General features: G+C 62.3%; 118 protein-coding genes, 2 tRNA genes and 1 pseudogene (2 of these 121 cut by a window edge). 95 read left to right on the top strand and 26 right to left on the bottom strand.

All coding sequences use genetic code 11. From position 1 onward, the window contains the following. The 7 genes from D3M59_RS03745 to tatC all read left to right on the top strand — a co-directional run. Positions 1-115: the 3' end of an SPOR domain-containing protein gene (locus D3M59_RS03745; RefSeq protein WP_119531698.1), read on the top strand. The gene continues 566 nt to the left of window position 1, outside the view; the window shows 115 of its 681 coding nt (coding positions 567-681); its start codon lies beyond the left edge, outside the window; its stop codon occupies positions 113-115. After that, the gene (gene nagZ / locus D3M59_RS03740; protein ID WP_119531696.1) at positions 115-1,122 is read left to right on the top strand and encodes a beta-N-acetylhexosaminidase; all 1,008 of its coding nucleotides are present in this window, start codon (positions 115-117) and stop codon (positions 1,120-1,122) included. Before D3M59_RS03745 ends, nagZ begins: the two co-directional genes overlap by 1 nt. A gap of 83 nt (positions 1,123-1,205) precedes the next feature. After that, entirely contained in the window at positions 1,206-1,964 is a 759-nt protein-coding gene (locus tag D3M59_RS03735) for a segregation and condensation protein A (protein WP_233543123.1), read from the top strand. A gap of 40 nt (positions 1,965-2,004) precedes the next feature. Then, positions 2,005-2,571, top strand: a complete 567-nt coding sequence (scpB, locus tag D3M59_RS03730; RefSeq protein ID WP_119531694.1) for an SMC-Scp complex subunit ScpB — start codon at positions 2,005-2,007, stop codon at positions 2,569-2,571. A gap of 35 nt (positions 2,572-2,606) precedes the next feature. Then, positions 2,607-2,867: a twin-arginine translocase TatA/TatE family subunit gene (locus D3M59_RS03725; protein WP_119531692.1), complete on the top strand. Its 261-nt coding sequence runs from the start codon at positions 2,607-2,609 to the stop codon at positions 2,865-2,867. Between the two features lie 15 nt (positions 2,868-2,882). After that, a complete protein-coding gene (locus D3M59_RS03720) occupies positions 2,883-3,269 on the top strand; it encodes a Sec-independent protein translocase subunit TatA/TatB (protein WP_119531690.1) in 387 nt (128 codons plus the stop codon). Next, complete coding sequence (gene tatC / locus D3M59_RS03715) at positions 3,266-4,111, top strand: twin-arginine translocase subunit TatC (RefSeq protein WP_119531688.1); 846 nt, start codon at positions 3,266-3,268, stop codon at positions 4,109-4,111. The genes D3M59_RS03720 and tatC overlap by 4 nt, the downstream gene beginning before the upstream one ends. Positions 4,112-4,236: 125 nt before the next feature. Here tatC and D3M59_RS03710 read toward each other — a convergent pair whose 3' ends face one another. Both D3M59_RS03710 and D3M59_RS03705 read right to left on the bottom strand, forming a co-directional pair. Further along, the gene (locus tag D3M59_RS03710; protein ID WP_119531686.1) at positions 4,237-5,793 is read right to left on the bottom strand and encodes a sensor histidine kinase; all 1,557 of its coding nucleotides are present in this window, start codon (positions 5,791-5,793) and stop codon (positions 4,237-4,239) included. Between the two features lie 3 nt (positions 5,794-5,796). Then, positions 5,797-6,003: a NepR family anti-sigma factor gene (locus D3M59_RS03705; RefSeq protein WP_158581939.1), complete on the bottom strand. Its 207-nt coding sequence runs from the start codon at positions 6,001-6,003 to the stop codon at positions 5,797-5,799. Positions 6,004-6,305: 302 nt separating this feature from the next. Between D3M59_RS03705 and D3M59_RS03700 the strand changes: the two genes are divergently transcribed. After that, the gene (locus D3M59_RS03700) at positions 6,306-7,106 is read left to right on the top strand and encodes a response regulator (RefSeq protein ID WP_119531684.1); all 801 of its coding nucleotides are present in this window, start codon (positions 6,306-6,308) and stop codon (positions 7,104-7,106) included. 252 nt (positions 7,107-7,358) lie between these two features. Next, entirely contained in the window at positions 7,359-8,069 is a 711-nt protein-coding gene (locus D3M59_RS03695; protein WP_233543122.1) for a sigma-70 family RNA polymerase sigma factor, read from the top strand. Positions 8,070-8,072: 3 nt separating this feature from the next. Here the strand turns inward: D3M59_RS03695 and D3M59_RS12305 are convergent, their stop codons facing one another. Then, entirely contained in the window at positions 8,073-8,207 is a 135-nt protein-coding gene (locus tag D3M59_RS12305) for a hypothetical protein (protein WP_267896914.1), read from the bottom strand. Positions 8,208-8,316: 109 nt separating this feature from the next. Here D3M59_RS12305 and glnE point away from each other — a divergent pair, with 109 nt between their 5' ends. The 8 genes from glnE (at position 8,317) to D3M59_RS03655 (ending at position 17,430) form a co-directional block, all read left to right on the top strand. Then, positions 8,317-11,004 (top strand): bifunctional [glutamate--ammonia ligase]-adenylyl-L-tyrosine phosphorylase/[glutamate--ammonia-ligase] adenylyltransferase, encoded by a 2,688-nt coding sequence (gene glnE / locus D3M59_RS03690; RefSeq protein WP_233543121.1) that lies wholly within the window; start codon positions 8,317-8,319, stop codon positions 11,002-11,004. Next, positions 11,004-11,474 (top strand): peroxiredoxin, encoded by a 471-nt coding sequence (locus D3M59_RS03685; protein ID WP_199662424.1) that lies wholly within the window; start codon positions 11,004-11,006, stop codon positions 11,472-11,474. Before glnE ends, D3M59_RS03685 begins: the two co-directional genes overlap by 1 nt. Beyond that, positions 11,474-13,099, top strand: coding sequence for a M28 family metallopeptidase (locus tag D3M59_RS03680; RefSeq protein ID WP_119532854.1), 1,626 nt, complete (start codon positions 11,474-11,476; stop codon positions 13,097-13,099). The genes D3M59_RS03685 and D3M59_RS03680 overlap by 1 nt, the downstream gene beginning before the upstream one ends. Then, positions 13,096-13,569 (top strand): MgtC/SapB family protein, encoded by a 474-nt coding sequence (locus D3M59_RS03675; protein ID WP_119531680.1) that lies wholly within the window; start codon positions 13,096-13,098, stop codon positions 13,567-13,569. Before D3M59_RS03680 ends, D3M59_RS03675 begins: the two co-directional genes overlap by 4 nt. Before the next feature lie 73 nt (positions 13,570-13,642). Further along, positions 13,643-14,422 carry a succinate dehydrogenase iron-sulfur subunit gene (locus tag D3M59_RS03670; RefSeq protein WP_119531678.1) on the top strand — a complete coding sequence of 260 codons (780 nt, stop codon included), beginning with the start codon at positions 13,643-13,645 and terminating at the stop codon, positions 14,420-14,422. A gap of 5 nt (positions 14,423-14,427) precedes the next feature. After that, positions 14,428-14,901, top strand: coding sequence for a PaaI family thioesterase (locus tag D3M59_RS03665; RefSeq protein WP_233543171.1), 474 nt, complete (start codon positions 14,428-14,430; stop codon positions 14,899-14,901). Further along, the gene (gene zapE / locus D3M59_RS03660; protein ID WP_119531674.1) at positions 14,885-15,997 is read left to right on the top strand and encodes a cell division protein ZapE; all 1,113 of its coding nucleotides are present in this window, start codon (positions 14,885-14,887) and stop codon (positions 15,995-15,997) included. The genes D3M59_RS03665 and zapE overlap by 17 nt, the downstream gene beginning before the upstream one ends. Before the next feature lie 53 nt (positions 15,998-16,050). Further along, the gene (locus D3M59_RS03655; RefSeq protein WP_119531672.1) at positions 16,051-17,430 is read left to right on the top strand and encodes a M20/M25/M40 family metallo-hydrolase; all 1,380 of its coding nucleotides are present in this window, start codon (positions 16,051-16,053) and stop codon (positions 17,428-17,430) included. A gap of 32 nt (positions 17,431-17,462) precedes the next feature. On the opposite strand, the gene D3M59_RS03650 is transcribed toward D3M59_RS03655, so the two are convergent. Then, positions 17,463-17,834 (bottom strand): hypothetical protein, encoded by a 372-nt coding sequence (locus D3M59_RS03650; RefSeq protein ID WP_119531670.1) that lies wholly within the window; start codon positions 17,832-17,834, stop codon positions 17,463-17,465. Between the two features lie 183 nt (positions 17,835-18,017). On the opposite strand from D3M59_RS03650, the gene mdh reads away from it, so the two are divergent. The 6 genes from mdh to D3M59_RS03620 all read left to right on the top strand — a co-directional run bounded on the left by mdh (position 18,018) and on the right by D3M59_RS03620 (position 26,297). Next, positions 18,018-18,980, top strand: a complete 963-nt coding sequence (gene mdh / locus D3M59_RS03645; RefSeq protein WP_119531668.1) for a malate dehydrogenase — start codon at positions 18,018-18,020, stop codon at positions 18,978-18,980. Then, positions 18,980-19,864 carry a succinate--CoA ligase subunit alpha gene (gene sucD / locus D3M59_RS03640; protein WP_119531666.1) on the top strand — a complete coding sequence of 295 codons (885 nt, stop codon included), beginning with the start codon at positions 18,980-18,982 and terminating at the stop codon, positions 19,862-19,864. The genes mdh and sucD overlap by 1 nt, the downstream gene beginning before the upstream one ends. Before the next feature lie 8 nt (positions 19,865-19,872). Further along, positions 19,873-22,695, top strand: coding sequence for a 2-oxoglutarate dehydrogenase E1 component (locus tag D3M59_RS03635; RefSeq protein ID WP_119531664.1), 2,823 nt, complete (start codon positions 19,873-19,875; stop codon positions 22,693-22,695). Positions 22,696-22,711: 16 nt separating this feature from the next. Then, positions 22,712-24,010, top strand: a complete 1,299-nt coding sequence (odhB, locus tag D3M59_RS03630) for a 2-oxoglutarate dehydrogenase complex dihydrolipoyllysine-residue succinyltransferase (RefSeq protein WP_119531662.1) — start codon at positions 22,712-22,714, stop codon at positions 24,008-24,010. 9 nt (positions 24,011-24,019) lie between these two features. Then, the gene (gene lpdA / locus D3M59_RS03625; RefSeq protein ID WP_119532853.1) at positions 24,020-25,411 is read left to right on the top strand and encodes a dihydrolipoyl dehydrogenase; all 1,392 of its coding nucleotides are present in this window, start codon (positions 24,020-24,022) and stop codon (positions 25,409-25,411) included. Between the two features lie 163 nt (positions 25,412-25,574). Next, a complete protein-coding gene (locus D3M59_RS03620; protein WP_119531660.1) occupies positions 25,575-26,297 on the top strand; it encodes a PepSY domain-containing protein in 723 nt (240 codons plus the stop codon). Here D3M59_RS03620 and sppA read toward each other — a convergent pair. Continuing rightward, positions 26,284-28,155 (bottom strand): signal peptide peptidase SppA, encoded by a 1,872-nt coding sequence (gene sppA / locus D3M59_RS03615; RefSeq protein WP_119531658.1) that lies wholly within the window; start codon positions 28,153-28,155, stop codon positions 26,284-26,286. The two genes, D3M59_RS03620 and sppA, sit on opposite strands and share 14 nt — an antisense overlap. A gap of 116 nt (positions 28,156-28,271) precedes the next feature. Here sppA and D3M59_RS03610 point away from each other — a divergent pair, with 116 nt between their 5' ends. The 3 genes from D3M59_RS03610 to groL all read left to right on the top strand — a co-directional run bounded on the left by D3M59_RS03610 (position 28,272) and on the right by groL (position 31,790). Beyond that, entirely contained in the window at positions 28,272-29,663 is a 1,392-nt protein-coding gene (locus D3M59_RS03610) for an MATE family efflux transporter (protein ID WP_119531656.1), read from the top strand. Positions 29,664-29,791: 128 nt separating this feature from the next. Beyond that, positions 29,792-30,079 carry a co-chaperone GroES gene (groES, locus tag D3M59_RS03605; protein ID WP_119531654.1) on the top strand — a complete coding sequence of 96 codons (288 nt, stop codon included), beginning with the start codon at positions 29,792-29,794 and terminating at the stop codon, positions 30,077-30,079. Between the two features lie 70 nt (positions 30,080-30,149). Continuing rightward, complete coding sequence (gene groL / locus D3M59_RS03600; RefSeq protein WP_119531652.1) at positions 30,150-31,790, top strand: chaperonin GroEL; 1,641 nt, start codon at positions 30,150-30,152, stop codon at positions 31,788-31,790. A gap of 27 nt (positions 31,791-31,817) precedes the next feature. Here the strand turns inward: groL and D3M59_RS03595 are convergent, their stop codons facing one another. Together D3M59_RS03595 and D3M59_RS03590 are read right to left on the bottom strand one after the other, a co-directional pair. Continuing rightward, the gene (locus tag D3M59_RS03595; RefSeq protein ID WP_147416690.1) at positions 31,818-32,087 is read right to left on the bottom strand and encodes a hypothetical protein; all 270 of its coding nucleotides are present in this window, start codon (positions 32,085-32,087) and stop codon (positions 31,818-31,820) included. Between the two features lie 49 nt (positions 32,088-32,136). Next, a complete protein-coding gene (locus D3M59_RS03590; RefSeq protein ID WP_325048598.1) occupies positions 32,137-32,376 on the bottom strand; it encodes a circumsporozoite protein in 240 nt (79 codons plus the stop codon). Between the two features lie 203 nt (positions 32,377-32,579). Between D3M59_RS03590 and D3M59_RS03585 the strand changes: the two genes are divergently transcribed. Genes D3M59_RS03585 through D3M59_RS03565 form a run of 5 tightly spaced genes read left to right on the top strand, consistent with a single transcriptional unit; the run spans position 32,580 to position 40,120 of the window. After that, positions 32,580-33,548 carry an ArsR/SmtB family transcription factor gene (locus D3M59_RS03585; RefSeq protein WP_233543120.1) on the top strand — a complete coding sequence of 323 codons (969 nt, stop codon included), beginning with the start codon at positions 32,580-32,582 and terminating at the stop codon, positions 33,546-33,548. Continuing rightward, entirely contained in the window at positions 33,545-34,447 is a 903-nt protein-coding gene (gene metF / locus D3M59_RS03580; RefSeq protein ID WP_119532852.1) for a methylenetetrahydrofolate reductase [NAD(P)H], read from the top strand. Before D3M59_RS03585 ends, metF begins: the two co-directional genes overlap by 4 nt. Further along, positions 34,444-35,484, top strand: a complete 1,041-nt coding sequence (locus tag D3M59_RS03575; protein ID WP_119531646.1) for a homocysteine S-methyltransferase family protein — start codon at positions 34,444-34,446, stop codon at positions 35,482-35,484. The genes metF and D3M59_RS03575 overlap by 4 nt, the downstream gene beginning before the upstream one ends. Beyond that, the gene (metH, locus tag D3M59_RS03570; RefSeq protein ID WP_119531644.1) at positions 35,481-38,093 is read left to right on the top strand and encodes a methionine synthase; all 2,613 of its coding nucleotides are present in this window, start codon (positions 35,481-35,483) and stop codon (positions 38,091-38,093) included. The genes D3M59_RS03575 and metH overlap by 4 nt, the downstream gene beginning before the upstream one ends. 29 nt (positions 38,094-38,122) lie before the next feature. After that, entirely contained in the window at positions 38,123-40,120 is a 1,998-nt protein-coding gene (locus tag D3M59_RS03565; protein ID WP_119531642.1) for a protein-disulfide reductase DsbD family protein, read from the top strand. On the opposite strand, the gene D3M59_RS03560 is transcribed toward D3M59_RS03565, so the two are convergent. Next, positions 40,089-41,732, bottom strand: a complete 1,644-nt coding sequence (locus tag D3M59_RS03560) for an amidohydrolase (protein ID WP_119531640.1) — start codon at positions 41,730-41,732, stop codon at positions 40,089-40,091. The two genes, D3M59_RS03565 and D3M59_RS03560, sit on opposite strands and share 32 nt — an antisense overlap. A gap of 54 nt (positions 41,733-41,786) precedes the next feature. Between D3M59_RS03560 and D3M59_RS03555 the strand changes: the two genes are divergently transcribed. Beyond that, entirely contained in the window at positions 41,787-43,016 is a 1,230-nt protein-coding gene (locus D3M59_RS03555) for a threonine ammonia-lyase (RefSeq protein WP_119531638.1), read from the top strand. 132 nt (positions 43,017-43,148) lie between these two features. Further along, the gene (locus D3M59_RS03550; protein ID WP_119531636.1) at positions 43,149-43,958 is read left to right on the top strand and encodes an arginyltransferase; all 810 of its coding nucleotides are present in this window, start codon (positions 43,149-43,151) and stop codon (positions 43,956-43,958) included. A 217-nt stretch (positions 43,959-44,175) separates the two neighbouring features. Here the strand turns inward: D3M59_RS03550 and ctrA are convergent, their stop codons facing one another. After that, the gene (ctrA, locus tag D3M59_RS03545) at positions 44,176-44,886 is read right to left on the bottom strand and encodes a response regulator transcription factor CtrA (protein ID WP_119531634.1); all 711 of its coding nucleotides are present in this window, start codon (positions 44,884-44,886) and stop codon (positions 44,176-44,178) included. A 197-nt stretch (positions 44,887-45,083) separates the two neighbouring features. Here ctrA and D3M59_RS12210 point away from each other — a divergent pair, with 197 nt between their 5' ends. From D3M59_RS12210 to D3M59_RS03530, 3 genes are read left to right on the top strand one after another with little or no spacing between them, the layout of a single operon-like run. Then, on the top strand, positions 45,084-45,767 hold the full coding sequence (locus D3M59_RS12210) for an RluA family pseudouridine synthase (protein WP_158581938.1): 684 nt from the start codon (positions 45,084-45,086) through the stop codon (positions 45,765-45,767). After that, positions 45,749-46,174 carry an alternative ribosome rescue aminoacyl-tRNA hydrolase ArfB gene (gene arfB / locus D3M59_RS12205; protein ID WP_233543119.1) on the top strand — a complete coding sequence of 142 codons (426 nt, stop codon included), beginning with the start codon at positions 45,749-45,751 and terminating at the stop codon, positions 46,172-46,174. Before D3M59_RS12210 ends, arfB begins: the two co-directional genes overlap by 19 nt. Beyond that, positions 46,174-46,653, top strand: coding sequence for a GAF domain-containing protein (locus tag D3M59_RS03530; protein ID WP_119531630.1), 480 nt, complete (start codon positions 46,174-46,176; stop codon positions 46,651-46,653). Before arfB ends, D3M59_RS03530 begins: the two co-directional genes overlap by 1 nt. Here D3M59_RS03530 and D3M59_RS03525 read toward each other — a convergent pair. Continuing rightward, positions 46,650-47,108 (bottom strand): universal stress protein, encoded by a 459-nt coding sequence (locus tag D3M59_RS03525; protein WP_119531628.1) that lies wholly within the window; start codon positions 47,106-47,108, stop codon positions 46,650-46,652. The genes D3M59_RS03530 and D3M59_RS03525 overlap by 4 nt on opposite strands. A gap of 133 nt (positions 47,109-47,241) precedes the next feature. Between D3M59_RS03525 and D3M59_RS03520 the strand changes: the two genes are divergently transcribed. From D3M59_RS03520 to D3M59_RS03490, 7 genes are all read left to right on the top strand, one after another. Next, positions 47,242-48,549, top strand: coding sequence for a pyruvate dehydrogenase complex dihydrolipoamide acetyltransferase (locus D3M59_RS03520; RefSeq protein ID WP_119531626.1), 1,308 nt, complete (start codon positions 47,242-47,244; stop codon positions 48,547-48,549). Between the two features lies 1 nt (position 48,550). Then, the gene (locus tag D3M59_RS03515) at positions 48,551-48,940 is read left to right on the top strand and encodes an acyl-CoA thioesterase (protein ID WP_233543118.1); all 390 of its coding nucleotides are present in this window, start codon (positions 48,551-48,553) and stop codon (positions 48,938-48,940) included. Then, positions 48,933-50,345, top strand: a complete 1,413-nt coding sequence (gene lpdA, locus D3M59_RS03510) for a dihydrolipoyl dehydrogenase (protein ID WP_119531624.1) — start codon at positions 48,933-48,935, stop codon at positions 50,343-50,345. Before D3M59_RS03515 ends, lpdA (D3M59_RS03510) begins: the two co-directional genes overlap by 8 nt. Next, the gene (locus tag D3M59_RS03505) at positions 50,342-50,554 is read left to right on the top strand and encodes a hypothetical protein (RefSeq protein ID WP_199662356.1); all 213 of its coding nucleotides are present in this window, start codon (positions 50,342-50,344) and stop codon (positions 50,552-50,554) included. Before lpdA (D3M59_RS03510) ends, D3M59_RS03505 begins: the two co-directional genes overlap by 4 nt. A gap of 9 nt (positions 50,555-50,563) precedes the next feature. Continuing rightward, positions 50,564-51,850 (top strand): Xaa-Pro dipeptidase, encoded by a 1,287-nt coding sequence (locus D3M59_RS03500; RefSeq protein ID WP_119531622.1) that lies wholly within the window; start codon positions 50,564-50,566, stop codon positions 51,848-51,850. A 25-nt stretch (positions 51,851-51,875) separates the two neighbouring features. Beyond that, positions 51,876-52,277: a cupin domain-containing protein gene (locus D3M59_RS03495; RefSeq protein ID WP_119531620.1), complete on the top strand. Its 402-nt coding sequence runs from the start codon at positions 51,876-51,878 to the stop codon at positions 52,275-52,277. A 78-nt stretch (positions 52,278-52,355) separates the two neighbouring features. Next, positions 52,356-53,645, top strand: a complete 1,290-nt coding sequence (locus tag D3M59_RS03490; protein WP_233543117.1) for a metal-dependent hydrolase family protein — start codon at positions 52,356-52,358, stop codon at positions 53,643-53,645. A gap of 78 nt (positions 53,646-53,723) precedes the next feature. On the opposite strand, the gene D3M59_RS03485 is transcribed toward D3M59_RS03490, so the two are convergent. After that, positions 53,724-53,948: a hypothetical protein gene (locus D3M59_RS03485; RefSeq protein ID WP_119531618.1), complete on the bottom strand. Its 225-nt coding sequence runs from the start codon at positions 53,946-53,948 to the stop codon at positions 53,724-53,726. Between the two features lie 161 nt (positions 53,949-54,109). Then, positions 54,110-54,283, bottom strand: coding sequence for a hypothetical protein (locus tag D3M59_RS12040; protein WP_158581937.1), 174 nt, complete (start codon positions 54,281-54,283; stop codon positions 54,110-54,112). On the opposite strand from D3M59_RS12040, the gene rpsL reads away from it, so the two are divergent. The 28 genes and pseudogenes from rpsL (at position 54,282) to D3M59_RS03345 (ending at position 71,540) form a co-directional block, all read left to right on the top strand. Next, entirely contained in the window at positions 54,282-54,653 is a 372-nt protein-coding gene (rpsL, locus tag D3M59_RS03480) for a 30S ribosomal protein S12 (protein ID WP_037499777.1), read from the top strand. The two genes, D3M59_RS12040 and rpsL, sit on opposite strands and share 2 nt — an antisense overlap. A gap of 58 nt (positions 54,654-54,711) precedes the next feature. Further along, a complete protein-coding gene (rpsG, locus tag D3M59_RS03475) occupies positions 54,712-55,182 on the top strand; it encodes a 30S ribosomal protein S7 (protein WP_119531616.1) in 471 nt (156 codons plus the stop codon). A 63-nt stretch (positions 55,183-55,245) separates the two neighbouring features. After that, positions 55,246-57,339 (top strand): elongation factor G, encoded by a 2,094-nt coding sequence (gene fusA / locus D3M59_RS03470; protein ID WP_119531614.1) that lies wholly within the window; start codon positions 55,246-55,248, stop codon positions 57,337-57,339. 79 nt (positions 57,340-57,418) lie between these two features. Continuing rightward, positions 57,419-58,609 (top strand): elongation factor Tu, encoded by a 1,191-nt coding sequence (tuf, locus tag D3M59_RS03465; RefSeq protein WP_119531612.1) that lies wholly within the window; start codon positions 57,419-57,421, stop codon positions 58,607-58,609. Positions 58,610-58,772: 163 nt separating this feature from the next. After that, on the top strand, positions 58,773-59,084 hold the full coding sequence (gene rpsJ / locus D3M59_RS03460; RefSeq protein WP_028969184.1) for a 30S ribosomal protein S10: 312 nt from the start codon (positions 58,773-58,775) through the stop codon (positions 59,082-59,084). Between the two features lie 236 nt (positions 59,085-59,320). Next, entirely contained in the window at positions 59,321-60,193 is an 873-nt protein-coding gene (gene rplC / locus D3M59_RS03455; RefSeq protein ID WP_119531610.1) for a 50S ribosomal protein L3, read from the top strand. A 3-nt stretch (positions 60,194-60,196) separates the two neighbouring features. Next, the gene (gene rplD / locus D3M59_RS03450; RefSeq protein ID WP_119531608.1) at positions 60,197-60,826 is read left to right on the top strand and encodes a 50S ribosomal protein L4; all 630 of its coding nucleotides are present in this window, start codon (positions 60,197-60,199) and stop codon (positions 60,824-60,826) included. Beyond that, positions 60,819-61,136, top strand: a complete 318-nt coding sequence (locus D3M59_RS03445) for a 50S ribosomal protein L23 (RefSeq protein WP_119531606.1) — start codon at positions 60,819-60,821, stop codon at positions 61,134-61,136. The genes rplD and D3M59_RS03445 overlap by 8 nt, the downstream gene beginning before the upstream one ends. Positions 61,137-61,139: 3 nt before the next feature. Then, positions 61,140-61,976 carry a 50S ribosomal protein L2 gene (gene rplB / locus D3M59_RS03440; RefSeq protein WP_119531604.1) on the top strand — a complete coding sequence of 279 codons (837 nt, stop codon included), beginning with the start codon at positions 61,140-61,142 and terminating at the stop codon, positions 61,974-61,976. Positions 61,977-61,981: 5 nt separating this feature from the next. Next, positions 61,982-62,257, top strand: coding sequence for a 30S ribosomal protein S19 (gene rpsS, locus D3M59_RS03435; RefSeq protein WP_119531602.1), 276 nt, complete (start codon positions 61,982-61,984; stop codon positions 62,255-62,257). Next, on the top strand, positions 62,257-62,634 hold the full coding sequence (rplV, locus tag D3M59_RS03430) for a 50S ribosomal protein L22 (RefSeq protein WP_119531600.1): 378 nt from the start codon (positions 62,257-62,259) through the stop codon (positions 62,632-62,634). The genes rpsS and rplV overlap by 1 nt, the downstream gene beginning before the upstream one ends. Next, a complete protein-coding gene (gene rpsC / locus D3M59_RS03425) occupies positions 62,634-63,341 on the top strand; it encodes a 30S ribosomal protein S3 (RefSeq protein WP_119531598.1) in 708 nt (235 codons plus the stop codon). Before rplV ends, rpsC begins: the two co-directional genes overlap by 1 nt. A 12-nt stretch (positions 63,342-63,353) precedes the next feature. Continuing rightward, complete coding sequence (rplP, locus tag D3M59_RS03420) at positions 63,354-63,785, top strand: 50S ribosomal protein L16 (protein ID WP_037499803.1); 432 nt, start codon at positions 63,354-63,356, stop codon at positions 63,783-63,785. Positions 63,786-63,787: 2 nt separating this feature from the next. Further along, positions 63,788-63,994, top strand: coding sequence for a 50S ribosomal protein L29 (rpmC, locus tag D3M59_RS03415; RefSeq protein WP_119532848.1), 207 nt, complete (start codon positions 63,788-63,790; stop codon positions 63,992-63,994). 12 nt (positions 63,995-64,006) lie between these two features. After that, positions 64,007-64,252: pseudogene (rpsQ, locus tag D3M59_RS12200) on the top strand (30S ribosomal protein S17); the annotation flags it as partial. Between the two features lie 141 nt (positions 64,253-64,393). Then, on the top strand, positions 64,394-64,762 hold the full coding sequence (gene rplN, locus D3M59_RS03405; protein WP_119531594.1) for a 50S ribosomal protein L14: 369 nt from the start codon (positions 64,394-64,396) through the stop codon (positions 64,760-64,762). A 2-nt stretch (positions 64,763-64,764) separates the two neighbouring features. Then, complete coding sequence (gene rplX / locus D3M59_RS03400) at positions 64,765-65,088, top strand: 50S ribosomal protein L24 (protein WP_119531592.1); 324 nt, start codon at positions 64,765-64,767, stop codon at positions 65,086-65,088. Further along, entirely contained in the window at positions 65,081-65,659 is a 579-nt protein-coding gene (gene rplE, locus D3M59_RS03395; RefSeq protein ID WP_119531590.1) for a 50S ribosomal protein L5, read from the top strand. The genes rplX and rplE overlap by 8 nt, the downstream gene beginning before the upstream one ends. A 22-nt stretch (positions 65,660-65,681) precedes the next feature. Then, positions 65,682-65,987: a 30S ribosomal protein S14 gene (gene rpsN, locus D3M59_RS03390; protein WP_119531588.1), complete on the top strand. Its 306-nt coding sequence runs from the start codon at positions 65,682-65,684 to the stop codon at positions 65,985-65,987. Positions 65,988-65,996: 9 nt separating this feature from the next. After that, positions 65,997-66,392, top strand: coding sequence for a 30S ribosomal protein S8 (gene rpsH, locus D3M59_RS03385; RefSeq protein ID WP_119531587.1), 396 nt, complete (start codon positions 65,997-65,999; stop codon positions 66,390-66,392). Next, complete coding sequence (gene rplF / locus D3M59_RS03380) at positions 66,392-66,928, top strand: 50S ribosomal protein L6 (protein WP_119531585.1); 537 nt, start codon at positions 66,392-66,394, stop codon at positions 66,926-66,928. The genes rpsH and rplF overlap by 1 nt, the downstream gene beginning before the upstream one ends. A gap of 3 nt (positions 66,929-66,931) precedes the next feature. After that, positions 66,932-67,285: a 50S ribosomal protein L18 gene (rplR, locus tag D3M59_RS03375; RefSeq protein WP_119531583.1), complete on the top strand. Its 354-nt coding sequence runs from the start codon at positions 66,932-66,934 to the stop codon at positions 67,283-67,285. Next, complete coding sequence (rpsE, locus tag D3M59_RS03370) at positions 67,286-68,008, top strand: 30S ribosomal protein S5 (protein ID WP_119531581.1); 723 nt, start codon at positions 67,286-67,288, stop codon at positions 68,006-68,008. 6 nt (positions 68,009-68,014) lie between these two features. Next, a complete protein-coding gene (gene rpmD / locus D3M59_RS03365; protein ID WP_119531579.1) occupies positions 68,015-68,197 on the top strand; it encodes a 50S ribosomal protein L30 in 183 nt (60 codons plus the stop codon). A 78-nt stretch (positions 68,198-68,275) separates the two neighbouring features. Next, entirely contained in the window at positions 68,276-68,815 is a 540-nt protein-coding gene (gene rplO / locus D3M59_RS03360) for a 50S ribosomal protein L15 (protein WP_119532847.1), read from the top strand. A 107-nt stretch (positions 68,816-68,922) separates the two neighbouring features. Continuing rightward, positions 68,923-70,293, top strand: a complete 1,371-nt coding sequence (gene secY / locus D3M59_RS03355) for a preprotein translocase subunit SecY (protein ID WP_119531577.1) — start codon at positions 68,923-68,925, stop codon at positions 70,291-70,293. Positions 70,294-70,323: 30 nt separating this feature from the next. Then, entirely contained in the window at positions 70,324-70,968 is a 645-nt protein-coding gene (locus D3M59_RS03350) for an adenylate kinase (RefSeq protein ID WP_119531575.1), read from the top strand. A 44-nt stretch (positions 70,969-71,012) separates the two neighbouring features. Next, positions 71,013-71,540, top strand: coding sequence for an SRPBCC family protein (locus tag D3M59_RS03345; protein WP_119531573.1), 528 nt, complete (start codon positions 71,013-71,015; stop codon positions 71,538-71,540). Here the strand turns inward: D3M59_RS03345 and D3M59_RS03340 are convergent. Then, positions 71,537-72,028, bottom strand: coding sequence for a dihydrofolate reductase (locus tag D3M59_RS03340; protein WP_119531571.1), 492 nt, complete (start codon positions 72,026-72,028; stop codon positions 71,537-71,539). The two genes, D3M59_RS03345 and D3M59_RS03340, sit on opposite strands and share 4 nt — an antisense overlap. Before the next feature lie 51 nt (positions 72,029-72,079). On the opposite strand from D3M59_RS03340, the gene D3M59_RS03335 reads away from it, so the two are divergent. From D3M59_RS03335 to D3M59_RS03315, 5 genes are all read left to right on the top strand, one after another. Beyond that, positions 72,080-73,498, top strand: a complete 1,419-nt coding sequence (locus D3M59_RS03335; RefSeq protein ID WP_119531569.1) for an FAD-binding oxidoreductase — start codon at positions 72,080-72,082, stop codon at positions 73,496-73,498. A gap of 15 nt (positions 73,499-73,513) precedes the next feature. Next, complete coding sequence (locus D3M59_RS03330; RefSeq protein ID WP_119531567.1) at positions 73,514-74,032, top strand: RNA polymerase sigma factor; 519 nt, start codon at positions 73,514-73,516, stop codon at positions 74,030-74,032. 36 nt (positions 74,033-74,068) lie between these two features. Next, positions 74,069-74,995: a FecR family protein gene (locus tag D3M59_RS03325; protein ID WP_119531565.1), complete on the top strand. Its 927-nt coding sequence runs from the start codon at positions 74,069-74,071 to the stop codon at positions 74,993-74,995. A 10-nt stretch (positions 74,996-75,005) separates the two neighbouring features. Beyond that, on the top strand, positions 75,006-77,342 hold the full coding sequence (locus tag D3M59_RS03320; protein ID WP_158581936.1) for a TonB-dependent receptor domain-containing protein: 2,337 nt from the start codon (positions 75,006-75,008) through the stop codon (positions 77,340-77,342). A gap of 94 nt (positions 77,343-77,436) precedes the next feature. Then, positions 77,437-80,631 (top strand): autotransporter outer membrane beta-barrel domain-containing protein, encoded by a 3,195-nt coding sequence (locus D3M59_RS03315; RefSeq protein ID WP_119531561.1) that lies wholly within the window; start codon positions 77,437-77,439, stop codon positions 80,629-80,631. A gap of 91 nt (positions 80,632-80,722) precedes the next feature. Here D3M59_RS03315 and D3M59_RS03310 read toward each other — a convergent pair. The 3 genes from D3M59_RS03310 to purS form a co-directional block, all read right to left on the bottom strand. Beyond that, positions 80,723-80,799: transfer RNA gene (locus D3M59_RS03310), tRNA-Arg, on the bottom strand. Between the two features lie 116 nt (positions 80,800-80,915). Continuing rightward, positions 80,916-81,581: a phosphoribosylformylglycinamidine synthase subunit PurQ gene (purQ, locus tag D3M59_RS03305; RefSeq protein WP_119531559.1), complete on the bottom strand. Its 666-nt coding sequence runs from the start codon at positions 81,579-81,581 to the stop codon at positions 80,916-80,918. 1 nt (position 81,582) lies between these two features. Further along, the gene (gene purS, locus D3M59_RS03300; protein ID WP_119531557.1) at positions 81,583-81,819 is read right to left on the bottom strand and encodes a phosphoribosylformylglycinamidine synthase subunit PurS; all 237 of its coding nucleotides are present in this window, start codon (positions 81,817-81,819) and stop codon (positions 81,583-81,585) included. A 147-nt stretch (positions 81,820-81,966) separates the two neighbouring features. Here purS and D3M59_RS12160 point away from each other — a divergent pair, with 147 nt between their 5' ends. Together D3M59_RS12160 and D3M59_RS03295 are read left to right on the top strand one after the other, a co-directional pair. Further along, complete coding sequence (locus D3M59_RS12160) at positions 81,967-82,116, top strand: hypothetical protein (protein WP_199662354.1); 150 nt, start codon at positions 81,967-81,969, stop codon at positions 82,114-82,116. 31 nt (positions 82,117-82,147) lie between these two features. Beyond that, positions 82,148-82,531, top strand: coding sequence for a PaaI family thioesterase (locus D3M59_RS03295; RefSeq protein ID WP_233543116.1), 384 nt, complete (start codon positions 82,148-82,150; stop codon positions 82,529-82,531). Here D3M59_RS03295 and D3M59_RS03290 read toward each other — a convergent pair. Next, the gene (locus D3M59_RS03290; protein ID WP_119532845.1) at positions 82,525-83,652 is read right to left on the bottom strand and encodes an acyl-CoA dehydrogenase family protein; all 1,128 of its coding nucleotides are present in this window, start codon (positions 83,650-83,652) and stop codon (positions 82,525-82,527) included. The genes D3M59_RS03295 and D3M59_RS03290 overlap by 7 nt on opposite strands. 6 nt (positions 83,653-83,658) lie before the next feature. Next, on the bottom strand, positions 83,659-84,813 hold the full coding sequence (locus tag D3M59_RS03285) for an acyl-CoA dehydrogenase family protein (RefSeq protein WP_119531555.1): 1,155 nt from the start codon (positions 84,811-84,813) through the stop codon (positions 83,659-83,661). 79 nt (positions 84,814-84,892) lie between these two features. On the opposite strand from D3M59_RS03285, the gene D3M59_RS03280 reads away from it, so the two are divergent. The 6 genes from D3M59_RS03280 (at position 84,893) to D3M59_RS03255 (ending at position 91,315) form a co-directional block, all read left to right on the top strand. Then, complete coding sequence (locus tag D3M59_RS03280) at positions 84,893-86,140, top strand: acyl-CoA dehydrogenase family protein (RefSeq protein ID WP_119531553.1); 1,248 nt, start codon at positions 84,893-84,895, stop codon at positions 86,138-86,140. Beyond that, positions 86,137-86,919 (top strand): SDR family oxidoreductase, encoded by a 783-nt coding sequence (locus D3M59_RS03275; protein WP_119531551.1) that lies wholly within the window; start codon positions 86,137-86,139, stop codon positions 86,917-86,919. Before D3M59_RS03280 ends, D3M59_RS03275 begins: the two co-directional genes overlap by 4 nt. Next, entirely contained in the window at positions 86,919-87,671 is a 753-nt protein-coding gene (locus D3M59_RS03270) for an SDR family NAD(P)-dependent oxidoreductase (RefSeq protein ID WP_119531549.1), read from the top strand. Before D3M59_RS03275 ends, D3M59_RS03270 begins: the two co-directional genes overlap by 1 nt. Continuing rightward, positions 87,668-89,752, top strand: coding sequence for a 3-hydroxyacyl-CoA dehydrogenase NAD-binding domain-containing protein (locus tag D3M59_RS03265; protein WP_119531547.1), 2,085 nt, complete (start codon positions 87,668-87,670; stop codon positions 89,750-89,752). Before D3M59_RS03270 ends, D3M59_RS03265 begins: the two co-directional genes overlap by 4 nt. A gap of 101 nt (positions 89,753-89,853) precedes the next feature. Then, positions 89,854-90,681, top strand: a complete 828-nt coding sequence (locus D3M59_RS03260; protein WP_119531545.1) for a hypothetical protein — start codon at positions 89,854-89,856, stop codon at positions 90,679-90,681. A gap of 49 nt (positions 90,682-90,730) precedes the next feature. Then, the gene (locus D3M59_RS03255) at positions 90,731-91,315 is read left to right on the top strand and encodes a cytochrome b (RefSeq protein WP_119531543.1); all 585 of its coding nucleotides are present in this window, start codon (positions 90,731-90,733) and stop codon (positions 91,313-91,315) included. Here the strand turns inward: D3M59_RS03255 and D3M59_RS03250 are convergent. Then, the gene (locus D3M59_RS03250; protein WP_119531541.1) at positions 91,312-92,478 is read right to left on the bottom strand and encodes an MFS transporter; all 1,167 of its coding nucleotides are present in this window, start codon (positions 92,476-92,478) and stop codon (positions 91,312-91,314) included. The two genes, D3M59_RS03255 and D3M59_RS03250, sit on opposite strands and share 4 nt — an antisense overlap. Positions 92,479-92,534: 56 nt before the next feature. Between D3M59_RS03250 and D3M59_RS03245 the strand changes: the two genes are divergently transcribed. Next, the gene (locus D3M59_RS03245; protein ID WP_119531539.1) at positions 92,535-92,948 is read left to right on the top strand and encodes a MarR family winged helix-turn-helix transcriptional regulator; all 414 of its coding nucleotides are present in this window, start codon (positions 92,535-92,537) and stop codon (positions 92,946-92,948) included. Here D3M59_RS03245 and D3M59_RS03240 read toward each other — a convergent pair. Beyond that, complete coding sequence (locus D3M59_RS03240; RefSeq protein WP_119531537.1) at positions 92,945-93,169, bottom strand: plasmid stabilization protein; 225 nt, start codon at positions 93,167-93,169, stop codon at positions 92,945-92,947. The genes D3M59_RS03245 and D3M59_RS03240 overlap by 4 nt on opposite strands. A 107-nt stretch (positions 93,170-93,276) precedes the next feature. Here D3M59_RS03240 and typA point away from each other — a divergent pair, with 107 nt between their 5' ends. Next, entirely contained in the window at positions 93,277-95,112 is a 1,836-nt protein-coding gene (typA, locus tag D3M59_RS03235; RefSeq protein WP_119531535.1) for a translational GTPase TypA, read from the top strand. A gap of 309 nt (positions 95,113-95,421) precedes the next feature. Here the strand turns inward: typA and D3M59_RS03230 are convergent, their stop codons facing one another. Beyond that, a complete protein-coding gene (locus tag D3M59_RS03230) occupies positions 95,422-95,847 on the bottom strand; it encodes an EVE domain-containing protein (RefSeq protein WP_119531533.1) in 426 nt (141 codons plus the stop codon). 329 nt (positions 95,848-96,176) lie between these two features. On the opposite strand from D3M59_RS03230, the gene D3M59_RS03225 reads away from it, so the two are divergent. Beyond that, complete coding sequence (locus tag D3M59_RS03225; RefSeq protein ID WP_119531531.1) at positions 96,177-96,839, top strand: cell wall hydrolase; 663 nt, start codon at positions 96,177-96,179, stop codon at positions 96,837-96,839. Positions 96,840-96,973: 134 nt separating this feature from the next. Continuing rightward, entirely contained in the window at positions 96,974-97,483 is a 510-nt protein-coding gene (locus D3M59_RS12035; protein WP_158581935.1) for a response regulator, read from the top strand. On the opposite strand, the gene D3M59_RS03215 is transcribed toward D3M59_RS12035, so the two are convergent. Further along, positions 97,480-98,217, bottom strand: coding sequence for a glutathione S-transferase family protein (locus D3M59_RS03215; protein WP_119531527.1), 738 nt, complete (start codon positions 98,215-98,217; stop codon positions 97,480-97,482). The two genes, D3M59_RS12035 and D3M59_RS03215, sit on opposite strands and share 4 nt — an antisense overlap. A 63-nt stretch (positions 98,218-98,280) precedes the next feature. Continuing rightward, positions 98,281-98,354, bottom strand: a tRNA-Gln gene (locus D3M59_RS03210). 171 nt (positions 98,355-98,525) lie between these two features. Here D3M59_RS03210 and D3M59_RS03205 point away from each other — a divergent pair. Then, the gene (locus D3M59_RS03205; RefSeq protein WP_119531525.1) at positions 98,526-99,569 is read left to right on the top strand and encodes a Ppx/GppA phosphatase family protein; all 1,044 of its coding nucleotides are present in this window, start codon (positions 98,526-98,528) and stop codon (positions 99,567-99,569) included. Continuing rightward, positions 99,566-100,213, top strand: a complete 648-nt coding sequence (locus tag D3M59_RS03200; protein ID WP_119531523.1) for an RlmE family RNA methyltransferase — start codon at positions 99,566-99,568, stop codon at positions 100,211-100,213. Before D3M59_RS03205 ends, D3M59_RS03200 begins: the two co-directional genes overlap by 4 nt. On the opposite strand, the gene D3M59_RS03195 is transcribed toward D3M59_RS03200, so the two are convergent. From D3M59_RS03195 to D3M59_RS03185, 3 genes are all read right to left on the bottom strand, one after another. Further along, positions 100,210-100,917, bottom strand: coding sequence for a DsbA family protein (locus D3M59_RS03195; RefSeq protein WP_119531521.1), 708 nt, complete (start codon positions 100,915-100,917; stop codon positions 100,210-100,212). The genes D3M59_RS03200 and D3M59_RS03195 overlap by 4 nt on opposite strands. Beyond that, positions 100,901-102,274 carry a M48 family metalloprotease gene (locus D3M59_RS03190; RefSeq protein WP_119532844.1) on the bottom strand — a complete coding sequence of 458 codons (1,374 nt, stop codon included), beginning with the start codon at positions 102,272-102,274 and terminating at the stop codon, positions 100,901-100,903. Before D3M59_RS03190 ends, D3M59_RS03195 begins: the two co-directional genes overlap by 17 nt. 93 nt (positions 102,275-102,367) lie before the next feature. Further along, the gene (locus D3M59_RS03185; protein ID WP_119531519.1) at positions 102,368-104,887 is read right to left on the bottom strand and encodes an Rne/Rng family ribonuclease; all 2,520 of its coding nucleotides are present in this window, start codon (positions 104,885-104,887) and stop codon (positions 102,368-102,370) included. A 365-nt stretch (positions 104,888-105,252) separates the two neighbouring features. Here D3M59_RS03185 and D3M59_RS03180 point away from each other — a divergent pair, with 365 nt between their 5' ends. From D3M59_RS03180 to D3M59_RS03160, 5 genes are all read left to right on the top strand, one after another. Further along, a complete protein-coding gene (locus D3M59_RS03180; protein ID WP_119531517.1) occupies positions 105,253-106,137 on the top strand; it encodes an N-acetylmuramoyl-L-alanine amidase family protein in 885 nt (294 codons plus the stop codon). 49 nt (positions 106,138-106,186) lie between these two features. After that, on the top strand, positions 106,187-108,766 hold the full coding sequence (locus D3M59_RS03175; RefSeq protein WP_119531515.1) for a penicillin-binding protein 1A: 2,580 nt from the start codon (positions 106,187-106,189) through the stop codon (positions 108,764-108,766). A 39-nt stretch (positions 108,767-108,805) separates the two neighbouring features. Further along, positions 108,806-109,933 (top strand): peptide chain release factor 2, encoded by a 1,128-nt coding sequence (gene prfB, locus D3M59_RS03170; RefSeq protein WP_119531513.1) that lies wholly within the window; start codon positions 108,806-108,808, stop codon positions 109,931-109,933. A gap of 19 nt (positions 109,934-109,952) precedes the next feature. Next, positions 109,953-110,615, top strand: coding sequence for a class I SAM-dependent methyltransferase (locus tag D3M59_RS03165; protein WP_233543115.1), 663 nt, complete (start codon positions 109,953-109,955; stop codon positions 110,613-110,615). Positions 110,616-110,741: 126 nt separating this feature from the next. Next, positions 110,742-110,927, top strand: partial view of a thymidylate synthase gene (locus D3M59_RS03160; protein WP_119531509.1) — the beginning only. 609 nt of this gene lie beyond the right edge of the window; only the first 186 of its 795 coding nucleotides appear in the window; it begins with the start codon at positions 110,742-110,744; the stop codon falls past the right edge of the window.

Raw genomic sequence — 110,927 nt, 5'->3', positions numbered from 1 at the left:
GACTGTCAAGGGTAAGCCTTTCTATCGCCTGCGCGCGGTCGGGTCGTCCGACCAGACGCGGGCCGCCTGCTCCGCGCTCCGCGCGGCAGGCGAAAGTTGCCTGGTCGTCAACTGATGCAGGCCGCGATCTACGGGCTGGCGGGCACCAAGCTGACCGCCGACGAAGCGTCTTTTTTCCGCGACGCCCATGCGGCAGGCTATATTTTGTTCCGGCGAAATATTGTGGACAGACTGCAGTTGCGGCGGCTGACCGATAGCCTCCGAGAGATTGAAGGGCATGACGAAGTCCCCATCTTGATCGACCAAGAAGGTGGACGGGTGGCGCGGATGCGACCGCCGGAATGGCCAGCCTTCCCGTCAGGCGAGGCGTTTGACAGGCTGTACCGACTGGCTCCATCTAGCGCGATCGAGGCTGCACGGGTCAATGCCCGGGCGCTGGGGCTGATGTTGCATGAGGTCGGCGTCAACATCGATTGTCTCCCGATGCTGGATGTCCGCCAGCCGGGTGCGAACGACATTGTCGGTGATCGCGCGCTTGGTTCCGAACCGATGCAGGTCGCGTCACTGGGCAAAGCAATTCTCGATGGGCTGGCGTCCGCGGGGGCGTTGGGTGTTATCAAACATATACCGGGCCATGGTCGCGCGCTGGCCGACAGCCACCTGGAATTACCGGTCGTTGACGCCGGCGAAGAGGAACTTGCGATCGACGTCGAGCCATTCGAGCGGTTGCGGGATGCAGCGATGGGGATGACTTCTCACCTGCTCTATACGACGTGGGACGCCGAGCGACCTGCGTCGCAAAGCCCGATCGTCATCAACGACATCATCCGGCAGCGGATCGGCTTCGAAGGCTTCCTGATGTCCGACGATATCTGCATGGAAGCGCTGGCCGGCGACCATGGCCAGCGGGCTGCGGCTTGCGTCCACGCGGGATGCGATGTCGCGCTGCATTGCGATGGAACGCTGGAAAATATGCTGCTGGTCGCCAATGCCGTTCCGGATCTGTCGCCGGAAGGATCGGCGCGGCTTGCGCGGGCAATGGCGACGCGGTTCACCCCCGACGACGAGATGGATTTTGCCGAGGCCGTCGCGAAGAGGGATGCGCTGCTGGCACTGGTCTAGCCCGTCGACACTGGCGCCGGCCGACGACGCAATCCTGTTGCGTCGTTGGATCGCTTCGCTACGCTCGCACTGACGAGGATCGAGTGGACCAGCAGCAGTTCTTTCAGGCATCGGTGCGCGACGACGAAGCGCTGACGCTAAGCCTCGACGGGTGGGAAGGGCCGCTCGACTTACTGCTCAACTTAGCGCGGGCGCAGAAAGTCGACCTCCACCAAATTTCTATCCTGGCGCTGGTCGAGCAATATCTAGCCTACCTTGAGCAGGCCAAGGCGCTGCGGCTGGAGATTGCTGCCGATTACTTAGTGATGGCAGCTTGGCTTGCCTATCTGAAAAGCTGCCTGTTGCTGCCCAAGGACCCGACCGTCGATCCGTCGCCCGAGGAACTTGCACTTCGCCTGCAGCAGCGGCTGCAGCGGCTCGACGCGATGCGAGACGCCGGCGCGCGGCTGATGGGCCGCGACCGCATGGGCCGCGACGTGTTTGCGCGGGGTGCGCACGAGGGGCTGCGGCTGGTTCGGAAGTCGGCATGGCAGGCCACCGCCTATGATCTTTATGCCGCCTATGGCCGAGTGCGCGCTCGGACCCAGCCGGCGCTGCACGTTGTCGCCCACCGGGCGGTCATGACGCTGGAAGATGCCATCCAGCGCGTGTCGGCACTGATCGGGCAGGCGCTGGACTGGACAACGCTGGAGGCCTTCCTGCCGGTGACGGCCGATCCGGCGTTTCGCCGATCCGCACTGGCGAGCAGCTTTGTCGCGGCGCTGGAACTGGCGCGCCAGGGGCGGCTGGAAATTGAGCAGGAAGAACCTTTCGGCGACCTAATGGTCCGGAGCGCAGCCTGATGGTAATCATAGTTCAAAGTTTGGCGGGAATGCTTCCCTGATGGACGATTTCGTTCGCGCCGTCGAAGCGGCGGTATTTGCGTCCGCCGAGCCGCTCGCGATCGACGGAATTGCAGCCTATGCCGGCGAGGGCGACGTCGCGGCCGCACTCGCGGACCTTGCAGAACACTATGCCGGGCACGGTGTCGAATTGGTTGAACGGGGCGGCCGCTGGCATTTCCAGACGGCGCCCGATCTGGCGCATATCCTTCGCCGGACGCGCGAGGACCCGCGCCGCCTTTCACGCGCCGCGACCGAGACGCTGGCAATCATCGCCTATCATGAGCCCGTCAGCCGGGCGCAGATCGAGGCCATTCGCGGCGTCCAGATTTCGAAGGGCACACTAGACGTTCTGATGGAAGCGGGCTGGGTGCGCACTGCGGGGCGCCGGGAATCGCCGGGGCGACCGCTACTCTATGCGACGGCACCGGACTTCTTGACTCATTTCGGCTTGGGCTCGCGGCGCGACTTGCCGGGCATCGACGACCTGAAGGCGGCGGGGCTGCTCGACCCGCTGGATGAAGAGACGTTGCAGCTTCAACTGGAAAGTGACGGGGATGAGGACTAAGTAGGCTCTCAAAGTCCCCTTACCGGAGTTTCCAAATGGGCGGTTTCAGCCTCTGGCATATCCTGATTTTTGCGGTCATCGTGCTGCTGCTGTTCGGTGGTAATCGATTCTCGACGATGATGGGGGACGTTGCGAAGGGCCTGAAAAGCTTCAAGCAGGGAATGGCCGACGACGAGGACAAGTCGCGAAGCCAAGATCCGCGCCAGCTTCCCCCGCAGCAGCCCATCGACGTTACGCCGCGCGCCAGCGATCCCGTTACGCCCTCGCCGCCGCCGAGCGACCAGAACCCGCGCTAGGAAATTTCCAGCGCCATGTTCGGCGTCGACACTTCCGAACTGATCGTTGTCGCGGTGGTTGCCCTGTTATTCATCGGGCCTCAGGAACTCCCGCGCGTGATGATGAAGATCGGCCGCTGGGTTGGCCGGGTACGCGGCTATGCGCGCCATTTCACCGCCGGGATCGAGAATGTCATCCGCGAGGCAGAACTGGAGGAAATGGAAAAAAAATGGCGAGAGGAGAACCAGCGTATCCTCGCCCAATATCCCGCCGATCGTCATTATCCGGACCCGCCCGCTGCGCAGCGGGCGGCGCCGGTCATGACATCACCGCCGCCGGACGCGGAACCGACCCTGCCGCTAGAAGCACCGGCCGCGCCTGATGACGATCCGACGCCGCCGTCGGCGCGGCCCCTGCCATGATTAGGGACATCGACGACAGCAAGGCGCCCTTGCTGGAGCATCTGATTGAGCTTCGCCGCCGCCTGCTGTGGTGCGTGGCGGCGTTGATGGCGGCCTTCTTCGCCTGCCTCTATTTTGCCAAGCCGATCTTTGCTGTGCTGGTGCAACCGCTGCTGGCGGCGGGCCAGGGAAAGCTGATCTACACGGACATTTTTGAAGCGTTTTTCGTCGAGGTGAAGGTCGCCTTCTTCGCGGCCATGATGGTCAGCTTTCCGGTGCTGGCGACCCAGATCTGGCGGTTCGTGGCGCCCGGTCTCTACAAGGCCGAGAAGAAGGCATTCTTGCCCTTCCTGGTCATGACGCCCTTTTTCTTCGCGGCGGGGGCGTCCTTCGCTTATTTCATCGCAATGCCCTGGGCGTTGAAGTTCCTGCTGGGGTTTGAAGGAAATGTCGGCGGCGTGACGCAGGAAGCGTTGCCTGCGATTGGCAATTACCTGAACTTCGTCACCCGGTTCCTATTCGGGTTCGGTGTCGCCTTCCTGTTGCCGGTGTTGTTGATGGTGCTGGAGCGGGCGGGTGTCGTCACCCGCGAGCAACTGGCCAGTTCGCGCCGATACGCGATCGTGGCGTCAGCGGGCGTATCGGCGGTACTGACACCACCAGACGTGGTGTCGATGCTGCTGATGCTTGTGCCGCTGTATGCGCTTTACGAGTTTGCGATTCTGGCGATCCGCGTCACGCATTGGCGCGCCTCGCGCCGTGCCGTCTCAAATCCCGATGCTGTCATCGAAGAGCCCCGGACGAATGTGGGCCCGGAAACGCCACCGGGGGGGGGGAGGGTTGGCGGTTCCGGGCCCATTTAATCGGATAGCGAGAGCGGGGGGGCAAAAGGTCACTATCCGAACTGTAGAACGCCTGCTTTTCGAAACCGGTTCCGCTTAATTTGAAAAAAATCGAACACTTCGTCGTTTTTTAACAACGGGGAGGGTTAGGAATCCGGAAATACGGGCAGGGTAACGGTGTATCGCCCGAGCCGCCGATCAAGCGGTGAGCGTAGTTGGCGGGCGAGGCCCTCGATGATTCGCTCGAACTGGACCTTGGCGACGTCGGGCGCTTCGTCGTCGGGAAGCAGCACCGACGATGACAGCGACAGCGACGCGGTGAGCGCATCAATTCGACGGAGCGAAATGTCGATCGGGTCGCCTGGGTGGCGCAGCATCGCGAACTCGACAATTTCAGTTATCAGGAACGCTGCGGCGACCGCAACGTCCTGGGTCGTGAAGGCGGTTTCGAGGTCGAGGTCAATCGCGGTGCCGCGAGCTTCCTTGGGCGCACTGCCCTTCAACCCGGCGGCCAATTCATTGAGCAGGGGGCGGAGCGCGATGCCGCGATTCTCCTCAAGCTCCGCATAGTGGTTGCGGTGGACGACCGATAGCGCGTCGACGCGCCTGCCAATTGCGGAGTAGGCGGCCTGCGCCTCAGGTTGGGCAGCGCTGCGCCCGTGGATGCTGAGCAGTGAGGCGACGACCTGCAGATTGTTCTTCACGCGGTGGTGCACTTCGCGGACTAGGCGGCGCTGTCCTTCCAGCGCTTCGAGTGCCTCGCGTTCGGCGCCCTCGATCCGGTCGACGGCCCGCTGGAACGCGCCGCCAAGTTCATGGATCTCGGTTGCCGGGCCTAGGCCAGGCGGCAGGACGAGCGTGCTGTCGTATCCGGGCTGGAAGTCGGCGACGGCACGCTGCAGCCGGCGGAGCGGGCGGATCAGGTAGCGGTGGACCATCCACCAGCTGACCACCGCGGCGGCGACCCACATAAGCAGCGGCAGGAAGATGAACAGGCGCTCGATCGTCGACACCTGCGGGCGATCGACGATAAGCCGGGACAATATTTTGCCCGAAGCGAGCGGCAGGGTAGTGGAATATTCGCCAGGGCGGTGGTCGCCAGGGATGATGACCACTTCCTCGCCGTCGGCGATGAGCGAAGCTCCCATGATGTCGAGGCCCCGCGCGTCAATCGCATCCTTTAGCTCGGCGGCGGAGATCCGGACGGTAGCAGCGCCGCCGATCACACCGGCCCGGACGTAGATCGCATCTCTCGCCGGCGAGACCCACAGCCGCAGATCGCCTGGCGCGACGCGGATATTGGCGCGGGGAGACATGTCGCCGACGGTGCAAATCGGTGTCCCGTCGGCATCGACCAGCGTAAACTCGCGCGCAACGGCAGGCGTGATCGCAAGGATGCGCTGCGCTTCGCTGCAGGGCTGGGGTGTGCCGCGGGAAAGCACGGCGTTGGCCGCGACGCGAGCCGCCAGCGTGTTGCGCGCAATGAGCATGCCCATCGCTTCGTTGGCGACAAGCGCCTGGTCTTGCGCTCGGCCATTGGTCGCTGCGTTCGCGGCATCGAGTCCGCGCTTTGCCGACCATGCACTGGCGAGACCTATCGGCAGCAGGGCCAAGCTGATGATGAGCAGCAGTTTCGCCGGCGTCGGCAGCCGGCCAAAGGCGTTGGGCACGTTGTCGATCATACGCGGGATGTCCCGCGCCACGTGTCAGTCGAGCTTGCCGAGTAGGTCGAGGAAATCCTTGGGGACATCCTCCCGCAAGGTCTCGTCATAGACGGTGCGAAGGGCGCGCCCGACGCTGCCCTGCTTGTCTTTCCGCTTCTTTTTGTCGGGAGAGCCGGCCCCGGCGTTGTCGCGGCGGCCATCGGCTTTACTGGTCCCACTCAACCTCTCGTCCCCCTCGCGCGCAAGCATATGCGCCTTCCTCAATTCAAGTCACTCACTCAGCGCATTATCGCCACGCAGCCTTTCGGCCGACGGAAGAGAAGCAGCACCTATCCGCCGCGTTGGCGCCCCGTCAATCCGGGCAGCGTGAACGGCGAATTAGCATGGAAACCAAATCGCCGGTGCTTTGTTCCACACTTCAGCAAGTCGGGGCAAAGGGTGTTGCACCATGGTGACGGCGCGTTGCAGCGGCGGCCAGGGTTGCACCGTACCGGCGACGCGCCCAATACGGGTGCGTATCGTTTTGGAATTTTGAGGGGAGTGTTTTCTACATGTCGCTTGGCCAGGAACTTGCACCGCACCTGCCTTTCCTCCGTCGTTATGCGCGCGCGCTGACCGGCAGCCAGCAGCACGGCGATGCATTCGTCCGCGCGACCTTGGAAACCATTGTCGCCTCACCGGAAGAATTTCCGCGCGAAGTCGATCCGCGACTTGGTTTGTACCGTACCTTCCACGCCATCTGGTCCAGCGCTAATATCGAGGAAGGCGAGGAGCCGACGATGGACCTGGCCGGCGCAGAGGGCATCGCGCAGGCGCGCCTGTCGCGGATAACGCCGCTTTCGCGGCAAGCGCTGCTGCTTACCAGCCTAGAAGGCTTTTCCAGCGAGGATGCCGCCTATCTGATTTCCGCGTCGCCCGACGACGTCGACAGCCTGGTTGCGGAAGCCATGTCGGAAATTGAGCGCCAAACTCACGCCGACGTGTTGATCATCGAGGACGAGCCGATCATCGCAATGGATATTGAATCAATCGTTCGCGACCTGGGCCATAATGTCACCGGCGTCGCTGTGACGCGCGACGAAGCTGTTGCGCAGGCCCGCAAATCGCCCCCGGGCCTCGTACTGGCCGATATCCAGCTGGCGGACGACAGCTCAGGCATCGATGCGGTGAAAGACATCCTTGCCGAATTTTCGGTGCCAGTAATCTTCATCACGGCGTTCCCTGAGCGGTTGCTGACCGGCACGCGCCCCGAGCCGACGTTCCTCATCACCAAGCCGTTCCAGCGGTCGACGGTCAAGGCAGCGATTAGCCAAGCGCTGTTTTTCGACGCCGCGACGGTACCCGCGGCCTAACCTCGACAATAATCGTTCAAAGGTTCCAACCGTTTCGGAACCGCGCCTGACTCCGCGGCGTTGGAACCTTCGAACTTTCTTTTCTCTGTTGGGGGATTCATGACAGACGGCCAGCCTGAACATTTGACGACTACCGAAGCTCGGGCGGGAGCGACCCCGCATGTGACCCGGGTCGTCCTCGGCGTCGGGTTGCTGCTCGTCGTGGCGATTTTCGCGCTCATATTGTTCATCGCGCGCTGACACCCTAAATTGATGGAGAGCATCGGTGCGTATCAAAAGGCGGTGGCGGTCGATTCCGTCGATGCCGAATCGGGGCGGGTTTCAGTGAGCGACGAACAGCAAATTGAGGCCGAGGACGGGGTACGCCCCGAACCCATTCCGCTACCCGACGATGAATTCAAGGAACAACTCGGCCAGGTAATTCCGCACCTGCGTGCCTTTGGCCGCTCCCTATCCGGCAGCCGCGATCTTGCTGACGACCTTGTTCAGGAAACGTTGCTGAAGGCGTGGGCCGCGCGCAAGCGTTTCCAGGCTGGAACCAACATGCGGGCATGGACCTTCATCATCCTTCGAAACCTGTTCCTGAGCCAGATGCGTCGCGCACGCTTCAAGGGGGAGTGGGACGATGTCACCGCGGCGAAAATCCTAGCGGCGCCTGCGAGTCAGGACCGCCATGTCGAGCTTGGCGACATGCAGCGTGCGCTGCTGCACTTGCCACAGCCACAGCGTGAGGCCTTGATTCTCGTCGGTGCGGGCGGCTTCGCCTATGAGGAGGCGGCCGAAATCTGCGGATGTGCGGTGGGCACGATCAAGAGCCGGGTCGCCCGGGGACGTGTGGCACTCGAGGCGTTGCTCTCTGGTGGAAAGCTGCCGTCACGACGGCAGCACAAGACCGATCCTGATAAGTCGGCCCTTCAGGAAATCATGGGCGAAGTGGATGAGCTCAGCCGCGATCGCGGCTGAGCGTCACCCAAGCTTTTTCAACAGCGCCTCGAATTCGTCATTCGCCCCGTTCACCGGCGGGGCGAAGGCGCGCCGAAGCGCGGCCGAAAGGGCAGCCTGCGTTGGCGGAAGGTCGCTGTCGCTGATGGGCCGCTTCATCGCGTCTTCCGTCCTCGCATAAAGGGGACGTTCGATATTCATCGGAATTACAAATGCATGAAGTCCCAAGCGGTTTCATCATTCGTCGATTTGCGCCATGCAGCGCGGCATGACTGCAACAGTGTTGATGGCGGATCGGGAAGGCGCGATCGAGCGCGCTGAGGCTTATTCGCCCTTCTTGAAGAGCGCCGCCGCGCTGTTTCCTGACATTATCGCGACGTTTCGAAGCGAAGGCCCGGACGCCGCTGTCGGAGCCGCCTTGGCGATCCATTCCGACAGCATTGCAGAGAAGCTTCGTCGCCGGCGCCACGCACTTGCGCTGGCGGTTGCGCTGGCGGACCTTGGCGGGGAAGGTTCGCTGGAGTGGGTGACGGCAGCCCTGTCGGACTTCGCCGATGCCGCGATAAGTGAGGCGGTCCGGACGGTTATCCTGGAGCGAATGCCAGATGCCGTGCCCGAAGGGATTGCCATCATTGCGCTCGGCAAGCTCGGCAGCCGGGAACTCAACTACTCGTCCGACGTCGACCTTATCATGCTGTTCGACCCGGACCGCCTGCCGAGGAGGCCGCGCGACGATCCCGCCGAGGCCGCGGTTCGATATGGACGGCGCTTCGTCGAGCTGATGCAGCAGAGAACTGCCGACGGCTACGTCGCCCGCGTCGATTTGCGCCTCCGGCCTGCCCCGGAAGTCACCCCTATCGTCCTCCCAGTAGGCGCAGCCATCAGCTATTACGAAAGCTCGGCGCTGCCGTGGGAGCGTGCGGCTTTCATCCGCGCCCGTGCCGCCGCGGGCGACACCGCCCTCGGACAGTCTTTCCTCGACGAAATCCGACCTTTTATCTGGCGCCGGGCGGTCGACTTCGGAGCGATTGAGGAGATTCGCGAAATCTCCTTGAGAATTCGCGATCATTACGCACAGGGACAGGCTTTCGGGCCCGGTTATGACCTTAAGCGTGGGCGGGGTGGGATTCGCGAGGCGGAGTTTTTCACGCAGGTCGTCCAATTGATTCACGGCGGACGGGAGATCGGGTTGCGCTCGCCCGCGACGCTGGACGCGCTGCGGGCGCTTGCATCGGCAGGGCACCTGGAGCCGCAGGTCGCCGCCGCGATTGGTGTCGCCTACCGCGCGCTGCGCACCGCCGAGCACCGTGTCCAGATGATCGACGACCGGCAGGATCACCGCTTGCCCGGCGATGCCCGGGCGCTGGACGCAGTCGCGAAGCTGCACGGAATGGAGGATGGCCCGGCGCTGGTGGATTGGCTTCGCCCGCACGTCGAAGCAGTCGGCGCGCAGTTCGATAGCCTGATCTCCGAGCGGGAGGAGAGGCTGTCCAACGATCCGGATATCCTGCGCAAGGAATTGACCGCGATGGGCTTCGCCGATGTCGACGAAGCCTATCGTCGCGTTCAGGACTGGCGATCTGGTCGTTCTCGCTCGCTTCGGTCTTCGGCTGCTCGGGCGGCGTTCGAGCAAATGCTGCCCAATTTGATGAACGCCGTCGGAACCGGCCCCGACCCGGTCCGCGCGCTCAACCGCTTCAGCGACGTCGTCGATAAATTATCGAGCGGGGTGAATCTCTACCGACTGCTGGCTGCGCGGCCGCGCCTGGCCGATTTGCTGGCCCTGATCCTCGCCCATGCCCCGCCCCTTGCCGACCAACTGGGGCGGCGGCCGACGCTGCTCGACGGGCTGATTGACGAGTCCAGCTTCGCGCCACCGCCCGATGCGAATGAACTGGCGAAGCGCTTCCTTGCGGTCATCGACCGGGATCCATTCGACATCGCACTCGACCGCATCCGCCGGATGGTCGGCGAGCGGCGCTTTGCGCTGGGCGTGCAGCTGCTCGCGGCACATCGCGACCCGATTCTTATTGCCGAAGGCTATAGCGATCTAGCGGAAGCAGCGATCGTGGCGCTCGCAGAAGGCGTAACGCGGGAATTCGCGCGGACCCATGGCACGGTGCCCGGCGGCCAGCTGGTCATCCTTGGTCTGGGCAGGCTGGGCGGCCGGGCGCTGACCCATGCCAGCGACCTCGACCTCATCTATCTGTTCGATGCGCCGGAGGGCGCGGTGTCGAACGCGAACAAGCCGATGCCCGCGACCGACTATTACAACCGCTTGGCCAGCCGGATTGGCGCGGCGCTGGGCACGCCGACCGCTGCCGGGCCGCTTTACGAGGTCGATACGCGGCTCCGCCCGCAGGGTGCGCAGGGGATGCTGGCAGTCAGCCTGGCGGCGTTCGAAGCCTATCAGCGCAATGAGGCCTGGACTTGGGAGCATATGGCGCTGTGCCGCTCGCGGCCGCTGACCGGAACGAATGAAGCCAAGGCCAAGGTCCGGGATCTGGTCCGCGCGATCCTGCGCGACAGCGGCGATGCCGCCACGATCCGCGCCGACGCGGCCAAGATGCGCGAGGAGATGGCGCGGCATAAACCGCCAGCTGGGGCCTTGGACATCAAGTTGGGGGAAGGCGGGCTGGTCGATCTAGAGTTCGCGGTCCACATATTGCAGCTAACCAACAAGACGGCGCTGGATCCGCGGCTGGAGGTGGCGATCGAGGCCTTGGTCAAAGCCGGCCTGATCGACCAGGGCGCAGACGCGGATCTTCGCCTACTGAGCCGGATGTTGGTCGTCCTGCGGCTGGTGTCGACGCAAGGCATGGAGCCGGCCGAGGAGTCGCATGAACTTGTTGCCAGGCTGTGCGGTTTTGATGAGTGGGATGCGCTGGTAACGGCCATCGATGCGGCGCGTAGGCGGATCGCCAGCCGCTGGGCAAAAGTCAGGGAGAGCGAATGATGATCGGTGAAGGCGACAAGGTTCCGGCCCTCAAGGTAACCGCAAGCGACGGATCGGAGCTGGACCTGTCATCGCCGGGCGGGCCACTGGTCCTCTATTTCTACCCCAAGGACGATACGTCTGGGTGCACCCGGGAAGCGCAGGACTTCACCGAGTTGGCGCCCCAATTTGCCCAGGCTAAGGTAAAGGTGATCGGCCTGTCGCGCGATCCGATGAAAAAGCACGAGAAGTTTATCGACAAATATGGGCTGAAGGTGCCGCTGGTTTCCGATGAGGACGGCGGGGTCAGCGATGCGTTTGGTACCTGGGTCGAAAAGTCGATGTACGGCCGCAAATATATGGGGATGGAGCGCGCGACCTACCTGATTGGCGCGGACGGCAAGGTCGCGCGAGCCTGGCGCAAGGTGAAGGTGCCGGGGCATGCGGCCGATGTGCTGAAGGCAGCCCAGTCGATCGGAGGGCCCGCATGATGAAGATCGTCGCACTCCCGCTGCTGTCGCTTGCACTCGTTGCTGCCGCGCCACCTGGATCTATCTCGCCGGAACGGCTGTCTGCGGACACCAAAGTACTCGCGTCCTATGAATTCGAGGGCCGCGCGCCAGGCACGAGGGGCGAGCAAAAAACCATCGCGTGGCTGACCACAGAACTTCAGAAGATCGGGCTGGAGCCCGCGGGACCGGGGGGGAAGTGGACGCAGGACGTCCCACTGGTGAATACTCAGTTGGGCCAGGGGAATTTTTCGGCGGACAGGACTCCGCTGGCGTTCGGCAAGGATGTTTACGCCAGCACGGTCCGGCCGGTCGACCGCGTCACGATCGACAGGGCGCCGATGGTGTTCGTCGGCTACGGGGTGTCGGCACCGGAACGCGGCTGGGACGATTTCAAGGGCGTCGACCTCAAGGGCAAGGTCGCCGTGATACTGGTCAACGACCCCGATTTCGAAGCGGCGACCGGAGACGGCAGCGTCGACAAGTTCGGCGGGCGGCGAATGACCTATTACGGCCGCTGGACCTACAAATATGAGGAAGTTGCGCGACGTGGCGCGGTCGCGGCGCTGATCGTCCACGACACGCCGGGCGCCGGCTATGGCTGGGAAACGGTCAACGCGTCGCAAGGGGAAAATTACGATATTGCCGACGCGACCGGGCGATTGGCGCTACAAGGCTGGCTGCACGGCGATGCCGCGCGAAGGCTATTCGCGGATTCCGGTCTCGACCTTGGCGCATTGCGCAAGGCGTCGCGGCAGGCCGACTTCAAGCCAGCGGAGCTGAAGCAGCACTTCTCCGCAGATGTGCCGGTCAGCGTGAAGCGGGTGATGAGCTCCAATGTTCTCGCCAAGCTGCCGGGCGCGACGGTGCCGGACGAATATGTCATGTATGGCGCGCACTGGGATGCCTATGGCGTCGGCGCGCCGGATGCGCGAGGCAGGACGATCCGTCCCGGTGCGAATGACGACGCGCTGGGCGTCGCGGGCCTGCTCGACATCGCGCGGGCGTTCAAGCGCGGCCCGAGGCCCGACCGGTCTATCCTGTTCGGCTTCTGGACCGCGGAAGAGCGCGGGCTGGTGGGATCCGAAGCCTATGCGATGAACCCCGTCGCTCCGGCGGCCAAGGTTGCGGCGAACATCACGCTCGACATCCTTAACACCGCTGGCCCGGCACGCGACGTGATGCTTGTCGGCGAGGGCCAGAATAGCCTGGAAGACGAACTGGCGAATGCTGCGCGGGCGCAAGGGCGGATGGTGACGCCGGAAGCACTACCCGAGCGCGGACTTTTCTATCGCGCCGACCATTTCCCGATGGCCAAGCGCGGCATTCCGACCCTGCTGTTGATGGCGATCAGCGGCGCGCCGAACCTGGTGAAGGGCGGCCGCGAGGCGGGCGCGAAGTGGCTCGAGGGCTTTATGAAATGCTACCACCAGACCTGCGACGAATGGTCGCCCGCCCTCGATTTTGACGCGGCGGCAGCCGACGTAAGCTTGGCCTATGAAGTCGGCCGCAGCGTCAGCCGTGCGGGCGTCTGGCCAACTTGGTCCGAAGGCAGCGAATTCCGGTCTGTCCGCGAACAACCTCGGCCAGGGGAACGGGGCAAGTGAGCGAATTGCTGTCCCCGGACCGATTCGACATCGTGCCCCATGCCTTTGCGCTGCTAGTCGCCTACTTGCTGGCGTTGCCGATCGGGTGGAACCGGGAAAAGGCGGAGCGCAGCGCGGGGCTCCGCACCTTTCCGCTGGTCGCGGTCGCCTGTTGCGGGTTTGTGCAGGCGGCGGAGTCGCTCGCCACCGACTCGCCTGAAGCGATGGCGCGGATTATCGAGGGGCTGATTACTGGCATGGGCTTCATCGGTGGCGGCGCGATCCTGCATCGAAAGGACAGCGTGAAGGGCACAGCGACGGCGGCCAGCCTGTGGGTCACAGGAGCGATCGGCGTGGCAGTCGGACTTGGTGCGCTCGATATCGCGATTATGCTCGCGATCGTCACCTTTGCGACGCTGTGGTTCCTGTCGCCGCTCAAGCCGTCGGATCGCGACGGGGAAGACGATCGGGCCGGGCACGCGGAAGGTTGACTCAGCAAGGTTGGCACGGGGCCGCTGGCCATGCTAGCGGCGCCGTAAATTCGTAATCCTCAAGGAAGCGCCCGTGGCCGAATTCACCCTCCCCAAGAATAGCAAGATTACCAAGGGGCGCACCTACAAGTCCGAGGGCGGAAAGCGGAGCAAGTCGTTTAAGATCTATCGCTACGATCCCGATAGCGGCGCCAACCCGCGCTACGACATCTACACGGTCGACCTCGACAAGTGCGGACCGATGGTTCTCGACGCGATCATCAAGATCAAGGACGAGATCGACCCGACGCTGACTTTCCGCCGGTCATGCCGCGAAGGGATTTGCGGGTCGTGCGCGATGAACATCGACGGCAAGAACGGCCTCGCTTGCACCACAGCGATCGAGGACGTGAAGGGAGAAGTGCGGATCACGCCGCTGCCGCACATGGAAGTGGTCAAGGACCTGGTGCCGGACATGACGCACTTCTACGCCCAATACGCCTCGATCCAGCCCTGGCTGAAGTCGTCGTCTCCCGAACCGTCGGGCAAGGAGCGCTTCCAGTCGCCGGAAGACCGCGCCAAGCTTGACGGCCTCTACGAGTGCATCCTGTGCGCCTGCTGCTCCACCAGCTGCCCGAGCTATTGGTGGAATAGCGACAAATTCCTTGGTCCCGCCATTCTGCTCGCGGCCTACCGGTGGCTGGCCGACAGCCGTGACGAGGCGACCGGCGACCGTCTCGACCAGCTTGAGGATCCTTTCCGCCTCTACCGTTGCCACACGATTATGAACTGCGCGAACGTCTGTCCCAAGGGGCTGAACCCCGCCAAGGCGATTGCCGAGACGAAAAAGCTGGTTGCGGAGCGCGCCGCTTGAGCGACGTGCCGGACGGGCTGCCTCACGGAGCGCAGCCCGACCCGGAGCATGAAGGCTGGTACACTTGGGGCGATTTCCCGCGTGGCAGCTTCGCGTCGCGGACTGGGCGCCTGCTGTTTCGTCCCGACGGACCCGGTCGCGGCCTGACCCGCATGTTCCCAGACGGTAGCCACCAGAATATGGGCGGGTCGATCCATGGCGGCGCGGTGATGAGCTTCATCGACATGAGCCTGTTCGCGGGCGGTCGCTGCGCTGGTATGGCTGAGGGCCATTATGTCACGCTCGACTGTCACACACGCTTCGTCGCGCGAGGCCGCATCGGTGTGCCGCTCGATGCACAAGTCCGCCTGTTGAAGCAGACGCCCGGCGGACTCGTCTTCTTCGACGGTCATTGCGAGCAGGACGGCGAGATTTGCTACGCCTTCACGGGCACGTTGAAGAAGATCACGCAGCGCGGTGCCGATGGGCCGCGTCGCTGAACGCTACGCCGCGCTGGTTGCGGCGGGGGAACTGAAGGCCGATCCGGACCAGGAGCGAGCAGCCCACGCGCTCGACCAGTTCGCCGCCGACCTTGGCCAGACTAGGACGGGCTTTCTCACGCGTCTGTTCGGGCGGGAAACGCCCGCGCCGTGCGGCGTCTACATGTGGGGCGGGGTCGGTCGCGGTAAGTCGATGCTGATGGACTTGGCTTATGAGGCGATCGACTTCGAGTCTAAGCGCCGAACCCATTTCCATGCCTTCATGCTGGACGTCCATGCACGGCTTCGCGAGGCGCGCAAGTCCGGAGAGGGCGACCCCGTCATTCAAGTCGCCGCCGACATTGCCGGGCAGGTGCGCTTCCTAGCGTTTGACGAAATGATGGTGACCAATCCGGCCGACGCAATGATCATGAGCCGGCTATTCACCGCCCTTATCGACGAGGGCGTCGGGATTGTTACTACGTCGAACCGACCGCCGTCGGACTTGTACAAGGACGGTCTGAACAGGGAGTTATTCCTTCCGTTTATCGCGCTGATGGAAGCGCGAATGAAGGTGCTCCCCTTGAACGGGCCGACCGATTACCGGTTGGACCGCCTGCAGGGCCTCGATACGTGGCTGGTTCCGAACGGGCCGGAAGCGACAGAGCGGTTGCGCGAGGCCTTTTTCCAGCTGACCGACCATCCGGTCGAAGACAGAGCCCATGTTCCGACCGAAGAGTTGGACGTAGGCCTGGGACGAACGCTTCACGTACCCAAGAGCCTGAAGGGCGTGGCCGTCTTTTCATTCAAGCGGCTCTGCGGAAATGCGCGTGGGGCGGCGGATTACTTGGCCATTGCCCAGCGATTTCACACGGTCATCATCGTCGGTATCCCCGTCATGACGCGGGAGATGCGCAATGAGGCCGCGCGCTTCGTGACCTTGATCGACGCACTGTATGAACACCGGGTCAAGCTCCTCGCTGCAGCGGATGCGGAACCGGAAGGGCTGTATCCGCGCGGTGATGGCAATTTCGAATTCCAGCGCACTGTCAGTCGCCTCGAAGAAATGCAGAGTGCCGACTATCTCGGGGAGGGGCATGGCCTGCACGACTATTGACGGTCGCGAAACGAAACCTAGCGTGTCGTTACACTCGATCAGGAGACTCCAAGATGCGCCTCGCCATTGCCGCCCTGTTAGCCGCGGTTTCGACCGCCGCGATCGGTCAGAGTCCCGATAGCCGGCGGGCCGCGGAACGCGCACTATTCGAGAAGATCGTGGAAATTCCGACCGTCGAGGCGAGGCCCGCGGAATTCAAGAAGCTTACCGCCCTGTTGACTTCCGAGTTCCGCAAGTCAGGGATCACCAATGTCATCGTCAAGGATCATGACGACACGCAGACGCTGATCGCTCGCTGGGCTGCGGCCAAGCCCAGTGGGAAAAAACCGATCCTCCTAATGGCGCATATGGACGTGGTTGAGGCGAAGGCCAGCGACTGGAAGAACCCACCGTTCGAATTTCGCGAGGAGAAGGGATATTACCTCGGGCGCGGAACCAACGACAACAAGGCCGCTTTGGCGGGTATCGTTCTGGCGCTCCAGAACCTTAAGGCGTCAGGTTTCCAGCCGACCCGCGACATCGTCGTACTGTTCACGGGTGATGAAGAAACAAGCATGAACAGCGTTCGCCGTGCGTCGACCGAATGGCGGGACCTGATTGACGCGGAATACGCGCTGAACGGTGATGGAGGCGGCGGAGCCATCTACAAGGACGGGCGCGTCGATGCATTCTACATGCAGATCGCCGAGAAGACCTACGCGGACTACAAGTTGGTAGCCACAAATCGAGGCGGACACAGCAGCTCGCCGCGGCCCGATAACGCCATTTACGCGTTGGCCAATGCGCTGACGGCGATCGAGCGCCATCGCTTCCCGCCAATGATCAACGATGCAACCCGCGCGGGGTTTCAGCTACAGGCAGAACGCGACAGCGGAATGTTCGGAGCCTTGCTCAACAAGTTCCTGGAGGATCCGACAGATCGGGAAACCTCGGATCTTCTGGAGAGCTTTGACGCCGGATCGACCCGGACCCGCTGTGTGGCAACGATGCTATCGGGTGGGCACGCCCCAAACGCGCTTCCGCAAAAGGCAGAGGCTAACGTTAATTGCCGGATCTTTCCGGGGGTGAAAATCGAGCAAGTTCGCGCGGATTTGCAGAGCTTGGCCGGGCCCGATGTCACAGTTTCTGTCGACGCGTCATCGACAACGCCGGAGACTAGTCCGACCAAAATCCGAGCTGACGTTCTCGACGCCTACAAGGCGGCCGTAGGGACCCAGTTCAAAAATGCGCCCGTCGTGCCGTTTCAGTCCGCTGGCGCAACCGACGGCGCATATCTTCGCGCGGTCGGCATCCCTGTATACGGGTTCGGCGGCCTATGGGGAGTAATTGGCGAAAAGGAGGGTGTTCACGGGCTCGATGAACGCGTGTTGATCGACGGCTTTCATGGACAGATTCCCATTTGGGAAGAAATGCTCCGCCGCGTAGCCGGGTAAGGTAGGGCTGCCCAACTCGGCAGCCCACATCCTTATCGCAGCAGCGCGCTGACCACCTGTTGGATCAGCATGGTTCGCGGGTCGAACTGGTAGAGATAACCTTCGCCGTAATAATAGCGATCAGACGGATCGAAGCAGTAGCGGCTGCGTAGGTCATACGGAAGCTGATCGTAGGACCACATTCGGCCATAGCTCCCCGGCCAACGCTGCCCCACGTTGTCCAGCTTTTTGGCCTGTCCGGGCGGAAGGCAGCCATTATTTTTCCTGGCGAAACCCGGCGAGCAACCGTCAGTGCTGTAGCCGACGTGGCCGATCGCCTGAGGGTTGCCCTTGCCTGGCTTGGCGTAAGCCGGAGCGGTTGAAAGGAGCGAGGCGGCGCCCGCGAGGGCCAGTAGCTGCTTCATAACGCGATACCCCTATAGATGGACGGGCAAACGTTAGTGACCAGTGCAGTTCGCCAAAAAAACCCGCTTGGGAAGGTTGGTTCCGGAACCCAACCGGTTGCCCCGATAGCGCCATGCCGCTAAGCGGGCGCCGCACGCGGCATTGCCCGCACATTCCATCACGAAGAAAGGTCGTAGACCCCTATGGCTCGCAAGAAGATCGCGCTGATTGGCGCAGGCATGATCGGCGGGACGCTGGCCCACCTCGCGGCGAAGAAGGAAATGGGCGACATCGTCCTGTTCGACATTGCCGAGGGCATGCCACAGGGCAAGGCGCTGGATCTTAGCCAGTGTGGGCCAATCGAAGGCTTCGACGCCAATATCAAAGGCACCAACGACTACGCCGATCTTGCCGGCTCCGACGTTGTCATCGTTACCGCCGGCGTGCCGCGCAAGCCCGGCATGAGCCGCGACGATCTGTTGGGTATCAACCTCAGCGTAATGAAGGCCGTGGGCGCGGGCATCAAGCAGCACTGCCCGAACGCATTTGTCATCTGCATTACCAACCCGCTGGACGCGATGGTCTGGGCCTTGCGCGAATTCTCCGGGCTGCCGCACAACAAGGTCGTCGGCATGGCCGGCGTCCTCGATTCGGCGCGCTTCGCTACCTTCCTTGCCGAGGAGTTCGGCGTGTCGGTGAAGGACGTGAACGCCTTTGTGCTGGGCGGCCACGGTGACACGATGGTTCCTGTCACCAGCTACACGACGATCAGTGGCATCCCGGTCGACGACCTCGTCAAGATGGGCAGGTCGTCGAAGGAAAGGATCGACGAAATCGTCAAGCGCACCCGCGGTGGTGGCGGCGAAATCGTCGCGCTTCTCAAGACCGGTTCAGCCTATTACGCGCCCGCAACCTCGGCAATCGCGATGGCGGAAGCCTATCTGGGTGACCAGAAGCGTATCCTGCCCTGCGCAGTTTATGTCGAGGGCAAGTATGGCCTCGACGGCCTGTACGTGGGCGTGCCGACCGTGATCGGCGCGAACGGCGCCGAAGAAGTCATCGAGATCGCCCTCGACGATGAGGCCAAGCAGAATTTCCAGATTAGTGTCGACGCAGTCAAGGAACTGCTCGTCGCCTGCAAACAAATCGATGGGACCCTTGCCTGATGTCCATTCTCGTCAACAAGAACACCAAGGTCATCACTCAGGGGATGACCGGCGAAACTGGCACCTTCCACACCCAGCAGGCGCTGGCCTACGGGACTCAGATGGTCGGCGGCGTAACCCCCGGCAAGGGCGGCACGACCCACATAGGCCTGCCGGTATTCAACACCGTGCTGGAGGCCAAGGAAGCGACCGGGGCGGATGCGTCGGTGATCTATGTCCCGCCTCCCTTCGCGGCCGACTCGATCCTGGAAGCGATCGACGCCGAAATTCCGCTGATCGTCGCGATCACCGAAGGCATTCCAGTGCTCGACATGGTCAAGGTCAAGCGTGCCCTGTCGGGCAGCAGATCGCGCCTGATCGGTCCTAACTGCCCAGGCGTCCTGACCCCTGAAGAATGCAAGATCGGCATTATGCCGGGCAACATTTTCAAAAAGGGCAGCGTTGGCGTTGTTTCTCGTTCCGGCACCCTGACCTATGAGGCCGTGTTCCAGACGACGAACGAAGGATTGGGCCAGACCACTGCGGTGGGCATTGGCGGCGACCCCGTAAACGGCACCAACTTCATCGACGTACTCGAACTGTTCCTGGCGGACGACGAGACCAAGTCGATTATCATGATCGGCGAAATCGGCGGCGACGCGGAAGAGCAGGCAGCACAGTTCCTGATCGACGAAGCTAAACGCGGCCGCAAGAAGCCGATGGTCGGCTTCATCGCCGGTCGTACAGCTCCCCCGGGGCGCCGCATGGGCCATGCCGGCGCGATCGTGTCGGGCGGGAAGGGCGGTGCCGACGACAAGATCGCGGCAATGGAGGCGGCTGGAATTCGCGTCTCGCCGAGCCCATCTGAGCTCGGAACGACCCTCACGGAGCTTCTGAAAGGCTAATCACCGTCATGGATTCGATGGCGATCGACCGGGAGCAAGGTCCCAGCTGGGCACGGCCGAACTGGCCGGTGTCGGTGCTGGACGAAGTGAATCTCGGCCTCGACCCGACCGAAGCGACGCTCGAGAAGGTTGCGGCGGCGGCGAAGATGGCCGCAGTGGCGACCGGAACGGCCGATGAAGCCGCGGTTCACCGCGCCGCCGACGATTCCATTCGCGCGATGATGCTGATCCGCACCTACCGCGTGCGCGGGCATCTGGCGGCCAAGCTCGATCCATTGGGCCTGTCGCACCATGAACTGCCGGAAGACCTGACTCCGGCCTACCATGGCTTTGGCGAGAGTGACCTCGACCGGAAGATATGGCTGGGCGGGGTGTTGGGTTTTCAGCAGGCGTCGATCCGCGAGATTCTGCCGGTGCTTCAGTCGAACTACTGTGGCACCGTTGGCCTCGAATATATGCACATCAACGATCTGGATGAGCGCCGCTTCCTCCAAGACCGGATGGAGGGGAAGGACGCCGAGATCGTCTTTACCCGCGAGGGCAAGCGGTCGATCCTCGAAAAGGTAATCCACGGCGAACAGTGGGAAAAATTCCTCGCTAAGAAATATGTTGGGACGAAACGCTTCGGGCTCGACGGCGGTGAGAGCGCGGTCCCGGCGCTTGAGGCGCTCATCAAATATGGCGGGCAGATGGGCGTGACGGAAATTACCGTCGGCATGGCCCACCGCGGGCGGCTCAACGTCCTCGCAAACGTCATGGGCAAGCCCTACCGGGCCATCTTCCACGAATTCGCGGGCGGTGCGACCAACCCGGCCGATGTCGGCGGGTCGGGCGACGTGAAATATCACCTCGGCACTTCGTCGGACCGGGAATTCGACGGCAACAAGGTTCACCTGAGCCTTGTTCCGAACCCGTCGCATCTTGAAGCGGTAAATCCGGTTGTGCTGGGCAAGAGTCGTGCTGCGCAGACATTGCGTGGCGACAAGCACGGGGATTCGGTCTTGCCGGTCCTGCTGCACGGTGACGCCGCCTTTGCCGGACAGGGCATCGTCTGGGAATGCCTCGGTTTCTCCGGCCTCCCCGGCTACGGCACCGGTGGCTGCATCCACTTCGTCATCAACAATCAGGTCGGCTTCACGACCAGCCCGCAGTTTGCGCGCTCGTCACCCTATCCGTCGGACGTAGCCAAGGGCATTCAGGCGCCGATCCTGCACGTGAATGGCGACGATCCCGAGGCGGTCACGTTCGCCTGCAAGCTGGCAATCGAGTATCGTCAGGAATTCAACCGAGACATCGTCATCGACATGTGGTGCTACCGTCGTTTCGGCCACAATGAAGGCGACGAGCCGAGCTTCACCCAGCCCCTGATGTACGACGCCATCCGCGCGCATCCGCCGATCAGCCAGATTTACGGTCGTCGACTGATGGGCGAAGGCGTGGTCGACCAAGCGTGGGTCGACGAGAAGACGAAGCAGTTCACGACGCTACTCGAAAGTGAATTCGAAGCGGGAACCAGTTACCTGCCCAACAAGGCGGACTGGTTCGAAGGCCGCTGGCACGGTCTCGGGCGTCCGGGCGAGCCGGTCGACGCGCGCCGCAACGTCAACACCGCCATCACGGAAGAGCAGTTCGATCAGCTCAGCGCGCTGTTGACCACAGTTCCGGACGGCCTGACGGTCCACAAGACCCTGGGCCGGATCATCGACGCCAAGAAGAAGGCACTCGTGGCCGGAGAAGGTATCGATTGGGCAACGGCGGAAGCGCTGGCGTTCGGTAGTCTAGTCGAAGATGGCTACAGCGTCCGTTTGTCTGGCCAGGATTCGGGTCGCGGCACGTTCAGCCATCGTCATGCCGTCTGGGTGGACCAGAGGAGCGGCGAGAAATTCATTCCGCTTCGCCAAATCAACGATGGCGCCGACAAGGGGCCGCGTTTCGAAGTTCGCGACAGCCCACTGTCCGAATTTGGTGTTCTCGGATTCGAATATGGCTATTCGATCACCGACCCGCGCACGCTGGTGCTTTGGGAAGGCCAATTTGGCGACTTCGCCAATGGCGCGCAGACCATTATCGACCAGTTCATCGCGGCCGGAGAGGCCAAGTGGCTTCGCGCGTCGGGATTGACCATGCTACTGCCGCACGGTTTCGAAGGGCAGGGGCCGGAACATAGTTCCGCGCGCTTGGAGCGTTACCTGCAGCTATGCGCCGAGGATAATATCCAGGTCGCCAACTGCACCACGCCAGCCAACTACTTTCATATCCTGCGCCGGCAGATGCACCGGGACTTCCGCAAGCCGCTGATCATCATGACGCCCAAGTCGCTGCTGCGGCACAAGCTGGCCGTCTCGAAGCGCGACGACTTCACGGGCGAAGGTCATTTCAAGCGTATCCTGAGCGATCTCAACCCGCCGGCACAGGGCAAGACGCGCCGCGTTGTACTGTGCAGCGGTAAGGTCAGCTATGAGCTGATGGAAGCACGAGATGCTGCTGGCGACACGGGGACTGAAATCATCCGCATCGAACAGATTTATCCGTTCCCGGCGGAACCGCTGGTTAAGCGGCTGGCGGCCATGCCGAAGCTGGACGAATTGGTCTGGGCTCAGGAAGAGCCGAAGAACAACGGTAGCTGGCATTTCGTGGAGGATGTGCTGGAGCAGTCCCTGGCCGAGTCCGGGCACGGCGGCATGCGCCCGCGGTATGCGGGGCGCGCCGCTGCGGCCTCCCCGGCGACCGGCCTTGCCAAGCGCCACGCGGCCGAGCAGGCAGCTTTGATCGCCGACGCGCTGGGGCATAGCAGCCGTTCAGCCGCACCCGTCACCGCCAAGGTTTTGTAAGGAAAAAGAGGCGCCAATGGCCACCGATGTGAAGGTTCCAACACTTGGTGAATCGATCACCGAGGCCACGATTGGGCAGTGGCTGAAGAAGCCGGGCGAGACTGTCGCGCTCGACGAGCCGATTGCCAGCCTGGAAACGGATAAGGTGTCGGTCGAAGTTCCGTCACCGGTCGCTGGCACGCTGGCCGAGCAATTGTTTGCAGAAGGCGATACCGTCGAAGTCGGCGCGATCATCGCGCGCGTCAGTGAAGGCGGCGCGGCCTCGGCGGCCGCCGAGGCGCCTGCGGCAGCGGAACCCGCGACAGGCGAGGCACAAGCCACGGTTTCGGGCGGTGCGGTCAATCCGGCGGGTGCGGGCGAAAACCCTGCACTACGCGAGGGTGCGGCTGCCGCTGATGCCTCGCTGACCCTTTCGCCCGCGGTGCGCCGAGCAGTCCTCGAGCACCATGTCGACCCCTCTTCCATCAAGGGATCAGGTAAGGACGGCCGCCTAACCAAGGACGATGTGCTCGCCGCAGCCCGGTCTAAGGAAGCTTCGCCCGCTCCGGCCGTAACGACCGCGCCCGTTTCGCAGGCAGCCGCGCCGGCTCCCAAGGCGCCTGCCGCCCGCGCGGATCGCACCGAAGAGCGGGTCAAGGTGACGCGCCTTCGCCAGACGATCGCGACCCGTCTGAAGGATGCGCAGAATACAGCAGCGCTGTTGACCACATTCAACGACGTGGACATGTCGGCGGTGATCGATGCACGCAACCGCTACAAGGACCTCTTCGAAAGGAAGCACGGCATTCGCCTCGGCTTCATGAGCTTCTTCGTGAAGGCAGCGGCACTCGCTGCGCGCGACGTTCCTGCGGTCAATGCGAGGATCGAAGGCGACGAGATCGTATACTCCAACTATCTGGATGTTTCGGTCGCGGTTTCGGCGCCCAAGGGGCTGCTGGTGCCGGTGATCCGCTCCGCCGATGCTATGAGCTTTGCCGAGATCGAAAAGACCATTGCCGGCTTTGGCAAGAAGGCGAAAGAAGGCACGCTGTCGATGGAGGAGATGAAGGGCGGTACCTTCACAATCTCCAACGGAGGCGTCTTTGGATCGCTGCTTTCGACGCCGATCGTCAACCCGCCGCAGTCGGCAGTGCTCGGCTTGCACCGAATCGAGGAACGGCCGGTGGTGCGCGACGGCCAGATCGTCGCCAAGCCGATGATGTACCTCGCGCTGACCTACGACCACCGCCTCGTTGACGGCCGTGAGGCGGTAACGTTCCTAGTTCGGATCAAGGAAGCAATCGAGGATCCGACGCGCTTGCTGATCGACCTGTAAGGAATGACAATGGCTGACTTCGACTATGACGTCCTGGTAATCGGCTCCGGTCCCGGCGGTTATGTCGCGGCCATCCGCGCTGCGCAGCTAGGCCTGAAGACTGCTTGCGCCGAAAGCCGCGAGACGCTGGGCGGGACCTGCCTCAACGTCGGCTGCATTCCTTCCAAGGCGATGCTCCACGCGTCGGAATATTTCGATGCGGCGGCTAATGGCTCGATGGCTAAGATGGGCATCAAGGTCACGCCCGAGCTCGACCTCGGTACGATGCACGCCCAGCGCCGCGACGCGGTGAAGGGTTTGACTGGCGGGATCGAATTCCTGTTCAAGAAGAACAAGGTCGCCTGGCTGAAGGGCCGCGCGTCATTCGAGGACGCGCACACGGTGACAGTCGCCGGTCAAAAGGTGACAGCCAAGAACATCGTTATCGCCACCGGCTCGTCGGTGACGCCGCTTCCGGGCGTCGAAGTTGACGAGAAGATCGTCGTCTCGTCGACGGGGGCGCTGGAGCTGGAGAAGGTGCCGGCCCACATGGTCGTCATCGGTGGTGGCGTGATCGGCTTGGAACTGGGCAGCGTGTGGCGGCGCCTGGGCGCCAAAGTCACCTGCGTTGAATTCCTCGACCAGATCCTCCCGGGAATGGACGGCGACGTCCGCAGGGAAGCCAACAAGATCTTTAAGAAACAGGGCATCGAGTTCAAGCTGTCTACCAAAGTCACGGGCGTGACGGTCGACGGCGGCAAGGCGACGGTGACGCTGGAGCCGGCCAAGGGGGGCGATGCGGAAACGCTGGAGGCTGATTGCGTCCTCGTGTCCATTGGCCGCAAGCCGAACACCGACGGCCTTGGCCTCGACAAGATTGGCCTTGAGACGAACCAACGCGGTCAGATCGAAACCGACCATGAATTTCGCACCAAGGTCGACGGTGTCTGGGCCGTCGGCGACGTCATTCCCGGCCCCATGCTTGCCCACAAGGCCGAAGACGAGGGCATTGCGGTTGCGGAGAATATCGCCGGCCTGACCGGCATCGTGAATCACGACGTCATCCCTTCGGTCGTTTACACCCTGCCGGAGATCGCCGGCGTCGGCCTGACAGAAGAGCAGGCGAAGGAGAAGGGCGAGATCAAGGTCGGTAAGTTCCCGATGCTGGCCAACAGCCGCGCCAAGACAAATCACGAGCCTGACGGTTTCGTGAAGGTCATCTCGGATGCCAAGTCCGACCGCGTGCTTGGCGTGTGGTGCATCGCTTCGGTCGCGGGCACGATGATCGCCCAAGCCGCGCAGGCCATGGAGTTTGGCGCGACGAGCGAGGATGTCGCCTACACCTGTCACGCGCACCCGACGCATAGCGAAGCGCTGAAGGAAGCGGCGATGGCGGTACAGGGCAAGCCCATCCACATTTAGATCCAGCCGCCGGGTTCAGGATTAACCTTAATTATATAAAAATCATGACGTGCGGCATTCCGCCCGCTACGCACCCGCCAAGCTGATTCGATGCCGGTGGCCTGGGCATGGCCGCGTTCAACCGGGTGGACCTTCGTTTCGCGCCTGTGACCGGGAGACGAGAATGGGGGTTCGTACGTCGCTGCGCCGCTACCATGTGTGGCTTGGCTGGCTTGTTGGCATTCCAATGTTGTTCTGGACGGTGTCCGGTTTGGTGATGGTCGCCAAGCCGATCGAGGAGGTGCGGGGCACCGATCTCATCGCACCACCGAAACCGATGCAAATGTTGATGCCGGTTGTTCTGCCGCGCGTCGCGGGATTGCCAGTGACGACCTTGAGTCTTGAGCCACGAGCGGACGGCCCGCGCTGGGAGCTTGATATCGCCGGGGCCGGATCGCGCCTTGCCGATCCGACGACGGGGCAACTGCTGCCCCGGCTAGGAGCAGCCGATGCAGCGCGCGAGGTGATGGCCCGCTACACCGGCACGGCCAAAGTCGTGGAAACAAGTCGCGTCGATTCGAACAGCCCACCGCTGGAGTTGCGCCGGGCGATGGACGGCTGGCGCGTTCGACTGGACGACGGCACCCATTTCTACGTCGACGGCGGATCAGGAGAAATCGTTGCGCGCCGCACCAAATGGTGGCGGGTCTACGACTTCATGTGGGGCCTTCACATAATGGACCTTCAGGGCCGCGAGGAAACCAACAACCCGTGGGTCGTGACCTTCTCGGCGCTTGCGCTCGGCATGGTACTGTTGGCGCTGGTTCTCCTGCCGCTAACGATCAAGCGGAAGATAAACGGCAACGGCAACGGCAACGGCGGGCCGCCGCGGATCAGCTCCAGCTGAGCAGCTTCGCCAGCCAGCCCCGGTCCTCCGCACTGAGCCGCGACACGGCTGCCGCGGGCGGACACTCCAGACAGCGCGCCTGGATGGTCGGCCCGGAGAGGATCGAGCGCAGGTCTGCGATGGCCCGTGCCAGCAGCGCTTCTGGCGCGGGGGAGAGCGTCGCCAGTGCGTCGGCGGGCATGTCGCTTTCGTCCGTTTCCTCATTGGCGAACGCTTCCATCAGCGTGTCGGCAAACGCCGGCGACGGCTCAAGATAAGTAAGGCCGCGCTGGCCCTCGTCTAACTTGGCCAGTTCCGCAGCCTTGGCGATCGCCTCGTCCATTCCGCCGAAGCCGTCGACCAGCCCGATCTGACGAGCCGTGCCGCCATCCCACACGCGTCCTTGCGCGATGCGGTCGATATCGGCCGGCGTCTTTTTCCGCGACTCCGCCACGATTGACAAGAAGCGCGCATAGACCTGCTCTACACCCGCCTGAACCAGCGCATCGGCGGCCTCCGACGGACCCCGAAGCAGGTCCGGTTCGCCGGATAGGGGTGTAGTCTTGATGCCGTCCGCCCCCACGCCGAGTTTCGCAAGCGTGCCCTCGAAGCTCGGCAGGACGCCAAATACGCCGATCGACCCGGTCACGGTCGACGGTTCGGCAAAGACGAAATCGCCAGGGGTCGCGACCCAGTAGCCGCCTGAAGCGGCGACGCTGCCCATCGAAACAACCACCGGAAGCTTCTTCGCCTTGGCCGCGAGCAGAGCCTGCCGGATGCGTTCCGAGGCTAGCGCTGATCCGCCGGGGCTGTCGATCCGCACGACCAACGCCTTTAGATCTTCCTTGGCGAGGCCTTTCTCGATGGCGCGGGCGATGGTCTCGCCACCCGCACGGCCCGGCCCCGCTTTCCCGTCGACGATCTCCCCGGCGATCGTGACGACGCCGATAGGACCTTTGTCGTCGCCAATCGCCTGATCCTCGTAGGATGTAAGCTTGATGCGCTTGTAGCCGTGAACCGCGTTGTCGTCCTCGCCACCAAGCTCGGCGAGGCGAGCTTCGAACTGCTTGCGCTCGCCGACCTTGTCGATCAACTTCAGGTCCATCGCCGCCCGGGACAGGTTGCCATTGGCGGCCCGCGTGACCCCCACCGGGTCGGTCAGCATGCGATTGAGGCCGGCGATTGCTTGGGGTCGCCCGCGCGCAATATCTTCGCGCCATGTTTCAAGCAGCGCGTCACCCAGCGCCTGCGCATTTTCGCGCGCTTCGGGCGACATGTCGTTCCGAATGAAGGGCTCTACCGCCGACTTGTAGGTGCCGACGCGATAAATGTTGGCCGTCACACCCAACTTGTCGAGCAGGCCCTTGAAATAGAGGTTGTTACCGCCGGGGCCCGCGACCGCCATCGCACCCATCGCAGGCATCCAGATTTCGGAGGCGTGGGCCGCTAGCTGGTAGCGGTCGTCGGTGTAGCCGGTGGCGAAGGCTATGACCGGCTTGCCGCTCTTGCGAACCTCACCGATCTTTTGGCCAAGCGCGGTCAGTGACGCCTGTCCGCCGCCCATGAAGCCATCCAGGTCGAGGGCAATCGCTTTGACGCGATCATCGTCCTCTGCGGTGTCAAGCGCAGCGACCAGGTCCCGCAGTTGATATTCGCGGGTCACGCTGCTCGCGCCGAGTGCGGCAGCCAGCGCGTCGGGTCGCGATGCCTGTTCGACCAGCACGCCGTCGAGGTCCATCGCTAGCACGCCGTCGCCGATGGCCGCTGGCCTGGCTGACAGTGCCGCGTAGATGAGACCGAAGAACATCAGCATGAACAGCAGGACAAGCGCGTCCTTGACGCCGACCAGCAACTTCCAGATTGCCCGCACGAACCGCATCGATGAACTCCTTCGTGCTGACGCGTAGCGCAGCGGGCGCAGCCCTCCCAAGGAAATTCGACGGATGACCGGCTGCAACGCTGGCTTGTAGGCGGGAACCTGCTAACCGGCCTGCCATGAACCGCGGGGGACGGACTATCAGTCGGCAGAGCTGGCGCGAGGAGCTTCACGCGACGATGGCCCTCGCGTGGCCGCTAATGCTTGCCAACCTGACCATGCAGCTAATCCAGGCGACCGATGTTGTCCTGCTCGGTTGGCTGGGACCTAAGGAATTGGCCGCCGCTGCGTTGGCGCTTAGCCTGTCATTCGGAATGATTTTGTTCGCCCTAGGGGTATTAACCGCCTCGTCCCCGATGATGGCCAGCGCGCTCGGCGAGCGATCCAATGCGGTGCGCGACGTCAGGCGCACCTTCCGCCAGTCGCTGTGGGCAGCGGTGATTATGACGATCCCCACGATGATCGTCCTGTGGAACGCGGAGCCCGTTATTCTCGCGCTTGGGCAAGAGCCGGAATTGGCGCGGCTAGCCGGCATTTTCCTGCGCGGCTACATGTGGGTCATCCCATCCTGGATGCTGTTCCAAGTGATGCGCAACTTCCTTTCTGCAATGGAACGGCCGGGATGGGTTCTGGTGATCAGCGCGACGGGCATCCCGCTAAACGCACTGGTCTGCTGGTCGTTGATATTCGGTCATCTGGGCATGCCTCGCCTCGGAATAATCGGCGCCGGCTTGGGCAGTTCGATCGTCTGGGCGGCAATGGCCTTGGCGCTGGCCGCGGTAATCCTGTCCGACCGGCAGTTTCGCCGATTCCAATTGTTCGGACGGTTCTGGCGATCGGACTGGCCCCGCTTCCGCGCAATGTTCCGGCTTGGCGGGCCGATCGGTCTGACCATGGGCTTCGAAGGCGGCGTGTTCAGTGCGGCCGCCTATCTGATGGGACTCTTCGGTGCGTCGTCGGTTGCCGCCCACCAGATCGCGCTGCAGATCGCGGCGACGACCTTCATGGTGCCACTGGCGCTTGGGCAGGCCACGACGGTCCGCGTCGGCCTCGCCTACGGTCGCCGCGACCGCGACGGTGTGGCGCTCGCGGGTTGGACCGCGTTTGGCCTCAGCATCGCGTTCATGGCTGTAATGGCGACCATCATGTATGCCTTTCCACGCGAATTGATCACCCTGTTCCTTGCTGACACCGCCGAGAACGCGTCCGTGATCGCACTTGGTGTGTCGTTCTTGATGATTGCAGCTCTGTTCCAGATCGTGGACGGCGCGCAGGTCGTTGGTGCGGGCATGCTGCGTGGCCTTCACGATACACGCGTGCCCATGGTCTATGCCCTGTTCGGTTATTGGGCGATCGGCCTCGGCGTAGGTGTGGCATTGGCCTTTGCCTTGGACTGGCGCGGCATCGGCATTTGGATGGGCCTCGCCGCCGGTCTCGGAATGGTCGCGGTTCTGATGCTCTGGCGGTGGAGCCGCCGCGACCGGCTAGGCCTCCTTCTCGTCAGCTCGTAAATTTGCGTCACTTGGGGGTGTTGACGGTTAGGGACGTCCAACCCATATGCGCGGCACTGCTGGCACTCCATAGATGGGAGTGCCAGCCGAATCGTTTTACCGAAGCAAACCATTAGGGGCTCAAAACTATGTCTTTCAGGCCGCTTCATGACCGTGTCCTCGTCCGCCGCGTCGAGGCTGAGGAAAAGACCGCGGGTGGGATCATCATTCCCGACTCCGCCAAGGAAAAGCCGCAGGAAGGCGAAGTCGTCGCCGTCGGCACCGGCGCCCGGGCCGAAGACGGCAAGGTGACGCCGCTGGACGTCAAGGCCGGCGATCGCATCCTGTTCGGCAAGTGGTCGGGCACCGAGGTGAAGATCTCGGGCGAAGACCTGATCATCATGAAGGAAAGCGACATCCTCGGGATCGTGGGCTGACCTCCACGCCATTCGTCGCGGCACGTGCCGCGGCTTTCGTGACTTTTGAAGATCAAGAAAGGGTAGCCAAATGGCAGCCAAGGACGTGAAATTCTCGCGCGACGCGCGCGAGCGGATTCTCAAGGGCGTCGATATCCTCGCCGATGCCGTCAAGGTGACTCTGGGCCCTAAGGGCCGAAATGTCGTCATCGATAAGAGCTTCGGCGCTCCGCGCATCACCAAGGACGGTGTGACCGTCGCAAAAGAAATCGAGCTCAAGGACAAGTTCGAGAACATGGGTGCGCAGATGCTGCGCGAAGTCGCTTCGAAGACGAACGACATTGCCGGTGACGGAACCACTACCGCGACCGTCCTCGCGCAAGCGATCGTTCGCGAAGGCATGAAGTCGGTTGCTGCCGGCATGAACCCGATGGACCTGAAGCGTGGTATCGACCTCGCCGTGATCAAGGTTGTCGAAGACCTTAAGGGCCGTTCGAAGGCGGTGGCCGGCTCGAATGAGATCGCCCAGGTCGGCATCATCTCGGCCAACGGCGACACCGAAGTCGGCGAAAAGATCGCGGAAGCCATGGAAAAGGTCGGCAAGGAAGGCGTCATCACGGTCGAAGAAGCCAAGGGCCTCGAATTCGAACTGGACGTTGTCGAAGGCATGCAGTTCGACCGCGGCTATCTTTCGCCCTACTTCATCACCAACCCGGAAAAGATGCAGGTCGAGCTCGCCGACCCCTATATCCTGATCCATGAAAAGAAGCTCAGCAATCTTCAGGCTATGCTGCCCATCCTCGAAGCCGTCGTGCAGTCGGGCCGTCCGCTGCTGATCATCGCTGAGGACATCGAGGGCGAAGCGCTGGCGACCCTGGTTGTCAACAAGCTGCGCGGCGGCCTCAAGGTCGCGGCCGTTAAGGCACCGGGCTTCGGTGATCGCCGCAAGGCCATGCTGGAAGATATCGCGATCCTGACGGGCGGTGAGATGATCTCGGAAGATCTCGGCATCAAGCTAGAGAATGTCACTGTGAACATGCTCGGCACCGCCAAGAAGGTCGTGATCGACAAGGACAACACCACCCTGGTCGACGGCTCGGGAACCAAGGAGGCGATTGAAGCGCGCACGGGCGCCATCCGCCAGCAGATCGACAACACCACTAGCGACTATGACCGTGAGAAGCTCCAGGAGCGTCTCGCCAAGCTCGCCGGCGGCGTTGCCGTGATCAAGGTCGGCGGCGCAACCGAGGTCGAGGTGAAGGAGCGCAAGGACCGCGTTGACGACGCGCTGCATGCGACCCGCGCCGCGGTCGAGGAAGGTATTGTTCCTGGCGGCGGCACCGCGCTGCTTTATGCCACCAAGGCGCTTGAGGGCCTGAAGGGTGCCAACGACGACCAGACCCGCGGCATCGACATCGTCCGCAAGGCGATCGAGGCCCCGGCTCGTCAGATTGCCCAGAATGCGGGCCATGACGGCGCGGTCGTTGCCGGTAACCTCCTCCGCGAAGGGGACCAGACCAAGGGCTTCAACGCATCCACCGACACCTATGAAAACCTGGTGCAAGCCGGCGTCATCGACCCGACCAAGGTTGTGCGTACGGCTCTACAGGACGCGGCTTCGGTTGCCGGCCTCCTGATCACTACTGAAGCCACCATCGCGGAACTGCCGGACGACAAGCCGTCGATGCCGATGGGCGGCGGAATGGGCGGCATGGGCGGTATGGACTTCTAAGTCCGCCGCCCAAGGGATCGGCGCCGGTTAGTGCGCGCCGGTCTCTGAACCCTCTGCGGGTTCATCGCCACGATGTTTGGGGCCGGTGGGCGCTTCGGCGTTCGCCGGCCTCTTTTCGTTTGTCGCGAGATTGTCGAGCATCGTCTCCGTATCGTCGAGCAGACGACTTTCAGCCACGGTAGGTCCTTCGATTTGCTCCTCCCTATTGCAGGCGGAAAGGGCGGACAGCGACAGGGCAATAAACAGGCCCAGGAACGCATTCATCGGCAAAGCTCCAAAAGAAAAGGCCGCCCGCATGAAGCGGACGGCCCTCCTATCGCATCCGAAAACGGCGCGACAGCGATGATTACATCGCGTTGTCGGCGGCGTTCGCAGTCGCGTCAGCAGCGTTATCGACGGCTTCGCCGGCGTTCTCGACGGCATTGCCAGCAGCGTCGAGAGCGTTGTCGACGGCGTTGTCGGCAGCGGCGGCGTCAGCTTCAACCGCGTTTTCGACGGCGGTGTTCTCGACGGCGTTTTCGGTCTTGGTTTCGCACGCGGCCAGGCCGAGCGCGAGGACCGCAACGGTCAGTGCAACCTTCTTCATGATCGTTCCATTCCTTGCTTATGGGGACCGCATCCCTCGCGGAATTCGGTCCGGCTCGGCCTCACCACAAAGGGTCAGGCCAGCGCGCGGATTTATAGATGAGTCTTGCGTCACGCAATCGTCATTTGACGTGACGCAGTCAAAACGATCCAGCCGAGCGATCCGCATTGACGGATATAAAGACTTCTTTATATCCTTAAGCCGTGTCTCGAGACCTCAAGCTTGCCGCGCTTTTCCAATCGCTTGCCGACCCGACGCGGCTGCGTATCGTCGCGCTGCTGAAGTCGATGGAGCTGTCGGTCGGCGAATTGGCGCAGGTTTTGGGGCAAAGTCAGCCCCGCGTTTCCCGGCACGTGAAGATTCTAACCGATTCAGGATTGGTAGGCCGCCGCAAGGAAGGCAGCTGGGTTTATTTGCAACTGGCTGACCCGTTGAAGACTGAGCCGCTATTCTGCTTATTCGAAGACTGGGCCGGTGACGACGCTGGGGACTTGTTTGCGCTGGATGCCTCACGATTGGAAGCCGTGCGATCGGACCGGGCGGAGGCCGCGCGGCGATATTTCGAAGCGCATGCCGCGACTTGGGATAGCGTTCGCTCACTTCATGTTGCCGAAAGTGAGGTTGAACGGGCGATTGCCGACCTGGTCATGGATCGTCCGATCGGTGCGTTGCTCGACATCGGCACCGGTACCGGGCGTATGCTGGAGTTATTTGCGCCCCGCGCCGAAAGCGCAATCGGCATTGACCGTTCGTCGGAGATGCTTCGACTGGCGCGCGTCAAGCTCGAGGAGGCCGGCATTGCCGGCGCGAGCCTCCGGCAGGGCGACATGTATGCCTTGCCGCTTGCCGACCGAAGTGCGGACAGCATCATCCTGCACCAAGTGCTTCATTATGCGCAGCAGCCCGGCCTTGCGATCGCCGAGGCGGCGCGCGTCCTGGCGCCCGGTGGAAGATTGCTCGTTATCGATTTCGCCCAGCATGAGCGGGAAGAGTTGCGTGAAAAGGATGCCCATTTGAGACTTGGATTCGCCGACGATGCAATCCGCGGCTGGTTTACTGCGGCCGGCCTTGAGCCCGACAGGACCGAACGGCTGGAAGGTGGCGAATTGAGCGTGATCCTGTGGCGTGCCGCCAAGCCTGGCCTCGTCCGACCGCAGCGGGCCGCCGCGTGAACCGGGAGACGCAGGTCGCGCTGGCGGAGCATGCGCCGCTGTTCGCTGAAGCGCGCGGAGATATTGCCGTTAGCTTCGAGTTCTTCCCGCCCAAGTCCGATGCCATGTCGGAAACACTGTGGAAGTCGATCAAGACGTTGGCGCCGCTGCGGCCCAGGTTTGTGTCGGTTACCTACGGTGCTGGTGGATCGACGCGGGAGCGCACCCATGCGACCGTAGAGCGGCTGGTCCGCGAAACCAGCCTCACGCCCGCGGCGCACCTGACGTGCGTCGGCGCGAGCCGCGAGGAAATCGACGATATTGCTAGAAGCTACTGGGACGCAGGAGTCCGGCACATCGTCGCCTTGCGGGGTGATCCGGCAGAACCCGGTCAGCCTTATGCCGCGCATCCCGGAGGGTACGCGAATGCCGCCGAGCTGGTTACAGGGCTCAAGCAAGTTGCTTCGTTTGAAATCTCGGTGGCCGCCTATCCCGAAGTACACCCGGATGCTGATTGCCCGGACAGTGATCTCGACAATCTGCTGCGAAAAATCGACGCCGGTGCCGACCGCGCAATCACGCAGTTTTTCTTTTCGCCTGAGTGCTTCTTCCGATTTCGCGACAAGGTCGTTGCCCGTCGCCCGGATGTGGAGATCGTTCCGGGCATCCTGCCTGTTACGAATGTCGCCCAGGCGCGGCGATTTGCCGGACAGTGTGGAGCGGCAATTCCGGTGTGGATGGACCGGTTGTTCGAAGGGTTGGACGATCTGCCCGCTGCGCGGCAATTGGTGGCCGCGACCATCGCCGGCGAACTTTGTGGGCAGCTTTACGCAGGCGGCGTCCGGCATTTCCACTTCTACACGCTCAACCGGGCAGAACTGGCCTACGCCATCTGTCACATGCTGGGAGCAAGAGCATGAGCGCCGCCGCCGCCTTCCGCGCCGCCGCCAAGCAGCGCATCCTCGTAAAGGATGGCGCTTACGGCACAATGATCCAGGCGGAGAAGCTCGGGGAAGCCGATTTTCGCGGGAATCTGACGTTCAACCATGACCAGCGCGGGAATAACGACCTGCTCAATCTGACTCGGCCGGATGTCGTGCGTAGCATTGCGCGGCAGTTCGTCGAAGCAGGCGCGGACGTGCTGGCGACCAATACCTTCAATGCCAATTCGATTAGCCAGGCGGACTATGGCGCTGAAAGCCTGGTCGGAGAGATCAACGAGGCAGCGGCGCGGATGATTCGCGACGTTGTCGATTCAGCAGATGACGGGCGGCAACGCTGGGTTGCGGGCGCGATAGGCCCGACCAACAAGACGCTGTCGCTGTCACCTGACGTCAATGATCCGGGATACCGGGAGATCGACTTCGATCAGGTGAAGGCCGTGTACCGCGAGCAAATCGATGCCCTCATTCGCGGCGGCATCGATTTCGTGCTGATTGAAACCGTATTCGACACGCTGAACTGCAAGGCCGCGATCATGGCCGCGCTTGAAGCTGAAGTGGTGCTGCGTCGTGAATTGCCAATCATGATTTCGATGACGCTGACCGACCTTAGCGGTCGAAACCTGTCCGGCCATACGGTCGAGGGCTTCTGGGCCAGCGTTCGTCACGCCCGGCCGCTGACGATCGGGCTTAATTGCTCGTTCGGCGCGGCCCAGTTGCGGCCTCATCTTGCGGCGCTGGCGCGGCAGGCGGAAACGCTGGTGATGGCCTATCCGAACGCCGGCCTTCCCAACGAGTTCGGCGAATACGACGAAGCCGCCGCTGAAACCGCCGGCCAGGTTCGCGAGTGGCTCAATGATGGCTTGGTGAACATTGTCGGCGGCTGTTGCGGCACCACTCCCGCCCACATCGCTGCCATTGCCGAGGCGGTGCGCGATTGCACGCCGCGCGCCGTCCCGGACGTCAGATCGACGACCTTGTTGGCCGGTCTGGAACCTATGGTGCTCGCCGCGTGAGCGATTTTTCCAGCGCCGCAGCCGGCGCGCGCTTCGTCAACATCGGCGAGCGGACCAACGTTACCGGCTCCGCCAAGTTCAAGAAGCTTATCCTCGCCGGCGACTACGATGCCGCCGTTAGTGTCGCCCGTGAGCAGGTGGAGGCTGGTGCGCAGATCGTCGACGTCAACATGGACGAGGCCCTGCTCGACGGCGAGACGGCGATGGCGACCTTTCTGAAGCGTATTGCCGCGGAGCCGGACATCGCCCGCGTCCCTGTGATGATCGATAGTTCTAAGTGGAGTGTGATCGAGGCCGGACTGAAGTGCGTTTCGGGCAAGCCGATCGTCAATTCGATCAGCCTCAAAGAAGGAGAGGAGGCATTCCTCGATGCCTCGCGCAAGGTGCGATCCTATGGCGCCGCCGTGGTCGTGATGGCGTTCGACGAAACCGGCCAGGCGGACACGAAGGAGCGAAAGGTCGCGATTTGCGAGCGGGCCTACAAGCTGCTCGTAACTGACGGCTTTCCGGCCGAAGACATTATTTTCGACCCGAACATCTTCGCAGTGGCGACGGGCATCGACGAGCATCGCCGCTACGCGCTCGATTTCATTGAGGCCGCCGCCGAGATTCGCGCTCGATGTCCGCGCGTCCATATCTCTGGCGGACTCAGCAATCTGAGCTTTTCGTTCCGCGGCAACGAGCCGGTAAGGCGCGCGATGCACTCGGTGTTTCTCTACCACGCCATCCCGGCGGGAATGGATATGGGGATCGTCAATGCTGGCCAACTCGATGTCTATGACGAGATCGACCGCGAGCTTCGCGATGCCTGCGAGGACGTCATTCTTGACCGCCACGACGATGCGACCGAGCGGCTAATCGCACTGGCCGAACGCTATCGCGGAACTGACGCGGCCGAGGTGAAGAAGGCCGCTGAATGGCGGCAATGGCCTGTTCGCGAGCGGCTGGCCCATGCGCTGGTCAAGGGCATCGACGAACATATTGTCGAAGATACGGAAGAAGCCCGGACCCTGTTCGCACGTCCGATCGAAGTAATCGAAGGACCGTTGATGCAGGGCATGAATTTGGTCGGCGACCTGTTCGGCTCGGGAAGGATGTTCCTGCCGCAAGTGGTAAAATCGGCACGGGTCATGAAGAAGGCAGTGGCGCATCTCCTTCCCTTCATTGAGGCGCAGAAGGAGCCGGGAAGCGACACGTCCAAGGGCCGCATCGTCATGGCGACCGTGAAGGGTGACGTTCACGACATCGGCAAGAACATTGTTGGCGTCGTGCTGCAGTGCAATGGATTTGACGTAATTGACCTCGGTGTGATGGTGCCGTGGCCAAAGATCTTGGAGGCCGCCAACGAGAACGACGCCGCCATGATCGGCCTGTCTGGCCTCATCACTCCCTCACTTGATGAGATGGTAACCGTCGCTGAGGAGATGCAACGTGCGGGCATGCAACGGCCTTTGCTCATCGGCGGGGCGACGACCAGCCGTGCCCATACCGCCATTCGCATAGCGCCAGCCTATGAAGGGCCGGTGCTGCACGTGCTGGACGCGAGCCGCGCGGTAGGCGTCGCGACCGCCCTCGTTAGTGATGGGCCAGGCCGCGAGGAGCTGGTTCATCGGACTGCGAACGACTATCGCGCGCTTCGCGAAAGCCGGGCGGGCAGGGGCTCGAACGAACTGGCGCCGATGCTCGAGGCGAGGGCCAATGGCTTCACGCCCGACCATTCGGAGCCAAGCCCGCGACCGGCGCACCCCGGCCTTCATTCATTCGACGACTGGCCGCTGAAGGACCTGGTCGAGGTAATCGACTGGACACCGTTTTTTCGCGCGTGGGAGCTCGCTGGGACCTATCCAGCCATTCTCGCCGACGAAGTAGTGGGCGAAAGCGCACGGGGATTGCTCGCGGATGCGCAGGCCATGCTTCGCCAGATCATCGACGAGAAATGGCTGACGGCCAAGGCGACCGTAGGCCTATGGCCAGTTCGGCGCGAGGGGGACGATGTCATCGTTCTGGACGAAGTCCGAACCCGCTTATCTTTTCTTCGCCAGCAGGTGCGCAAGCGTTCGGGTCGCGCCAACATGTGTCTCGCCGACTTCATCGCGCCCAAGGAAGAGGATTGGCTCGGCGGGTTCGCCGTCGCGATCCACGGGATCGAGCCGCACCTGAAGCGCTTTGCCGCCGATTATGACGATTATCGCGACATCTTGCTGAAAGCGCTGGCTGACCGGCTGGCCGAAGCCTTTGCTGAGCGGCTGCACCAGCAGGTTCGCACAAAATATTGGGCTTATGCGCCCAGCGAAGCGCTGACCAATGAGCAGCTGATCCGCGAGGAATACCGCGGCATCCGGCCTGCTCCCGGTTACCCCGCCTGCCCCGACCATAGCCTCAAGCCGCTACTATTCGGCCTGCTGGGTGACCGGCCAGCCGGCATCGAACTAACCGAGAATTTCGCGATGCTGCCGACATCCGCCGTATCCGGCTTCTACTTTGCCCATCCGGAGGCGAGCTATTTCGGCGTGGCCCGTATCGGGCAGGATCAGCTTGAAGACTATGCCCAGCGTCGGGGCATCGACATCGAGCTGGCCAGGCGTTGGCTGAGACCGAACCTCGACTAGGCCAAGCTGACCGGCTAGCGAAGCCGCACATGCTTCGCTCGCTCCTGCTTTTACTGACGTTCCTGGTTTCATCGCCCGCGCTAGCGCAACTGACGGCGCGCCAAAATGCCATCCAGCCCCAGCTTGCGCTGGAAACGCGCGGCAATCCCGGGGGCGAGGCCGATCTTGCCATCGTCATGCGCACCACGCCCGGCTGGCACGGTTACTGGTTGAATCCCGGCGACGCGGGACTGCCGATGAGGGTCGAATGGACCCTGCCGAAGGGATGGTCGGTCGGCGCATTGCGCTACCCGGTCCCGTCGAGACTGCTGGTCGCAGGCATCGAAAACTACGTTTATGAGCGCGATTACGCGGTGCTGACGCGGCTGCGCATCCCGGTCGGTGAAACGGGCAGCATGCGAATCTCGGCCAAGCTCGATTACCTGGCGTGCACTGACAAGATTTGCGTTCCGGAAAAGGCAGAAGTGTCGCTTGATGTCGCGCTTTCGGGCACACCCGCACCTGACAAACGCTTCGACGAATGGCGGCGCGCATTGCCGCGGCCGCTAGCAAGTCCCGCCAGCTTCGCGATCAAGGGCCGGAAGCTTGAAATCGCCGTGCCGCTGCCGAGCTCGGTCTCGATTGGCCAGCCCTACTTCTTCCCTGCGGACGACGGGCCGATAGACTATGCAGCTCCGCAGAATTTCCGCCGCAAGGGTGATATACTGATCGCTGAGCTTGAGCGTCGGCGCGGGTCGCCGCGCAGCGTGTCGGGTGTACTAGCTCTCGGCGATGGCCGCGGCCTGCAACTTCTGGCGATGCCGGGAAACGTTCCGGACGGTGGACGGGCAGTCGGCAGCCTTGGCGCGGAAGCGGTACTGTGGGCGGTGCTGGGCGCAATTCTTGGCGGACTTCTGCTCAATCTCATGCCTTGCGTGTTCCCGATCCTTGCCCTCAAGGCGCTTCACCTTGCGCGGTCGGGCGGGGATGAAGTTCATGCTCGCCGCGACGCCCTGGCCTACACGGCCGGCGCGGTCATCGGGACCGGATTGCTCGGGGCGCTATTGCTGGCGATTCGTGCCGGCGGGAGCGCGGCGGGTTGGGCCTTCCAGCTTCAGGATCCGCGAACCACGCTCCTGCTCATGCTTCTGGCGACGGCAATCAGTCTCAACCTGTTGCGGGCATTTGAGCTGCCTGTGCTTGCCGGAGAAGGGCAGCGCCTGGGGAGCTTCGGGACGGGTGCGCTCGCGGCCTTCGTAGCGACGCCGTGCGCGGGCCCGTTCCTTGGCGCGGCGCTTGGCACCGCCTTGCTCCTACCCGTTTACGGATCGATCGCCGTGTTTGCGGCGCTCGGGTTCGGCCTCGCCGTACCATTCCTGCTGGTCGCTTTCGTTCCGGCATTGCGAACAAAGTTGCCGCGGCCTGGCCCTTGGATGGCGCGGCTGCAACGCTTCCTGGCCATCCCGATGATCGCCACGGCAGTCGGTTGCCTTTGGCTTCTTTATCGGCAAGTCGGTTGGCCAGCGTTACTCGTCGGGAGCGGTGCCGCTGTTCTGCTGGCGGTCCTGCTGATTGCCGTTGGTCGGACGCAGCGGAAGGGTGGAAGCTTTGGGTTGGCCGCCGGTGCGTTATCGCTCGTGCTCGCGGGAGGGGCAGTGCTACTCGTACCGCAACAACCCGTAGCCGCATCGCGGGTGCCGCTTGGCGCTTCGGCTTGGAGCGCCGAGGCAGTGCAGGCCGCGCGCGCCGATGGCCGTCCGGCGTTCGTCTACTTCACCGCAGACTGGTGCCTGACGTGCAAGGCGAACGAAGCGGCGGCGATCGAACGGGAGGCCACACGGGACGCGTTCGGCAAGGCCGGAGTCGAGGTATTCGTAGGCGACTGGACCAATGGCGACCCTGCGATCACGCGCTTCCTCGAGGAGCGTGGGCGCGCCGGCGTTCCACTCTACCTGTGGTACGAGCCGGGCCAGACCGAGCCGGATGAATTGCCCCAGGTGTTGACGCCGTCGATGCTCAGCGACCTCGCTCACCGGCGCCGGCGCTAGCGAGCCGCGCCCAGACTTTGCTGCCTGCAACCCAGCTTTCCAAAACGCCCGTCCGGGCCAGCGCCTTTGCGTCAATCTTGGTGATGTCGCGGTCGACGATGATGAAATCGGCCCATTTTCCTGTCTCCAGCGCCCCAATCCGGCTTTCCGCGAAACCGGCATAGGCCGCGCCGCGCGTGAAGCCGTGGAGCGCCTGACCAAGGCTGACGCGTTCTTCCGGTCGCCAGCCGCCGGCGGGCTGACCGCTCCCGTCTTGCCGGGAAATGGCGGCGGAGAGGCCCGGGAAGGGATTGGGACTTTCGACGGGGAAATCGGACCCAAAGGCAAGCTTGACCCCCAGCTTCTCCAGCGTGTTCCATGCATAAGCGCCATCGAGCCGGTCGGGCCCGAGCCGGGCTTCGGCCATCACCCGGTCACTGGTCTGGTGGGTCGGCTGCATCGACGCGATGACCTGGAATCGCCGAAATTTCTCCACATCCGCCGGATCGACAATCTGCGCATGTTCGACGCGCGGCCGCCGGTCCGCCAGGCGAGCCTTGCCGTATGCGTCTAGCACCATCGCGTTGGCCGCGTCGCCGATGGCGTGAATGGCGATCTGGTATCCACTCCGCGACGCCTCCCCGACCTGCTCGTCAACCTGCTGCGGAGTGAGTAGGGAAAGGCCGCGAGTACCGGGCATGTCGTGGTAGGACGCCTTCAGCCACGCACCGCGGGACCCCAAGGCGCCATCGGAATAAAGCTTAACGCCGCCGAGATGCAGTCGGTCCCCGTGGAGCCATCCGCTCGGCTGGCCACCATTGATCGCCCGCATGGCGGGAATGCCGCCCGCGTAGCTCATAATGCGAACGTTGAGCCTGCCAGCCGAGCCGGCCCGGTCGAAGGCCGCCCAGTCCGCTGGGCTGCTGCCCATGTCGGCCGCGGACGTTATGCCGACCGACAGCATTAGTTCCTGCGCCTTGGCCAGTGCACGATCGAAATCACCGGCGGACGGGGCAGGCACTTTGCCGTCCACCAGACTCATCGCCGCGTCGACGAACAGGCCATTTTCGATCCGTCCGCCTTCCGGAGCCTTTGTCGCGGAGGTGACACGGGCGGCCTTCAGCGCGGCACTGTTCGCGACCGCGGCATGGCCGTCCACGCGGCCCAGCCAAACCGGCCGATCACTGACCACGGCGTCGAGGTCGGCGGCGGTGGGGAAGCGCTTGTCGCTCCAAAGCTCTTGGTTCCACCCGCGGCCAAGGATCCATATCGCGTCGGGATTGGCCGCGGCATAGTCGCGCAGCCGCTGCTGCAACTCCGCGATCGAGCGCGTTCCGGTGAGATCTAGTTGCAGCGCCGCAAAACCGAGCGACATGACGTGGCCGTGTCCGTCAACCAGACCCGGCAGGAGTGTTCGGCCCTGGGCGTCGATCCTATTGTCCGCGGCCGGGCGTTGCTGGCCGGAGCGGAACAACTGCTTCACCTTGCCGTCATCGCCAATCAGCAGGCCATCGAACCGCTGGATGCGGCCCGCGTCATCGACTTGGATTCCGTTGGCATTATCGACGAGAGTGTCCGCGAGCGAGGCGGTCGAGGCGAGGAGCGCTGTCAGCGCAAGCAGGGTCTTTCGCATAGGGCAAGTGGATAGCATTGTTTGCCGGACAAGGAAGGTCTACGCCGCGCCACCATGGACGCACCGACGACAACCCGCCCGACCATCGACGACATCCGCGCCGCCGCCGGGCGCATCAAGGAAGCGGTGATCCGCACGCCCATGATGAAGAGCGAGACGCTTTCGCAAATCATCGATGCGGACGTGTGGCTGAAGTTCGAAAACCTGCAATTTACCGCTGCTTACAAGGAGCGTGGCGCGCTCAACAAGCTGCTGCAGCTAACCGCCGAAGAGCGGGCGCGGGGCGTGGTCGCGGCATCGGCTGGCAACCATGCGCAGGCAGTGGCCTATCACGGCCGCCGGCTTGGCATTCCGGTGACCATCGTGATGCCGGTGTCGACCCCGACCATCAAGGTGACGCAGACCGAAGGCCATGGCGCACACGTCGTACTTCGCGGCGAGCGATTCGACGATGCCTACGCGCACGCGCTTGAGCTGGAAGCGGAGCGTCGTCTGGTATTCGTTCATCCATTCGACGACGTCGCAGTGATGAACGGTGCCGGCACGATCGGCATCGAAATGCTCGAAGATGCGCCGGACCTCGACATGCTGGTGGTACCGATTGGCGGCGGAGGACTGATTTCCGGCGTCGCGACCGCGGCAAAGGCGCTGAAGCCCGACATCAAGATCGTCGGGGTCGAGGCCGAACTATATCCGTCGATGAAAAATGTGGTTGAGGGCGGCCACGGAGCCATTGGCGGCGACACGTTGGCCGAGGGCATTGCGGTCAAGGAACCCGGGCAGCTGACGCGCGCGATTATCGGCGAGCTCGTCGATCGCATCGACCTAGTGGCCGAAAAGGACATTGAGCATGCCGTCGCGATGCTGGTGAACATCGAAAAGTCGGTGGTCGAGGGGGCGGGCGCGGCAGGTCTTGCGGCGATGCTGGCTCAGCCCGAGCGTTTCCGCGGCCGCAAGGTCGGCACCATCCTGTGCGGCGGGAATATCGACACGCACCTGCTGGCCAATGTGCTGGTGCGGGAGTTGGTTCGTTGCGGACGGATCGCAAGGTTGAGGATCGCCGCACAGGACCGGCCCGGTGCGCTCGCCGCAATCACGGCCAAATTCTACGAGTGCGGCGTCAACATCATCGAGACCAATCACCACCGCATTTTTACGCGGCTGCCCGCCAAGGACACGGTGATCGAGGTGGAGTGCGAAGCACGGGACGCACAGGCGATCGATACACTGGTCAAGCGGCTGGAAGACGCCGGCTTCAATGTAGAACGCGCCGAGCTCGACTAGCGGTTAACCAGTTTCCGTCCAGCAGCGGGACAGGTAGGTTCATTAACCCTCTTTTCCCGGCACAACCCCTTTTCATCAGCGTTTACCGGTCGCATAAAGAGTTTCGTAACCATTTTGCGGAGGCCGGCCAGGGTGAGCGCACCATTTCGCTTCCCTAAGTTCTTTGTCACCAACCCTTCGCCATGCCCATATCTTCCGGGCAAGGTGGAGCGGAAGGTGTTTACCGAACTGAATGGCCGCAACGCTGGTGAACTCAACGAAGCGCTAGGACGCATCGGTTTCCGCCGTTCGCAGTCCGTGGCATACCGCCCAAGCTGCGTCGATTGTTCGGCCTGCGTGTCGGTTCGGGTCCTGTCAGACCAATTCGCCCCCAACTCCACCCAGCGCAAGCTGATCCGCCGCCATGCGGACCTTGAGGTCAACGCCTGCCGTCCATGGAGTACGGACGAACAATATGAACTGCTGCGCAAATATCTTGGCGCCCGGCATCCCGGCGGCGGAATGGCTGAGATGGACGAGCATGATTATGCCGACATGATCGAGCAGACTCCGGTTCGCACCTATGTCATCGAATATCGCGAGCCGTCGGTTGACGGCCGTCCCGGCAAGCTGGTCGGCGCCTGCCTGAGCGACCAGCAGAGCGACGGCCTCAGCATGATCTACAGTTTCTACGATGTGGGCGAAGGGGCCCGCAAAGGCCTTGGCACCTACATCATCCTTGATCACATCGTGCGTGCCGCCCGCGCCGGCCTGCCGTTTGTTTACCTGGGCTATTGGGTCGAAGGGTCGGACCGAATGGCCTACAAGGCCAGCTTCAAGCCGATGGAGCGTCTCGGCCGCGATGGCTGGCGGCCGATGGGCGAGGCCGAAGCGGAGCCGCGTCCCGCGATGGCCGACCAATTACCTGCCCGCACTCCACGGCGAATCTTGGTTGACGCCTAGGGCTTCCTGCGGCTGCTTGTCTGCGGCTTGGCCATTTCTGTAACCATTTGCCGGAGGCTGCTTGCACCTTGCGTGCCGGCCCGGTTGAACCTCTGCATGTAGGTCAAATGGGCGTGCACGGTCGAACTGCCGTCCGCATGCCGTTCAGGTGATAGTCAAAGAAAAAGCGGCGGAGCTTTACCACCCCGCCGCCGTTCCGAAGCGCTACGAGTCAGGTTCAGGCGACTTGGGCTTCCGGCGTCACCACATCGCCTTCGGCGTCGCGCAGCACATAGCCGCGGCCCCAGACGGTTTCGATGTAGTTTTCACCGCCGCAGGCCAGCGCAAGTTTCTTGCGCAGCTTGCAGATGAACACGTCGATGATCTTGAGTTCCGGTTCGTCCATGCCGCCGTAAAGGTGGTTGAGGAACATTTCCTTGGTCAGCGTCGTGCCCTTGCGAAGCGAGAGGAGCTCCAGCATCGCATATTCCTTGCCGGTCAGGTGAACGCGCGCCCCGTCCACCTCGACTGTCTTCGCGTCGAGGTTCACGGCAAGCTTGCCGGTGCGGATGACCGATTGCGAATGGCCTTTCGAACGGCGGACAATCGCATGGATCCGGGCGATCAGCTCGTCGCGATGGAATGGCTTGGTTACATAATCGTCGGCGCCGAAGCCGAGCGCACGAACCTTCGAATCCATTTCGCCGATGCCCGACAGGATAAGCACCGGCGTCGAGACCTTAGCGGTGCGCAGCTTCTTCAGCACGTCATAGCCGTGCATGTCGGGCAGGTTCAGGTCGAGAAGGATGATGTCGTAATCGTACAGCTTGCCGAGATCGAGACCTTCCTCGCCAAGATCGGTGGTATAGACGTTGAAGCCTTCCGTGCCGAGCATCAGTTCGATGCTCTTGGCGATGGTCGCTTCGTCTTCGATCAGCAAAACCCGCATAGAAATTCCCCCGTTAGGCCGCCGATCAAACGCGCTTCCCGAAAAGGTTTCACGCGCTTAACGACGTCTAAGCGTCCATTAACCATGCGAGTTCTGACCTTAAAAGGTTAATAGTGCGTAAAACTTCGTAAATGGCAGCTATCGTTGCAGCGCTGCATCAGTGGACGAAAGCGCGCACGAGCGGCAAGGGAGCGGCAATGAAACTGCAAGACCGTGTCCTGTTCGTCGATGGCGAGGCCATCGTTATCGACAAGCCCGAGGGGCTGCCGGTTGATACCCCGCGAGCTGGAGGCGACAGCGTGGAGGCCAGACTGGGCGAGCTGAAGCTCGGCTTTCACCGGTTCCCCGCGCCGATGCACCGGCTGGACCGCGATACATCCGGCTGCTTGCTGCTGGCCCGAAACCCGAAGGCGCGCAGCCGTTTCCAGCAGGCTTTTGAGACGGGCGCCGTCTCGAAAAGCTACCTCGCAGTATTGGACGGTCCAGTCCAAGGCGACGAAGGCGTGATCGACCTGCCAATCGCGAAAGTGTCGAGTGCGGCCGGCGGATGGCGAATGGTCGTCGAGGAAAGCGGCAAGCGGGCGACGACCCGCTGGCGCAAGGTGGCCGAAGCGGAAGGCCAGACATTGGTGGAGTTTCGTCCGACGACCGGCCGGACCCACCAGATTCGCGTGCATGCAGCTCGCGGGCTTGGCGCGCCGATCTTCGGCGATCCGGTCTATTCGCTGCCCGACGGGGCGGAGTTGGGGACGATGACGCTGCCGGATTGCGGGATGTTGCTGCACGCCTGGCGGCTCGTCGTTCCGCGCGAGCCAAAGGAGCCGATCGACGTCACCGCCCCGGTTCCCGATCGCTTCGGCCGGTGGCTGGATTATCTGTGAAGCTTGAGGATGTTATCCTGCCCGAAGAGGCACTGAGTGAGAGATTCTTGGCTGCGACGGGGCCGGGGGGGCAGAACGTCAACAAGGTCGCCACGGCCTGCCAGCTGCGCGTTGATGTCTTCAAGCTGGGCCTGTCGCCCTATGCTTATGAACGGTTGAAGACGATCGCGGGGAGCAAGCTGACCAGCGGCGGCGAACTGATCGTTACCGCGCGCCGGTATCGAACCCAGGAGGCAAATCGCGAGGATGCGCGCCGGCGCCTTGCCGAAATGATTGCCGAGGCCCATGTGATCCAGGCTAGGCGCCGCCCGACCAAGCCATCGCGGGCCGCCAAGGCGAAGCGCGTCGATCAGAAGAAAAGCCGCAGCGCGGTGAAGGCCGGCCGCGGAAAAGTGAGTTGGGACTGATGTACGATTTCAAGATCGAGGCGGCCGAAAAGCCGACCCTTTACGCCGACTTGGCATCAGCCCTGGAAGGGCTGGTCGCGGGCGAGCCGGACGGGATTGCGAATATGGCGAACGCGTCGGCACTGCTGTGGGAAACGCTCCCCGACATCAACTGGGTGGGTTTTTACCGCAACGTTGGTGGCGAGCTGGTGCTCGGCCCGTTCCAGGGACGGCCCGCGTGCATCCGTATGACGTTCGACCAAGGTGTTTGCGGCGCGGCAGCCAGGACGCAACAGGTGCAGCGGGTCGAGGACGTCCACGCATTTCCTGGGCACATCGCCTGCGACAGCTCATCAAATAGCGAAATCGTCGTTCCGATCATCCGCGAAGGAGAGTTGCTGGCGGTACTCGACATCGACAGCCCGGAACACGCCCGGTTCGATGCAGAGGACGAAGCAGGCTGCGTTCGCATCGCCGAAATCATGGCGAAGGCGCTTTAGCTTAGCGCCTCGAGCTGTTCATCCGTCAGGCTGCCTGGAATAATCATCACCGGACAGGGGAGCTTGCCTGCGTCATTGCCGGTAAAGTCCGCGACGAGCGGTCCCGGACTGCCCGATGGGGCGGCGCCAAGCACCAGCGCGCCAATGTCGTCGCGAGTACCGACATAGCCGCGCACGGTCGAGACACGATCGCCCTGGCGGACGACGATCTGCGGCGTGATGCCCGCTGCGTCCATGATCTCGCCGACCGACGATGCTACGCTGGCCTCGATGCGCAGGCGCTGTTCTTCCTCGATCGCGGCTTGAACACCGCCCCACTGTACGAAATCCTGTGGTTCGACGACAGCCAGAACCTCCACGGCGCCATCGGTCTTGGCGGCGCGTCGCGCGGCAAAGCGGAGTGCCACCCGGGCCTCCGGGCTGTCGTCGACGACGACCAAATAGGTCCGCTTCATCCCAGTTTCCCCTTTTGGCCGCGAACGCTGCGCCAACTGGAGGGACGGAGCAAGCTTTTCCGCCGCGGCACTTGACCCCAATGGCTGCTTTGGCGTTTGTGCCCCGCGACTCTGTTTAGCCTTGAGAGATCCCATGTCGATCGAACTGAAGATGCCCGCCCTGTCCCCGACCATGGAGGAAGGAACCCTTGCGAAATGGCTGGTGAAGGAAGGGGACACGGTGTCGTCGGGTGATATCCTGGCGGAGATCGAGACCGACAAGGCGACAATGGAGTTCGAGGCGGTCGACGAAGGTACGGTTGCTAAAATCCTGGTGCCTGAAGGATCGGACGGCGTGAAGGTCGGAACGCCGATCGCCATTCTGGCGGGTGAAGGCGAGAGCGTCGACGCGCTAGCGCCCGCCCCGAAGGCCGAGGCCGCTCCGCCCCCGAAGGTCGAGGAACCGAAGAAGGTGGAGGCCGCACCGCCGGCCAAGGGCGGCGGCGAGACGCCGGCTGCTCCTTCCTCACTAGCGCCTCGTGCCGCGAAGGGAGGCGAAGCAGATCGCATCAAGGCGTCTCCGCTTGCCCGCCGGCTCGCGCAGGCGCAGGGGATCGACCTTGTGACGCTGAAAGGCACCGGTCCCGGTGGTCGCATCGTTCGCGCCGACCTTGGCGCGGCGGGTGGTGGTGCGTTGGCGAGGCCTTCGGCAAGCCAGGCAGGTGAACTGACGGCAGCCGCTGCGCCGCCTGCACAACCGTTCGAAACCGAAATCCCGCACGAGGCGGTCAAGCTCAGCAATATGCGCAAGACGATTGCGCGTCGCCTGACGGAATCAAAGCAGCAGGTTCCGCACATCTATCTGACGGTCGACGTTCGCCTTGACGCGCTCCTGAAGCTTCGTGGGGAGTTGAACGCGGGCCTCGCCAATCGCGGAGTTAAGCTGAGCGTCAACGACATGTTGATCAAGGCGCTCGCCCTGTCGCTGATCGAAGTGCCGGAATGCAACGTCAGCTTCGCCGGAGATACGCTGGTCAAGTACGGCCGCGCCGACATTTCGGTCGCGGTCAGTATCCCCAACGGCCTGATCACGCCCATTGTCGCCAATGCCGACGGCAAGGCGATTTCGGCAATCAGCAGGGAAATGACCGACCTCGCGCACCGTGCCAAGGAAGGGAAGCTGCAGCCGCAAGAATATCAGGGCGGCACGGCCTCGCTCAGCAACATGGGCATGTTCGGCATCAAGCAGTTTGAAGCCGTCATCAACCCGCCGCAGGGCATGATCATGGCCATCGGCGCGGGCGAGAAGCGGCCCTATGTCATCGACGACAGCTTGCAAATCGCGACGATCATGAGCGCCACCGGAAGCTTTGACCACCGCGCGATCGACGGCGCAGACGGCGCGCGCCTGATGAAGGCGTTCAAGGAGCTGTGCGAAAGCCCACTGGGGCTGGTGGCCTAGAATGCGGGATGAGCGGGTCCCCGCGATCCGCGTCACCGCCATGCCGTCGGACACCAATCCTTACGGCGGCGTATTCGGTGGCTGGTTGATGGGCCAGATGGGGCTAGCCTGTGGATCATTCGCCTCGCGGCACAGCGGCGGCAAGGCAATTCTCGTTGCGGCGGACGAACTTAGATTTCCTGGCGCCATGGCAGTGGGCGACGAGCTCAGCGTCTATGTTGATCTGTTGAAGCAGGGACGCACATCACTGCGGCTGAAGGCGGAGGCGGTCGCGCGGGAACGGGACGGAGACGTCGAGAAAATAGTCGCGGAGGGCGAGTTCACGTTCGTCGCGCTCGACCAGGACAATCGGCCGCGAGAAATTGCGGCGAAAGAGGGATGTAATGGCTGAAACTTACGACCTTATCGTGCTCGGCTCCGGCCCGGGCGGCTATGTCGCGGCAATTCGTGCGGCACAGTTGGGGCTGAAGACCGCAATCGTGGAGCGCGAGAATCTGGGTGGCATTTGCCTCAACTGGGGCTGCATTCCGACCAAGGCCCTGCTTCGATCGGGCGAAATGCTCCACCACATGCGGCACGCCGACAGCTTCGGGCTGGTCGCGGGCGAGGTGAAGCCCGACCTGCCCAAGATCGTCGCGCGCAGCCGCGGCGTCGCCAAGCAGCTGAACCAGGGCGTTACGCACCTGATGAAGAAGAACAAGATCACCGTTCACATGGGCGAGGGGACGATCACCGCACCGGGCAAGATGACGGTGACGGCCCAAGGCAAGAAGACCGATTTGGCTGCCAAGCACATCATCGTCGCCACCGGTGCCCGTGCCCGTGAGCTCCCGTTTGCGCAAAGCGACGGGAAGCGCATCTGGACCTATCGCCATGCGATGACCCCGCCGGAAATGCCGACCGAGCTGCTTGTCATCGGCTCCGGCGCGATCGGGATCGAGTTCGCCAGCTTCTACAACGATATCGGCGCCAAGGTGACGGTTGTAGAAATGCTGGATCGGGTCGTTCCGGTGGAGGATGCAGAGGTCAGCGACTTCCTCGCCAAAAGCTTGGCGAAGCAGGGGATGACGCTGCTGACCGGCGCAGGCGTCGAGAGCCTGAAGACCGATGCGCACGGCTTGGCCGCGAAGATCAAGACCAAGGACGGCAAGGTCGAGGACAAGCGCTTTTCGCACTGCATCGTCGCGGTCGGGATCGTTCCCAACACCGAGAACATCGGGCTGGAAAAGCTGGGCATCAAAACGACCAAGGGCCATATCGACACGGACGCGATGTGTCGCACCAACGTGCCGGGTATTTCTGCGATCGGCGACGTCACTGCACCGCCCTGGCTGGCCCACAAGGCGAGCCACGAAGGTATTATCGCGGTCGAGGCCATCGCTCAGGCGCTTGGCAACAAGGACGTGCATCCGCACGCGATGGACGCGCGCAATATCCCGGGCTGCACCTATTGCCATCCGCAGGTGGCCAGCGTCGGCATGACCGAGGCGAAGGCAAAGGAAGCGGGCTACGAGGTAAAGGTCGGGAAATTCCCCTTCATCGGCAACGGGAAGGCCATCGCGCTGGGGGAAGTCGAGGGCTTTGTGAAGACGGTGTTCGACGCGAAGACCGGCGAACTGCTGGGTGCGCACATGATCGGTGCCGAAGTGACCGAGCTGATCCAGGGCTATACCGTCGGCAAGCAGGCCGAGCTGGTCGAGCAGGACTTCATCAACACCGTCTATCCGCACCCCACGCTGAGCGAGATGATGCATGAAAGCGTCCTCGCCGCTTACGGCCGGGTGCTGCACATTTGACGCACGCCACGGGCACGCATCACTTCGTTCCCGATCCGCGCAACGCGGAGGTGTTGATCGACATCAACGGCACCCATGTGCCGCGGCCGCAGGCCAGCGTGTCGGTATTCGACAGCGGCTTCATGCTGGGCGACGGCGTATGCGAGGGCATGCGCGTCCATGGCGGGCGGTCGTCCAGATTACGACTATCTATCCCGATTTGCTGTTAGGAGTGCGCAATGAAGCATTTTGCCCAGTGCCTGTCCGCGTCCCTGCTGGCGCTTGCCACCCCGGCGGCCGCGGAGAAAGTGGTCGTCACCGCCGACCGCTATCTCGACGTTAACAGCGGGCGCTATGTCGAGCATCCGGCGATCTTCATCGGCGACGACGGCAGGATCAGTTCCATTGCCGACGCCCGTACCGTGCGCTGGGGCGCCGATGTCCGCCACGTCAACCTATCCGGCAAGACGCTGCTCCCCGGCCTCATCGACATGCATACTCACCTAGGGCCGGCCAATATCGGCGGATATCGATATCTGGAATATACGGACAGCTTTTGGCCCATGGCTGCGGTGGGGACCGCGCGGGCGATGCTGGACGGCGGTTTCACGACCATCCGGGTCGTCGGCTCGAGTCAGTGGATGGATGTCGGGCTAAAGCAGGCGATCGAGTCGGGTTATGCAGTCGGGCCGAGGATCGTGCCGGCCGGCTATTCTCTCGGCGCAACCGGCGGACATTGCGACGAGACGTTCCTTCCGCCCAGCCTTCAGAAGAAGGAAAAGGAGGAAGGTATCGGCGACACACCGGATGAGCTTAAGCACCAGGTCCGGCGCCAGCGGAAGTTCGGTGCGGAAGTCATCAAGGTATGCGCCACCGGCGGCGTCTTCTCTCGCGGGACGACGCCGGGCCAGCAGCAACTGACTGAGGCAGAGCTCAGAGCTATCGCCGACGAGGCCCATATGCAGGGTCTGCGCGTCGCGGCGCACGCGCATGGCGGCGAAGGGATCAAGGCAGCAATCCGTGCGGGCATCGATACCATTGAACATGCGAGCCTGGTTGATGCCGAAGGCATCAAGCTCGCTGTCAGCCGGAAGCGTCCCGTTTGGTTCGCGATGGATATCAAGAATACGGACTACACGCAGGCTGAAGGCCGCAAAAATGGCGAGCTGGAGGAGAATATCCGGAAGGATCGCGAGATCGGACAAATCCAGCGCGACAACTTCCGGCTGGCCCACCAATCGGGCGTACGAATGGTCTTCGCGTCGGATGCTGGGGTGATGCCCCATTCAATGGTCGGGCAACAATTCGCCATCATGGTGCAATATGGGATGACGCCGCTGGAAGCGATCCAGGCGGCGACCCGCAATGCAGCGCAGGCGCTTGGACGGGAAAGCGATGTCGGCGCCATTGCGGTTGGACGGTTCGGCGACCTTGTCGCGGTGACTGGCGACCCGACCCGCGACGTGCGGCTGCTTGAAAAGCCGGACGCGGTGGTGAAGGCCGGGGAACTGGTTCCGCGCAACTGAGGTTCAAGCGATCGAGGAGGGTCTTATGAAAGGCTATCACGACGACATCGAACAGCAGACAACCGGCAATTCCGATTTCCGGCGCGTCCTGTACACGGGTAACCACCTCCAACTGGTGCTGATGACGCTCCAGCCCGGGGGAGAGATTGGGTCCGAGGTTCACGAGGATCGCGACCAGTTCTTCCGCTTTGAGGAAGGCAAAGGGCAGGTCGATATCGATGACAACACATACGATGTCGTCGACGGCAGCGGCGTGATTGTCCCCGCTGGATCGCGCCATAACGTCCGAAACATTGGTGACGGCCCCCTGAAGCTTTACACGCTATATGGACCGCCTGAGCATAAGGACGGCATCGTCCAGTCGACGAAGGCCGAAGCGGAAGCGCGCCATCACGATGAAGAGTGGGACGGCGAGACGACCGAATAGCCTCACGATTTGCTTCGGCGATTGCGCGCCGGATTTTGCGCCCTAAGCTGCTTTTCAGACATTTTCGGGAGACAGAAATTGCGAAAGCTGGTGACGGGCGTGGCGCTGGCGGTTTTGATGGCGGCGGGGGCCGGGGCCGCTCCAACCTATATTCAAGCGGGGCGGCTGCTTGCCGTGCCGGGCAAGCCTGCCTTGGGGCCATCGACCATCATCGTCGACAATGGGCGCATCGTGGCGATCCGTGATGGTCATGTCGCCCCCGCCGAGGGCGGCGCACATCTGGTCGATCTTCGCAACCGAACAGTGCTGCCGGGACTGATCGATAGCCATGTCCACCTGTCATCGGATCGCGGAGGCGAGGCCGGGCTGGTTGCCTACATGCGCGAAGAGCCGCAGATGAACTCGCTGGAAGCGCAGTGGAATGGAATGAAGACGTTACGCGCGGGCTTCACTACGGTTCGCAACCTTGGTGATGAAGGCGCGACGCTGGCTCTCCGGGAGGCAATCAACCGGGGTTGGGTGCAAGGGCCCCGTATCGTGGATGCGGCAAGCAGCATTTCGACGACCGGCGGTCACATGGACGGGCGCGGTTCGCTCAACGATGCACTGGTCGCGCACCTGCCGGGTCCTGAAAACCTGTGCGATAGCGTTGAAACTTGCCGCCGTGTCGTTCGCCGTCAGATCGACCGTGGGGCAGATGTCATCAAATTTGCGACGACGGGCGGCGTCAACAGCGGGACGGGGCTTGCCACTCGCATGTACGAAGAGGAGGCCAAGGCGCTGGTCGATACGGCCCACGCCTATGGCCGAAAGGTCGCGGTTCACGCCCACGGCGCCGACGGAATCAAGCTGGCGGTCCGGGCCGGCGCGGATTCGATCGAGCATGGCACGGTGATGGACGAGGAGATTATTCGGCTGATGAAGGCGAAAGGCACCTATTATGTCCCGACGCTGTCGACCGTGAATGGTTATCTAGAACGTCTCGCGAAGGATCCCAACGCCTATGCGCCGGACGTGAAGAAGCAGATCGACTGGCGGATCGGGATTACCGGGCAGTCGCTCGCCAAAGCCTATCCTGCTGGCGTGAAGATTGCGTTCGGAACGGATGCAGGGGTCAGCAAGCACGGCCGAAACGCCGACGAATTCGAACTGATGGTCAAATATGGGATGCCGCCTGCCGAAGCAATCAAGGCCGCGACGGTTAACGCAGCTGACCTGTTGGGTCTGTCCCGCGAGATCGGAACAATCGAACCGGGTAAGAGCGCGGACATCATCGCGGTCGCGGGCAATCCGGTGCAGGATGTGAAACTGCTGAAATCCGTCGATTTCGTCATGGCCCGCGGGGAAATCGTCAAGGACTTGCGCTAGCACCGCAGCCAACGGCTCGTCGGACTGGGCGGGAGCGCGGCGGGGAAACTGGGCCGCGCCCCTGCTACCTCGCAGCCGCTATTTCTTCAGCACCTCGTCGATGTCGATGCCCTTTAAAGCCCATTCCTTCTTGGTGCGGCATTCTTCCCGGTTGAGGCGGCTGCCGGTGTCCTGCGCAAACCTGACGCAGTAAAGCTGTTGCGCCGTGGCATGCGTTTTCACGCCATTTTTCTGGTCCTGACTTGCGGCGGCCGGAGCGTTCGCCAAAGCGACGACGGTGAGGGCAAGAAGATATTTCATCATGACACTACTCCCCAGTTGAGGAGCGAAGACTGCCAAAGCGACAGGCGGCGCGCATCTGCCGTTCGACACGCCGCGACTATTCGTCGACCGAGCCGCTCTGTCGGTTCGTGGGGTCCGTTTGCCGCTCGTCGACGAGGGCAGGCCGTTGACCTGAAAGCCAATCACCCGTAATGGGCCGCTCGTCCGGCGGGCTGGCGATTCTTCGCATCTCCCCGGACAAGAGCTGAACATTGCTCCACGACGCGAAGGCTGGCGGCCATCAGGCTGACCGGATTTCGCGCTTTTGGCGCAAAGTAACCGCCGGATGTGCCGGCAACGAAAGGTGAAGGCTTCATGCCGACGATTAACCAGCTGATCCGCAAGGGTCGCGACCCGCAGAAGGCCAAGTCGAAGGTCCCTGCAATGGAACAGAACCCGCAGAAGCGCGGTGTCTGCACCCGTGTCTATACCACCACCCCGAAGAAGCCGAACTCGGCTCTGCGCAAAGTTGCCAAGGTCCGCCTGACCAACCAGCGTGAAGTCATTTCGTACATCCCGGGCGAGGGTCACAACCTGCAGGAGCACTCGGTGGTGCTGATCCGCGGTGGCCGTGTGCGCGACCTTCCGGGCGTGCGATATCACGTGCTTCGCGGTGTCCTGGACACGCAGGGCGTGAAGGACCGCAAGCAGTCGCGTTCGAAGTACGGCGCCAAGCGCCCGAAGTAAGCTGGATCGCCGGCCGCGCCGCCCATGCGCGAGCGCGCCGCTCTGAAAGGAATTTTCAATGTCCCGTCGTCGTCGCCCAGAAAAGCGCGTCATCCTGCCGGATCCCAAGTTCGGTGACCTGGTCCTGTCGAAGTTCATGAATTCGGTCATGCTTGACGGTAAGAAGTCGGTTGCCGAAGGCATCGTGTACTCGGCCCTCGACAGCGTCGAACAGCGCCTGAAGAAGGATCCGCTGTCGGTATTCCACGATGCGCTGAACAATGTGAAGCCGGGCATCGAGGTTCGCAGCCGCCGTGTTGGCGGTGCGACTTATCAGGTGCCGGTCGAAGTCCGCGCCGAGCGCGCCCAGGCCCTGGCCATTCGCTGGCTGATCTCGGCCGCCCGTGCACGTTCGGAGAAGACCATGTCGGGTCGCCTGTCAGGTGAGCTGATGGATGCTTCGCAGAATCGCGGCAACGCGGTGAAGAAGCGGGAAGACACGCACCGCATGGCCGAAGCGAACCGCGCCTTCAGCCACTACCGCTGGTAAATTTCGTAACTATATTCAGGGGGATCGGCTCGGCCGACCCCCTGCAAGCTCAAGGAATCTGAAATGGCCCGCAGCCATCCGCTCGACCGCTATCGCAACATCGGCATCATGGCGCACATCGACGCCGGCAAGACGACGACGACCGAGCGCATCCTTTATTATACCGGCAAGTCTTATAAAATCGGCGAAGTGCACGAAGGCACCGCGACGATGGACTGGATGGAGCAGGAGCAGGAGCGCGGGATCACGATCACGTCCGCCGCGACGACCTGTTTCTGGTCGGCTGAGGAGGGCAAGGGCCCTGAGCACCGCATCAACATTATCGACACGCCGGGCCACGTTGACTTCACCATCGAAGTCGAGCGTTCGCTGCGCGTCCTCGACGGTGCCGTGGCCTGCTTCGACGGCGTCGCCGGCGTCGAGCCGCAGTCGGAAACCGTGTGGCGCCAGGCCGACAAATATGGCGTGCCGCGGATGTGTTTCGTCAACAAGCTCGACCGCACCGGCGCCAACTTTGATTATTGCGTCCAGTCGATTATCGATCGCCTGGGCGCGCGTCCGGCCGTCCTGTATCTGCCGATCGGCATCGAGGGCGGGTTCAAGGGCCTGGTTGATCTGGTCGAGAACCGCGCGATTATCTGGCTCGACGAGAGCCTAGGCGCGAAGTTCGAATATCAAGACATTCCAGACGATCTGAAGGACAAGGCCGCCGAGGCGCGCACCAACCTGATTGAGCTGGCCGTCGAACAAGACGACGCCGCGATGGAAGCCTATCTCGAAGGCAATGAGCCTGACGTCGCCACGTTGAAGAAGTTGATCCGCAAGGGAACGCTCAACATGGCGTTCGTGCCGGTCGTTTGTGGTTCGGCGTTCAAGAACAAGGGCGTGCAGCCATTGCTTGACGCGGTTGTCGACTATCTGCCGAGCCCGCTCGACGTGCCGGCCATCAAGGGCATTCTGCCCAACGGCGACGAGGACTCGCGTCCGTCGGACGACAATGCGCCGTTTGCGGCCCTGGCGTTCAAGATCATGAACGACCCGTTCGTCGGCACGCTGACCTTTGCCCGCATCTACTCGGGCAAGCTCGAGACCGCCTCGCAGGTCATGAACAGCGTCAAGGACAAGAAGGAAAAGGTCGGCCGCATGCTGCTGATGCATGCGAACGAGCGTGAGGATATCCAGGTCGCCTATGCAGGCGACATCGTCGCGCTGGCCGGGCTTAAGGACACGACCACGGGCGACACGCTGTGTGCGACGAACGCCCCGATCATCCTTGAGCGGATGGAGTTCCCGGATCCCGTCATCGAGCTGTCGGTCGAACCCAAGACTAAGGCCGACCAGGAAAAAATGGGCGTGGCGCTCAATCGTCTCGCTCGCGAAGACCCGTCGTTCCGTGTTTCGACCGATCATGAATCAGGCCAGACAATCATCAAGGGAATGGGCGAACTCCACCTCGAGATCCTCGTCGACCGCATGAAGCGCGAGTTCAAGGTGGAAGCGAACGTCGGAGCGCCGCAGGTTGCTTATCGCGAATATCTCGCGAAGCCGGTAGAGCTTACCTACACCCACAAGAAGCAGTCGGGTGGTTCTGGCCAGTTCGGCGAAATCAAGATTGCGGTGCAGCCGGGCGAGCGTGGCTCGGGCTTCGTCTTCTCCGACGAGGTCAAGGGCGGCAACGTGCCGAAGGAATATATTCCTTCGGTCGAGAAGGGCCTTCGCGAAACCGCAGAAACCGGCTCGCTGATTGGATTCCCGATCATCGATTTCGAAGTCCGGTTGCTCGACGGAAAGTATCACGACGTTGACTCGTCGGCGCTGGCGTTCGAAATCTGCGCCCGCGGCGCGATGCGCGAAGTCGCCCAGAAGGCCGGCATCAAGCTGCTCGAACCGGTCATGAAGGTCGAGGTTGTCACCCCCGAGGATTATCTCGGCGACGTTATTGGTGACCTCAACTCGCGGCGCGGCCAGATTCAGGGAACCGACACGCGCGGCAATGCGCAGGCGGTCGAGGCCATGGTCCCGCTGGCGAATATGTTCGGCTATGTGAACCAGCTTCGCTCGTTCACGCAGGGTCGCGCGCAATATTCGATGCAGTTCAGCCATTACGACGAAGTGCCGCAGAACGTGGCCGACGAAGTGAAGGCGAAGCTGGCGTAAGCTGTGATTAGTCGCTAAGGGCGCGCTCGCACCGGGCGAGCGCCGCCCATTTACCAGAGAAGAAGAGAAGAGGCGTAAAATGGCGAAGGCAAAGTTTGAGCGGAACAAGCCGCACTGCAACATCGGCACCATCGGTCACGTCGACCATGGCAAGACGTCGCTGACCGCAGCGATCACCAAGGTTCTGGCTGAGACCGGCGGCGGCGTCGCGGTTGACTTCGCCAACATCGACAAGGCGCCGGAAGAGCGCGAACGTGGGATCACCATCTCCACTGCGCACGTCGAGTATGAGACCGCAGCGCGTCACTATGCGCACGTCGATTGCCCGGGTCACGCCGACTATGTGAAGAACATGATCACCGGTGCCGCCCAGATGGACGGCGCGATCCTGGTCGTGTCGGCCGCTGACGGTCCGATGCCGCAGACCAAGGAACACATCCTGCTGGCGAAGCAAGTGGGCGTTCCGACCATGGTTGTCTTCCTTAACAAGGTCGATCAGGTTGACGATCCCGAGCTGCTCGAACTCGTCGAACTGGAAATCCGCGAAGAGCTTTCGAAGCGTGACTTCGACGGTGACAATATTCCGATCGTTGCCGGGTCGGCTCTCGCCGTCCTCGAGGACCGCAATCCTGAAATCGGCAAGGAAGCCATCCTGAAGCTGATGGAAGCGGTCGATAGCTGGATTCCTCAGCCCGAGCGTCCGCTCGACAAGCCGTTCCTGATGCCGATCGAAGACGTGTTCTCGATCTCGGGCCGCGGCACCGTCGTGACCGGCCGCGTCGAAACCGGCGTCGTCAAGGTTGGCGAAGAAGTCGAAATCGTCGGCATCAAGGACACCAAGAAGACGGTCGTCACCGGCGTCGAAATGTTCCGCAAGCTGCTCGACCAGGGCGAGGCCGGCGACAACATTGGCGCGCTGATCCGCGGCGTCGGTCGTGAAGAAGTCGAGCGTGGCCAGGTCCTGGCCAAGCCGGGTTCGATCACGCCGCACACCGATTTCACCGCCGAAGTCTATGTCCTCTCGAAGGACGAAGGCGGCCGTCACACGCCGTTCTTCGCCAACTATCGTCCGCAGTTCTATTTCCGCACGACCGACGTGACGGGCGAGGTAGTTCTGCCGGAAGGCACCGAGATGGTCATGCCGGGCGACAACGTTTCGCTGACGGTGAAGCTGATTGCTCCGATCGCCATGGACCAGGGCCTGCGCTTCGCGATCCGCGAAGGCGGCCGGACCGTTGGCGCGGGGGTTGTCGGCAACATCACGAAGTAATATAGGGCGCGGGCCGCGCGATTCTCTGCAACGAGATACGCGGCCCGCAACCAGTTTCGTTCCAAGCGCGGCGTCGGCCCGTAGGCCAGTGTCGCGCTTGGCATTTTATGTAAGCCCCAGATCCTCGGACGAGGGGTAGGCTCTTTCGCATCGGTAAGTGGACATGGAAACGCAGAATATCCGGATTCGCCTCAAGGCTTTCGATCATCGTGTGCTGGATCAGGCCACGGGTGACATCGCCGACACTGCTCGGCGCACCGGTGCTCTCATTCGCGGCCCCATTCCGCTGCCGACGCGCATCGAGAAGTTCACGGTGAACCGTTCGCCGCACGTCGACAAGAAGTCGCGCGAGCAGTTCGAGGTCCGCACCTACAAGCGTCTCCTGGACATCGTTCAGCCGACGCCGCAGACGGTCGACGCTTTAATGAAGCTCGATCTCGCTGCTGGGGTAGACGTAGAGATCAAGCTGGCCTAAGGGGCTGACACCGCGGCCAGATTCGGCCGCCCGGTCCTGATTCGAAGGGCCGACGCTCCGCCCCTTTGGGCGAGGCAACGGATCAAGGGATACCGCAGGACGCCTTGGCATCCTGGACTGCGTCCCCCGCATCCTTCCTTCCGGAGGGAATGGCCCACGCGGGGCACGCATTTTTTCATGGGCCGCACGCCCCCGATCGCGAGAAGCGTGACGGGGCCTCTGTAGGAGTGTGGATCATGCGCACTGGCGTGATCGCAAAGAAGATGGGGATGACTCGCCTGTTCCAGGCGGACGGACGTCACGTTCCTGTGACCGTCCTTCAGCTGGAAGATGTGCAGGTCGTCGGCCGCCGCGAGATGGATCGCGACGGATACACCGCCGTCCAGCTGGGCGCGGGCACCGCAAAGGCGAAGAATGTCGCCAAGCCGCAACGCGTGATCTTCGGCAAGGCCGAGGTCGAGCCCAAGGCGAAGGTCGTCGAATTCCGTGTCGCCGAGGATGCTCTCCTCGATGTCGGTGCGACGATTTCTGCGGATCACTTCGTCGCCGGCCAATATGTGGACATTTCGGGCGTGACCCAGGGCAAAGGCTTTGCCGGCGCCATGAAGCGTTGGAACTTTGGCGGGTTGCGCGCGACGCACGGCGTCTCCGTCTCGCACCGTTCGCACGGTTCGACGGGTAACCGCCAGGACCCGGGCCGCGTCTTCAAGAACAAGAAGATGGCCGGGCACATGGGCGCTCGCAATCGCACCCAGCAGAACCTCGAGATCGTGCGCACCGACGCCGCTCGCGGCCTGCTGTTCGTCAAGGGTTCGGTTCCGGGGTCCAAGGGTGGCTGGCTGAGTGTTACCGACGCCATCAAGCTGCCGCTTGACGAGCGCGCGCCGTATCCGGCGGGGCTCCTTGGCGACAGGGAAATCGTGTCCGAGCAGGCTCCGGCCGGCTTCGTCGAAGAAGCAGCGGTTCACGAAATTCCGGCGCTGCCGGGCGATGACGAGGTCGCGGCGATCGCGGCCGAGCAGGAAGCCGGCTCCGCGGAAGCGACTGAAAATCAGGACTCTGACGTGGCCGGCAACAAGCCTGCTGCCGACGAGAGCAAGGAAGGCTAAGCGATGAAGGTCAAGGTTCAGACCCTCGACGCCAAGGCGGGTGGCGACATCCAGCTCGACGATGCCGTGTTCGGCGTCGAGCCGCGTGCTGACATCCTGCACCGTGTGGTGACGTGGCAGCTCATCAACCGTCGCGCCCCGGCGCGTGCGGCTCGCGAGCGCTCGGACGTTGCCCGCACCGGCAAGAAGTTCGGGCGCCAGAAGGGCGGCGGTACCGCCCGTCACGGCGATCGTCGTGCGCCGATCTTCATCGGCGGCGGCAAGGCGCACGGCCCGCGTGCCCGCGTTTTCACGTCGAGCCTCAACAAGAAGGTTCGCGCGCTCGGCCTGAAGATGGCGCTGTCGGCCAAGGCGATGGGTGGCAACCTCATCGTTGTCGACAACCTCGACATGGGTCAGGACGCCAAGACCAAGGCGCTCAAGACGAAAATTGAAAAGCTCGGTTTCGGTAAGACCGCTCTGGTCATCGACGGCGACGCGCTCAATGTCGGTTTCGCGCGCGCCTCGTCGAACCTGGAGGGGCTCAACCTCCTCCCGGCCCTCGGCGCGAACGTTTACGACATCATGCGCCACGAGACGCTGGTTTTGACCCGCGCCGCGGTTGAAAAGCTGGAGGCCCGGTTCAATGGCTAAGAAGCAGGCAGCAGCGGCGATCGAAAATCGCCACTACGACGTGCTGGTCGCGCCGCACATTACCGAGAAGACGACCATGCTGTCGGACAACAACTCGGTCGTGTTCAAGGTCGCAGGCACCGCGTCCAAGCCCGAGATCAAGGCGGCGATCGAAGCGATCTACGGCGTGTCCGTCACGGGCGTGAACACGATCGTCACGAAGGGCAAGACCAAGCGCTGGAAGGGAGCTTCCTACAAGCGCTCGGACTTCAAGAAAGCGATTGTGACGCTCAAGGACGGCGACACCATCGACATCACGAGCGGGATCTAACCGATGGCACTCAAGCAATATAAGCCGACGAGCCCCGCCCGCCGTGGCTTGGTTCTCGTCGACAAGTCGTCCCTGTGGAAGGGCAAGCCGGTCAAGGCGCTTACCGAAGGCAAGCGCAAGACAGGTGGCCGCAACAACAAGGGTCACGTCACTTCGCGCGGCATCGCTGGCGGCCACAAGCAGAAGTACCGGATTGTCGACTTCAAGCGTCGGACCTGGGACGTCTCCGCCACCGTCGAGCGCCTGGAATATGACCCGAACCGGTCGGCGTTCATCGCGCTGGTGACCTATGAGGGCGGCGAGCAGGCCTACATCCTCGCTCCGCAGCGCCTCGCGCCGGGCGACAAGGTCGTCGCCGGCAAGAAGGTCGACGTGAAGCCCGGCAATGCGATGGAGATCGGCCAGATGCCGGTTGGGACCATCGTCCACAATGTCGAGCTGAAGCCCGGCAAGGGCGGTCAGATCGCCCGCGCCGCCGGCACCTATGTGCAGGTCGTGGGCCGCGATAAGGGCATGGTCATTGTGCGCCTGAACTCGGGTGAACAGCGCTACGTCCGCTCGGACTGCATGGCGACCGTCGGCGCGGTGTCGAACCCTGACAACGCTAACCAGACGCTGGCCAAGGCGGGTCGCACCCGCTGGCTGGGCAAGCGCCCGCTGACCCGCGGTGTCGCCAAGAACCCGGTCGACCATCCGCACGGCGGTGGTGAAGGCCGGACCTCGGGCGGCCGTCACCCGGTTACCCCGTGGGGCAAGCCGACCAAGGGTGCCCGCACCCGTCACAACAAGGCAACGGACAAGTTCATCATCCGTAGCCGTCACGCCAAGAAGAAGGGCTAATCGAGATGGCTCGTTCCGTTTGGAAAGGTCCGTTCGTCGAGTTGTCGCTCCTGAAAAAGGCTGAAGCCGCTCAGGAAGCCAGCAAGCGTGCGCCGATCAAAACCTGGTCGCGCCGCTCGACCATCCTGCCGCAATTCGTCGGCCTGACCTTCAATGTCTACAACGGCCGCAAGTTCGTGCCGGTGTCGGTTAATGAAGACATGGTCGGCATGAAGCTCGGTGAATTCGCGCCCACGCGCTTCTTCCCGGGTCACGCTGCCGACAAGAAGGGTAAGCGCTAATGTCGAAACCCTCAGCACCCCGTAAGGTGGGCGACAATGAAGCGCTGGCCGTTGGCACCATGATCCGTGGGTCCGCGCGCAAGCTTAATCTGGTTGCCCAGCTCATCCGCGGCCGCAAGGTCGAGGAAGCCCTGAACATCTTGAAGTTCTCGCCCAAGGCGATGAGCGAGGATGTGTACAAGGTGCTCGCCTCGGCGGTTGCCAATGCCGAGAACAACCATAACCTCGACGTCGACGCCCTCGTCGTCAGCGAGGCGTCGGTCGGCAAGTCGATCACCATGAAGCGTTTCGCGACCCGCGCCCGCGGCCGCTCGACCCGTATCGAGAAGCCGTTCAGCCGCCTTCGCGTTGTCGTTCGCGAGCAGGAAGAAGCGTAATGGGTCAGAAAAGCTCTCCCGTCGGCCTCCGGCTGCAAATCAATCGTACCTGGGATAGCCGCTGGTTCGCGGAAGGCCAGGATTACGGCCGTCTGCTGCTCGAGGATCTCAAAATCCGCCAGTTCATCTTCAAGGCGCTGCCGCAGGCTGCGATCTCGAAGGTGGTTATCGAGCGTCCGGCCAAGCTGTGCCGTGTGTCGATCTATGCCGCCCGTCCGGGTGTCATCATCGGCAAGAAGGGCTCGGACATCGAGAAGCTGAAGAAGCAACTGTCGAAGATGACCGGTTCGGAAGTCAGCCTGAACATTGTCGAAATCCGCAAGCCGGAAATCGATGCGCGCCTCGTTGCGCAGGGTGTCGCCGATCAGCTCGAGCGTCGTATCGCTTTCCGTCGCGCCATGAAGCGCGCGGTGCAATCGGCTCTTCGCCTGGGTGCCGAAGGCATTCGTATCACCTGTGCTGGCCGTCTCGGCGGCGCAGAGATTGCCCGTACCGAGTGGTACCGCGAAGGCCGCGTTCCGCTGCACACGCTGCGCGGTAACGTCGACTATGCCGAGGCGCAGGCGCACACCGCTTATGGCGTCTGCGGCGTTAAGGTCTGGGTCTTCAAGGGTGAGATCCTCGGCCACGACCCACTCGCGCAGGATCGCCTCATGATGGAAGCGCAGACTTCGGGCGTCCGCCCGGCGCGCGACGATCGCCGCTAAGGAACTGAAGAGATGCTGCAACCGAAACGCACCAAGTTCCGCAAGGCCTTCAAGGGCCGCATCCATGGCAATGCCAAGGGTGGCACCGAGCTAAACTTCGGAGCCTTTGGCCTGAAGGCGATGGAGCCGGAGCGAATCACCGCGCGCCAGATCGAGGCGGCACGCCGCGCGATCACGCGTCACATCCGTCGTCAGGGCCGCTTATGGATCCGCATTTTCCCGGACGTGCCCGTGTCATCCAAGCCCGCCGAAGTCCGAATGGGCTCGGGTAAGGGTTCGCCGGAATTCTGGGTCGCCCGCGTGAAGCCGGGTCGCATTCTGTTTGAGCTGGACGGTGTTCCCGGCCCGCTCGCCAAAACCGCCTTCGAACGTGCCGCCGAAAAGCTGCCGATCAAGGTGAAAGTCGTCGCCCGCTTGGGTGAAACGCTGGTTGAGGAAGACTGATGATGGCCAAGAAGGAAGATCTCGGCGTGAAAACCGATGACCAGCTGGCAACCCAGCTTGGCGAAATGAAGCGCGAGCAGTTCAACCTGCGCTTCCAGACCGCCACCAACCAGCTCGAGAAGCCGAGCCGCGTGCGTGAAGTTCGTCGCACGATCGCCCGGATCAAGACGCTGCAGTCCGCTCGCTCGCGCGATGCGGCCAAGGCGTAAGGAGTATTTGAGATGCCGAAGCGCGTCCTCACTGGCACCGTGGTGTCGGACAAGGGTGACAAGACGGTGGTGGTTCGTGTCGAACGCCGGGTGAAGCACCCGCTGTACGGCAAGATCATCAAACTGTCGAAGAAGTATCACGCCCACGACGAAGGCAATGCCTTCAAGCTGGGTGAGCAGGTCCGCATTCAGGAATGCGCACCGCTGTCGAAGCTGAAGAGCTGGACCGTTCTCGAACGCGTCGGCGCTGCTCCCGCGATTGTCGACGAGATCGTCGACGTCGACGTGAACAAGCCCGTCAACGCGCCGAAGGACGAGAAACCGGCAAAGGCCATCAAGGGCAAGGGCAAGGCGAAAGCCGAACCTGAAGCCGCCGAAGCTTAAGGGAAGGACTGAACCATGATCCAGATGCAGTCCAACCTCGAGGTTGCAGACAACAGCGGCGCCAAGCGCGTCCAGTGCATCAAGGTGCTGGGCGGCTCGAAGCGCCGCGTGGCTGGCGTCGGCGACATCATCGTCGTCAGCGTCAAGGAAGCCGCTCCGCGCGGCCGCGTGAAGAAGGGCGACGTTCACCGTGCAGTGATCGTTCGTACCGCCAAGGACATCCGCCGTCCCGACGGCTCGGTGATCCGCTTCGACACCAACGCGGCGGTGCTGGTGAACAAGAATGAAGAGCCGATCGGCACCCGTATCTTCGGGCCGGTGGTTCGCGAACTGCGCGCGAAGAAGCACATGAAGATTATCAGCCTCGCTCCGGAGGTGCTCTAACCATGTCCGCTGCAAAAATCCGCAAGGGTGACAAGGTCGTTGTCCTGTCCGGCAAGGACAAGGGCAAGACCGGTGAAGTCACCATGTCCATGCCGAAGGAAGGCAAGGTCGTCGTGGCCGGCGTGAACGTCGCGACGCGCCACCGCAAGCCGAGCCAGGTCAATCCGCAGGGTGGTCTGGAGCGCAAGGAAGCCCCGCTTCCGGTGTCGAAGGTCGCGATCCTCGACCCGAAGGACGGCAAGGCGACTCGCGTGCGCTTCGAGGTGGCCACGGACGGCAAGAAGGTCCGTGTTGCCGCGCGGTCCGGGGAGAAGATCGATGGCTGACACGAAATACACTCCGCGCCTGCGCAAGGATTATGACGAGCGCATCGCCAAGGCGATGACCGAGAAATTCGGCTACAAGAATGCTCTTGAAGTCCCGAAGGTCGAGAAGATCGTCATTAACATGGGCGTTGGCGAGGCGACCCAAGACAAGAAGAAGGTCGAACAGGCCGCCGCCGAAATGGAAAAGATCGCTGGCCAAAAGCCGGTGATCACCAAGGCGAAGAAGTCGATCGCGCAGTTCAAGCTGCGTGAAGGCATGCCAATCGGCTGCAAGGTGACCCTGCGTCGCGAGCGGATGTACGAATTCCTCGACCGCCTGGTGAACATTGCTCTGCCGCGCGTCCGCGACTTCCGTGGCCTCAACGCTAAGTCGTTCGACGGCCGCGGCAACTACGCGATGGGTCTCAAGGAACAGATCGTGTTCCCGGAGATCAACTATGACCAGATCGAAAAGGTCCGGGGCATGGATATCATCATCACCACGACCGCGAAGACGGACGAAGAAGCACGCGAGTTGCTGCGTCTCTTCAATTTCCCCTTCCCGGCCGACGAACAGAAAGAAGCCGCGTAAGCGGCGCTGGAGAACTTAAGTCATGGCGAAACTGAGTTCCGTGAACAAGAACGAGCGTCGCAAGAAGCTCGTCGCGAAGACCGCGGCGAAGCTTGCGAAGCTCAAGGCGAAAGCGAACGACACTTCGGTTGACGAGACCGAGCGACTGATCGCCCGCCTGAAGATGGCCGAGCTGCCGCGCAACGGCAACCCGACCCGCATCCGCAACCGCTGCGAGCTGACTGGCCGTTCGCGCGGATATTATCGCAAGTTCCGCCTATCGCGGATCATGCTTCGGGAAATGGGCAACAAGGGCCTGATTCCCGGTCTCACCAAGTCGAGCTGGTAAGGGCTACTCATGCCGATGACCGATCCTCTGGGTGATATGCTCACCCGCATTCGCAACGGCCAGCAGGCGCGCAAGGATTCGATCCTGACGCCGGCGTCGAAGCTTCGCGCCAACGTGCTCGATGTGCTTCAGCGCGAAGGCTATATACGTGGCTATTCGGAAGAAGAGCTTGCCGGCCAGAAGGGCCTGCGCATCGAGCTCAAATATTTCGAGGGCCAGCCCGCGATCCAGCACCTGGCTCGCGTGTCCAAACCGGGCCGCCGCGTTTACTCGGCGTCCAGAGAGCTGCCGCGTATTCGCAACGGCCTTGGCATCACCATCGTGTCGACGCCTCGCGGCGTTCTGTCCGACGCCGAGGCGCGCGACCAGAACGTTGGCGGCGAAGTCTTGGCGGAGGTGTTCTAATGTCCCGCATTGGTAAGAAGCCGATCGCGATGCCGTCAGGCGTAACTGCCTCGATCGACGGCCAGACGCTGACCGTGAAGGGTCCGAAGGGCACCCTCAGCATGCCGTTGATGGATGACCTCGTGTCCTACAAAGTCGAGGAAGGCCAAATCAGCGTCCAGCCGCTGACCCAGGCGCAGCGCAACCGCGCCGCGTGGGGCATGCAGCGCACGAATGTTCAAAACTTGGTGACCGGTGTCACCGAGGGCTTCCAGAAGGTCCTCGAAATCACCGGCGTCGGCTATCGTGCGCAGGCGCAGGGCAAGACACTGAAGCTGCAGCTCGGCTACAGCCACGACGTCAACTTCGCCGTGCCGGAAGGTGTCGAGGTCAAGACCCCCGACAACACAACGGTGGAAATCAGCGGGATTGACAAGCAAAAGGTCGGTCAGGTCGCTGCCGAGATCCGTCGCTGGCGCAAGCCGGAGCCCTACAAGGGCAAGGGCATCAAATATCGCGGCGAGTATATTTTCCGCAAAGAAGGCAAGAAGAAGTAAGCCATGGCGAAACTCTCTCTCTTCGATCGTCGCCGGCGCCGTGTCCGTACCGCGCTCCGTGCGCGTGCTTCGGGCAAGCCCCGCTTGTCGGTCCACCGTTCGGGCAAGCACATCTACGCCCAGGTCATTGACGATGCCGCCGGCAAGACGCTGGTGTCAGCGTCAACCTTGGACAAGGATCTCAAGGCATCGGGCGGTGCGACCCGCGACGCTGCATCCACCGTCGGCAAGGCGCTGGCCGAGCGCGCCAAGAAGGCGGGCGTGTCCGCGGTCGTCTTCGATCGTGGCGGCTTCCTCTTCCATGGCCGGGTGAAGGCCCTGGCCGATGCCGCTCGCGAAGGCGGATTGGAGTTCTAAATGGCTGACGAAAACGAAACCCCGCAGGTCGAAGCAACGACCACCGAGGCGCCCGCCGAGGTCGCTCCGGCTCCTGAAGGTCGCGCCCCGCGCGGCGGCCGAGGTGGCCGTGGCGGCGGCCGGGACAATCGTGGTGGCGGCCGTGGCCGTCGCGACGATCGTCGTGGCAACCGTGACGACGATGGTGGCGAGGAGCTGATCGAAAAGCTCGTCCACATCAACCGCGTGTCGAAGACCGTGAAGGGCGGTAAGCGCTTTGGTTTCGCCGCGCTGGTTGTGGTTGGCGACGGCAAGGGCCGTGCCGGCTTCGGTCACGGCAAGGCCCGCGAAGTGCCGGAGGCCATCTCGAAGGCGACTGCCGCCGCGAAGAAGGCCATGATCCGCGTTCCGCTGCGCGATGGTCGCACGCTGCACCATGACGGCAAGGGCCACTTCGGCGCTGGTAAGGTTGCGGTTCGTGCCGCCCCGGCCGGTACGGGCATCATCGCCGGCGGCCCGATGCGCGCCGTGTTCGAGAGCCTTGGCGTCCACGACGTGGTCACTAAGTCGGTCGGCACGTCGAATCCTTACAACATGATCCGTGCGACCTTCGAGGCGCTGAAGGATCAGACCAGCCCGCGTTCCGTGGCCCAGCGTCGTGGCAAGAAGGTCGCCGACCTTCTCGGCCGTGGCGGCATGGACAAGGGCGAGGCCGAAGCGACCGCCCAAGCGGTCACGGAGTAATCAGTCATGGCTGCGAAGAAGATCAAGATCACCCAGACGGGTTCGCCGATCCGCCGTCACAAGACCCAGCGTGCGACGCTGGTCGGCTTGGGCCTCAACAAGATGCATCGCACGGTTGAAGTTGAGGCGACTCCGGAAGTGCTCGGCCAGGTGCGCAAGGTTGCGCATCTTCTGAAGGTCGAAGACTAATCAACCAGTATCGGGGCCGGGCGGTTCGCTGTCCGGCCTCATGCGCGAAATAAGCGAAAGCGAGTGCAAGACATGACCATCAAGATCAACGAACTCCGTGACAACCCCGGTGCACGTCAGGGCCGCGTCCGCGTCGGCCGTGGCATCGGTTCGGGCTTGGGCAAGACCGCAGGCCGAGGCCAGAAGGGCCAGAAGAGCCGTTCGGGCGTATCGATAAAGGGCTTTGAAGGCGGCCAGATGCCGCTGCACATGCGTTTGCCGAAGCGCGGCTTCAACAACATCTTCGCCAAGGATTATGCCGAGGTGAACCTGGGCGCGATCCAAAAGATGATCGACGCCAAGAAGCTCGACGCCAAGGGCACGCTCGACCATGACGCGCTGAAGGCCGCTGGCCTCGCTCGCGGCGGCAAGGACGGCGTCCGCTTGCTCGGCAAGGGCGAGCTCAAGACCAAGGTGAGCTTCAAGGTCGCCGGCGCGTCGAAGGGCGCGATCGAAGCGGTAGAAAAGGCCGGTGGCAAGGTGGAAATCATCGAAAAGAAGGATCCCGCCGCTCTCGCCGCCGCCAAGAAGGGCAAGACTCGCGATGCGAAGCTAGCCGCCAAGGCGAAGAAGGCCTGATCGGGTCATTCGTCGCGTTGGGGCTTCGCAAGACGCCTTCACACACTATATCGGGCGGCGGGGGGCGTAAGGCCCGTCGCCGCCTGACTTTCATCTAGGGAACATCGATGGCATCCGCAGCCGAACAACTGGCCGCCAACATTTCGCTGGCAAGCTTTTCGAAGGCGACCGAACTCAAGAAGCGCCTGTGGTTCACGCTGGGCGCGCTGATCCTGTTCCGCCTGCTGTCATTCGTTCCGATCCCGGGCATCGATCCGCGCGCGCTGGCCAATCTGTTCCAGACGCAGCAGGGCGGCGTGCTCGATTTCTTCAACACTTTCTCGGGCGGCAGTCTGGAGCGCATGTCGATCATCGCGCTCGGCGTCATGCCCTACATCACCGCCTCGATCGTCATCCAGCTGGGTGGTTCGCTCTACGAACCGTGGAAAGCCCTCAAGAAGGAGGGTGAGACAGGCCGGAAGAAGCTCAACCAGTACACCCGCTATCTCACGGTGCTCCTGACGACTGTGCAGGGTTATTTCATTGCCGTGGGCCTGGAAGGTCTCGCAGCGACGCAGGGCATCTCCGCGGTCGTCGAGCCCGGCATGTTGTTCCGCGTAACCGCAACGGTCAGCCTCGTCGGCGGCACGCTGTTCCTAATGTGGATCGGCGAACAGATTACGAGCCGCGGCATCGGCAACGGGGTCTCGCTGATCATCATGGCGGGTATCGTCGCGTCGTTGCCACGGACCTTAGCTCAGTTGTTCGAAGGCGGGCGTAGCGGGACCATGGATCCGATGCTTGTCTTTGGGATCGTCGTCGCGGTGGTCGTGCTCGTCCTCTTCATCTGCTTCATGGAGCGCGCCCAGCGTCGCGTCCTGATCCAGTACCCGAAGCGTCAGACAGCGCGCGGCATGATGCAGCAGGAGCGGAGCCACCTGCCACTCAAGCTAAACACCGCAGGTGTCATTCCGCCGATCTTCGCCTCGTCGCTGTTGCTGATGCCGCTGACGGTGCTTCAATTCGCGGGCGGAAATGCCACCGCTCCTGATAGTTCGTCGAACGAGTTGCTCATTACCATCAGCACATATTTGCAGCATGGCGCGCCCCTCTACCTTGCGCTCTACGCGGCCGGGATTGCCTTCTTCTGCTTCTTCTACACCGCGGTTCAGTTCAATTCTGAGGAAACGGCGGAGAACCTTAAGCGGCATGGCGGCTTCGTCCCGGGTATTCGACCGGGCAAGGCCACTGAGAATTATTTCGATTACCTGCTCAACCGTATCACGGTGATTGGCGCTGCATATCTCGTTACCATCTGTCTCATCCCCGAGATCGCGCTGAGCCAGATGGGCGTCGCCTTCTATCTGGGCGGGACCAGCCTACTGATCGTCGTAAACGTGACGATGGACACGGTCAGCCAGATTCAGAGCCACTTGATCGCTCATCAATATGGCGATTTGATCAAGAAGGCGAAGCTCAAGGGCGGACGCCGCCGGTAATCTCGCGGCATCCGGACAGGGGATTTGACGTTGGATATCATTCTTCTCGGGCCGCCGGGGGCGGGTAAGGGAACTCAGGCACAGCGGCTCGTCGAAAACCGCGGCATGGTCCAGATGTCTACCGGTGACATGCTTCGCGAAGCGGTCGCCAAGGGGACGCCGACAGGGCTCAAGGCGAAAGCGGTGATGGAAGCCGGCGAGCTGGTCAGTGACGCGATTGTGTCGGCCCTGATCGGTGAGCGACTGGACAGCGTGGGCGCCAGTGGGGCCATCTTCGACGGCTTTCCTCGGACGAAGCACCAAGCCGAAGCGCTGGAAATCCTTCTCGCGGAGCGCGGCCGCAAGCTTGATTACGTGATAGAGCTGGTGGTTGACGAGGAAGCGCTGGTGGATCGCATCACCGGCCGCTTCACCTGCGCGAATTGCGGCGCTAGCTATCACGACACGTTCAAGCTGCCCGCGGTTGAAGGCACATGCGACGTTTGCGGCAGCCACGACTTTAAGCGCCGGCCTGACGACAACGAGCAGACGGTGCGCACCCGCATGGCGGAGTATCGAGCGAAGACCGCGCCGATATTGCCCTTCTACGAAGATAAGGGGTTGGTCCGGCGGGTTGATGGCATGGCCAATGTCAAGGCGGTCGCCGCCGCGATCGACGCCGTCCTCGACAGCTAAGCCAGATCGCGTAATCTGCTGCCCTGCAACTGTGGGGCTGAACGATGAGAAAATTCCTGATTGCGGTAGCCATGCTCGGGCTTTCGACGCCTGCGGCCGCCGAGGTGGTCAGTGCGGGCGATCATGGCTTCGAAGTTCGGCAAAGCATCAACCTGGTCATTCCCACGGAGAAAGCATTCGCCGCCTTTGGCCAGGTGCAGGACTGGTGGGACAAGGAGCACACCTATTCGGGTGATGCGTCGCGTCTGGCTCTGCAAATGCGCCCCGGCGGCTGCTTCTGCGAGACCCTCGACGACGGCGGCGGTATCGAACATATGCGAGTCACCTTTCTCCAGCCCGGGGAGCGGGTGGTCCTTACAGGTAGTCTTGGGCCATTGCTGTACGAAGCGACCGCGGGCGTGATGGACGTGAAGGTCGAACCGATTGCCGGCGGTTCGCGTCTCACGATGAACTATCGAGCTGCCGGTTTCGCCAAGGGCGGAGCGGGGGCAATGGCACCTCTCGTCGACCAGGTGCTGGCCACGCAGATGAAGCGGTTGCGAACCTTCGCGGCCGGCGGGGGAAAGCGCTAGGCGCGGACCAAACTAACGGTGCGCCAAGCTGGCGCGTCGGCCGTCATGGGATGGTCCTCACTGGCCACTTCCTTCCAGCGTTCGCTGGAGCGCAGGTCTGGCATGGTCACATCGCCCTCAGCGACCTCGATAACTTCGGTAAGCTCGATACGGTCGGCGATTGGCTCGAACAACTGGAAGATCGCGGCCCCTCCGATCACCGAAATATGCTCATCGCCGCAGAGGGAGATGGCTTGGTCCATGTCGTGAGCAATCTCGACGCCGCCCGCCTTCCAATTGCGGTCGCGGGTCATCACGATGTGCCGCCGTCCGGGGAGAATGCCCGGCAGGCTATCGAACGTCTTGCGGCCCATGATCATCGCGCTGCCCATGGTCAGGGCCTTGAAGCGTTTCAGGTCCCCCGGAATGTGCCAGGGAAGGTCGCCATCGCGACCGATGACTCCATTGATTGCGCGGGCAAGGACGATGGTGATGGGTGGGCGTGCCATGCTTCCGTCCTACGCTTGCCGGGCGGCCCGCGACAAGCCTAGGGATGGGTGATGAACCCGACACAGCAGTCATTAGTCGATGAGGTCCGCTCTCGCATTGGAGAACGGGCGGTTATCGCCGATCCCGCCGAGATTGAGCCTTGGCTAACCGACTGGCGCGGCCGCTGGCATGGCCGGGCCAGCGCCATTCTCCAGCCGTCATCGACGCCTCAAGTCGCCATGGTTATCGCGCTGGCGCGGCAATTGGGGGTGCCCTTGGTACCGCAAGGCGGAAACACGTCGATGGTCGGCGGTGCGACGCCGCCAGACGATGGAAGCGCGCTGATCCTGTCGCTGCGGCGAATGAACCGCGTCAGAGCCATCGACCGGGCCGCGATGCGGACCGATGTCGAAGCTGGAGTGATACTTCACAATCTGCATGAGGCTGTCGCTGCAGAAGGACTGCGTTTCCCGCTTACGCTCGGCGCGAAAGGCAGTGCTACGATTGGCGGCCTCGTCTCCACCAACGCGGGCGGCACCCAGGTCCTGCGGTTCGGTCCAATGCGGGCGCTGGTCGAGGGCGTCGAGGCGGTCCTTCCGGACGGCACGGTCCATGACGGCCTGTGCGGGCTTAAGAAGGACAACCGCGGCTACAGTATCGACCAATTGCTCATTGGTGCAGAAGGTACGCTGGGGGTTATTACCGCAGCCCGCCTAAAGCTCGTTCCCGCCATTCATTCTCGCGCGGTCGCCTGGCTCGGGCTGTCAAGCACCCAAGCGGCGCTAGAAACGCTCTATGCGCTGCAGGCGCAAACCGATCGGGTTGAGGGATTTGAGGTTCTTCCAGATGAATCGCTTCACGCTGTCCTTGGCCATGTGAGCGGTACCCGTTCACCATTGCCCGGCCGCCATGCCTGGCATGCGCTTGTCGAAGTGGTCGCTGAAAATGCGGAGCAGGAGTCGCCAACTGATCTGCTAGCACGGTTGCTTGAAGCATTGGTTGCAAAGGGCATCGTCACGGATGCCGTAATTTCGTCAAGCGAAGCGCAGGCGGAAGCCTTCTGGCGCATCCGCGACAGCCTGTCCGAAGCGGAGCGCGCGACCTTCGGCCCTGCAACCCAGCATGACATCAGCGTTCCGATATCCGACATGCCCCGGTTTATGAGTGATGCTGCTGAAGCAATTGAGGCGGCATTCCCTGGCACGCATGTCTCAGGCTTCGGCCATTTGGGCGATGGCAACATTCACTTTCACGTCCGCGCAGGCGAGCGCCGAAGCGAAGACTGGCTGGCGCGGGAAGGTCCGGTCGTTACGGAGATGGTCCACGATCTGGTCACCGCGGCCGGAGGGTCTATCAGCGCGGAACATGGCATCGGCGTAATGAAAAGGGAGGAGCTTGAGAGGCTTTGCCCGGATCGGGTCCGTGCCTTGCGCGCCATTAAGGCGGCGCTGGATCCAACCGGACTATTCAACCCGGGCAAGCTTGTCTGATCTGGCGGCCCCTGGATGACTGCGGCTCAGGGTCTTCAGCAGCTGTTTGCCGAGCACCGCGATTCGTTGCTGCGCTACCTTCGGGCACACGGAGCGGGCGAGGGGGCTGACGACTGTATTCAAGAATTATGGTTGAGGATCGCTGAGGCGCGGGTCGGTCCGATCGCTAATCCGAGAAGCTATTTTTTCCGTATGGCAACCAATCTGATGATTGATCGTCGCCGTGCTGAGAGCATGGCCCGCCGGCGAGAACGGGAATGGACGGAACTTGTAAGTTCGGAAGGTGACGATCCGCGCGCCCAACCCGATGCGGAGCGGCAAACACTGTCTCGCCAGCAGCTGGACATCGTTGAAGCTGCAATGCGCGGGCTTCCCTCAAGGGCGCTGGGCATTTTTCGGCGGCACCGGCTTGATGGCCGATCACAGCGGGAAATAGCCAGAGAGATGGGCCTCAGCCCAAGTACCATCGAAAGCGATTTGCGCGTGGTCTACCGCCAATTGCTGATCATCAAGGAGCGCCTCGATGAGGAATAACCGTGATGACTCCGTCCTTGATGGCATGAGGTGGCGATGACCCGGACCGGGGAACCGAAGATTGAAGAAGCGCTGACCTGGCTAATCCGGACTAATGATCCGGAGTTTCAGGACTGGGAAGCCTTCACCGATTGGCTGGAACGCGACCCTACGAACGCGGACGCGTATCATAGGCTGGCCGGGCGCGAGACCGACCTTCTTGCGCAACTTGAGAAGGGCGGAGCTGTTCGTGCCGCTCTGCGGCCGAGTTCAGTCCCGCGGCGTCTTGCGATCGCTGCAAGCCTAGCGGTGCTTGCAGCAGCAGGGACCACCATTCTCGTCCCGCGCTTGACACCTCAAAGCTACGTAACCGCTCCGGGCGAACAACGTACCATTACGCTCGCTGAAGGCGACCAGCTCGTCATGAACGGCGGCACGAGGCTGGAAGTCGCCGGCTTTGACCGGCGAACGGTGCGGCTGGCCGAGGGCGAAATCCTTGTTCGCCTGCAAGGCCCTGCCAACCAGGGGCTTAAGGTGACATCGGGTGATCTGCTGCTCACCGACATCGGCACGGTGTTCGATGTCGTTCGGATCGGCACGCTGACGAGTGTGGCCGTTTCGGAAGGAGCTATCGTCGCCGATCCGTCTGGCGCGCGCTTGGTCTTGCGTAAGGGCGATCGACTTGACGCAAGGGACGGCGACCGCATCTTGCGGCCAATGCGGGTCGACGAAGCCTCGATTGGCGCATGGACTGGCGGACAGCTCGTCTACCGGTCCGAACCCGTTGGTCGAGTGATCGGCGATCTTCGTCGAACGACGGGCATCGACTTCACGCTGCAGGATGATATGGGGCCCCGGCAATTCACGGGAACACTGGCAATTGCGGAGATTCGCAATGACCCCCAAGCGCTGGGCCCGTTGCTGGGACTCGATGTCAAGCGAGCCGGCGATCGCTGGATGATTGGGGGAGGTGCTACGAATTAGGATTGTACCTGTGGCGCTCCTGCTTTCGCTGGCTGCGCCCATTTCCCCTTCCTTTGCCGCTCAAACCCGTGTGATCGACGTGCCGAGGGGCACGGTCGGCGAGGTGGCTTTCGCTCTGGGTCGGCAGGCCGGAATCAATATTGCCATTCCCGATGCTACGCTGCTCGGGCGGCCAGCGCCGGCTGTGCGCGGAAAGCTCAGTGACGAGGCAGCAGTCGGGCAGCTCGCTCGGGCCGCGGGCCTCAAAGTGCGCGTTGTTGGTTCTAAATCGTTCATCCTGACTCGTGCTCCGCACCCCGCTGCTGCAGTTAGCATCGCGGCTGCCCCGTCTTACGACTTGCCGTCACCTGAGCCGGAAGAAATCGTCGTTACCGCGAGCAAGCGCGATACGACCTCGCCACGCTTCGCTGGCCAGTGGACCAAAATCGACGGCGACGATCTCAAGGGCTGGGGCATTGTCGGAAGTGAGGCGATCGAGGCTCGCTCGGTTGGCTTCTCATCGACTCATCTCGGCTCCGGACGGAATAAGCTGTTCATTCGCGGTATTGCCGACAGCAGTTTCAGCGGCCCCACCCAGTCGCCAGTCGGCCAATACATGGGTGACATGCGCATGGGATACAGCGGGCCGGATCCGGATGTCCGCCTCATCGACATTGAATCAGTTGAAGTTCTCGAAGGGCCTCAAGGCACCCTATACGGTTCCGGCTCGCTCGGCGGAATCGTCCAGGTAACGCCGGTGAAGCCGGTGCTCGGAATGACCGCGGGGCGGGCAAGCGTCGGCATTTCGCTGACCACTCATGGCGATCCGGGGTTCGACGGTTCGGGAATGTTCAACATGCCCCTGTGGGAAGGGGCCGCATTTCGTGCGGTGGGCTATCACTCGGCCGAAGGCGGTTATGTCGACAATCTTGCCACCGGCAAATCCGATATCAACCGGCTGTCGGTAGACGGCGGTCGGGCAATGATGTCCGCCGATATTATACCGGGCTGGTCAATTGACGTTAGCGGCCTCGCGCAGCGAATTCGTGGCGAAGATAGTCAATATGCGGATCGTGAGGGGCATGGCCTGTCGAGGTACAGCATGGTGCCGCAGCCGTTCGTATCGCGATTTGAAATGGGGGGCGTAGCGATCCGAAAGGATGGCGGATCATTGCGCTTTCGCTCCACCACGGGATTCACACGTCAGCGAGTGACGGAGAATTTTGATGCGTCGACCGGCGATACCGCTCGGCAACTTGGCCAGGACAGCCGCGGCTGGTCCGTCAGCAACGAGACTCGCGTGTGGCGCCCTATGGCCCAAGGCTACAGCTGGGTCGCCGGGTTCAGTTCCATCGTTCATCGTTATGCCGTGGCACGCGATATTCGGGAAGGCGAACATCAGGTCGACCTGGCGGGGGTCGAGAACCGAGTACGCGAGTCGACAGCCTACGGCGAAATCGGCCTGAGGATAGCCGATGGATTGGAGGCGAGTGCCGGCGCTCGTTACACGATCTCCAGCCTGTCGGGTAACGGAAGCCATCTAAATCCATTGCTGGCCGCGTCCCGGTACGGTGAGGCAGACCGGGAGGAGCGGCAATTCCTCCCCTCCTTTTCCCTACTGGCACGTCCTGTCGACAAACTCACGCTCTACGGCAGATTCCAGCAAGGCTTTCGACCTGGAGGTTTGTCGATCGAGGCAGACTTTGTCCGAACCTATCACAACGACAAGCTCGCAACTGCGGAGCTTGGGTTCCGTTACGGAATTTCCCAGCGTCATCCTATCGACATCCAGGGCAGCCTGACGCTCAGCAAATGGTCCGACATCCAGGCCGACTTCATCGATGCCGGCGGCCTGCCGTCGACCGACAACATTGGTGATGGCCGAGTATGGACCCTGACTCTTAACGGTGGTGCGCAAGTCTCCCGGACGCTGCGGGTCGAGGCGGGGGTCGCCTGGAATGACGGTAAGATCACGAGGCCGAGCGAGGCGTTCAAGCTGATGGCAGCTGAAGCCGAGGGAGCCATGCGAATCCCGAATATCGCCCGGCTAGCTGCCCGCGCTGCAATTGATTGGTCGCATGAGCTGGGTGGAGGGCATTCACTCACGGCGAGTAGCTATCTGCGCTATATCGGCAGATCGCGGCTTGGTGTCGGACCCCGTCTCGGCGACGCACAGGGCGACTACCTGGATTCGGGTATTTCCGTTCGTCTTGGCGATGATCGGAGGGCTATCTCGTTCACTGCCACCAACCTGGCGGACCAGCTTGGCAACCGTTTCGCGTTCGGCGCACCCTTCACCTCCGGGCGAGATCAAATTACGCCCCTACGTCCGAGAACCTTCCGGCTGGGCATCGACGCAGCCTTCTGAAGATTTTTTCAAGGCAGTTCCCCGGCGACTCCGTCTGACATGCTGAAGCCTGATCCAGTGGGGGAGGGCGCTCATCAGCCGCCAAAGGGAATTCATGCGTTATCTTCTTTTCGCCTCGACCTGCCTCGCCGCGCTTGCTTCGCCGTTGGCGGCGGAAACGACCATCTCAACTGCGGTAACCGGAACCGTTCGTACTTCCACAGTCAAAGCGGGAACTCCCGACGATATCTCTATCACTTCGAGCGGGTCGGTGACGTCGTCCGGCCCCAGCGCGATTATCATCGACAGCAACAACAAACTCACGAACGCAGGCACGATCCAGATCGGCAATGTGTTAGGGGCTGTTGGCATCGAAGTTCTCGGTGGAGTGACCGGTGCGATCACCAACAGCGGAAAAATCATCGTCGATGAACCGTATGCGCCGACGGATGCGGATAATGACGGCGACCTGGATGGCCCATTCGCGACAGGGAGCAATCGCTTCGGCATTCGCACGACCGGAGCCTTCACGGGCAATATCGTCAACAGCGGGACGGTGACTGTCGAGGGTAATAATAGTGGTGGGATTGTCGTCGGTGGATCGCTGACAGGAAATTTCCGGCACGACGGCACGACAACAGTGCTCGGCAATAACTCCGTTGGCATCAGCCTCGCAGATGTGGCTGGCAGCGTGCGGCTGGCGGGGACGATAAATGTACAGGGCCAGGGCAGCACTGCGGTTCGATCGACCGGGGATGTGACCGGATCAATGGTGATTCAAGGAAAGATTGCGGCCACCGGCTATCGGTATTCCCAATCCCCCTCCGACCCGTCAAAGCTCGATGCAGATGACCTTCTGCAGGGCGGTCCTGCAGTGTCTATTGAAGGTGACGTTGCTAACGGGATCATCCTCGCGGTGGCACCCAAGGACCAAAGCGCCTCAGATAATGACGAGGACGACGACGGCATCGAAGACGCCAAGGAGGGCTCCGCCGCAGTTGTTTCATACGGAGCCGCCCCGGCGATGCGGATCGGGTCGGCGAATGCTGTCGATATTGGCGCGACCAGTGGAACAGGCACCGGTTTTGGCTTGATCATTGACGGTGTCATCTCGGGCGAAGGCGTTTATACCGGCGTCGACGGCAATGGCCTTCAGATTGGCGGTATGGGCGGTGCGGTCGCGATTGCCAATGGTATTGGGGTCAGCGGCGCCATCCAAGCGAAATCGCTCGACCGGTCGGCGACGGCCGTACGGATTGGCAGTGGAACATCGACCCCCGAGCTTCGGAATGCCGGCAAGCTCCTCGCTTCGAGTGGCAACACGGCGCAATCCAACGCCACGGCAGTCGACATTGCGGCAGGGGCGAGCCTCCCCATCCTGCGCAACAGTGGAGAGATAAAGGCGGGCGTCAGCGGCCCAACCGGTAGCGCCACGGCAATCATCGATCGCTCGGGAACCTTGGCGCTTGTCGAGAACAGTGGGTCGATCAGCGCGATAGGCGCAGAGGCTGCGTCGACGCGAAATGTTGCCATAGACATGAGCGCCAATTCGTCCGGCGCAATGATCCGTCAGACGGCGGTAGCGGCGACCTTCGCAGCACCATCGATTGTAGGAGACATCCGCTTTGGAACCGGCAGCGATACGCTTGATGTCGCGGATGGTACGCTAACCAGCAATGTTACCTTTGGAGCCGGCAACAATGGCTTCCTTCTGTCGGGCGACGCCAAAGCCGCTGGAAAGCTGACGTTCGGCAACGGGTCAGACGCGATTTCGACGTCCGGCACTGCGATTTTTGCTGGCTCAGTCGACTTCGGGGGCGGAGCCGACATGCTGTCTATTGCGGGGACCTCGAGCTTTACCGGACAATTGAGCAACGCCTCCGGTCTCGCCGTGTCCGTGCAGAAGGGAACCTTTGGGGTGGTCAAGGCTGCGTCGATCGCTTCGTTGAGCGTAACGGATGGTGGAACCATCGGTCTTTTGCTCGACAAAACGGCCGGGGCGTCTAGCAGCCTCACGGTAAGCGGGAACGCCGTTTTCGGTGCGAACTCGAAGTTGCAGTTGACGGTGGCAAATGTCGCCCAGGCCGAGGGCCATTATGTTGTCATCGACGCTGGCGGATTGACCGGCGGATCGAACCTGACGGCGAACACGACCCTACTGCCTTTCCTCTACAAGGGATCGCTAATGGTGACCGGTAATCAGGTCGCGGTGGACATCGTTCGTAAGTCTGCTGCCGAGTTGGGTCTCAACCGATCCGAGAGCGCGGCCTATGCGGCGGTTTACAACGCCATCGGCACGGACGCGGCTGTTGGAGGGTCCTTCCTCGCCATTGAAGATCAGGCGGGCTTCATCGCTTCCTTGCAGCAAATGCTGCCCGACCATGCTGGCGGCACGTTCGAGGCCGTCACGATGGGTGAACGCACCGCTGCGAGGATGCTCAACGACCCAGCCGGCCCCCATAACGTCGACGGCGGCGTAAACGTCTGGGCGACGCAGTTGGCTTGGGGCTCATCGAAGAGCGTCGGCGACACTGCAGGCTACAAGATCGGCGGCTGGGGCGTTGCCGGCGGCGCCGACTTTGCCACGCCGCTCGGCAGGCTGGGCGCCTCGATCAGCTATATGTGGGGTAAGGACGACGACCGATCGACCGACAACACCGTAAACGCGAACCAATATTCCCTCGCCGGTTACTGGCATGTTCGAAGGGGGGGGCTGCAGGCTGTCGCGCGCGCCAGCTACTCGTTCATCGACTTCGACGGCACGCGTTACTTCCGTTCGATCGAGGGGCCAACCCCCGTTGAGCGGAAGATGGAGGGAAGCTGGACGGGGTCGCTCTTCTCCGCATCAGCTAACGCATCGCAGGAGTTGTGGGCCGGATCATTTTTTGTTCGACCGTCGGCAGGCGTCGAATATTATCGGTTGAACGAGGGTAGCTACACGGAAAAGGGCGGAGGTACGGCCCTCGACCTGACGGTCGCGAAGCGCAAGAGCGATGAATTTGCGGCCAATGCCCTGATCGCAGCGGGCTTCGAATTTGGCGGAGAACGGGCGGGAGACAGCTACTTTCGGCTCGAAGCGGAAGCAGGACGTCGCCAGATCTTGGGCGGCTCTCTCGGTAACACGACCGCGCATTTCGCGAACGGCGACCCATTTGTACTGGAGCCCGAAGACCGGGAAAGTGGCTGGGTCGGGCGCCTACGCGGTATTGGCGGAAGTCCTGGGTTCCGACTTTCCGGCGAAGTGGGAGCAGAGGAGCGCGAGGATCGCGTTGGGATATCAGCTCGGGCGAGCCTTGTTTTAGGTCTGTAACGCCCGCGGCCGCCGTCCTGTTCACCCCAATCATCCCGGCGGGGCGGCGGCCAACTTTTTGACAACGGGTCGACCGCGAGCGGGCAGAAATTGGCGCGCCCGGCTGGATTCGAACCAGCGACCTCATGCTTAGAAGGCACGTGCTCTATCCAGCTGAGCTACGGGCGCGCGATGAAATGCGCTTATGTCTCGGCGTCAAGCGCCGCAAGGCAGAACGGCCGGCGCGAGCCTAATACGACCCACTTCGGGCGGATGGCCGGCCCCGAGTTTGAGGTCTTATCGAATTACGCGACCGCGTCCAGCAGTCCTTCAAAGAGGCGTCTGCCTTCAGTGTTGCCATGCGCGGCTTCCAGGGCCCGTTCGGGATGGGGCATCATACCGAGCACGTTACCCGACACGTTGAGGATGCCCGCAATATTGCGAGCGGAGCCGTTGACGGGCCCCATGTACCGGAAGGCAACGCGACCATCGCCCTCGAGCCGGTCAAGTGTTTCGGGGTCGGCCTGATAGTTGCCGTCATGGTGGGCGACGGGGATCGTGATCTGCTCGCCGGCGGCGTAACCGTTGGTAAAGATCGACTGGCTGTTTTCGACCCGCAATGCAACGGGACGGCAAACGAAGTGCAAGCCCGCATTGCGCATCAGGGCGCCTGGAAGGAGCCCGGCTTCGGTCAGCACCTGAAAGCCGTTGCAGATGCCCAACACCGGCACCCCCCTTGCGGCGGCGTCACCGACCGCACGCATGATGGGTGACCTTGCCGCCATTGCGCCGGAACGAAGATAGTCGCCGTATGAAAAGCCGCCGGGAATGGCGACGAAGTCGGTACCGACGGGGAGTTCGCTGTCCCGGTGCCAAACCATCGCAGGATCGCGCCCCGTTACCTCGCGGATTGCAACCGCAAGGTCGCGGTCGCAATTGGATCCTGGAAAGACGAGGACCGCGCTCTTCATGTTAGGCTGCCTGTTTCTCGATCTTGAAATTCTCGATGACCGTGTTGGCCAAAAGCTTGCGGCACATCGCCTCGATGTCCTCGTCGCTGGTGCCGTCGGCGAGATCGAGTTCGATCAGCTTACCCGCCCGAACGTCCGATACGCCGCTGAACCCTAGGCCTTCCAGAGCGTGGTGGATCGCCTTGCCCTGCGGGTCGAGCACGCCGGGTTTCAAGGTTACGAAGACGCGGGCTTTCATTGATTTACCCTCTAACGAAGCGGTTGCCGCGCCCTATGGCCCGAGCGCATGTTCGGGGCAAGCTTTACCGATTTTTTACCACTAACCGCTCTAAAATGGGATGCGCAGGTCGATCTTGGCTCAGCGCGAGGGAGGGGAGCAGCATCGATGGTCGCCATTGCTGCCATGATGTTTGTCTGGCTGTTCGGTTGGGGCGGGGACTATTTCCACTGGTCCGATCCTTCGGGAAGGGTGCAACTCGCGCTATTCACTTCCTTCGTGCTGGGGATCGTCTGCGGGTACAAGACGAAGGGCTGACCTTGCCCGTCATGCGCGCTAAGGCGTCATTGTGACCGGACTTCCGCCCTATGCCCAATTGCTGCGTCTCAGCACCGCGACAGAAAACGGTGCCTTACGCTTCGCCATGCCATTCCATGACGATGTTATCGGGCGGCCGGGCTTCCTCCACGGCGGCGCCATTGCGGGCCTGCTGGAATTCGCCGCCTTCACCGCCCTTGCGAGAGAAATCGGCGAGAGTAACGTGCGCATGAAGCCGATTACCGTGACGGTCGACTATATGCGGGGCGGAACCCCCGGAGACACGTTCGCAGAGGCGATCATCGAGCGGCTCGGCAAGCGGATGGCCAATGTCGAGGCATTCGCCTGGCAGCAGGATCGTGCTAGGCCGATTGCGTCGGCCAGGATCAACTTCTTGCTGGACCGGAGTCAGTAGCCGCTGAGTTCAGCGACCAATGTTGCGTGGAACCGCGGGCCGCCGAAGAGTTCGGAAAGCACAGCCTCCCGCTTCATATAGAAGCCGATGTCATGTTCGTCAGTCATGCCGATGCCGCCATGCATCTGAACGCCTTCCTGCACTGCAAGCGCAGCCGTGCGCGACGCCTTTGCCTTAGCGACCGAGGTCATAAGTTCGGCACGGGGATCGTTCGCGTCCAGCAATTGTGCCGACTTCAGCGCGGCGGCACGGGCGATCTCGATTTCGCCGTATAGATGCGCGGCGCGATGCTGCAGCGCTTGGAATTCCCCGATCAGCCTACCGAATTGCTTGCGCTGCCGCAGATAGTCAAAGGTCAATTCACTGGCTCCGGTGGCGACGCCGATCAATTCAGACGAAGCGCCAGCTCGTCCAGCGTTCACTGCACGCGCCAGCGGCGCCCAGCCGCCGTCAACTTCGCCGATGACGGCGTCCGCGTCCACTTCGACATTGTCGAGCGCAAGCCGCGCGGCCTTCGAGGAGTCTGCGAGCGCGACGTTCTCAATTCCCAATCCCCTTGCGTCGCGTTCGACGGCGAAGAGAGTCAGACCCTCGATCTCTCCTGCTAAACCTGCCGTGCGCGCCGCCACAAGAATAACATCCGCGCTAGCGCCATGCACGACGAACTGTTTGGCACCACTTAAGGAAAAGCCATTGCCGGATCGCTGGGCAAGGCAAGACGTAGCCAACGGGTTGTGACTCCGACCCTCGTCAATCGCCAGTGCAAAAACGACATCGCCGGATACAATGCCGGGATACCAGCGGTCGGCCTGCGCTGATCCTTCAAGCGCCCGCACAGCGGCGACCGCAGTCGTGAGGAAAGGGGAGGGCGTGAGGTTGCGGCCGATTTCCTCCAGCACGATACCTGCTTCCACTTGGCCCAGGCCCGCGCCGCCCTGACCCTCCGGAATCAGGATTCCGGTCAGGCCGAGTTCGGCGAACTGTTTCCACAGCCCATGGCCGAAGCCATCCTTGCAGTTGATGTCGCGCCAATGGCGGAGCTGCTTCTTGATCGCGCCCTCTTCTGCCATGAATGGCCGGACACTTTCCTGGAGCATGCGCTGGTCGTCGGTCAGGGTCATCATGAGTCAGGCTCCGGGCAGGCGGAGGATGTGCTTGGCGACGATTCCGAGTTGGATTTCGCTCGTACCGCCCTCGATCGAATTGGCCTTGCTACGCAGCCAGTCGCGAGCCACCTTGCCCCCTTTCGACCGGTCGCTGTCCCATTCCAGCGTGTCGGATCCACCCGCCGCAATGATCAACTCATGGCGGCGCTTGTTCAGCTCGGTGCCCGCATACTTCATCATAGAGGGCATCGCTGGATGTGCTTCGCCAGCTTTCAACTGGTCGATGAATCGCTCGCTCATCGCGGCAAACGCGATGGCGTCGACGTCGAACGCTGCAACTTCAGCGCGTAGGAACGGATCGTCGACTCCTCCGAGCGCCTTGCCTAACGCCTGTTTCTCGCCGCCGAGGCCCATTCCGCTAATCATTTCCCGCTCATGGCCGAGGAGATATTTGGCGACATCCCAGCCCTTGTTTACCTCCCCGACCAGCTGGTCCTTCGGTACCTGAACATCGTCGAAGAAGGTTTCGCAGAATGGGGAGTAACCGCTGATCAGCAGGATCGGCTTGGTCGAAACGCCAGGGCTTTCCATATCGAACAGCAGGAAGCTGATGCCACCATGCTTCGACTCCGTGGAAGTGCGGACCAGGCAGAAGATCCAGTCGGCTTGATCGGCATAGCTGGTCCACACCTTTTGCCCGTTGACGAGATAATGGTCGCCCTTGTCCTCGGCCTTGGTCTGGAGTCCGGCAAGGTCGCTGCCGGCGCCTGGTTCGGAATAGCCCTGGCACCAGCGAATTTCTCCGCGCGCGATCTCCGGGAGAAAGCGCCCTTTCTGCTCCTCCGTGCCATATTGCAGTAACGCCGGGCCGAGCATCGATATGCCAAAGCTAGTCAGCGGCGGACGGCAGCTGAGGGTAGCCATTTCTTCCTTAAGCACCTTGCTTTCCGCCGCCGACAGACCGCCGCCTCCATACTCCCGTGGCCAGTCCGGCACGGTCCAGCCGCGCGATGCCATGGCGTCGAGCCATTGCTTTTGGGCGTCGCTCTGGAATTCAAATTTGCGGCCGCCCCAGCACGCGTCCTTTTCGGATCGCATCGGCGTTCGCATTTCCGGCGGGCAGTTGGCCTCCAGCCAGCTTCGCGTTTCGGCCCGGAAATCATCGATTTCTGCCATGTTGCTTGCCCTTCGCCGGTCAGAGTCCTAGCCCGTTTTGGAACGAGACTTATGGCTTGCGCAAGCGGGAGCTTTGCCGGTGGATTTTGACCTTACGGAACGCCAGTCTTTTTTCCGCGACCGGGTTCGCGAGTTCATCGACGCGAACGTCAGGCCACGAGTCGGCGATTACAAAAAACAGGTCGATGCCGGGGATCGGTGGCAGCCGATTCAACTGATCGAGGATCTGAAGCCAAAGGCGAGGGCCGCGGGCTTGTGGAACCTATTTATGCCGCCGGGCAGTGCCCTCGCCCATGTCGACGAGACATTCGAGTTCGAGGGCGAGCAACTCACCAACCTTGAATATGCGCTGTGCGCGGAAGAAATGGGCCGGCTCCTCTGGTCGGCGGAACTGTTCAACTGTTCCGCACCCGACACCGGCAACATGGAGGTGCTGCATCGCTACGGCACCCGGGAGCAGAAGGATCAGTGGTTAGGGCCCCTGATGCGTGGGGAGATCCGTTCAGCTTTTCTGATGACCGAGCGGGGCGTGGCGTCGTCGGATGCGACCAACATCGAATGCCGGATCGATCGCGACGGCGATGATTATGTCATTAATGGCCAGAAATGGTGGTCGAGCGGCGCTGGCGATCCCCGCTGCAAGGTCGCGATCCTGATGGGCAAAACCGACATGGAAGCGCGCAAGCATCAGCAGCAATCCATGATCCTGGTGCCCATGAACGCGCCGGGAATCACCGTTGAACGCTTCCTCAGCGTGTATGGCTATGACGACGCGCCGCATGGCCACATGGAGATTGAGCTCAAAGACGTCCGGGTTCCGGCATCGAATCTGCTACTCGGCGAGGGAAGGGGCTTCGAGATTGCGCAGGGCCGCCTCGGGCCGGGCCGAATTCACCACTGTATGCGAACAATAGGTGCGGCCGAAGAGGCACTGGCAATGATGGCGAGGCGGCTTCAATCACGGACGGCCTTCGGCAAGCGGCTTTCCGACCACAGCATCTGGGAACAGCGTGTCGCCGAGGCGCGGATTGAGATCGACTCTACGCGCCTTCTTTGCCTGCTCGCTGCGGACCGCATGGATAAGGCCGGCAACAAGGCCGCCAAGGCCGAAATTGCAATGATCAAGGTCAAAGCGCCGCGCATGGCGCTTAAGGTCATCGACGACGCGATCCAGGCGCATGGTGGGGCCGGGGTCAGCCAGGACACGCCGTTGGCGCACAGCTGGGCCGGCATCCGTACCCTGCGTCTCGCCGACGGGCCGGACGAGGTGCACAATCGGTCGATTGCCCTGATGGAGTTCGCCAAACACGCCGGGGCGGCGGAATGATCCCGCGGCTGTTTGACCTCACCGGGAAGGTGGCCATCGTTACCGGCTCCTCGCGGGGCATTGGCCTCGCCATCGCGGCTGCGCTCGCCGAACATGGCGCGAAGGTCGTGATTTCGAGCCGGAAACAGGACGCCTGCGACGAAGTTGCGCATGCCATCAACGCGCAGCACGGGGACGGCACGGCCATCGCGGTGGCCGCGAACATCTCGGACAAGGAGGCCCTTCAGAATCTTGCCGATACGGCCCGCCAGCATTTCGGACAGATCGATATTCTTTGCTGTAACGCCGCCTCCAACCCTTATTACGGGCCGATGGGGGGAATCTCGGACGACCAGTTCCGTAAGATTTTCGACAATAATGTCCTGTCCAACCATTGGCTGATCCAAATGGTCGCTCCCGAAATGCTGAAACGGCACGAGGGCTCGATCATCATCGTTAGTTCGATCGGCGGACTCACCAGTTCGACGACGATTGGTGCTTACAACGTATCGAAAGCCGCCGATTTCCAGCTAGCGCGCAACCTTGCCGCCGAGTTCGGTCCCAAGGGAGTTCGGGTGAACTGCATTGCCCCTGGGCTAGTAAAGACGGATTTTGCCAAGGCGCTGTGGGAGAATCCCGACACGCTGAAAGCGGTAACGCGGGGCACGCCGCTGCGCCGGATCGGGGAACCGCACGAGATTGCCGGTGCTGCCGTCTACTTGGCGTCACCTGCATCAACCTTCATGACCGGCCAGACGATGATTGTCGACGGGGGCAGTACGATCGGGGTTGGGCTCTGATGAGCCGCTTGTCCGGCAAGATTGCGATCGTCACCGGTGCGGGGTCAGGCATCGGCAAGGCGACGGTTGAGCTTTTCCGAGGCGAAGGCGCGTTGGTTGTGGGCGCCGACATCGTCGGTGCAGATGTCGACTGCGATGCCGGCAGCGACGATTCGATTGCGTCCCTGGTTGAGCAAGTCGCTGATCAATATGGTGGCCTCGATATCTTCTTCGCCAATGCCGGCGTGTCCGGCGGTCTCGCGTCGATCTTCGACCAGACAGTCGCCGACTGGAATGAAATCTTGCGGGTTAACCTGATCGGCCCCTTCCTGGCGATCAAGCACGCCGCCCCGCTGATGAAGGAGCGCGGAGGCGGCTCGATAATCGCGACGGCGTCTGTCGCCGGTCTTCGATCCGGCGCAGGCGGCCCCGCCTATTCGGCGTCGAAAGCTGGCGTGATCAGCCTGGTGAAGACCGCGGCGCAGCAACTCACCGGCTCGAACGTGCGAGTCAATGCCATTTGCCCAGGTCTCATCGAAACGGGCATGACCGAGTTCGTTTACGAGCGCGCACGAGCGAAAGGACAGGAAGGCCGGTTGGGTCATCTCAACCCGCTGAAACGCGGCGGCGAGCCGGGCGAGATTGCAGCAGCTGCGCTGTTCCTCGCTTCCGATGAATCAAGCTATGTGAACGGACACGCTTTGGTGGTCGATGGCGGCCTGTCGTCGAGCCACCCTGTTAACAGCCAGACCTATGGACGGACCGCGATATGACTGACGTAATCGATACGCCCACCATTAACCCGATTTCGACCAGCCGTCACGGCGATGTGATGATCGTCACGTCCAACAATCCGCCGGTCAATGCGCTCGGCGCGGCAGTTCGCAAAGGGCTCGTCGCCGCGATCGAGGAAGCGGATGGTGATGAGGGCGTGCAGGCAGTTGTCATTCGCTGCGAAGGACAGACCTTCTTTGCCGGGGCGGATATCACCGAATTCGGCAAACCGCCGGTCATGCCCTGGCTGCCAACCGTGGTGGACACGATCGAAAATTGTTCAAAGCCGGTCGTCGCGGCGATCCACGGTACGGCTCTCGGCGGCGGGTTGGAAGTCGCTCTTGGCTGTCACTACCGCGTTGCCGTCAAGGAGGCGAAACTTGGGGTTCCGGAGGTGAAGCTGGGCCTGCTGCCAGGCGCTGGCGGGACGCAGCGCTTGCCGCGCGTGGCCGGGGTCCAGAAGGCGCTGGAAATGGTGACTTCGGGTGCGATGGTGTCTGCCAGGGACGCTTGCGATGTGGGCCTTATCGACCGGATCGTTGAGGGCGACCTGTTGCAGCATGCCGTTGCCTACGCGGAAGAGGTGCGCGACGTTCGCCCGCTACCCAAGTCGTCGGAGCGTGACGAAAAGCTCGCTGACGCTCGCGCCAATCCCGCTATTTTCGACGAATTCCGCAAGACCAACGCCCGCAAGTTTCGTGGCTTTGAGGCGCCGGAAGCCAATATCAAGGCGGTCGAGGCTGCCGTCGCAAAGCCGTACGCCGAAGGCGTTATCGACGAACGAAACCTTTTTATGGGCTTGATGAGTGGCGTACAGAGCCGGGCGCAACAGTATTTCTTCTTCGCCGAGCGCAAGGCTGCCAAGATCGAGGGCATCCCCGACGATACGAAGCCACGCGCCATAAATAAGGTAGGTGTGATCGGCGCCGGCACGATGGGCGGGGGGATTTCTATGAACTTCCTGTCGGCGGGTATTCCCGTGACCGTTTTTGAGTTGAACCAGGAAGCGCTCGATCGCGGCACTGGCGTGATGCGCAGGAATTACGAGGCAACCGCGTCCAAGGGCCGTATGACTGGCGAGCAGGTCGAGCGGGCGATGGACCTTCTCACTCCCACGCTGGAATTCGACGCGCTGGCGGGTTGCGACCTGATCATCGAAGCGGTGTTCGAACAGATGGAGGTTAAAAAGGAGATTTTCACCCGCCTCGACAAGGTGATGAAGCCCGGTGCGATCCTGGCATCCAACACCAGCTACCTCAACATCGACGAAATCGCCGCAGTGACGTCCCGTCCGCAGGACGTGGTCGGCTTACACTTCTTCTCGCCGGCAAATATCATGAAGCTGCTGGAAGTCGTCCGCGGTGCGAAAACCGCGCCAGACGTGCTGGTCACCGCGATGCAACTGGCCAAGAAGATCAAGAAGGTCGCCGTCGTTGCCGGGGTGTGCCATGGATTCATCGGCAATCGGATGCTTATGCCCCGGCAGGTGGAAGCAACCAAGCTGTTGCTCGAAGGAGCGACCCCCGAACAGATCGACCGCGTGCATGTCGAATTCGGCATGCCGATGGGGCCGTTCCAGATGGCCGACCTTGCCGGCGTCGATATTGGCTGGCACCGCGATCCGACCCGTATCGAGAACATCCGCGACGCTCTCGCCGCCGAAGGACGCTGGGGCCAGAAAAAGCAGGCCGGATTTTATGACTATGATGACAAGCGGCGCCCGTCGCCTTCGCCGCGGGTTCAGGAGATCATCGACGACTTCGCTGCCAAGCAGGGTGTGACCCGTCGCGACATCAGCGACGAGGAAATTATTCAGCGGACGCTGTACACGATGGTGAACGAAGGTGCGAAGATCCTCGAGGAAGGCATGGCACAGCGGGCGTCCGACATCGATGTCGTGTGGGTCTATGGCTATGGCTGGCCCGTATATCGTGGCGGCCCGATGTTCTGGGCCGACACCGAAGGTCTTCAGAAGATCGTCGATGGGCTTCGGGCGCAGCGAGACCAAATGGGCAGCGATTTCAGCTTTAGTCAATTGTTGCTGGACAAGGCGGAGAAAGGCGAGAAGTTTACCCGCTGACCCGGCATGGGAGCGAGTGACTGCTTAATCCAGCGCGACTGAAGGAAGCCGAACTTGCCCTGATCAATGCGCCCTTCGAGGAGGGCGGTTGGCAGGCGGCGATGGAGCGCGCCGCATGGGTATGCGGCGGTTCGGCCGCGAATCTGGTCGGGATCGGCGGCCCGAAGCTGTTGCCACTCAACCTGTTCACGGGAAAAATGGCCGATCGCGCCACTCGTCATTTCGAGAATCCGTCACTCTGGGGCTCCTGCAACTGGAGGGTCGGATCGTCCTCACAACCGATGACGATCCAGTACGACAAGCATTATCGCGCGTATCGCCGGCAGGCAGGCGGCGCCATGACGGCCAATTACGACGATGTTGTATCTGACCTCGACATGCTGTTCGGTTGTCAGTCGGTACTGATGGCCGACCAGGAGCATTTCCTCGGCCTAGCCATCATGCGCGGCAAGTTGGAAGGACCTTGTGATCCATCCGCGATCTTTGCGTTCGAACGCATCGTCCAGCACGCCCAGCGCGCCGTCCGGGTGCATCTTGCGCTAGACGGAGAAGCTGGCGAGATTTTGGTCAGTAACTGGGACGAACGCCGCGGTCCGATGCTCGTGCTGGACCGGTTCGGCGGCCTTTGCGCGATGACGGCTGCCGGCGAGACCATGCTGGACGAATTCGGGCCGCTAACGCTGCGTGGTATATCCGTCGCCGCGCGCGATCCGCGCGAAAACCGGTTCTTGCAAAGTGCGCTGGCACGACTCCTGGCAATCCCGGACGATGCGGTTGGGCCGCAGATCCACCAGATGACGGCAGGCCGCTCAGACGGCAGTACGCAGGGCCGGTGGCGCCTGTCGCTTGTCAGGTTGCCGCGGCGGCCGCACGGACTGGGATTTGACCCTCAATTGCTGATTTGCGGAAGGCAGTTGGCAACGGCGTAAAGTTTGGCTTCATTGGGGGGCAAGAAATCCCAACCGGCAGGAGACGGCCATGAGCGACTATATGGTTCAGGAGAGCACCGGATCCCAAGCCGTGCGCTACCGTAAGATCGTGATGTGGATCCACTGGATCACTGCCGTCCTGCTCATCATGCAGGTTTATATCGGTTTCACCTTCCACGACTTGCCTCGCGGCTCCGAGGAGCGCGCTTTTGTTTTCGGCTGGCACAAGACCTGGGGTGCGTTGATCCTGCTGTTTGCGCTGTTGCGCCTCGCTGTTCGCCTGATGAACCCGCCGCCGCCTTATCCATCAGATTATCCCAAGCTGAAGCGGTTCATCGCTGTTTGGAACCACCGGCTTTTTTACATTCTGCTGTTGGCCTTGCCCCTGACTGGCTTGGCGGCGGTTTCCGGCCGCGCGGAAAACGGCTGGGTACCGTTGCAGCTTGGGCTACAAGTTCCGGCGATTCCCGGCATATCGCCCGAGAACGAGTTCGGTGATGTCCATGAAACGTTGGTGTTCATTACCCTTGCGCTGATCGTCCTTCACGTCGGTGCTGCACTCTACAACCAGTTTGTGGATCGTGGACCGGTGGCCGGGCGCATGTGGCCGTTCCGGGCAAACCGCGACGCCTAGCGGCGAGCAGGCAACTGCCACAGCATCGCGCCAGCAACAGCGGCGATCCCGGCTGCGGCGCTAAAGGTCGCCGCCGCTCCAGCGCGGTCCCATAATAATCCTGCGCAGATGCTGGCGAGCAGCGTAGCGATACCGCTGGCGAAGAAATAGGAACCGAAGCTTGTCGCTCGCTCGGCCTCAGGTGCCACGTCCGCGATCATGCGGGCGAAAATTCCCTGTGTCAGCGCCATGTGTGCGCCCCAGAGAACGATCCCGAAGGCGACCGCGCCGATTGTGCTTGCCTGGGCAAGCCAAAGGTCGGCCGCAACCAGCGTGGCAATGCCTGCCAGCAGCAGAGAGCGCGGGTCCACGCAGTCGCTTAGCGCACCGGCAGGGTATGCCAGGAGCATGAAGGACAGGCTGAACAAGGCCAGCGCGAGCGGAGACCATTGAGCGGACAGTCCCGCATCCATCGCTCTCAGGATCAGGAAGCTTTCTGAGAAGCGCGCAAGGCCGAACAGGAATCCAATCCCGATTAGCCGCCTCACCTGTCGATCGAGGTTGCGCCAGCCGCCCCATGAAACCGAGCCGTTCCGGTCGGCATGCCGCCGCGGCTCGCGGAGCATCAACCAGGCGAACAGGAACGACAAGAATGCCGGGATAGACGCGATCCAGAAAACCGCGCGAATGTCCCCGGCGAAAAGGATCATCAGCCCGATGGCGACCAGCGGAGCCAAGAAGCCCCCTACGGTATCGAGCGACTGGCGCAGGCCGAACGCGGCTCCTCGAAGTGCGGGCGGTGTCTCGTCGGCAATCATCGCATCGCGTGGCGCGCCCCTTATTCCTTTTCCGACCCGATCAATGAAGCGCGCGCCCATGACGGGAAGTGCTCCCTGTGCCAATGGAAACAGCGGCTTTGACAGCGCTGCCAACCCATAGCCGATGAGGATCCAAGGCTTGCGCCGCTGTTGCTTGTCACTTAGCCGGCCCGACACCAGCTTGGACATCGACGCCGAGGCTTCCGCGATGCCGTCAATTGCGCCCATGGCGACCACCGGCAACCCCAAGGTGACCGTCAGAAATGCCGGCAGAAGCGCGTGGTAGATCTCGCTCGATAGGTCCATCAGCAGGCTGACGATCCCTAGAATCCATACGGTGCGCGGTAATCGCGGCCGGTTACTCATGACGATTGCGTATAGGCAAATTTGCTAAATGCGAAATCTTTGATAGCTTCAAATCCATGTGGGGAAACGCAACACCTGGCGCTATCGCGGCGCGCTTCGCACGCCTTGTCGAGCAACTCGGGGGGGACACGGCAGCAGCCAAGGCGATGGGGCAGCAACGCGACCTAATGGCGGCGGTCGGCGCCTCGGAGCCTGCCACTCTCAACCAAGTCTCGGCTCATGTCGGTCGCGGTGCACCGGCCGTGAGCCGTGCCGTCGATGCGCTTGTGCGCGCGGGACTAGTCCAAAGGCAGGCTGACCCTGATAACCGGCGTCGGTTGGCCCTCCGGCTGACCGACGAGGGTCGTCAATTTCTTAACCGGCCACCCGCAGCCGATGGCTCGCTGGAAGCCCGTTTGGGCAGGCTGGCGAGCAGCGAACTGCGCGCGCTGGAGCGGGGGATTGAAATCCTTGAGCGGCTGCCGCGCTAGGTATTGGCGCGGCGACGACGGGTTTCCCAGCCTTTCTTAGCTGCGGCGCTCCGGCTCCGGCTTCGTCCGGCGCCGTCGTTTTTGCCGCCCTTGTCTTGCTTGTTGACGGTGGCCCAGGCCCGGCTTTCCGCTTCCTTCTTGCTGACACCTTCGTTGCGGTAACCTTCCGCGATGTGGTTGGCCTTGCGTTCCTGCTTCGCTGTGTACGCGCCTTTCGGCATCACTGCTCTCCTTTCTGCGGCTAAACGTATGAAAAGCGGGAGCGATGCCATTGCCGCAACGCAGCAATTCGGCTAGGGGCGCGCCAACTCTTACCCGGGAAATTGATATGAACCTGCGCAACGTGGCGATCATCGCCCACGTCGACCATGGCAAGACCACGCTCGTCGACCAGCTCTTCCGCCAATCGGGCACCTTCCGCGAAAATCAGCGCGTCGAAGAGCGCGCGATGGATTCGAATGACCTGGAAAAGGAACGTGGAATCACGATTCTCGCGAAGTGCACGTCGGTCGAATGGACGCCTAAAGACGGCGGCGAGACAGTGCATATCAACATTGTCGATACGCCGGGCCACGCCGATTTTGGCGCCGAAGTCGAGCGCATTTTGTCGATGGTCGATGGTGTCATCCTCCTGGTCGACAGCGCCGAAGGCCCGATGCCGCAGACCAAGTTCGTGACCGGCAAGGCGCTCAGCCTGGGCCTCAAACCCATCGTGGTCGTCAACAAAATCGACCGCCCCGATGCGCGTCCGGCCGAAGTGCTGGACGAATGTTTCGAACTGTTCCTCAACCTGGACGCTAATGACGAGCAACTCGACTTTCCGACGCTCTATGCATCGGGCCGTTCGGGCTATGCGGGTCGCACTGACGACGTGCGCGAAGGCGACCTGACCCCGCTGTTCGAGACCATCGTGAGCCATGTCCCGGCGCCGAACCTCGACCCGGATGCCGAGTTTAAGATGCTTGCGACGTTGCTCGATCGCGACAATTTCCTCGGCCGCATCCTTACCGGCCGCATCGAAAGCGGCACGCTGAACGTCAATGACCCGATCAGGGCGGTCGACGTGAATGGCAAGACCGTCGAGGATGGCCGCGTGAGCAAACTGTTTGCCTTTGAAGGGCTGGAACGCGTTCCGGTGACATCCGCCAAGGCCGGTGACATCGTTGCAATCGCTGGCCTGATGAAGGCAACGGTGTCGAACACCATCGGCACGCCGCAGATTACCGAACCGCTTCATGCCCGCGAAATCGATCCGCCAACGCTGAGCATGACCTTCGCGGTCAATGACAGCCCCTTTGCCGGCAAGGACGGCGACAAGGTGCAGAGCCGCGTGATCCGCGAACGGCTGGAGCGTGAAGCAGAGGGCAATGTCGCGATCCGCGTGACCGAAACGCCGGGCGGCGAGGCATTCGAAGTCGCTGGGCGCGGAGAACTCCAGCTTGGTGTCGTAATCGAAACACTACGCCGCGAAGGGTTCGAGCTGGGCATCAGCCGCCCGCGTGTCCTCTTCCGCGACGGCCCGGACGGCCGCGAGGAGCCATATGAAACCGTCGTGATCGACGTCGACGATGAATTTTCCGGCACCGTCATCGACAAGATGGCGATGCGGAAGGCGGAGATGACCGACATGCGCCCGTCGGGGGGCGGCAAGACTCGCCTGACCTTCAGCGCTCCTTCGCGCGGCCTGATCGGCTATCATGGCGAATTCCTGTCCGACACGCGCGGCACGGGGATCATGAATCGGTTGTTCGAAAAATACGGTCCTCACAAGGGCAAGATTGAAGGCCGCCAGAACGGCGCCCTGATATCCATGGAGACGGGCGCCGCCGTGGCCTATTCGCTCAACATGCTGGAAGAACGCGGGGTCTTGTTCATCGCGCCCGGCGACATGCTTTACGAAGGCATGGTGATTGGTGAAAATGCGAAGCCGCAGGACCTTGAGGTCAACCCGCTGAAGTCGAAGCAGCTGACTAACTTTCGTGCATCCGGCAAGGACGAAGGCATCCGCCTGACGCCGCCGCGCCGCATGACGCTGGAGCAGGCGATTGCCTACATCCAGGATGACGAACTGGTCGAGGTTACGCCGAAGGTGATCCGCATCCGCAAGCGTTATCTGGATCCGCACGAGCGCAAGCGTCAGTCGAGGAAGGCGGAAGCGGCCTAAACCGCTTCCCTCCTCTCCCGCTCAAAAGGTGCTATTGTTGGGTTGCGGCCGGTCCAGGCGGAACGCGGGTCCGACGAACCCTTCCGGCTTCATGACGATGGACCACGGCGTTCGGCACAAAGCCCGATCCGGGCGGCGATAGCGCCGGCGAGATAGGGCTCATCGTCGCAAGTGCGACGACTGCGGCGTTAAAAATGTGCTTGCTTTGTTTTGCATGGCCGCCTCCCTTGTTGAATGAGGGACGGGACAAGCCGTCGCCGAGCGCCGGCGGCGGACGGACGAATATACTGACCGCCTAGCTCGCGAAAGTTAAATCAAGTTAAGATTGGGGGGGCGGTTGCCGGCCAGTTCCAGCACCCGGCGCCATTCATCGTCCCGAACCGGTGCAACCGACAGGCGCGACTGACGCAACAATTCCATCTTAGCCAATCTTGGATCTCCCCTGATCTCGGCCAGCGTCACCGGACGTCCCAGAGCATTGACCGGTTCCACCGGCAGCTTGACCCAACTACCGTCCTCGCCGTCCGGCATTTGCGGACCCACGATGCGCATGATCCCCACGATCGCCTTGTCGGCCATGGAGTGATAGAAAAATGCCTCGTCGCCCGGTTTCATTGCGCGAAGATGAAGACGAGCAGCGTTGTTGCGGACACCGTCCCATTCGGTCGATCCATCGCGAACAAGGTCATCCCAGCTATATTTCGTGGGTTCCGATTTCATCAACCAATACGCCATCTGTGCTCCCGATCAGGATTTCTGTTCCGTACAGCGCGTCACCGCCCGATTGGCAAGCATTAGGGCTAATTTGTCGCAAAACGGCGATAAATGATGTTGTTCCGGTCGTTCATCTCGCCGCCGGCTCCGTTCAACGTTGAATCGGTTGTGAAATGCGCGACAGCGTTTATGTGCACTGCAGCATTTTCATGAGCGAGCGGATTTCGCGAGGCGCCCGGCAGATCGGGCTAGCAAATCCCAGGGCAAGACGGACGCGCTCTTCTCAATCGCCTGAGTGAACTTTCGCTCCGCGACTGACGGATGGCCGGCCGCACGGTTTAGAGTTTGCATTGAAGACGATTTGGGGTGCCGGCACTGCGTCGGCCTTCGCAGCTGCTATGCTGCTTTCTGTTGGCGGTTCGGGCCAGGCCCTCGCGCAACAGGTCAAAAACCTTCCGGTCGTGCAAGCGGTTGCCGGCACGTCCACCAGCGCGGTACCAGCGGCAGCGGCGGTTGCGACCGCCAGGCCGGCGGTAACCGCCTCCGCCGCTGCCGCGAGGGCTGCACCGGTCGCTTCGGCTGTGACGGCGGCCCTACCGCTCTCCGTCCTGGTCGCGGCGCATAGCGCCGGCGCGGAACTCGATGAGCAGGGAAAGTGCCTCGCTACCGCCGTCTATTTTGAAAGCATGGGCGAATCCCTGCAGGGCCAGCTGGCCGTCGCTAACGTGGTGATCAATCGCGCGCGGTCGAACCAGTACCCCTCGACGTGGTGCGGCGTGGTCAAGCAGAAGGCACAGTTCAGCTTCGTGCGCAACGGCCGTTTCCCGTCCATCGACACGGGATCTGACGCGTGGCGCAAAGCTCAGGCGATCGCCCGCATCGCTGCACTAAACATTACCTCCGCCTTGCCCGGCGACGTGCTCTGGTATCATGCCGATTATGTCGCGCCTCGCTGGCGCAACAACCTGCGCAGGGTCGAAAAGATCGGCGCTCACATCTTTTACCGCAGCTAAACCATCGACCCGCCGCATGGCGGCCTCACCTCGGCGTTAACGTTGTTCAAGGGGGATTCGCGTTTGCCTTTCGCTCAAGCAGAATCCTTTTCAAGGCAAGGATTTACCTTGGCCGGAGGCGGGGAGGCCTGACGGTGCTGAAGATCCTGATCGTCGAAGACGACACGCAACTGGCGACGACGCTGAAATACTTAGTCGAGGACAATCCGCGGTATCGCGTGGTTGCCACCGCCGACGATCTCGATAGCGCCGTCGCTGCCGCGGAAGAACATGTGCCCGATCTGGCATTGGTCGACTTGCGGCTTGCCCGTGGTACAACCGGTTTCTCCGTTGCCGTCCGGATGGGCGATTTCGACATCCCCTGCTTCTTCATTACCGGTCGCGCGCCCGACTTTCCGATGCCTGACCTGGCGCTTGGCTGCCTGATGAAGCCGTTCACTGCCGAGGACGTCCATCGCAGCCTGGCGGCAGCCGAGGATCTGATGCGCGGCCGTGAGGCGCTCCGCCCGAAAATGCCGGTAAACCTACAGCTGTACGACCATGTAACAGAAGGCGTAGCGGCCGAGGCCCAACCCGGTTTCATTCCGTCGCGACGGTCGTTTAAGACTCGGCTGGAACATTGGATCGCCGGAACGCAGCACTAAAGCCGCATTACTCCCCTGCGCGGTTCTTTCTCCCCGAATGTATCGGGGGTGAGACGGGCACCGGCCTTTTCGAGTGCCTGCCGACGTCCGGCTATAGACGTGCTTAACTGGATTTGTTCGAGCCTCAGCAATTTCCGGAAGACTGGCTGGTGCAGCGCGAAATCGACATATTGCGCAGTTTTCGGCCATTGGGCGGCATCGACCGTGAATCCCGCATAGGCCGCGTTGCGGAAGAAGCTTGCGATGGAAATATCAGCCAATCCGATCGTTTCGAATAGAAATTCGCCCCCGACCAACTGGCCTTCCAGATAATCGAGTACCGTTGGAATTTCGATGGTGAGCGACCTTTCGACCCGCGCTTCGTCGCCGGGCTCTCCCCAAACCCGTGGATGAACCAACTTTGGGTAGAAAAGACCCCAAATGAAAACGTCACCGAGCCGAGTGTCGGCAAACTCGTCCAGCCATCGTGCCCGCGCGCGCTCCTTGGGATCGGCCGGTAGTAGTGGCGGGCTGGGGTGCGTTTCATCCAGATATTCGCAGATGACGGTGGAATCGGTCAGAGTCAGGTCGCCATCCATCATTACCGGAATGCGCCGGAGCGGACTCAACCGTGCGAATTCTTCATTGCCAAAGAAGGGAGTGATTGGATCGACTTCATAATCGATGCCTTTCAACTCCAGGCAAGCAAGGACCTTGCGAACATAGGGACTAACAAAGCTGCCGATGATCTTCATGGCGTATAACCATGCGCGCGCCCGCGAAGCGGTTCAAGCGAGGATCGCAAGGAGAGAGGAGGCTGGATGCCCGACGTGGATTCGAACCACGATTGACGGAGTCAGAGTCCGTAGTCTTACCATTAGACGATCGGGCAACATCAGTCGCCGGGCGGGCAGATAGAAAGGCCGCCTGTTTCTGTCAACGCATAGTGCCCGATTTTGGGGTCAATCCTGCCGGTTGCGCCTGTCGGTTAGTTCAGGTTAGTCTGGCGCCAAGTCAGCCGTCCGGCATTTGGGCGGTGCAAGGATAGAATGGGCGTGTGAGGATGGCGCAGCAGGTCGCCAGTGCACCGGCACCCCGGTTTGTGGGTCCGGCAGGCGGAAAACCGCCGCTCCGCAGAGGGCATCAGCGCGATATTTACGGCGCGCTGGACCTTGGTACCAATAATTGCCGGCTATTAATTGCCCGTCCCGATGATGGCGGGTTTGTCGTTCTTGATGCCTTCTCTCGCATCGTCCGGCTTGGGGAGGGCTTGTCGAGTAGCGGCAGGCTCACTCAGGGTGCGATGGACCGATCAGTCGACGCTCTCGCTGTGTGTGCCGAGAAGCTGCGGCGTCGGCATGTGACACTCGCGCGGTCTGTCGCGACGGAGGCGTGCCGGCGCGCTGCCAACGGGCGCGAATTTGCCGAGCGTGTGCGGCGGGAAACAGGGATCGCGCTTGAGATCATCGCACCGCAGGAAGAAGCGCGGCTCGCGGTGCTCGGCTGTCATAAATTGCTGGAGCCGGGAGATGGCCCCGCGCTGATCTTCGATATCGGTGGCGGTTCGACCGAATTGGTCCTAGTGGAGCAGGGCGAGCACGCGCCGCGCATCCGCGCCTGGTGGTCAGCCCCGTGGGGCGTCGTCTCGCTGACAGAAAGCGAGGGCCGCGCCGCCATCGAGGGCAAGGACCGGGTCGCGGCTTACGGGCGTATGCGGGAACGCGTCCTGCGCAGCTTCGCACGGTTCGTCGAAATGTTGCCGGACGACCTGTCGAATGTCCGGCTGCTGGGCACTAGCGGCACGGTGACTACGCTGGCCAGCGTCCATCTCGCACTGCCGACTTACGATCGACGCATAGTTGATGGACTTCACGTCCCTGTCGGCGACATGCGCCGGATATCCTCGATGATCGCGGAAATGGACTTGGATCAACGTTGCGGTCTTCCCTGTATCGGCGCGGAGCGCGCGGACATGGTCGTCGCCGGCTGCGCCATTCTGGAGGCTATCCTCGACATTTGGCCCGCCGAGACCCTCGGCATTGCCGACCGGGGTATTCGCGAGGGCATCCTCCGCTCCCTGATGGCCCGCGACGGCTACCAGCTATGAAGCGCCTCAAGACCGCCAAGGGGCGCAAGGTCAGCTCGACCCGTTGGCTTGAGCGGCAACTCAACGATCCCTACGTGAAGCGTGCGAAAGCCGAAGGCTATCGCAGCCGCGCAGCCTACAAGCTGATCGAGCTCGACGAGAGGTTCGGTCTGCTCAAGGGCGTGAAGGCGGTTGTCGACCTTGGCATCGCACCGGGCGGCTGGAGCCAGGTCGTTCGCCGCAAGTCGCCCTCCGCCAAGATCGCTGGTATCGACCTTTTGCCTACTGACCCGCTCGACGGCGTCGCCGTCCTGCAGATGGACTTTATGGACGAGGCAGCTCCAGCGAAGCTTCGTGCGGCTCTTGGCGTGAACGAAGCCGATCTAGTCATGTCGGACATGGCGGCCAACACCGTCGGGCATCCGCAAACCGATCACCTGCGGACCATGGCTCTGGTAGAGGCCGGGCTGGAGTTCGCGACAGAGATACTTCGGCCCGGCGGGGCCTATGTCGCCAAAGTATTAGCCGGCGGGGCCGACAATAACCTCGTTGCCGAGCTTAAGCGGCATTTCACAGCGGTGAAGCATGCCAAACCGCCTGCCAGCCGCAAAGACTCGAGCGAATGGTACGTGATTGCCCAAGGTTTCAAGGGCAGGGCGGATTAACCTTTGCGCGCCGCCTCGATCGCGGTCTTCAGCCCCTCGTAGCCTACCGCGGAGTTGATCACTCGGTCGCCGACGATGAACAACGGGGTGCCCGTTGCGCCGAGCTGGCTGGCTAGCCCCATGTTCGCGCGGAGCTCCGCTTCCTGCGCCGGGTCGTTGTCGGGGCGAGCGGGAACGCCGGCGGCGCGTGCAGCCTGCGCGATCGTTTCTGGACTTGGTCGACCGGCCGCGTTGAGCGCGTCGTGATAGGCGGCGAACTTGCCGGCCTTGGAAGCAGCCAGCGAGACGCGCGCTGCTGCCACGCTGTCTGGCCCCAGGATCGGCAGTTCGCGATAGATAACGCGAAGGTCCTTGTTCTCGGCGATTAGCCGCTCGATGTCGGGATTGCTCTGGCGGCAATAGCCGCAGGCGTAGTCGAAGAAATAGGTCATGGTGACCTTTGGCTGGGTCGCACCTTTCCAGCTTGAATGGAACGGCGTTTCCAAGCTGGCCCGAATGGGCGCCAGGGTCTGGGCGAACTGTTTGTCGCGAAGGGAGTCGCCCGCTTCCATGATGATTTCAGGGTTAGCGACTAGCGCGTCTCGAACGATCTTCTCACCGAACATCGATGGGCCGGCGAGCATCAGTCCAGCAGCGGTAAGGACCGCACCGACGATCCCCCCTCCAATTGCCGCCCCCCAGGACGTCTTACCGCTCTCGGTCACCTTTTTTCTTGTCCTTCTTCACCGCTTCTTCGGACACCATGGCAATATCCTGCGCGCGTAGATAGTCTGGCGTTCCTGGTTTCAGGCCGGCCATGGCCGTGCGGGCGCTGGACAAGGCCAGCTTATTCTTGCCTTCGAGGTTATTCCGCTCGGCCGTTGCAAGTGCTGCCCGGGGTAGGTCGCCCTCGCGATCGTAAATCACGCCGAGCTGATACCAGGCGAAGGGATTGTCGTTGTCGCGGTTAACCGCATTTTTCAGGACCTGCTTCGCTTCGGCGAAATTCGCCGGGTCTTCCGACGCAATCAGCGCGTGGCCGAGCATGACAGCTATCATCGGCATGTCGGGCGCATTGGCGACGGCCTTCCGAAGCGGCGCGAGCGCCTGGTTCGGCTTGCCGCCTTCCAGCAGAATCTGGCCTTTAAGCTCAAGGAAAAATGGATCGTCCGGCGATATGGAAAGCAACGCATCGGCTTCGTGCTCCGCCTTATCTGGATACGCTCCCAAGTGGTAGGCGTATGCTCTCGCATAGTGCGCCGGGATGCTCTGGTTGCTTTCGGGATATAGGGTCACCGCCTGCTTGGGCGTAACGTATCCGACAAGCTTCGCCTTGACCCGCTGAAACCGGGCTTCCAAGGCCGGATCGACCGATCGGCTCCATGCAGCATCCTTTTTGTACAGCTCCGTCAGGGACTGAATCCGCTCGCTCGAGAGCGGGTGAGTGCGGTCGTAGCTATCCTTGGCGTAGATCGCCAGGCGATACTCTTGGTTCTGAAGTTTCTTGAAGAATTCGAGGCTGCCCTTGCCGGTTACTCCAGCCTTCGAAAGGTACGCAGCGCCGGCAAGGTCCGCGCTGGATTCCTGCGCTCGTGTGAAGGCCAAGAAACTCCCAAGCGCGGCTTGCTGTCCGGCCTGAAGAATGCCTAGTCCTGCCTCGCCGGCGCCGGCTGCGATGGCCGCTGCCCCCAGCACAAGGCTCAAAAGTGTAATGACCGTCGCCTTGTTGGCGCCGTCGTAAATCCGGATCGCGTGCCCGCCCGCGACATGGCCTAGCTCATGCGCGATGACGCCCTGCAGCTGGTTCACATTGTCCGAAGCGGTCAGCAGCCCACTGTGAATGTAAACGACCTGCCCCTGCGCAACGAAGGCGTTGATCTCTGGATCGTTGACCAGAACGACCTTGACGCTCTTCGGGTCGAGACCGGCCGCGATGATTAGCGGATCGCTGATATCCTTGAACAGCTTTTCAGTTTCGCTGTCGCGAAGCAGGGATTGCGCCATCGCCGGACGGGTGGCAGCGAAGAACAGCGCAAGGCCAAGCATGAAAAGCCGGACCAGGCGGGAAAGCCGGGCGGTCATAGGCAGGCTGTCCCACTGCTCATATGAACGGCCGATGAAAACCGGCCCGTCATAAGTGGTCCGGCCCGGTTTCATCGACGGTTCGTTCACGCTTTAGCCGAAAGTCCGCTGCCACCATCCGCGCCGCGGTTCGGACGTTTCGTCATTGACCGGTGCGGCGTCAACAGGGGCCGGAGCGCTGTCGACGTTGGCCGGTTCCGGTGCAGACGGAGCATCTTTCGTCTTCGAGCGTGACGCCCTTTTGGGCGCAGTCTTGATAGCCGCTTCGTCTGCGGGCTGATCTTCGGCCTTCTTCGCGCGCGAGCGGCGCTTGGGCTTCTCTTCCGCCACCGCTTCCGCAGGCTCTTCAATTGGAGCTGGTGTCTCCACCGCGGGCGTTGCATCGACTGCGTCGCCCTTGCGGGCGCGCGGACGGCGACGGGTCTTGGGCTTCTCTTGGACGTCGGCTTCCAACGCAGTGATCGGCTCTTCTTCGGAAGCTGGCGTCTCGATCATCGGCGATGAATCGGCCTCAACCACCTGCGCCTCGTCAGCTACTGTCTCGACGCCCTCAGCGCTGCCGCGTCCGCGGCGCCCACGGCCGCCTCGACGCCCGCGACGTGGACGTGACCGCTCGCCATCGTGGGTCTCACCATCAGAATCCGAAATTTCACCTGCTTCAGAAATCTCGCCGTTCTCCTCGACGGCTCTTTCCTCCGTAGACAGATCCTCCGCGCCGTCTTCGCGGCGGTTGCGCCCTCGGCCACCACGACGACGGCGACGGCGGCGACGGTTGCCGCGATCCTCATCGTCTTCGCGAGGCTCACCGCGGGACGAAGCAGCTTCTTCTTCCTCCTCATCATCGTCGATTTCCGCGGGAAGATCGTCATCCTCCTCGACGATCGGGGCCAATGCCGGTCGTTCCTTCATCACTGGACGGCCGCCAGAGCTTTCTACCGTCATCCGGGCGCCTTCAAACGCTTCGTCGATCATGATCTCGACGGTCACGCCATAGCGTTCCTCGATCTCCGCAAGCTCGGCGCGCTTCTTGTTAAGGACGTAGATTGCAGCCTCGCGACCTGCGCGCAGCAGGATGCGGTCGCCGCGACCGCGGGCTGCTTCGTCTTCAATAATGCGAAGTGCGCTGAGGCCGGACGACGATGCCGTGCGCATCAGGCCGGTGCCTTCGCAATGCGGGCAAGCCTTGGTCGACGCTTCGAGCACGCCGGTGCGAAGGCGCTGACGGCTCATTTCCATCAGGCCAAATCCCGAAATCCGCCCAACCTGAATTCGGGCGCGGTCGTTCTTCAGCGCTTCCTTCATCGCCTTCTCGACCTTTCGGACATGGCTGTTCTGCTCCATGTCGATAAAGTCGATGACGACCAGGCCGGCCATGTCGCGCAGGCGGAGTTGGCGGGCGATTTCCGCCGCCGCTTCCAAGTTGGTCGCGAACGCGGTCTGCTCGATATTATGTTCGCGCGTCGAACGGCCCGAGTTGATGTCGATGCTGACAAGAGCCTCTGTCGGGTTGATAACCAGATAGCCGCCCGACTTCAGCTGCACGACCGGCTGATACATTGCGGTCAACTGATCTTCGACCCCATAGCGCTGGAAGACCGGCGTCGGGTCGACATATTGCTGGACCTTGCGGACATGGCTCGGCATCAGCAGCTTCATGAAGCCGCGCGCGGCCTTGTAGCCGTCCTCGCCCTCGACGATCACCTCGTCGATCTCGCGATGATAAAGGTCGCGGATCGCCCGCTTGATCAGGTCGCTGTCGCGATAGATCAGGGCAGGGGCAGAGCTTGCGAGCGTTTTTTCACGGATTTCGTCCCACAGGCGGGCAAGATAATCGAAGTCGCGCTTTATCTCGGTCTTGGTGCGCGACAGGCCCGCGGTGCGGACAATCAGGCCCATGGTCGAGGGCAGCTTTAGGTCGGAGATGATCGACTTCAACCGCTTGCGGTCGGCGCCGTTAGAAATCTTCCGACTGATCCCGCCGCCGTGAGACGTGTTGGGCATCAGCACGCAATAACGACCGGCGAGGCTGAGATAGGTGGTCAGCGCAGCGCCCTTGTTGCCGCGCTCTTCCTTGACGACCTGGACTAGCAGAACCTGCCGGCGCTGGATGACGTCCTGAATCTTGTAGCGGCGGCGAAGCGCCTGGCGCTTTTTGCGAAGCTCTTCGGCGGCACTCTCGTCCACGGGTGAACGGGCCGACCCCGTGCCGACTTCGTGCGCTTCGTCATAGTCGCCCGACGGTTCGCCAGCGTCCTCGCTGGTGTCGCCATCCTCGGCGTCGTCCGCTTCATATTCGGCGGCGCGAAGGCGTTCTTCCTCGGCTGCATGCTCTGCCTCTTCGGCCAGCAGTGCGTCGCGATCCGCCTTGGGGATTTGGTAATAGTCGGGGTGGATTTCGCTGAACGCGAGGAACCCGTGCCGATTGCCGCCATAATCGACGAATGCCGCCTGGAGCGACGGTTCGACGCGGGTGACCTTGGCTAGGTAGATATTGCCTTTGAGCTGTTTGTGCTCCGAGGATTCGAAATCAAATTCCTCGATCCGGTTTCCCTTGGCGACGGCGACCCGGGTCTCCTCCGGGTGGCGCGCGTCGATCAGCATGCGCATGGACATTGAAAATTCTCCGGACGCGGGGCGCGACCCGATGGGGCCGGCGGCGCGTCATGATGATGGCCGGTGCTTCGAGCAGTCCGGCAAGATGTGCGGAAATTGCCTCTGCTGCGCGATGCCTCGCGATTCGTGGCGCGAACGACGCGCGGCCATGCCCTTTGCGGAGCATGGAGGTGTCGTCGTTTGGCATCATGCAGCGTCAACCTTGAAGGCCGCGGATCCGAGAGGCCGCGGCAACTATCCTTCCCAAAGTCCGGGAAAGACGAAATCGGTTAGCACCGTGGCCCTTTGGCCGCAACTGCCCAGCGACTGCAAATGTTGCGCCTGCGGGCCTTGGCGATGCGACCGGCCCATCGTAGTTTCGCGCGATGGACGGGCGAAGAAAGACCGGGTTGGCCATTGGCGCGGGTGCGCTGCTCGTCGCGGCGGCGCTTGCCTGGACGCTCGGCTCGCAACGAGGCGGGCGTACCCTTGCGGGCATCGCACTTCCAGGGGAAGCGCGGCAAGGCGAGCTGACGGTTCAATTGCCCAAGGCGCTGGCTGACGTCCGTGTTCGCGAGGCCCGGACTCCGGGGCGTCCCCTCGTGCTGATCGACCCTGGTCATGGCGGGAAGGACCCCGGCGCTAGCGGAGTCTCGGGCACGTCGTTCGAGAAGCAATTGACTTTGGCCATGAGCCGAGAGCTTGCCGACCTTCTTGAGGAGCGGGGGCGCGTGCGCGTGGCGCTGACTCGCGAAAGCGATATTTATCTGACGCTGGAAGAGCGCGCGCTGATCGCAAGGCGTTTGCAGGCCGCCCTATTCCTGTCGCTTCATATGGACAGTGCGCCCAACCCGCGAGCGAAAGGCGCCACGGTTTACTCGCTTTCGGACGTCGCCTCCAGCGCCGAGGCCGCTCGCTTCGCGCAGGCGGAGAATGTCGAGGGAGGGGCTTTGTCGACGGAAGCAGATGGCTCGGTTCGTGCGCTGCTGGCGGACGTCGCGCTGCGCGAGCAGATGGAGGATTCCGCGGGCCTGGCCGAACGTCTGCTTCGCCGCGCCGATGGACGCGTCGAGCTTCGTCCCCGACCGCATCAATTTGCCGCCTTCCATGTCCTACGCCGAGCCGAAACTCCCGCCGTGCTGGTCGAGGCAGGGTACATCAGCAATGCGGACGATGAGGCGAAGTTACTAACCAAAGAGGGCCGCGCGCCGCTCGTCCTTGCTCTTGCACAGGCCGTCGAAGCCGATCTCGCGACGCGCGCAGCCCGATGACGCAGCGGCTTTCGCCTAGCCCGCGAAGTCGCTAGACGAGCAATCGAACATGAACGTACAGTCCCTCCGCATTCCCGATTTCGTCGCCTTCAACCAGCGTGTTCACCAGCGGATCGACCCGTGGTTCGAACGTAAGTGGGTTCGCCGTCTGACATGGGCTGGTGTCGCGGTGTTTATCCTCGGCAGTATCGTTTTCGTCTATTTTGCGACCGGCCTTCCCAGTTCCGAAAAGCTGCTTGGTTATCAGCCGCCGCTGCCGACCAACGTTCGCGGCTACGATGGCAATCCGGTCCAGACCTTCGCCCGTGAACGGCGCGTCGAGCTCGCCTATGACGAATATCCTCCCCTGGTGGTCGAGGCATTCATTTCGGCCGAAGACAAGACCTTCTTCAGCCACGGCGGTCTCGACTACCCTGGCCTAGCCGGTGCGGTATTCGACTATACGACCAAGTCGGTCACGGGCGGCCGCGCCCGTGGCGGGTCAACGATTACCCAGCAGGTCGCCAAGTATCTGCTCCAGGACGACGAATACGCCATCAGCCGGAAGATCCGCGAGGCCATCCTCGCCTTCCGGCTGGAAGATACGCTCAGCAAGGAGCAGATCCTCGAACTCTACCTAAATTCGATCTTCCTCGGCCGTAATGCCTATGGCGTCCAGGCAGCGAGCCGCGCCTATTTCGACAAGGACGTCGGCGATCTTACGATTCCGGAAGCGGCCTATCTGGCTGTCCTGCCCAAGGCGCCAAGCAATTACGACCCCGTGCGGGCGACACAGCGCGCACTGGACCGCCGCAATTATGTGCTCCGTGAAATGGTCAACAACGGCTACATCACCGAGACCCAGCGCGCGGCTGCGGCGGCAACGCCGCTCGGGACCATCCGCTACGGCAGTAGCGCCAAATTCCGGGACCAGGGTGGTTACTTCATGGAAGAGGTCCGCCGCGACCTGCTGAAGCGCTTTGGCGAAAAGGCCGAGGACGGCCCAAACAGCGTCTATGCCGGCGGCTTGTGGGTGCGGACATCCATGGTACCCAAGATGCAGGACGCCGCTGCCGAGGCGCTCCGGGAAGGCCTCGCGCAATTCGATGGCGGTCGCGGCTGGCGCGATACGGGGCTCAGCATCGACGTCGATCGTGATTGGCAGACACAGCTTCGCATCACCGCTTTAGGGACAGGTTTTCCCGACTGGAAGAAGGCCGTCGTCCTGTCGAAGTCGAGCAGCAGCGCCAATATCGGCTTTCCTGACGGCTCGACCGGCGTTCTCCCCGAATCGGCTGCCCGACAGCCGAAGCGTGGTGGGGGCGGCTCGGCATTCAGCAACTTGCGTCCGGGCATGGTTATCATCGTCAAACAACTGGGCGCGAACAGCTACGCCATCCGGTCTATTCCTGAGATCGGCGGCGGCTTCGTGGCGGAAGAAGTCCGGACGGGCCGCGTCCTTGCAATGCAGGGCGGCTTCGACGTCGTCGGTTCGTCCTACAACCGCGCAACGCAAGCACAGCGCCAACCGGGTTCGGCCTTCAAGCCAATCGTCTACGTGACCGCGCTCGAAAACGGCCTGACCCCGTCTTCGATCTTGGTCGATGCGCCTTTCTGCGTCTGGCAGGGAGCTGGCCTCGGCAACAAATGCTTCCGAAACTTCGACGGGAAATATTCGGGTCCCAAGACGATGCGCTGGGGCGTAGAACAGTCGCGCAACCTGATGACGATCCGCGCTGCGTCCCAGACCGGCATGGATAAGGTCGTGGCCAACGCCGCGAAAATGGGCGTCGGCACGTACGACAAATATCTGTCGATCGCTCTCGGCGCCGGTGAAACCACGGTGCTGAAGCTGACCAACGCTTATGCGATGCTCGCCAATCAGGGCCGCGCGGTCACTCCGACGCTGATCGACTACGTCCAGGACCGCAACGGCAAGGTCATCTACCGGACCGACAACCGCTGCCAGATCATGCAGGACGACAATGGAGGCGCCTGCAATGCCGCCGACTGGGACGGCAAGTCGATGCCGCGTCCGCCGTCACGCGACAAGCAGGTGATCGACCCGCAGGCGGCGTACCAGATGGTGCATATCATGGAGGGCGTGGTCGAGCGCGGTACCGCAACCGTTCTTCGCGACCTCGACCGACCGATGTTCGGCAAAACCGGCACGACCAGCGGTCCAACCAACGTCTGGTTTGTCGGCGGGACTCCAGAGATCGTCGCTGGTGTCTACCTAGGCTATGACCAGCCACGCCCCATGGGCGGCTATGCGCAGGGTGGCCGCATCGCGGCGCCGGTGTTCAAGCAATTCGCGCAGGCTGCGCTAAAGGACATGCCGAAAATCCCCTTCGTCGCGCCGCCCGGCATTCGCATGGTCCGCGTCGACCGCGCAACCGGCAAGCGGGTGTTCGGAGCCTTCCCGACGACCGTCGATCCAAAATCGTCGGTTATTTGGGAGGCGTTCCAGCCGGAGACTGAGCCGCGCCGATCGTTCCGCCGCAGCATCGAGTTGGCATCGGCCCAGAAGGAATCGGCCGAGGGCGCGCCCGCTCGGGCGGCCGCACCGCGTCGCGCCACGTCGCGACCAACCCAGCGCACACCGGCCGACAGCGGGGAATTCTTGCAAAGGCAGGGCGGGATTTACTAGGCGGGGCGGCGAACCGCCCTCCGATCGGAAAGACATTCCATGCGCGCCGAAGCGCAAGCTCACATCGACCAGATCAAAGCCGCCACTTCGCTGCTTCGCCGCTTCCTTGACTGGGACAAGGCAAATCGGCGGCTGGCGGAGCTAAACGACAGGGTCGAGGACCCGACCCTATGGGACGATCCGAAGGGCGCGCAGAACGTGATGCGCGAGCGCCGCCGGCTGGAAGAGGCTATCGGCGCGACGACCAAGATCGAAACCGAGCTCAAGGACACGGTCGAACTGATCGAAATGGCGGAGCTGGAAGGCGACGACGGCTTGGTCGACGACGGCGTTCAGGCACTCGCCGAACTGGCCGGGCGCGCCGAGAAGGACAAGGTCGCCGCGCTCCTCGCGGGGGAGGCGGACGCCAACAACAGCTATGTCGAAATCAACTCCGGCGCGGGCGGCACGGAAAGCAACGATTGGGCCTCTATGCTGCTGCGCATGTACAGCCGTTGGGGCGAACGGCACGGCATGAAGGTGGAGATAGTCGACCACCACTCGGGAGAACAGGCCGGCATCAAGTCGGCCACTATTCTCATCAAGGGAGAGAACGCCTACGGCAATCTGAAGGTCGAGGGTGGCGTTCACCGGCTCGTCCGGATCAGCCCCTACGACAGCAGCGCGCGTCGCCACACAAGCTTCGCATCAGTCTGGGTCTACCCCGAAGTCGATGACGATATCGAGATCGAGGTCAACGAGGGCGACCTGCGCATCGATACCTACCGCGCGTCGGGCGCGGGTGGCCAGCACGTCAACACGACCGACAGCGCGGTCCGCATCACCCACATCCCAACTGGCATCGTGGTCGCCTGCCAGAACGAGCGCAGCCAGCACAAGAACCGTGCCTCGGCGATGAAGCAGCTAAAGGCGCGCCTGTACGAAGCCGAGCTGCAGAAGCGCGAGGCGGAGGCCAACGCCGCCAATGCCGCCAAGACCGACATCGGCTGGGGACACCAGATCCGCAGCTATGTCCTCCAGCCCTACCAGTTGGTGAAGGACTTGCGGACAGGTGTAACCTCGACGGCGCCCACCGATGTCCTCGACGGCGATCTCGATCGCTTCATGGCTGCTGCCTTGTCCCAGCGCGTGACCGGCGAGAAGGTGGAAGTCGAGGATGTCGAATAGGGCGCTTGCCGCCTTAGTCATGGCCGCGCTCGCGGGTTGCCGCGCCGAGCGCGAGGCATCGCCATTTCCCAAGGCCGACCGACCCGTGGCGCCTATCGTGTCGGACAGCTTCTCGACCGAGGACGCTCGCGACCGCGTCGGAGAGGCCGAGGAGGTCATGCAGCTCGCCGGCGTCGCGCCAGGCATGTCCGTAGCCGACATCGGCGCTGGTGAGGGCTACTATACCGTACGCCTGTCGCCGATCGTTGGCGCGCGCGGTCGAGTGCTCGCCCAAGACATCGTTCCGGCAACTCGGGACCGTCTCGCCCAGCGGGTGCAGCGTGAAAACCTCCAGAATGTTTCAGTTCGGCTTGGCGTGCCGGCCGATCCAAAGCTCCCGGCCCAATCGTTTGACCGCATCTTCCTGGTCCACATGTACCATGAAGTGACCGAGCCGTATGAATTCCTCTGGCATCTTCGCGACGGCTTGAAAAAGGACGGACTGGTCATTGTCGTCGATGCCGACCGTTCGGTGCGCCGTCACGGAATGCCGCCAGCTCAACTCGCTTGTGAATTGCGCGCGGTCGGGCTGGAGCCTGTCCGATTGGCCCGCCTGACGGGCAGTGATTCCTATTTCGCATCTTTCCGGATAGCGTTGGCCAAGCCGGAGCCGCCTGCCATCAAGGCTTGCGGAAAGCCCTAGAGCTGGCCAATCCGGCATATGCTGCTGGAGCAGTTCCTACCCGAGAACATGGGATAGTCGAGACTGGACCAGACCGTGCCGACCCAATCCGCTGGACGTGCTGGGCGGGGAGGCTAGGATGCCGGTATGCGCCAATATCTCGACCTCATGCAGCAGATTCTCGACGAAGGCGTCGAGCAGATGGACCGGACCGGCACGGGCACCTTATCCATCTTCGGGACGCAGATGCGGTTTGACCTTTCGAAGGGTTTCCCGCTGCTCACGACCAAAAAACTCCATTTGCGGTCCATCATCGCCGAGCTCCTCTGGTTC

The sequence above is a fragment of the Sphingomonas edaphi genome, from assembly GCF_003583725.1.
Lineage (GTDB): Bacteria > Pseudomonadota > Alphaproteobacteria > Sphingomonadales > Sphingomonadaceae > Sphingomicrobium > Sphingomicrobium edaphi.
The sequence above is the reverse complement of the archived record's forward strand: the minus strand, read 5'-3'. Positions and strand labels throughout refer to the sequence as shown.

Bases quoted from the DNA above. Each gene is read 5' to 3' on its own strand.
- nagZ (WP_119531696.1), top strand. From the start codon at position 115: ATGCAGGCCGCGATCTACGGGCTGGCGGGCACCAAGCTGACCGCCGAC.
- scpB (WP_119531694.1), top strand. From the start codon at position 2,005: ATGGACGATTTCGTTCGCGCCGTCGAAGCGGCGGTATTTGCGTCCGCC.
- D3M59_RS03725 (WP_119531692.1), top strand. From the start codon at position 2,607: ATGGGCGGTTTCAGCCTCTGGCATATCCTGATTTTTGCGGTCATCGTG.
- D3M59_RS03720 (WP_119531690.1), top strand. From the start codon at position 2,883: ATGTTCGGCGTCGACACTTCCGAACTGATCGTTGTCGCGGTGGTTGCC.
- tatC (WP_119531688.1), top strand. From the start codon at position 3,266: ATGATTAGGGACATCGACGACAGCAAGGCGCCCTTGCTGGAGCATCTG.
- D3M59_RS03705 (WP_158581939.1), bottom strand. From the start codon at position 6,003: ATGCTTGCGCGCGAGGGGGACGAGAGGTTGAGTGGGACCAGTAAAGCC.
- D3M59_RS03700 (WP_119531684.1), top strand. From the start codon at position 6,306: ATGTCGCTTGGCCAGGAACTTGCACCGCACCTGCCTTTCCTCCGTCGT.
- D3M59_RS03695 (WP_233543122.1), top strand. From the start codon at position 7,359: ATGGAGAGCATCGGTGCGTATCAAAAGGCGGTGGCGGTCGATTCCGTC.
- D3M59_RS12305 (WP_267896914.1), bottom strand. From the start codon at position 8,207: ATGAAGCGGCCCATCAGCGACAGCGACCTTCCGCCAACGCAGGCTGCC.
- glnE (WP_233543121.1), top strand. From the start codon at position 8,317: ATGACTGCAACAGTGTTGATGGCGGATCGGGAAGGCGCGATCGAGCGC.
- D3M59_RS03685 (WP_199662424.1), top strand. From the start codon at position 11,004: ATGATCGGTGAAGGCGACAAGGTTCCGGCCCTCAAGGTAACCGCAAGC.
- D3M59_RS03680 (WP_119532854.1), top strand. From the start codon at position 11,474: ATGAAGATCGTCGCACTCCCGCTGCTGTCGCTTGCACTCGTTGCTGCC.
- zapE (WP_119531674.1), top strand. From the start codon at position 14,885: ATGGGCCGCGTCGCTGAACGCTACGCCGCGCTGGTTGCGGCGGGGGAA.
- D3M59_RS03655 (WP_119531672.1), top strand. From the start codon at position 16,051: ATGCGCCTCGCCATTGCCGCCCTGTTAGCCGCGGTTTCGACCGCCGCG.
- D3M59_RS03650 (WP_119531670.1), bottom strand. From the start codon at position 17,834: ATGAAGCAGCTACTGGCCCTCGCGGGCGCCGCCTCGCTCCTTTCAACC.
- mdh (WP_119531668.1), top strand. From the start codon at position 18,018: ATGGCTCGCAAGAAGATCGCGCTGATTGGCGCAGGCATGATCGGCGGG.
- sucD (WP_119531666.1), top strand. From the start codon at position 18,980: ATGTCCATTCTCGTCAACAAGAACACCAAGGTCATCACTCAGGGGATG.
- D3M59_RS03635 (WP_119531664.1), top strand. From the start codon at position 19,873: ATGGATTCGATGGCGATCGACCGGGAGCAAGGTCCCAGCTGGGCACGG.
- odhB (WP_119531662.1), top strand. From the start codon at position 22,712: ATGGCCACCGATGTGAAGGTTCCAACACTTGGTGAATCGATCACCGAG.
- lpdA (WP_119532853.1), top strand. From the start codon at position 24,020: ATGGCTGACTTCGACTATGACGTCCTGGTAATCGGCTCCGGTCCCGGC.
- D3M59_RS03620 (WP_119531660.1), top strand. From the start codon at position 25,575: ATGGGGGTTCGTACGTCGCTGCGCCGCTACCATGTGTGGCTTGGCTGG.
- sppA (WP_119531658.1), bottom strand. From the start codon at position 28,155: ATGCGGTTCGTGCGGGCAATCTGGAAGTTGCTGGTCGGCGTCAAGGAC.
- D3M59_RS03610 (WP_119531656.1), top strand. From the start codon at position 28,272: ATGAACCGCGGGGGACGGACTATCAGTCGGCAGAGCTGGCGCGAGGAG.
- groES (WP_119531654.1), top strand. From the start codon at position 29,792: ATGTCTTTCAGGCCGCTTCATGACCGTGTCCTCGTCCGCCGCGTCGAG.
- groL (WP_119531652.1), top strand. From the start codon at position 30,150: ATGGCAGCCAAGGACGTGAAATTCTCGCGCGACGCGCGCGAGCGGATT.
- D3M59_RS03595 (WP_147416690.1), bottom strand. From the start codon at position 32,087: ATGCGGGCGGCCTTTTCTTTTGGAGCTTTGCCGATGAATGCGTTCCTG.
- D3M59_RS03590 (WP_325048598.1), bottom strand. From the start codon at position 32,376: ATGAAGAAGGTTGCACTGACCGTTGCGGTCCTCGCGCTCGGCCTGGCC.
- D3M59_RS03575 (WP_119531646.1), top strand. From the start codon at position 34,444: ATGAGCGCCGCCGCCGCCTTCCGCGCCGCCGCCAAGCAGCGCATCCTC.
- D3M59_RS03565 (WP_119531642.1), top strand. From the start codon at position 38,123: ATGCTTCGCTCGCTCCTGCTTTTACTGACGTTCCTGGTTTCATCGCCC.
- D3M59_RS03560 (WP_119531640.1), bottom strand. From the start codon at position 41,732: ATGCGAAAGACCCTGCTTGCGCTGACAGCGCTCCTCGCCTCGACCGCC.
- D3M59_RS03555 (WP_119531638.1), top strand. From the start codon at position 41,787: ATGGACGCACCGACGACAACCCGCCCGACCATCGACGACATCCGCGCC.
- ctrA (WP_119531634.1), bottom strand. From the start codon at position 44,886: ATGCGGGTTTTGCTGATCGAAGACGAAGCGACCATCGCCAAGAGCATC.
- D3M59_RS12210 (WP_158581938.1), top strand. From the start codon at position 45,084: ATGAAACTGCAAGACCGTGTCCTGTTCGTCGATGGCGAGGCCATCGTT.
- D3M59_RS03530 (WP_119531630.1), top strand. From the start codon at position 46,174: ATGTACGATTTCAAGATCGAGGCGGCCGAAAAGCCGACCCTTTACGCC.
- D3M59_RS03525 (WP_119531628.1), bottom strand. From the start codon at position 47,108: ATGAAGCGGACCTATTTGGTCGTCGTCGACGACAGCCCGGAGGCCCGG.
- D3M59_RS03520 (WP_119531626.1), top strand. From the start codon at position 47,242: ATGTCGATCGAACTGAAGATGCCCGCCCTGTCCCCGACCATGGAGGAA.
- D3M59_RS03515 (WP_233543118.1), top strand. From the start codon at position 48,551: ATGCGGGATGAGCGGGTCCCCGCGATCCGCGTCACCGCCATGCCGTCG.
- lpdA (WP_119531624.1), top strand. From the start codon at position 48,933: ATGGCTGAAACTTACGACCTTATCGTGCTCGGCTCCGGCCCGGGCGGC.
- D3M59_RS03500 (WP_119531622.1), top strand. From the start codon at position 50,564: ATGAAGCATTTTGCCCAGTGCCTGTCCGCGTCCCTGCTGGCGCTTGCC.
- D3M59_RS03495 (WP_119531620.1), top strand. From the start codon at position 51,876: ATGAAAGGCTATCACGACGACATCGAACAGCAGACAACCGGCAATTCC.
- D3M59_RS03485 (WP_119531618.1), bottom strand. From the start codon at position 53,948: ATGATGAAATATCTTCTTGCCCTCACCGTCGTCGCTTTGGCGAACGCT.
- rpsL (WP_037499777.1), top strand. From the start codon at position 54,282: ATGCCGACGATTAACCAGCTGATCCGCAAGGGTCGCGACCCGCAGAAG.
- D3M59_RS12040 (WP_158581937.1), bottom strand. From the start codon at position 54,283: ATGAAGCCTTCACCTTTCGTTGCCGGCACATCCGGCGGTTACTTTGCG.
- rpsG (WP_119531616.1), top strand. From the start codon at position 54,712: ATGTCCCGTCGTCGTCGCCCAGAAAAGCGCGTCATCCTGCCGGATCCC.
- fusA (WP_119531614.1), top strand. From the start codon at position 55,246: ATGGCCCGCAGCCATCCGCTCGACCGCTATCGCAACATCGGCATCATG.
- tuf (WP_119531612.1), top strand. From the start codon at position 57,419: ATGGCGAAGGCAAAGTTTGAGCGGAACAAGCCGCACTGCAACATCGGC.
- rpsJ (WP_028969184.1), top strand. From the start codon at position 58,773: ATGGAAACGCAGAATATCCGGATTCGCCTCAAGGCTTTCGATCATCGT.
- rplC (WP_119531610.1), top strand. From the start codon at position 59,321: ATGCGCACTGGCGTGATCGCAAAGAAGATGGGGATGACTCGCCTGTTC.
- rplD (WP_119531608.1), top strand. From the start codon at position 60,197: ATGAAGGTCAAGGTTCAGACCCTCGACGCCAAGGCGGGTGGCGACATC.
- D3M59_RS03445 (WP_119531606.1), top strand. From the start codon at position 60,819: ATGGCTAAGAAGCAGGCAGCAGCGGCGATCGAAAATCGCCACTACGAC.
- rplB (WP_119531604.1), top strand. From the start codon at position 61,140: ATGGCACTCAAGCAATATAAGCCGACGAGCCCCGCCCGCCGTGGCTTG.
- rpsS (WP_119531602.1), top strand. From the start codon at position 61,982: ATGGCTCGTTCCGTTTGGAAAGGTCCGTTCGTCGAGTTGTCGCTCCTG.
- rplV (WP_119531600.1), top strand. From the start codon at position 62,257: ATGTCGAAACCCTCAGCACCCCGTAAGGTGGGCGACAATGAAGCGCTG.
- rpsC (WP_119531598.1), top strand. From the start codon at position 62,634: ATGGGTCAGAAAAGCTCTCCCGTCGGCCTCCGGCTGCAAATCAATCGT.
- rplP (WP_037499803.1), top strand. From the start codon at position 63,354: ATGCTGCAACCGAAACGCACCAAGTTCCGCAAGGCCTTCAAGGGCCGC.
- rpmC (WP_119532848.1), top strand. From the start codon at position 63,788: ATGGCCAAGAAGGAAGATCTCGGCGTGAAAACCGATGACCAGCTGGCA.
- rplN (WP_119531594.1), top strand. From the start codon at position 64,394: ATGATCCAGATGCAGTCCAACCTCGAGGTTGCAGACAACAGCGGCGCC.
- rplX (WP_119531592.1), top strand. From the start codon at position 64,765: ATGTCCGCTGCAAAAATCCGCAAGGGTGACAAGGTCGTTGTCCTGTCC.
- rplE (WP_119531590.1), top strand. From the start codon at position 65,081: ATGGCTGACACGAAATACACTCCGCGCCTGCGCAAGGATTATGACGAG.
- rpsN (WP_119531588.1), top strand. From the start codon at position 65,682: ATGGCGAAACTGAGTTCCGTGAACAAGAACGAGCGTCGCAAGAAGCTC.
- rpsH (WP_119531587.1), top strand. From the start codon at position 65,997: ATGCCGATGACCGATCCTCTGGGTGATATGCTCACCCGCATTCGCAAC.
- rplF (WP_119531585.1), top strand. From the start codon at position 66,392: ATGTCCCGCATTGGTAAGAAGCCGATCGCGATGCCGTCAGGCGTAACT.
- rplR (WP_119531583.1), top strand. From the start codon at position 66,932: ATGGCGAAACTCTCTCTCTTCGATCGTCGCCGGCGCCGTGTCCGTACC.
- rpsE (WP_119531581.1), top strand. From the start codon at position 67,286: ATGGCTGACGAAAACGAAACCCCGCAGGTCGAAGCAACGACCACCGAG.
- rpmD (WP_119531579.1), top strand. From the start codon at position 68,015: ATGGCTGCGAAGAAGATCAAGATCACCCAGACGGGTTCGCCGATCCGC.
- secY (WP_119531577.1), top strand. From the start codon at position 68,923: ATGGCATCCGCAGCCGAACAACTGGCCGCCAACATTTCGCTGGCAAGC.
- D3M59_RS03345 (WP_119531573.1), top strand. From the start codon at position 71,013: ATGAGAAAATTCCTGATTGCGGTAGCCATGCTCGGGCTTTCGACGCCT.
- D3M59_RS03340 (WP_119531571.1), bottom strand. From the start codon at position 72,028: ATGGCACGCCCACCCATCACCATCGTCCTTGCCCGCGCAATCAATGGA.
- D3M59_RS03335 (WP_119531569.1), top strand. From the start codon at position 72,080: ATGAACCCGACACAGCAGTCATTAGTCGATGAGGTCCGCTCTCGCATT.
- D3M59_RS03330 (WP_119531567.1), top strand. From the start codon at position 73,514: ATGACTGCGGCTCAGGGTCTTCAGCAGCTGTTTGCCGAGCACCGCGAT.
- D3M59_RS03325 (WP_119531565.1), top strand. From the start codon at position 74,069: ATGACCCGGACCGGGGAACCGAAGATTGAAGAAGCGCTGACCTGGCTA.
- D3M59_RS03315 (WP_119531561.1), top strand. From the start codon at position 77,437: ATGCGTTATCTTCTTTTCGCCTCGACCTGCCTCGCCGCGCTTGCTTCG.
- purQ (WP_119531559.1), bottom strand. From the start codon at position 81,581: ATGAAGAGCGCGGTCCTCGTCTTTCCAGGATCCAATTGCGACCGCGAC.
- purS (WP_119531557.1), bottom strand. From the start codon at position 81,819: ATGAAAGCCCGCGTCTTCGTAACCTTGAAACCCGGCGTGCTCGACCCG.
- D3M59_RS12160 (WP_199662354.1), top strand. From the start codon at position 81,967: ATGGTCGCCATTGCTGCCATGATGTTTGTCTGGCTGTTCGGTTGGGGC.
- D3M59_RS03290 (WP_119532845.1), bottom strand. From the start codon at position 83,652: ATGACCCTGACCGACGACCAGCGCATGCTCCAGGAAAGTGTCCGGCCA.
- D3M59_RS03285 (WP_119531555.1), bottom strand. From the start codon at position 84,813: ATGGCAGAAATCGATGATTTCCGGGCCGAAACGCGAAGCTGGCTGGAG.
- D3M59_RS03275 (WP_119531551.1), top strand. From the start codon at position 86,137: ATGATCCCGCGGCTGTTTGACCTCACCGGGAAGGTGGCCATCGTTACC.
- D3M59_RS03270 (WP_119531549.1), top strand. From the start codon at position 86,919: ATGAGCCGCTTGTCCGGCAAGATTGCGATCGTCACCGGTGCGGGGTCA.
- D3M59_RS03265 (WP_119531547.1), top strand. From the start codon at position 87,668: ATGACTGACGTAATCGATACGCCCACCATTAACCCGATTTCGACCAGC.
- D3M59_RS03260 (WP_119531545.1), top strand. From the start codon at position 89,854: ATGGAGCGCGCCGCATGGGTATGCGGCGGTTCGGCCGCGAATCTGGTC.
- D3M59_RS03255 (WP_119531543.1), top strand. From the start codon at position 90,731: ATGAGCGACTATATGGTTCAGGAGAGCACCGGATCCCAAGCCGTGCGC.
- D3M59_RS03250 (WP_119531541.1), bottom strand. From the start codon at position 92,478: ATGAGTAACCGGCCGCGATTACCGCGCACCGTATGGATTCTAGGGATC.
- D3M59_RS03245 (WP_119531539.1), top strand. From the start codon at position 92,535: ATGTGGGGAAACGCAACACCTGGCGCTATCGCGGCGCGCTTCGCACGC.
- D3M59_RS03240 (WP_119531537.1), bottom strand. From the start codon at position 93,169: ATGCCGAAAGGCGCGTACACAGCGAAGCAGGAACGCAAGGCCAACCAC.
- typA (WP_119531535.1), top strand. From the start codon at position 93,277: ATGAACCTGCGCAACGTGGCGATCATCGCCCACGTCGACCATGGCAAG.
- D3M59_RS03230 (WP_119531533.1), bottom strand. From the start codon at position 95,847: ATGGCGTATTGGTTGATGAAATCGGAACCCACGAAATATAGCTGGGAT.
- D3M59_RS03215 (WP_119531527.1), bottom strand. From the start codon at position 98,217: ATGAAGATCATCGGCAGCTTTGTTAGTCCCTATGTTCGCAAGGTCCTT.
- D3M59_RS03205 (WP_119531525.1), top strand. From the start codon at position 98,526: ATGGCGCAGCAGGTCGCCAGTGCACCGGCACCCCGGTTTGTGGGTCCG.
- D3M59_RS03200 (WP_119531523.1), top strand. From the start codon at position 99,566: ATGAAGCGCCTCAAGACCGCCAAGGGGCGCAAGGTCAGCTCGACCCGT.
- D3M59_RS03190 (WP_119532844.1), bottom strand. From the start codon at position 102,274: ATGACCGCCCGGCTTTCCCGCCTGGTCCGGCTTTTCATGCTTGGCCTT.
- D3M59_RS03185 (WP_119531519.1), bottom strand. From the start codon at position 104,887: ATGTCCATGCGCATGCTGATCGACGCGCGCCACCCGGAGGAGACCCGG.
- D3M59_RS03180 (WP_119531517.1), top strand. From the start codon at position 105,253: ATGGACGGGCGAAGAAAGACCGGGTTGGCCATTGGCGCGGGTGCGCTG.
- D3M59_RS03175 (WP_119531515.1), top strand. From the start codon at position 106,187: ATGAACGTACAGTCCCTCCGCATTCCCGATTTCGTCGCCTTCAACCAG.
- prfB (WP_119531513.1), top strand. From the start codon at position 108,806: ATGCGCGCCGAAGCGCAAGCTCACATCGACCAGATCAAAGCCGCCACT.
- D3M59_RS03165 (WP_233543115.1), top strand. From the start codon at position 109,953: ATGGCCGCGCTCGCGGGTTGCCGCGCCGAGCGCGAGGCATCGCCATTT.